General features: G+C 32.1%; 103 protein-coding genes (1 of these 103 running past the window's edge). 50 read left to right on the top strand and 53 right to left on the bottom strand.

Going from position 1 to position 115,343, the window contains the following annotated elements:
• Positions 1 to 403 carry the 5' portion of a GNAT family N-acetyltransferase gene (locus tag K8Z87_RS02045; protein ID WP_227475810.1) on the bottom strand. It extends 98 nt beyond the left edge of the window, so only the first 403 of its 501 coding nucleotides appear in the window; the start codon lies at positions 401 to 403; its stop codon lies beyond the left edge, outside the window.
• Positions 404 to 438: 35 nt separating this feature from the next.
• On the opposite strand from K8Z87_RS02045, the gene K8Z87_RS02040 reads away from it, so the two are divergent.
• Positions 439 to 1,236 carry a universal stress protein gene (locus tag K8Z87_RS02040; RefSeq protein WP_227475809.1) on the top strand — a complete coding sequence of 266 codons (798 nt, stop codon included), beginning with the start codon at positions 439 to 441 and terminating at the stop codon, positions 1,234 to 1,236.
• Between the two features lie 96 nt (positions 1,237 to 1,332).
• On the opposite strand, the gene K8Z87_RS02035 is transcribed toward K8Z87_RS02040, so the two are convergent.
• The 5 genes from K8Z87_RS02035 to K8Z87_RS02015 form a co-directional block, all read right to left on the bottom strand.
• Entirely contained in the window at positions 1,333 to 2,175 is an 843-nt protein-coding gene (locus K8Z87_RS02035) for an alpha/beta hydrolase family protein (RefSeq protein WP_227475808.1), read from the bottom strand.
• On the bottom strand, positions 2,175 to 4,916 hold the full coding sequence (locus K8Z87_RS02030) for a PD-(D/E)XK nuclease family protein (protein WP_227475807.1): 2,742 nt from the start codon (positions 4,914 to 4,916) through the stop codon (positions 2,175 to 2,177). The genes K8Z87_RS02035 and K8Z87_RS02030 overlap by 1 nt, the downstream gene beginning before the upstream one ends.
• A gap of 69 nt (positions 4,917 to 4,985) precedes the next feature.
• Positions 4,986 to 6,371 carry an OmpA family protein gene (locus K8Z87_RS02025; RefSeq protein WP_227475806.1) on the bottom strand — a complete coding sequence of 462 codons (1,386 nt, stop codon included), beginning with the start codon at positions 6,369 to 6,371 and terminating at the stop codon, positions 4,986 to 4,988.
• Positions 6,372 to 6,496: 125 nt separating this feature from the next.
• Positions 6,497 to 7,690 carry a glycine C-acetyltransferase gene (gene kbl / locus K8Z87_RS02020; RefSeq protein WP_227475805.1) on the bottom strand — a complete coding sequence of 398 codons (1,194 nt, stop codon included), beginning with the start codon at positions 7,688 to 7,690 and terminating at the stop codon, positions 6,497 to 6,499.
• A 39-nt stretch (positions 7,691 to 7,729) separates the two neighbouring features.
• Positions 7,730 to 10,858, bottom strand: coding sequence for a UvrD-helicase domain-containing protein (locus tag K8Z87_RS02015; RefSeq protein ID WP_227475804.1), 3,129 nt, complete (start codon positions 10,856 to 10,858; stop codon positions 7,730 to 7,732).
• Positions 10,859 to 10,970: 112 nt separating this feature from the next.
• Here K8Z87_RS02015 and K8Z87_RS02010 point away from each other — a divergent pair, with 112 nt between their 5' ends.
• Positions 10,971 to 11,579: a superoxide dismutase gene (locus K8Z87_RS02010; RefSeq protein WP_227475803.1), complete on the top strand. Its 609-nt coding sequence runs from the start codon at positions 10,971 to 10,973 to the stop codon at positions 11,577 to 11,579.
• Positions 11,580 to 12,077: 498 nt separating this feature from the next.
• Here the strand turns inward: K8Z87_RS02010 and K8Z87_RS02005 are convergent, their stop codons facing one another.
• From K8Z87_RS02005 to K8Z87_RS01995, 3 genes are all read right to left on the bottom strand, one after another.
• Positions 12,078 to 13,976 (bottom strand): amidophosphoribosyltransferase, encoded by a 1,899-nt coding sequence (locus K8Z87_RS02005; protein WP_227475802.1) that lies wholly within the window; start codon positions 13,974 to 13,976, stop codon positions 12,078 to 12,080.
• A gap of 69 nt (positions 13,977 to 14,045) precedes the next feature.
• Complete coding sequence (locus K8Z87_RS02000) at positions 14,046 to 14,972, bottom strand: PfkB family carbohydrate kinase (RefSeq protein ID WP_227475801.1); 927 nt, start codon at positions 14,970 to 14,972, stop codon at positions 14,046 to 14,048.
• 65 nt (positions 14,973 to 15,037) lie between these two features.
• The gene (locus K8Z87_RS01995) at positions 15,038 to 15,646 is read right to left on the bottom strand and encodes an START domain-containing protein (protein WP_227475800.1); all 609 of its coding nucleotides are present in this window, start codon (positions 15,644 to 15,646) and stop codon (positions 15,038 to 15,040) included.
• Positions 15,647 to 15,811: 165 nt separating this feature from the next.
• On the opposite strand from K8Z87_RS01995, the gene K8Z87_RS01990 reads away from it, so the two are divergent.
• Positions 15,812 to 17,218: a sensor histidine kinase gene (locus K8Z87_RS01990; RefSeq protein WP_227475799.1), complete on the top strand. Its 1,407-nt coding sequence runs from the start codon at positions 15,812 to 15,814 to the stop codon at positions 17,216 to 17,218.
• Positions 17,218 to 17,961 carry a LytR/AlgR family response regulator transcription factor gene (locus K8Z87_RS01985; protein WP_227475798.1) on the top strand — a complete coding sequence of 248 codons (744 nt, stop codon included), beginning with the start codon at positions 17,218 to 17,220 and terminating at the stop codon, positions 17,959 to 17,961. The genes K8Z87_RS01990 and K8Z87_RS01985 overlap by 1 nt, the downstream gene beginning before the upstream one ends.
• Before the next feature lies 1 nt (position 17,962).
• Here K8Z87_RS01985 and K8Z87_RS01980 read toward each other — a convergent pair whose 3' ends face one another.
• Together K8Z87_RS01980 and purN are read right to left on the bottom strand one after the other, a co-directional pair.
• Entirely contained in the window at positions 17,963 to 18,601 is a 639-nt protein-coding gene (locus K8Z87_RS01980; RefSeq protein ID WP_227475797.1) for a ribonuclease H1 domain-containing protein, read from the bottom strand.
• Between the two features lie 43 nt (positions 18,602 to 18,644).
• Entirely contained in the window at positions 18,645 to 19,217 is a 573-nt protein-coding gene (gene purN, locus K8Z87_RS01975; RefSeq protein WP_227475796.1) for a phosphoribosylglycinamide formyltransferase, read from the bottom strand.
• Positions 19,218 to 19,398: 181 nt separating this feature from the next.
• Between purN and K8Z87_RS01970 the strand changes: the two genes are divergently transcribed.
• The 5 genes from K8Z87_RS01970 to pyk all read left to right on the top strand — a co-directional run bounded on the left by K8Z87_RS01970 (position 19,399) and on the right by pyk (position 23,692).
• On the top strand, positions 19,399 to 19,632 hold the full coding sequence (locus K8Z87_RS01970; protein ID WP_008269813.1) for an acyl carrier protein: 234 nt from the start codon (positions 19,399 to 19,401) through the stop codon (positions 19,630 to 19,632).
• Positions 19,633 to 19,645: 13 nt separating this feature from the next.
• Positions 19,646 to 20,896: a beta-ketoacyl-ACP synthase II gene (gene fabF, locus K8Z87_RS01965; RefSeq protein ID WP_227475795.1), complete on the top strand. Its 1,251-nt coding sequence runs from the start codon at positions 19,646 to 19,648 to the stop codon at positions 20,894 to 20,896.
• 7 nt (positions 20,897 to 20,903) lie between these two features.
• Positions 20,904 to 21,644, top strand: coding sequence for a ribonuclease III (gene rnc, locus K8Z87_RS01960; RefSeq protein ID WP_227475794.1), 741 nt, complete (start codon positions 20,904 to 20,906; stop codon positions 21,642 to 21,644).
• A gap of 123 nt (positions 21,645 to 21,767) precedes the next feature.
• Entirely contained in the window at positions 21,768 to 22,247 is a 480-nt protein-coding gene (locus tag K8Z87_RS01955) for an IPExxxVDY family protein (RefSeq protein WP_227475793.1), read from the top strand.
• A gap of 5 nt (positions 22,248 to 22,252) precedes the next feature.
• On the top strand, positions 22,253 to 23,692 hold the full coding sequence (gene pyk / locus K8Z87_RS01950) for a pyruvate kinase (protein ID WP_227475792.1): 1,440 nt from the start codon (positions 22,253 to 22,255) through the stop codon (positions 23,690 to 23,692).
• Between the two features lie 4 nt (positions 23,693 to 23,696).
• Here pyk and K8Z87_RS01945 read toward each other — a convergent pair whose 3' ends face one another.
• Together K8Z87_RS01945 and dinB are read right to left on the bottom strand one after the other, a co-directional pair.
• Positions 23,697 to 24,890, bottom strand: coding sequence for a hypothetical protein (locus tag K8Z87_RS01945; protein WP_227475791.1), 1,194 nt, complete (start codon positions 24,888 to 24,890; stop codon positions 23,697 to 23,699).
• Positions 24,891 to 24,912: 22 nt separating this feature from the next.
• Positions 24,913 to 26,022 (bottom strand): DNA polymerase IV, encoded by a 1,110-nt coding sequence (dinB, locus tag K8Z87_RS01940; protein WP_227475790.1) that lies wholly within the window; start codon positions 26,020 to 26,022, stop codon positions 24,913 to 24,915.
• Between the two features lie 42 nt (positions 26,023 to 26,064).
• Between dinB and K8Z87_RS01935 the strand changes: the two genes are divergently transcribed.
• Positions 26,065 to 26,535 carry a CYTH domain-containing protein gene (locus K8Z87_RS01935; protein WP_227475789.1) on the top strand — a complete coding sequence of 157 codons (471 nt, stop codon included), beginning with the start codon at positions 26,065 to 26,067 and terminating at the stop codon, positions 26,533 to 26,535.
• 6 nt (positions 26,536 to 26,541) lie between these two features.
• Here K8Z87_RS01935 and K8Z87_RS01930 read toward each other — a convergent pair whose 3' ends face one another.
• Positions 26,542 to 27,453 (bottom strand): PorP/SprF family type IX secretion system membrane protein, encoded by a 912-nt coding sequence (locus K8Z87_RS01930; RefSeq protein ID WP_227475788.1) that lies wholly within the window; start codon positions 27,451 to 27,453, stop codon positions 26,542 to 26,544.
• A gap of 2 nt (positions 27,454 to 27,455) precedes the next feature.
• Positions 27,456 to 28,406, bottom strand: coding sequence for an endonuclease/exonuclease/phosphatase family protein (locus K8Z87_RS01925; protein ID WP_227475787.1), 951 nt, complete (start codon positions 28,404 to 28,406; stop codon positions 27,456 to 27,458).
• A 72-nt stretch (positions 28,407 to 28,478) separates the two neighbouring features.
• Between K8Z87_RS01925 and hflX the strand changes: the two genes are divergently transcribed.
• On the top strand, positions 28,479 to 29,687 hold the full coding sequence (hflX, locus tag K8Z87_RS01920) for a GTPase HflX (RefSeq protein ID WP_227475786.1): 1,209 nt from the start codon (positions 28,479 to 28,481) through the stop codon (positions 29,685 to 29,687).
• Between the two features lie 78 nt (positions 29,688 to 29,765).
• Here the strand turns inward: hflX and K8Z87_RS01915 are convergent, their stop codons facing one another.
• From K8Z87_RS01915 to K8Z87_RS01835, 17 genes are all read right to left on the bottom strand, one after another.
• Positions 29,766 to 30,509: a DUF6090 family protein gene (locus K8Z87_RS01915; protein WP_227475785.1), complete on the bottom strand. Its 744-nt coding sequence runs from the start codon at positions 30,507 to 30,509 to the stop codon at positions 29,766 to 29,768.
• A 199-nt stretch (positions 30,510 to 30,708) separates the two neighbouring features.
• Positions 30,709 to 31,641, bottom strand: coding sequence for a DUF3078 domain-containing protein (locus K8Z87_RS01910; protein ID WP_227475784.1), 933 nt, complete (start codon positions 31,639 to 31,641; stop codon positions 30,709 to 30,711).
• Positions 31,642 to 31,760: 119 nt separating this feature from the next.
• Positions 31,761 to 32,270 (bottom strand): DUF2480 family protein, encoded by a 510-nt coding sequence (locus tag K8Z87_RS01905; RefSeq protein WP_227475783.1) that lies wholly within the window; start codon positions 32,268 to 32,270, stop codon positions 31,761 to 31,763.
• A gap of 68 nt (positions 32,271 to 32,338) precedes the next feature.
• Positions 32,339 to 32,665, bottom strand: coding sequence for an SUF system Fe-S cluster assembly protein (locus tag K8Z87_RS01900; RefSeq protein WP_227475782.1), 327 nt, complete (start codon positions 32,663 to 32,665; stop codon positions 32,339 to 32,341).
• Between the two features lies 1 nt (position 32,666).
• Positions 32,667 to 33,089 carry a SufE family protein gene (locus K8Z87_RS01895; protein WP_227475781.1) on the bottom strand — a complete coding sequence of 141 codons (423 nt, stop codon included), beginning with the start codon at positions 33,087 to 33,089 and terminating at the stop codon, positions 32,667 to 32,669.
• A gap of 146 nt (positions 33,090 to 33,235) precedes the next feature.
• Positions 33,236 to 34,450 carry an aminotransferase class V-fold PLP-dependent enzyme gene (locus tag K8Z87_RS01890; protein ID WP_227475780.1) on the bottom strand — a complete coding sequence of 405 codons (1,215 nt, stop codon included), beginning with the start codon at positions 34,448 to 34,450 and terminating at the stop codon, positions 33,236 to 33,238.
• 4 nt (positions 34,451 to 34,454) lie between these two features.
• Positions 34,455 to 35,768, bottom strand: coding sequence for a Fe-S cluster assembly protein SufD (sufD, locus tag K8Z87_RS01885; RefSeq protein WP_227475779.1), 1,314 nt, complete (start codon positions 35,766 to 35,768; stop codon positions 34,455 to 34,457).
• A 122-nt stretch (positions 35,769 to 35,890) separates the two neighbouring features.
• On the bottom strand, positions 35,891 to 36,643 hold the full coding sequence (gene sufC / locus K8Z87_RS01880; RefSeq protein ID WP_227475778.1) for a Fe-S cluster assembly ATPase SufC: 753 nt from the start codon (positions 36,641 to 36,643) through the stop codon (positions 35,891 to 35,893).
• 30 nt (positions 36,644 to 36,673) lie between these two features.
• Complete coding sequence (locus K8Z87_RS01875) at positions 36,674 to 37,531, bottom strand: N-acyl homoserine lactonase family protein (protein WP_227475777.1); 858 nt, start codon at positions 37,529 to 37,531, stop codon at positions 36,674 to 36,676.
• Between the two features lie 21 nt (positions 37,532 to 37,552).
• On the bottom strand, positions 37,553 to 37,957 hold the full coding sequence (locus K8Z87_RS01870) for a hypothetical protein (RefSeq protein ID WP_227475776.1): 405 nt from the start codon (positions 37,955 to 37,957) through the stop codon (positions 37,553 to 37,555).
• A gap of 10 nt (positions 37,958 to 37,967) precedes the next feature.
• Positions 37,968 to 39,416, bottom strand: coding sequence for a Fe-S cluster assembly protein SufB (gene sufB, locus K8Z87_RS01865; RefSeq protein ID WP_227475775.1), 1,449 nt, complete (start codon positions 39,414 to 39,416; stop codon positions 37,968 to 37,970).
• Between the two features lie 32 nt (positions 39,417 to 39,448).
• Positions 39,449 to 39,778: a HesB/IscA family protein gene (locus tag K8Z87_RS01860; protein WP_227475774.1), complete on the bottom strand. Its 330-nt coding sequence runs from the start codon at positions 39,776 to 39,778 to the stop codon at positions 39,449 to 39,451.
• Positions 39,779 to 39,947: 169 nt separating this feature from the next.
• Positions 39,948 to 40,157 carry a hypothetical protein gene (locus K8Z87_RS01855; RefSeq protein WP_227475773.1) on the bottom strand — a complete coding sequence of 70 codons (210 nt, stop codon included), beginning with the start codon at positions 40,155 to 40,157 and terminating at the stop codon, positions 39,948 to 39,950.
• 101 nt (positions 40,158 to 40,258) lie between these two features.
• Entirely contained in the window at positions 40,259 to 41,320 is a 1,062-nt protein-coding gene (locus tag K8Z87_RS01850) for a cytochrome-c peroxidase (RefSeq protein WP_326520881.1), read from the bottom strand.
• Between the two features lie 5 nt (positions 41,321 to 41,325).
• Entirely contained in the window at positions 41,326 to 42,156 is an 831-nt protein-coding gene (locus K8Z87_RS01845) for an MbnP family protein (RefSeq protein WP_227475772.1), read from the bottom strand.
• Complete coding sequence (locus tag K8Z87_RS01840) at positions 42,153 to 43,484, bottom strand: hypothetical protein (RefSeq protein ID WP_227475771.1); 1,332 nt, start codon at positions 43,482 to 43,484, stop codon at positions 42,153 to 42,155. Before K8Z87_RS01840 ends, K8Z87_RS01845 begins: the two co-directional genes overlap by 4 nt.
• 16 nt (positions 43,485 to 43,500) lie before the next feature.
• Positions 43,501 to 44,940: a choice-of-anchor B family protein gene (locus K8Z87_RS01835; RefSeq protein ID WP_227475770.1), complete on the bottom strand. Its 1,440-nt coding sequence runs from the start codon at positions 44,938 to 44,940 to the stop codon at positions 43,501 to 43,503.
• 112 nt (positions 44,941 to 45,052) lie between these two features.
• Between K8Z87_RS01835 and thiL the strand changes: the two genes are divergently transcribed.
• On the top strand, positions 45,053 to 46,108 hold the full coding sequence (gene thiL, locus K8Z87_RS01830; protein ID WP_227475769.1) for a thiamine-phosphate kinase: 1,056 nt from the start codon (positions 45,053 to 45,055) through the stop codon (positions 46,106 to 46,108).
• Between the two features lie 6 nt (positions 46,109 to 46,114).
• Here the strand turns inward: thiL and K8Z87_RS01825 are convergent, their stop codons facing one another.
• Complete coding sequence (locus K8Z87_RS01825) at positions 46,115 to 46,381, bottom strand: hypothetical protein (protein ID WP_227475768.1); 267 nt, start codon at positions 46,379 to 46,381, stop codon at positions 46,115 to 46,117.
• A gap of 63 nt (positions 46,382 to 46,444) precedes the next feature.
• Complete coding sequence (locus tag K8Z87_RS01820; protein WP_227475767.1) at positions 46,445 to 47,209, bottom strand: alpha/beta fold hydrolase; 765 nt, start codon at positions 47,207 to 47,209, stop codon at positions 46,445 to 46,447.
• Positions 47,210 to 47,310: 101 nt separating this feature from the next.
• Here K8Z87_RS01820 and K8Z87_RS01815 point away from each other — a divergent pair, with 101 nt between their 5' ends.
• Both K8Z87_RS01815 and brnQ read left to right on the top strand, forming a co-directional pair.
• The gene (locus K8Z87_RS01815) at positions 47,311 to 48,861 is read left to right on the top strand and encodes a serine hydrolase (RefSeq protein WP_227475766.1); all 1,551 of its coding nucleotides are present in this window, start codon (positions 47,311 to 47,313) and stop codon (positions 48,859 to 48,861) included.
• Positions 48,862 to 50,157 carry a branched-chain amino acid transport system II carrier protein gene (brnQ, locus tag K8Z87_RS01810; RefSeq protein ID WP_227475765.1) on the top strand — a complete coding sequence of 432 codons (1,296 nt, stop codon included), beginning with the start codon at positions 48,862 to 48,864 and terminating at the stop codon, positions 50,155 to 50,157.
• Positions 50,158 to 50,161: 4 nt separating this feature from the next.
• Here the strand turns inward: brnQ and K8Z87_RS01805 are convergent, their stop codons facing one another.
• Positions 50,162 to 50,812, bottom strand: a complete 651-nt coding sequence (locus K8Z87_RS01805; protein WP_227475764.1) for a hypothetical protein — start codon at positions 50,810 to 50,812, stop codon at positions 50,162 to 50,164.
• 105 nt (positions 50,813 to 50,917) lie between these two features.
• On the opposite strand from K8Z87_RS01805, the gene K8Z87_RS01800 reads away from it, so the two are divergent.
• The 3 genes from K8Z87_RS01800 (at position 50,918) to dcm (ending at position 54,775) form a co-directional block, all read left to right on the top strand.
• On the top strand, positions 50,918 to 52,246 hold the full coding sequence (locus K8Z87_RS01800) for an aspartate kinase (RefSeq protein ID WP_227475763.1): 1,329 nt from the start codon (positions 50,918 to 50,920) through the stop codon (positions 52,244 to 52,246).
• Positions 52,247 to 52,719: 473 nt separating this feature from the next.
• Positions 52,720 to 53,415, top strand: a complete 696-nt coding sequence (locus tag K8Z87_RS01795) for a DNA adenine methylase (protein WP_227475762.1) — start codon at positions 52,720 to 52,722, stop codon at positions 53,413 to 53,415.
• An 88-nt stretch (positions 53,416 to 53,503) separates the two neighbouring features.
• Entirely contained in the window at positions 53,504 to 54,775 is a 1,272-nt protein-coding gene (dcm, locus tag K8Z87_RS01790; protein WP_227475761.1) for a DNA (cytosine-5-)-methyltransferase, read from the top strand.
• Here the strand turns inward: dcm and K8Z87_RS01785 are convergent.
• The gene (locus K8Z87_RS01785; RefSeq protein ID WP_227475760.1) at positions 54,721 to 55,431 is read right to left on the bottom strand and encodes a PmeII family type II restriction endonuclease; all 711 of its coding nucleotides are present in this window, start codon (positions 55,429 to 55,431) and stop codon (positions 54,721 to 54,723) included. The two genes, dcm and K8Z87_RS01785, sit on opposite strands and share 55 nt — an antisense overlap.
• Before the next feature lie 36 nt (positions 55,432 to 55,467).
• Entirely contained in the window at positions 55,468 to 56,757 is a 1,290-nt protein-coding gene (locus tag K8Z87_RS01780) for an aminopeptidase P family protein (protein ID WP_227475759.1), read from the bottom strand.
• A 112-nt stretch (positions 56,758 to 56,869) separates the two neighbouring features.
• Here K8Z87_RS01780 and K8Z87_RS01775 point away from each other — a divergent pair, with 112 nt between their 5' ends.
• The 10 genes from K8Z87_RS01775 (at position 56,870) to K8Z87_RS01730 (ending at position 71,805) form a co-directional block, all read left to right on the top strand.
• The gene (locus K8Z87_RS01775; protein ID WP_227475758.1) at positions 56,870 to 58,657 is read left to right on the top strand and encodes a T9SS type A sorting domain-containing protein; all 1,788 of its coding nucleotides are present in this window, start codon (positions 56,870 to 56,872) and stop codon (positions 58,655 to 58,657) included.
• A 185-nt stretch (positions 58,658 to 58,842) separates the two neighbouring features.
• On the top strand, positions 58,843 to 61,677 hold the full coding sequence (locus tag K8Z87_RS01770) for a VPS10 domain-containing protein (protein ID WP_227475757.1): 2,835 nt from the start codon (positions 58,843 to 58,845) through the stop codon (positions 61,675 to 61,677).
• 131 nt (positions 61,678 to 61,808) lie between these two features.
• Positions 61,809 to 63,047: a hypothetical protein gene (locus K8Z87_RS01765; RefSeq protein ID WP_227475756.1), complete on the top strand. Its 1,239-nt coding sequence runs from the start codon at positions 61,809 to 61,811 to the stop codon at positions 63,045 to 63,047.
• 96 nt (positions 63,048 to 63,143) lie between these two features.
• Positions 63,144 to 63,815, top strand: a complete 672-nt coding sequence (locus K8Z87_RS01760; RefSeq protein WP_227475755.1) for a succinate dehydrogenase cytochrome b subunit — start codon at positions 63,144 to 63,146, stop codon at positions 63,813 to 63,815.
• Between the two features lie 11 nt (positions 63,816 to 63,826).
• Positions 63,827 to 65,839 carry a fumarate reductase/succinate dehydrogenase flavoprotein subunit gene (locus tag K8Z87_RS01755; protein WP_227475754.1) on the top strand — a complete coding sequence of 671 codons (2,013 nt, stop codon included), beginning with the start codon at positions 63,827 to 63,829 and terminating at the stop codon, positions 65,837 to 65,839.
• Between the two features lie 4 nt (positions 65,840 to 65,843).
• Positions 65,844 to 66,392 (top strand): DUF2846 domain-containing protein, encoded by a 549-nt coding sequence (locus K8Z87_RS01750; RefSeq protein ID WP_227475753.1) that lies wholly within the window; start codon positions 65,844 to 65,846, stop codon positions 66,390 to 66,392.
• Between the two features lie 18 nt (positions 66,393 to 66,410).
• Entirely contained in the window at positions 66,411 to 67,157 is a 747-nt protein-coding gene (locus K8Z87_RS01745; protein WP_227475973.1) for a succinate dehydrogenase/fumarate reductase iron-sulfur subunit, read from the top strand.
• 129 nt (positions 67,158 to 67,286) lie between these two features.
• Complete coding sequence (locus K8Z87_RS01740) at positions 67,287 to 68,186, top strand: M28 family peptidase (protein ID WP_227475752.1); 900 nt, start codon at positions 67,287 to 67,289, stop codon at positions 68,184 to 68,186.
• A 67-nt stretch (positions 68,187 to 68,253) separates the two neighbouring features.
• Positions 68,254 to 69,948, top strand: a complete 1,695-nt coding sequence (locus K8Z87_RS01735; protein WP_227475751.1) for a M1 family aminopeptidase — start codon at positions 68,254 to 68,256, stop codon at positions 69,946 to 69,948.
• Between the two features lie 84 nt (positions 69,949 to 70,032).
• Complete coding sequence (locus K8Z87_RS01730) at positions 70,033 to 71,805, top strand: MutS-related protein (RefSeq protein WP_227475750.1); 1,773 nt, start codon at positions 70,033 to 70,035, stop codon at positions 71,803 to 71,805.
• A gap of 123 nt (positions 71,806 to 71,928) precedes the next feature.
• Here the strand turns inward: K8Z87_RS01730 and rpmA are convergent, their stop codons facing one another.
• Positions 71,929 to 72,189, bottom strand: a complete 261-nt coding sequence (gene rpmA / locus K8Z87_RS01725) for a 50S ribosomal protein L27 (RefSeq protein ID WP_227475749.1) — start codon at positions 72,187 to 72,189, stop codon at positions 71,929 to 71,931.
• Between the two features lie 42 nt (positions 72,190 to 72,231).
• Positions 72,232 to 72,912 carry a 50S ribosomal protein L21 gene (gene rplU / locus K8Z87_RS01720; protein ID WP_227475748.1) on the bottom strand — a complete coding sequence of 227 codons (681 nt, stop codon included), beginning with the start codon at positions 72,910 to 72,912 and terminating at the stop codon, positions 72,232 to 72,234.
• Positions 72,913 to 73,203: 291 nt separating this feature from the next.
• On the opposite strand from rplU, the gene K8Z87_RS01715 reads away from it, so the two are divergent.
• Positions 73,204 to 74,520, top strand: a complete 1,317-nt coding sequence (locus tag K8Z87_RS01715) for a M16 family metallopeptidase (protein WP_227475747.1) — start codon at positions 73,204 to 73,206, stop codon at positions 74,518 to 74,520.
• A gap of 1 nt (position 74,521) precedes the next feature.
• Positions 74,522 to 76,615, top strand: coding sequence for an insulinase family protein (locus K8Z87_RS01710; RefSeq protein ID WP_227475746.1), 2,094 nt, complete (start codon positions 74,522 to 74,524; stop codon positions 76,613 to 76,615).
• Positions 76,616 to 76,664: 49 nt separating this feature from the next.
• Here K8Z87_RS01710 and K8Z87_RS01705 read toward each other — a convergent pair whose 3' ends face one another.
• On the bottom strand, positions 76,665 to 77,543 hold the full coding sequence (locus tag K8Z87_RS01705; RefSeq protein WP_227475745.1) for a DMT family transporter: 879 nt from the start codon (positions 77,541 to 77,543) through the stop codon (positions 76,665 to 76,667).
• A gap of 94 nt (positions 77,544 to 77,637) precedes the next feature.
• Between K8Z87_RS01705 and K8Z87_RS01700 the strand changes: the two genes are divergently transcribed.
• The gene (locus K8Z87_RS01700; protein ID WP_227475744.1) at positions 77,638 to 78,105 is read left to right on the top strand and encodes a heavy-metal-associated domain-containing protein; all 468 of its coding nucleotides are present in this window, start codon (positions 77,638 to 77,640) and stop codon (positions 78,103 to 78,105) included.
• A gap of 56 nt (positions 78,106 to 78,161) precedes the next feature.
• Here K8Z87_RS01700 and K8Z87_RS01695 read toward each other — a convergent pair whose 3' ends face one another.
• From K8Z87_RS01695 to K8Z87_RS01685, 3 genes are read right to left on the bottom strand one after another with little or no spacing between them, the layout of a single operon-like run.
• Complete coding sequence (locus K8Z87_RS01695) at positions 78,162 to 78,557, bottom strand: hypothetical protein (RefSeq protein WP_227475743.1); 396 nt, start codon at positions 78,555 to 78,557, stop codon at positions 78,162 to 78,164.
• Positions 78,558 to 78,605: 48 nt separating this feature from the next.
• Positions 78,606 to 80,024: a DUF5689 domain-containing protein gene (locus tag K8Z87_RS01690; protein ID WP_227475742.1), complete on the bottom strand. Its 1,419-nt coding sequence runs from the start codon at positions 80,022 to 80,024 to the stop codon at positions 78,606 to 78,608.
• A gap of 32 nt (positions 80,025 to 80,056) precedes the next feature.
• Entirely contained in the window at positions 80,057 to 82,918 is a 2,862-nt protein-coding gene (locus tag K8Z87_RS01685) for a carboxypeptidase regulatory-like domain-containing protein (protein ID WP_227475741.1), read from the bottom strand.
• Between the two features lie 134 nt (positions 82,919 to 83,052).
• Here K8Z87_RS01685 and K8Z87_RS01680 point away from each other — a divergent pair, with 134 nt between their 5' ends.
• Positions 83,053 to 84,114, top strand: a complete 1,062-nt coding sequence (locus tag K8Z87_RS01680) for an endonuclease/exonuclease/phosphatase family protein (RefSeq protein WP_227475740.1) — start codon at positions 83,053 to 83,055, stop codon at positions 84,112 to 84,114.
• A gap of 61 nt (positions 84,115 to 84,175) precedes the next feature.
• Here K8Z87_RS01680 and K8Z87_RS01675 read toward each other — a convergent pair whose 3' ends face one another.
• Positions 84,176 to 84,613, bottom strand: coding sequence for a hypothetical protein (locus tag K8Z87_RS01675; RefSeq protein ID WP_227475739.1), 438 nt, complete (start codon positions 84,611 to 84,613; stop codon positions 84,176 to 84,178).
• A 256-nt stretch (positions 84,614 to 84,869) separates the two neighbouring features.
• Between K8Z87_RS01675 and K8Z87_RS13965 the strand changes: the two genes are divergently transcribed.
• Entirely contained in the window at positions 84,870 to 87,101 is a 2,232-nt protein-coding gene (locus K8Z87_RS13965; RefSeq protein WP_227475738.1) for a T9SS type B sorting domain-containing protein, read from the top strand.
• Position 87,102: 1 nt separating this feature from the next.
• Here the strand turns inward: K8Z87_RS13965 and K8Z87_RS01665 are convergent, their stop codons facing one another.
• Positions 87,103 to 87,414, bottom strand: a complete 312-nt coding sequence (locus tag K8Z87_RS01665; protein WP_227475737.1) for an antibiotic biosynthesis monooxygenase family protein — start codon at positions 87,412 to 87,414, stop codon at positions 87,103 to 87,105.
• A 178-nt stretch (positions 87,415 to 87,592) separates the two neighbouring features.
• A complete protein-coding gene (locus K8Z87_RS01660; RefSeq protein ID WP_227475736.1) occupies positions 87,593 to 89,248 on the bottom strand; it encodes a hypothetical protein in 1,656 nt (551 codons plus the stop codon).
• Positions 89,249 to 89,504: 256 nt separating this feature from the next.
• Here K8Z87_RS01660 and K8Z87_RS01655 point away from each other — a divergent pair, with 256 nt between their 5' ends.
• Positions 89,505 to 89,789, top strand: a complete 285-nt coding sequence (locus tag K8Z87_RS01655) for a hypothetical protein (protein WP_227475735.1) — start codon at positions 89,505 to 89,507, stop codon at positions 89,787 to 89,789.
• A gap of 75 nt (positions 89,790 to 89,864) precedes the next feature.
• Positions 89,865 to 91,433 carry an L-piperidine-6-carboxylate dehydrogenase gene (gene amaB / locus K8Z87_RS01650; RefSeq protein ID WP_227475734.1) on the top strand — a complete coding sequence of 523 codons (1,569 nt, stop codon included), beginning with the start codon at positions 89,865 to 89,867 and terminating at the stop codon, positions 91,431 to 91,433.
• Between the two features lie 178 nt (positions 91,434 to 91,611).
• On the opposite strand, the gene K8Z87_RS01645 is transcribed toward amaB, so the two are convergent.
• The 3 genes from K8Z87_RS01645 to K8Z87_RS01635 form a co-directional block, all read right to left on the bottom strand.
• Positions 91,612 to 92,745 carry an ATP-binding protein gene (locus K8Z87_RS01645; RefSeq protein ID WP_227475733.1) on the bottom strand — a complete coding sequence of 378 codons (1,134 nt, stop codon included), beginning with the start codon at positions 92,743 to 92,745 and terminating at the stop codon, positions 91,612 to 91,614.
• Between the two features lie 33 nt (positions 92,746 to 92,778).
• The gene (locus K8Z87_RS01640) at positions 92,779 to 93,531 is read right to left on the bottom strand and encodes an SDR family NAD(P)-dependent oxidoreductase (RefSeq protein WP_227475732.1); all 753 of its coding nucleotides are present in this window, start codon (positions 93,529 to 93,531) and stop codon (positions 92,779 to 92,781) included.
• Between the two features lie 128 nt (positions 93,532 to 93,659).
• A complete protein-coding gene (locus K8Z87_RS01635) occupies positions 93,660 to 94,526 on the bottom strand; it encodes an aldo/keto reductase (RefSeq protein WP_227475731.1) in 867 nt (288 codons plus the stop codon).
• 203 nt (positions 94,527 to 94,729) lie between these two features.
• Between K8Z87_RS01635 and K8Z87_RS01630 the strand changes: the two genes are divergently transcribed.
• The 14 genes from K8Z87_RS01630 (at position 94,730) to K8Z87_RS01565 (ending at position 109,763) form a co-directional block, all read left to right on the top strand.
• Entirely contained in the window at positions 94,730 to 95,731 is a 1,002-nt protein-coding gene (locus K8Z87_RS01630) for an AAA family ATPase (protein WP_227475730.1), read from the top strand.
• A 96-nt stretch (positions 95,732 to 95,827) separates the two neighbouring features.
• Positions 95,828 to 96,694 carry a DUF58 domain-containing protein gene (locus K8Z87_RS01625; protein WP_227475729.1) on the top strand — a complete coding sequence of 289 codons (867 nt, stop codon included), beginning with the start codon at positions 95,828 to 95,830 and terminating at the stop codon, positions 96,692 to 96,694.
• Positions 96,695 to 96,702: 8 nt separating this feature from the next.
• Positions 96,703 to 98,445, top strand: a complete 1,743-nt coding sequence (locus tag K8Z87_RS01620) for a hypothetical protein (protein ID WP_407704193.1) — start codon at positions 96,703 to 96,705, stop codon at positions 98,443 to 98,445.
• Positions 98,445 to 99,449: a vWA domain-containing protein gene (locus K8Z87_RS01615; protein ID WP_227475727.1), complete on the top strand. Its 1,005-nt coding sequence runs from the start codon at positions 98,445 to 98,447 to the stop codon at positions 99,447 to 99,449. Before K8Z87_RS01620 ends, K8Z87_RS01615 begins: the two co-directional genes overlap by 1 nt.
• Positions 99,442 to 100,482, top strand: a complete 1,041-nt coding sequence (locus K8Z87_RS01610; RefSeq protein ID WP_227475726.1) for a VWA domain-containing protein — start codon at positions 99,442 to 99,444, stop codon at positions 100,480 to 100,482. Before K8Z87_RS01615 ends, K8Z87_RS01610 begins: the two co-directional genes overlap by 8 nt.
• 59 nt (positions 100,483 to 100,541) lie before the next feature.
• Positions 100,542 to 101,039 (top strand): hypothetical protein, encoded by a 498-nt coding sequence (locus tag K8Z87_RS01605; RefSeq protein ID WP_227475725.1) that lies wholly within the window; start codon positions 100,542 to 100,544, stop codon positions 101,037 to 101,039.
• Positions 101,040 to 101,042: 3 nt separating this feature from the next.
• Positions 101,043 to 101,867, top strand: coding sequence for a tetratricopeptide repeat protein (locus K8Z87_RS01600; RefSeq protein WP_227475724.1), 825 nt, complete (start codon positions 101,043 to 101,045; stop codon positions 101,865 to 101,867).
• 25 nt (positions 101,868 to 101,892) lie between these two features.
• Complete coding sequence (locus tag K8Z87_RS01595; RefSeq protein WP_227475723.1) at positions 101,893 to 103,695, top strand: BatD family protein; 1,803 nt, start codon at positions 101,893 to 101,895, stop codon at positions 103,693 to 103,695.
• Position 103,696: 1 nt separating this feature from the next.
• On the top strand, positions 103,697 to 104,458 hold the full coding sequence (locus tag K8Z87_RS01590; RefSeq protein ID WP_227475722.1) for a tetratricopeptide repeat protein: 762 nt from the start codon (positions 103,697 to 103,699) through the stop codon (positions 104,456 to 104,458).
• A 47-nt stretch (positions 104,459 to 104,505) separates the two neighbouring features.
• Positions 104,506 to 104,805 (top strand): hypothetical protein, encoded by a 300-nt coding sequence (locus K8Z87_RS01585; protein WP_227475721.1) that lies wholly within the window; start codon positions 104,506 to 104,508, stop codon positions 104,803 to 104,805.
• An 83-nt stretch (positions 104,806 to 104,888) separates the two neighbouring features.
• Complete coding sequence (locus K8Z87_RS01580; RefSeq protein ID WP_227475720.1) at positions 104,889 to 106,478, top strand: SulP family inorganic anion transporter; 1,590 nt, start codon at positions 104,889 to 104,891, stop codon at positions 106,476 to 106,478.
• A 31-nt stretch (positions 106,479 to 106,509) separates the two neighbouring features.
• On the top strand, positions 106,510 to 107,136 hold the full coding sequence (locus tag K8Z87_RS01575; RefSeq protein ID WP_227475719.1) for a carbonic anhydrase family protein: 627 nt from the start codon (positions 106,510 to 106,512) through the stop codon (positions 107,134 to 107,136).
• Positions 107,137 to 107,193: 57 nt separating this feature from the next.
• The gene (locus K8Z87_RS01570) at positions 107,194 to 107,835 is read left to right on the top strand and encodes a DUF2490 domain-containing protein (protein ID WP_227475972.1); all 642 of its coding nucleotides are present in this window, start codon (positions 107,194 to 107,196) and stop codon (positions 107,833 to 107,835) included.
• 53 nt (positions 107,836 to 107,888) lie between these two features.
• Positions 107,889 to 109,763, top strand: a complete 1,875-nt coding sequence (locus K8Z87_RS01565) for a SulP family inorganic anion transporter (RefSeq protein ID WP_227475718.1) — start codon at positions 107,889 to 107,891, stop codon at positions 109,761 to 109,763.
• On the opposite strand, the gene K8Z87_RS01560 is transcribed toward K8Z87_RS01565, so the two are convergent.
• Positions 109,760 to 110,269 (bottom strand): CvpA family protein, encoded by a 510-nt coding sequence (locus tag K8Z87_RS01560; RefSeq protein WP_227475717.1) that lies wholly within the window; start codon positions 110,267 to 110,269, stop codon positions 109,760 to 109,762. The genes K8Z87_RS01565 and K8Z87_RS01560 overlap by 4 nt on opposite strands.
• A 181-nt stretch (positions 110,270 to 110,450) precedes the next feature.
• Between K8Z87_RS01560 and K8Z87_RS01555 the strand changes: the two genes are divergently transcribed.
• Complete coding sequence (locus K8Z87_RS01555; RefSeq protein ID WP_227475716.1) at positions 110,451 to 110,807, top strand: hypothetical protein; 357 nt, start codon at positions 110,451 to 110,453, stop codon at positions 110,805 to 110,807.
• A gap of 120 nt (positions 110,808 to 110,927) precedes the next feature.
• Positions 110,928 to 111,947 (top strand): phenylalanine--tRNA ligase subunit alpha, encoded by a 1,020-nt coding sequence (pheS, locus tag K8Z87_RS01550; RefSeq protein ID WP_227475715.1) that lies wholly within the window; start codon positions 110,928 to 110,930, stop codon positions 111,945 to 111,947.
• Between the two features lie 486 nt (positions 111,948 to 112,433).
• Here pheS and K8Z87_RS01545 read toward each other — a convergent pair whose 3' ends face one another.
• From K8Z87_RS01545 to K8Z87_RS01535, 3 genes are all read right to left on the bottom strand, one after another.
• Positions 112,434 to 114,140, bottom strand: coding sequence for a serine hydrolase domain-containing protein (locus tag K8Z87_RS01545; protein ID WP_227475714.1), 1,707 nt, complete (start codon positions 114,138 to 114,140; stop codon positions 112,434 to 112,436).
• Positions 114,141 to 114,257: 117 nt separating this feature from the next.
• On the bottom strand, positions 114,258 to 114,710 hold the full coding sequence (locus tag K8Z87_RS01540) for a hypothetical protein (RefSeq protein ID WP_227475713.1): 453 nt from the start codon (positions 114,708 to 114,710) through the stop codon (positions 114,258 to 114,260).
• On the bottom strand, positions 114,697 to 114,933 hold the full coding sequence (locus K8Z87_RS01535) for a hypothetical protein (protein ID WP_227475712.1): 237 nt from the start codon (positions 114,931 to 114,933) through the stop codon (positions 114,697 to 114,699). Before K8Z87_RS01535 ends, K8Z87_RS01540 begins: the two co-directional genes overlap by 14 nt.
• Positions 114,934 to 115,343: the final 410 nt, after the last annotated feature.

The following is a 115,343-nucleotide window of genomic DNA, read 5'->3' as shown; positions in this document are numbered from 1 at the left end:
GATTGCCTCTATTCTGCGAAAATGTATCTAACCGTATTGAAGTATAATGCTGATCTTTTGTATAACTTTCAGCAAAATCCATAAGTTGCTGTGCATAGCCTTTTTTTTGAAAATTTGGATGAATAGCTAAACGATGAATGTAAATATGAGATCCGTTTTCTGTAAGCCATTTAACAGGTTTATATTCTTCATCAATAAGCGTAGAAATAACAACACAACCTATAATTACATTCTCTTTTTCTATAGTATATAACTCATTACGATTAATATCATTAATAAACGTTGATTTGGAGGGATAAAATGCATTCCATTGAAAAATATTATTTTCAATCATTGTTTTTGTACAAGCTTTTGTAATTGATAATATTGAATCAATATCAGTTATTACCGCTTTCCGAATCATATATTATATGTATTTTTGTTTTAAATCGTTGTAATATGAAAAACATTTTAGTCCCTGTCGGCTCTTCAAAAAACGCAAAATCGCATTTACAATATGCTATAGATTTTGCAAAAGCATTTGGTGCTAAAGTATACGTTGTTCAAATATATAATGTTTATACCAAAGCAGGAACGATGATTAAGATAGATTATATTTTAGAGCGAGAAAGTCAGGCTTTTTTAGAAGAGCATGTTGCTTCAATAGATAAAAAAGGAGTTGAGGTAGTTACTAAAGTATTTAAAGGAAAGTTGGTAGATACTTTAGAATTGGCCTGTAAAGCTTTAAAAATAGATTTAATTGTTTTAGAACCTAGGACAAATTCTATAAAGGAAGAAGTTTACCTTGGCAAAACCTCAGGAAAAATTGTAAAGCAAACACAAATCCCTGCTTTAATTGTGCCTGAAGGCTATGTCTACAAACCAGTAGTTTCTGTTTTAATGGCATTAAAATCAGCAATTATAAAAAAAGAAGGAGCTTTAATACCATTAGTTAATATTAAAAGCCAATTTAAGTCTATCGTTAATTTGTTATTAGTAAAAACACCAAATCATAAAGAGGGTGATTTTAAAGTTAATGAAGAGTTGTCAGAAATGGTCACAAATATCAATCATGAAGATGCGGTTACCACATTTCAAGGTGTTTTAGAACATTATAGAACGTACAATCCTGATTTGTTGTGTGTGGTTAGACGTAAAAGAGGCTTCTTTAGTAAACTATGGGAAGACAATACCATTTTAAAGAAAGATTTCCATAGTACAACCATCCCTGTATTAGTATTAAGAGGTTTAAAATAAAATGGGGATGTCTCATCCCGATAGCTATCGGGAGGCTAGAGCGCTTGACTGGCAGTCAAGAGGTCGTGGGTTCGAATCCATCTTCTCCACAGATTTTTAAGACTTAAAAAATTGAATTGTAGAATCTACAACATGCTGGAGTTCTTTAGACATGACATTTAATTTCCAAGGATGCTTGGTGTTAAAAACATGATCTGCATTTTCAATAATAACCAATTTACTTTTTGGGTTCCATACATGAAGGTTTTTAGCATTATCCATAGTGACAGATGTGTCATTAGACCCATGAATAATTAAATGTGGAATTTTTAGATGAGTTACTGCACGTTGTATGTTTAATCGCTCTTCATTTAAAATAAAATCTGTGTAAAACTGATAGTAGTGCGGCATTTGCTGTTTTGTACGTCCATTTACAACATAATAAACGCCGTCTTTTTTCCATTTATCTAAAGCATCACCTTCTATAAAACGAGACTTATAATCACAAACACCAGCTAATGAGATTACTTTTTTAATACGAGAATCTTCTTCGGTTTTAATAGATACAATGCCTCCACCACGACTATGACCAATGAGATAAATCTCATTTTCATTAATAGATACATCATCTATAAAACGTTGTTGAACCCAATCGATAACATCATTTAAATCACCTAATTCTTTAGTGTAATTATTATTTCCAAAAGCTTCTAAATCTGGAAAATCAATAGGGTTTTCAATTGTACCTCCATTATGAGAAAAGTTGAATGTTACGCAACAAAATTTAGATTTTGAAATAGCTTCTAACATTAAATGCCAAGCGCCCCAATCTTTAAAACCTTTATATCCATGACAGAATATAACAATTGGAGTTGCTGTTTCTGTTTTAGATTGATATATGTCTGCAAGAATAGATTTTTTTTTATCTCTAGAGATAATAATATTTTTCTCAATATGCATTAGTCTAATTCTTTTTCTATAAAATCTGTATTGATATCACAGATCTCAGTTATAAGTTTTTTAAGTTCAATTTCAAAAGCTTCAATAGTTGTTTCTGTGATTGATTGTTCTTTAGTCCTACTTGATGGGGATTCTTTTTTTCCGAATTTTAAGAACCCTTGTTTTAAATTTTTAAATGATATAATTCCTGCCTCAACAGGTAATTGTATGTTATTTTGTTTATACATCATATAGGCGTACATCAATATCTGAAATGATTTGCTGTATTTGTCGTAATCTGTAGTAATAGCTTCCCAGTCCACAACTTCAACTTTGTTTTGCTCTACTTTACCAGACTTGTAATCTATAATACGAGTAACTCCATTTAACTCATCTACACGATCTACTTTACCCGTAAGATTGATTGGAAAATCTATATTTGGAATGTTAATTTCAATAGTATTTTCAACTTCAATAGCAATAATTTTAATGGTATTACCGGCCTTTAAAACTTCTATTTCTTTGTTTAAGAAATTAGAGATATAGCGTTTTGCAATTTCAAATATAATGAGGTTTTTACCTTTTTCTATATCTCCTTTTTTATAGATATCTGAAAAGTGAAAACGAACGCGTTCAGTACATTGAGATTGCATCTTTTTTATGAGATCAGTTGTTAATTGCTGACCTTCAAGAGGTTTATAGAAATCTTCAAGCGTGTTATGTATTACTGAGCCTAATGTATTTGCTGCGACTGTTTCTTCAACATCTTCAGTTTCTTTAATACCTAATATTTTTTCAAAATAAAAATCAATGGGGTTTCTTATGTAATTAGCTAGAGAAGATGGTGAAAACCCTTTTTTAGCAATTATTTTAATACGTTCAACAATATCTTTATTCTTTATAACAGTAGTTAATGTTTTCTCTATTACAGGAACATTAGGTGAAACAATAGTGTGTTTTAACTTATGAATACCTTCAATTTCTAATTGCGTAATAAAACGACTTTTTTCTCCGCCTTTTAAAGCATCAACTTCTGTATTGTAGATGATGTACACATTTTTTGCACGTTGCAATAACCTATAAAAATGGTAAGTGTATACAGCATCTTTCTCTTTATACGTAGGAAGGTTATTATTTAATTTTACCTCAAAGGGAATAAATGAATTGTTGCTTTTTCCTGAGGGCAAAATACCTTCGTTAACAGATGTTATAATTACAGTTTCAAAATCTAAAACACGAGATTCTAACATTCCCATAATTTGTAAACCATCTAAAGGTTCGCCTTTAAAATCTAATGTTTCTGAACTTAAAAGCTCTTTATATACCGCATGCAAGGATTCAATATCTGTTAAATAATTGTATTTAGTATTTAAATGGTTTAATTCGTTAAATAATAGATTGAAACGATATAAATATTCTAACTCTAATTGATTATTCGACTTATCATTATCTAGCTCACTTTTAATTTTAAAAATAATTTTAGAGCATGTATTTAATAAACTTTGAATGTTAGTTGTCCAATTTTCAAAAAGTAATACAATAACAGCTTTATAATCTTTAGTTAATGCTTTTAAATCTTTGGCAGTGAGATAAACTATGTTATTTTCTTGAATGTATTTTATAATGGTATTTGAACCTTTAAGCAACGGTTGAACCATTTGATGAGATAGTATTTTTAAAATATCTTTATAATAAAAAGAAGTATTGTTTTTTTTATGAAGAGAGAACAATTGTTCAAATAATGATGCTAATGGTATGGATTTAAGCGGAAAACCCATGGTAACATTTAATGTGTTTATGGTTTTTGGAATAGAATTTAAAATAGGTAGTAATAATTCTTCTTCGCCTAGAACGACAGCTGTTTGTCTGAGATTAGGATCATTTTTAGATAGTTTTGCTAATATTTCTCCAACATATTTAGCTTGACCTACGGATTTTGGACAACCAATAATCTTTATATTTTTGGAAGAATCATAGTTTGACGAAATCCATTTAAAACTGTGGGTTTTATAATGAGACCAATTGGTTCTATGTTGTCTTGTAAACAATCCTGCATCGTGTAAGTCATCATTTATAAAATGTGAATCTATATCCCAATATATAGAGGCTAATCCTTGTTGTAAAAATTCTTGTATGATGCGTTCTTCAGAAGAATTTAAAGCATTAAACCCTAAAAAAACATGATGCTTATTTGTGTTTTGTATATAAGATTCAATATTTTCAACAGCCTCCCTGTAAATTAAGCCTTGATAACCAATACCTTCATTTAGTAAGTTACTAGTAAATTGATAATAATAAGTTTTTAATTTATTCCAGAAATTGAGATAATTAGTAACAAATTCTGTTTTCTCGTTTTGTAATGACCAATGATTTAATTCTTGTATGGCATTTAAATAATCGAAAATTTGATTTTGTGCTATAAGATAGCGATCAATTTCGTTAAAGTCTTGAAGTAATATTTGACCCCATTTAGAAAAGGAAGCAAAAGATTCTAAATCTTTTTCAGGGGTTAATAGTTTGTATGTATTATAGAAATGAAAAAGTAACTCTGAATTTGATAGATTTTTAAGTTGTGATAAATCTTCTACAAATTCTTCTATACTTATAATTTGAGGCGCAAAAATAGTTTTATCATTAATCTTTGTCAATTGATATTTTAGAAAAACACCAGCTCTTTTACTAGGAAGAATAAAAACTAATTTTGAAAAATCAGTATTTTTCTTTTTTAAATCATGTAAAACTTCTTCAATGAAAGTTGTCATTATATAAAAATAAAAAACGCTTCGGAAACCCGAAGCGTTTTTATATATTTTATGAGTTTAAACTACTAACTAGTTAGCTAAGTTAATTTCAACTCTTCTGTTTTCTGTTCTACCAGCTCTAGTTTTGTTATCAGCAATTGGTTTAGACTCACCAAAACCTCTTGAGCTTAATCTAAATGCATCAACACCATTAGCAACTAAATAATCTTTTACAGACAATGCTCTTGATTCAGATAAAGATTGGTTACTTTTTTCAGAACCTACACTATCAGTATGACCTTCAACAGTAAACTTAGCAGTTGGGTACTTGTTTAAGATTGCAATGATATCTGCTAATACTTTTGCAGATTCATCTTTAATTGAAGATTTGCCTGTGTCAAATAAGATTGTTTTAGCATAGCTATTTAAAGTATCTTGAATTTCTTTAGTTACTTCTGGACAACCATTATTAGCTACTGTACCAGCAACATCTTTACAGTTATCATCTTTGTCTAATACACCATCACCATCAGAATCTGGCCATGGGCATCCACCGTTAGCAGAAGGACCTGATTCGTTAGGACATTTATCGTCACCATCTTTAATACCATCACCATCAGCATCTGGACATCCACCTAAAGATTTTAATCCAGGAGTGTTAGCACATTGATCATCTTTATCCATAACACCATCACCATCAGTATCTGGGCAACCATTAAATTCAGCTAAACCAGCAGTACTAGGACAATCATCTTTAGAATCTTGAATACCATCATTGTCAGAATCTGGACAACCGTTGAAAGCTTCTAAACCAGCTTCTTCTGGACACGCATCATCTTTATCATATATACCATCACCATCTGTGTCAGAACCACCAAAATTAAATCTAAGACCAGCTGAGTGTTGGAAATGATCAGCTAAGAAATCTTCAAAAGAATTTTTATAAGATGTTTGCAAATTGAATGCAACACTCTCAGATATCCAATAGTTAAAACCTAAGGTTCCGTTTAGAGTACCTGCACCAATATTATCTACCCAAGTGTAACCACCACCAACTCCTAAATAAGGGTCAATTTTGTTAGAATTAATAAGATCTTTAAAGCTATAACTAATAGTACCATCTACCGAATAGTATGTTAGATTATCTACTCTGTTTGGCACATCTCCATTTGGTCCAGGGAAAGATCCGAAGTCATCAATTTCGTTTAATGCTCCTGCAACAGTTAATGTAAATCCTTCATCTAAATACCTAGAAATAGTTATTCTAGATAAAAATGATATTGTATTCCAATGATCATTGGCGTTGAAAAATTCTTCAAATAAATCTCCTTGAGGTGCATCTTCGCCTACTGGAAAGAAATCGACTGCGTTTATACCAAGACCGAAAGCCCACGGATTGTTTGCATCCTGAGCATTTGCGTTACTGAAACCTATTAAAAGCACAGCTACTAAAAATAATCTGCTAAGATTTTTCATATTCTAAATAATTTAATTTTTAAGTGTTAATTGTTAGCAAATGTAAGTTGTTAAATATTATTAACAAAGACAAATATATAAAAATATTGATACAACGCCCTAAAATAAAGACTTTCTAAATAACTTTATATAATTTCTAGTTTTTGACCCACTTTAATAAAAGCTGAAATGGCCTTATCTAAATGTTCTTTTTTATGTGCTGCAGACAACTGTACTCTAATTCTGGCTTTATCTTTAGGAACTACTGGAAAGAAAAAACCAATAACATATATACCTTCTTCTAATAGCATATTTGCCATAATTTGAGATAATTTAGCATCGTACAGCATTACAGGAACAATAGCAGAATCTCCATCAATAACATCAAAGCCAGCTTTTTTTAACCCTGTTTTAAAATAATTGGTGTTCTCTTCTAATTGATCTCTTAAAGATGTATCGTTAGAAAGCATATCAAATACTTTAATAGATGCTCCAACAATTGCTGGAGCCAATGAATTAGAAAATAGATAAGGACGAGAACGTTGCCTTAAAATTTCTATAATTTCTTTTTTAGCGGTTGTATAACCTCCCATAGCACCACCAAGTGCTTTTCCTAACGTGCCTGTAATAATATCTATACGGCCTAAAACTCCCTTAGCTTCTAATGTACCTATACCTGTTTCTCCTATAAAACCTGCAGCATGACATTCATCAATCATTACCATAGCATCATATTTATCCGCTAAATCACAAATTTTATCTAATGGAGCTACTAGGCCATCCATTGAAAAAACACCGTCTGTTACTATGATTTTATGTCGCGCCCCATTTTTATTAGCCTCTATTAATTGCGCTTCCAAATCTGCCATATTACTGTTTTGATAGCGGTATCTAGCAGCCTTACATAATCGTACACCATCAATAATAGAAGCATGGTTTAAAGAATCTGATATGATAGCATCTTCTTTTCCTAATAAAGGTTCAAATACACCACCATTAGCATCAAAAGCAGCAGCATATAATATGGTATCTTCTGTTCCGTAAAAATCTGCGATTTTTTGTTCTAATTCTTTATGTATGTTTTGTGTACCACAGATGAAACGAACAGAAGACATGCCAAAACCATGCGTGTCCATGGCATCTTTAGCAGCTTGTATAACGTCTGGATGCGAAGACAATCCCAAATAATTATTTGCACAAAAATTTAAAACAGTTTCTCCTGTGTTTAATGTAATTTCAGCATCTTGAGGCGATGTAATAATGCGTTCCTCTTTAAAAAGACCTGCTTCTTTAATATTTTCTATTTCGGTTTGTAAATGTTCTTTTATTGATCCGTACATCAGTTTGATTTTATAAAAATTAGGATTACAAAGTTAATATTATACTTGAACTATTTTAACAGAATGATTGATATAAACTAGTATTTTTTTTAGAACGTTATAACCCATATTATTAATAACAGAAGTATAATTATCTAGTTGAGATTTGTGTTTTATATCTTCTGCTCCTGTTTTGTAATCTATAATAATAGCTTGGTTATCTTTAATGACTAAACGATCGGGCCTTATTATGTTACCATTAGTAGTTATAATATCTTGTTCATTATATATGGTATAACTATCAGTATAGTAATTTTTTAAATCAGGATGAGTGATAATGTTAGTAATACTCTTTTTTAGCTTTGAAGCATCACTTTCTTTAATTTCGCCAGAGTTTATAAAATCAGTTAAAACAAATTCAATATCATGACTGGTATTAATTTTAGATAATATGAGGTGAACTAAATTGCCACGTTCAATAGCTTCTTCTTGATCGGTGTCCCACATAGTACCAGAATTTGTTATTATTTTGAGATTATGAGACTCCTTTGATGTAGATATAAATTGATATGAATCTGTTGTATCATTTTCGGTAGTTGTTATAGAAAATTTATCATTGCATCCAAAAACAAAACTATTTTTATTCTCATTCCATAAACTTTCATTTTTAAGATAATTAATTAAAAGACCTGCATATGTTTTTTCATTAACGATCCCTTTTGATGAAATATCTTTTTTCGATATAATATATAGGTGTTCTACTGCTCTTGTCAAAGCAACATAAAGGAGGTTAATATTATCTAACTCTAATTGGGATTGATGCTTGTTAAAAATTGAAATACCTGTGTCTCCATAATTTTCAAAATCTTTATTATAATTTAATAAAGCGTAATCAAAACCATTATAATGTTCAGCATCTAAAGGAAACCAAGCTTTGGGCTCTAACTCTCTGTAAATATCTAAATCAGCAAAAGGAAAAATAACAACAGGAAACTCTAATCCTTTCGATTTATGGATTGTCATTATAGATACCGCATCTTTATCACTAGGCATAGCAATACTAAGACTGTCTTTTTTCTTTTCAAAATAATCTAAAAAACCTAATATGTCTGCAATTTGTTTTTGACTAAACTCTAAAACAAGATCTAAATAAAACTGAATATAGGCGTCAGACACATCAACTAAAGAAAAACTTCTAATAATACATTCTACCACTTCATAAATTGGCATTTGCAATAATTTAGAATAACTAATATTTATATTATAATGACTTAAGTGTTTAAAGATTTCAGTAATTGATAAACCGATAAGTGCTTTAAAAAAGGAGTGTTTATCAGCAATGTTTTTTTGTTCTGCAATAAAATTAAGAACAGCTATTTTTTTAGAATTATCGTTAGGATTAGATAATAGATATAGAATATGATTTATAAATTTAATTTTAGGAGAATTATTAATCAATAAGGTTTCTGAAGAAATAATTGGTATGCCTTTTTGAGTTAGGTAATTAGCAATTGCTATGCCTTCTTTTTTCTTTCTAACAATAACTGTAATCTCCTTAAAGCTATAATTGAGATCTAAGCATTTGGTAATGATTTTATAGGTCTCTTCTGAATACAATAGTGCTTTATCATCATCTTTATTAAATTCTAAAAAATTAAGATCCACAAAACCAGTATGCTGTTTAAATGTATTTTGTTTAGAATTTTCATAAAGCAATTGGTAGTTTTTATCGTTTAGAAAATGATTTGAAATAAATTTGAAAAACGAATTGTTAAAATTTATAATCGCTTCAGAGCTCCTATAGTTAGTATCTAAATTATAGATTATAGGTTCTGTATAAAATGGAGATTCTGTTTTATTGTATAGATTTATAAATTGCTCAGCTTGTCCACCGCGCCATCTGTAAATGGCCTGTTTAGCATCACCAACAAGCATTACAGAACCATTAGTGCTAGAGATAGAGTTATCTAATAGGGGCAATAAATTTCTCCATTGCATTGTAGAAGTGTCCTGAAACTCGTCTATAAAATAATGAAGAAACTTTTCACCAAGACGTTCATATATAAATGGTGTTGGTTGATTTTTAATTTCATTATTTATCAGTGTATTAAACTCAGATATTAAAAGAATATTCTGATCTTCCTTTATGGCTTTCAATTCATTTTGTATTGCATTTAAAACAGACAAAGGGGTTATGTTTTTATATACGGATTTTAAAAATCGATGTTGAAATACTAGTGCTTTAGTTTCTATAAAAGCTAATGATAAGTCATTTTGAATTTGTTCAATTATAGAAGCAATATGTTCAGTAACTCTTTTGGGGTATAAGATACCACCTTCCATTAAAGTAGTTTGCCAAGCAGAATCCATTTTAATATCGAAGCGTTTATTACTAAGGTTTAAAAAATGATTTGGTAATGATTTTCTATTAAAATCATCAAACTGTAACCCAGCTTCTTCAATTAATAGCAGTACTTTTTGAGAGGACGATACAATTGACTGCTCACAATCTTTTAGTTTTTTTAAAACATTTTGTTTTAATACTTTAAAATCGTCAAAGGTTTTATCTTTTAACGTCTTTAAATAAGATAAGTCGTTTTCATTAACTAGTAGTTTAGAAATTTTATTAAAATCGTAACTAATATCCCAGCTTTTATCGTCATCTGCTTTTTCAATAGCAAAATCAACTAATGTCTTTGTGAGTTCTTTATCACTTCCTGCTTTAGCTATTAAACGATCTACAGCTTGATGCAGTAATAGATCTTGGTCTAATTCTACTTCAAAGTTTACAGGTAATTTAAGATCAAAAGCAAAAGTTCTAATAATACGGTGAGTAAATCCATCAATAGTAGAAATATCAAAAGCAGCGTAATTATGCATAATATGTTTTAAAACTTGCTTAGATTTTGTTTGAAGTACTCTAGGTTCAATAGACATTTCTTCGCAAATTGCCAAAAACATAGAATTAGGTTTTTTAAGGCTGTCTGTATCTGAGAAAGCTCTTAGCATATCAATGATTCTAGTTTTCATTTCGCCAACAGCTTTGTTAGTAAATGTAAGGGCTAGTATATGCTTAAATTGTTCTGAGTATTTTGAAACAATTAAAAGTTTAAGATAAGATTTAGCAAGAGTGAATGTTTTTCCACTCCCAGCTGAGGCATTGTATATTTTAAATGAAGAATCTAGCAACAGATAAATTTTATACCAAAATAGCTAATCTTAATAATTAATTTAGAATTTCTTGCAATCAATATTGTAAATTTGTGAAAATTAATTTTTTAACTTTTAAAAATAGACGATTATGGCTTTTGAATTACCGAAATTGAAATATGCTTACGATGCTTTAGAACCAAATATTGATGCACGTACAATGGAAATCCACCATTCTAAACATCATAACGGATATACTACAAAATTAAATGCTGCCGTCGAAGGCACGGATTTAGAAGGAAAATCTATTGAAGATATATTAACAAACTTAGACATGAACAATAACGCAGTTAGAAATAACGGAGGAGGTTTCTATAACCATTCATTGTTCTGGGATGTTATGAACCCTGAAGATAGAGGTTATCTTTCTGGAGAATTAAAAGATGCTATTGAAGCTGAGTTTGGATCAAAAGATGCTTTTATTGAAGCATTTAGTAAAGCAGCAGCTACACAATTTGGATCAGGTTGGGCTTGGTTATGTGTACACAAAGGAGGAAAAGTAGAAGTATGTTCTACTCCAAATCAAGACAATCCTTTAATGTCTGGAGTTGGTTGCGGAGGCACACCAATATTAGGATTAGATGTATGGGAGCACGCATATTACCTAAACTACCAAAATAGAAGACCAGATTATATTAATGCATTTTTTAATGTTATTAATTGGAATGAAGTTGAAAGAAGATATGCCGAAGCTAAATAATTTATTAGCATAGAGAAATATTCTAAATAGTAAAACCCAAGCTTAAAAGCTTGGGTTTTTTATGCTTTATTTTTCTGTTTTTAAGACAAATAGATTCTCACTTTTGTGAGAATAAAATGAAAAAGGATGAACATCTGTTCATCCTTTTTGCCCCAAATCTACCATAAACTTAACCTACTTATGTTATGGTGAAGCAAATATATATTAACACTTTTTAATAAAAGTAAAATAACAGATGAACTACTTATAAATTAGGCTAACCGATGAAAGGACATTAATATTTCCTTAAAATAAAAATAGCTTGTTTAAGTTATGTGCATAAAAAAAGGTGATCGTAAAATCACCTTTTTTTGCCCCAAATCTACCATGAACTTAACCTACTTATGTTATGGTGGTAACAAGGTAGATTTATTTTGTTAAAATGCGATCAAATAATAGATGAAATGCATTTTTTTTGGCTGAAAGAAGTAAAATTATCGATAAAACGAATAATTTTCTTTAATATGCTCGCTCTTTGTTGCCTTCAAAGAAATTAATAAATGCTCTGTTAACCACACGGTTACCTCCAACTGTAGGATAGTCACCAGTAAAGTACCAATCCCCTAAATTTTTAGGACAAGCTTTATGTAAATTTTCTACAGGTTGAAAAATAATTTTAACTTCTGCATTAACGTTTTTATCACTTAATAATTCTGAAATTTTATCAGAGATTTCTTCATCAGTAAAATTATCGTAAACCTCTTTAACAAAATTCTTTACATCTTTATCCTCAAGATTTGTTTGCGCTTTACATTTATGATACACTTCTTCTACAATACCATAATTGTTAGTGTCTTTTAATAACTCTAAAGCGGCTCTAAAAGCAACTAAGCTTTCTAGATTAGCCATATCTATTCCGTAACAATCTGGGTAACGTATTTGTGGAGCAGAAGAGACAACAACAATTTTCTTAGGATTAAGTCGATCCATCATTTTAATGATACTCTTTTTAAGTGTTGTACCTCTAACAATACTATCATCTATAATAACAAGATTATCTGTTGGTTTAATCACACCATAAGTTACATCATAAACATGCGCAACAAGGTCATCTCTACTACTATCTTCAGTAATAAAGGTTCTTAGTTTTACATCTTTAATCGCTATTTTTTCAATTCTAGGGCGTTCTTGTAATATTTCTGTAACGCGTTCTGCTGAGAGTTTACCTTCACCAGCTAAAATAGCTGCAGTTTTCTTTTCATTAAGATGTTCTTCAACAGTATCAATCATTCCAAAGAATGAAGTTTCTGCAGTATTAGGAATAAAAGAAAAGACAGAGTTCTCGGTGTCATTATCAATAGCTTCTAATACTTTTGGCATTAAAAGACGTCCAAGCTCTTTACGTTCTTTATAAATTTCAGCATCACTACCTCTTGAGAAATAAATCCGCTCAAAAGAGCATGCTTTACGTTCTAAAGGTTCTAAAATCTTTTTAATCTGAGTTTCGCCAGACTTTTTAGTAATTATTGCATGACCAGGTTCTAATTCTTTAACCTCATCAAAGTCTACATTAAAAACCGTTTGTATTACAGGACGTTCTGAAGCAACAACAACAACTTCATCATCTTTATAATAATATGTAGGCCTAATACCTGCAGGATCTCTAAGCACAAATGAATCTCCATGACCTAATAAGCCAGCCATAGCATAACCTCCATCCCAATTTTTAGCAGCTTTCCTTAGAATTTTAGCCACATTTAAACGTTCTGCAATTAAAGGAGAACATTCATTTTTACTATAACCTTCTTTTTTAAGATCTTTATATATTTTACTAACAGCATCATCTAAAAAATGACCTATTTTTTCCATTATAGTAATGGTGTCTGTATATTCTTTTGGGTGTTGACCAAGTTCAATAAGGTTATTAAAAAGTTCTTTAACATTAGTCATGTTAAAGTTACCAGCCATAATTAAGTTTCTGTGCTGCCAGTTATTTTGTCTTAAAAACGGATGAACACTTTCTACACTATTTTTTCCAAAAGTACCATAACGGACATGGCCTAAAAGTACTTCGCCGATGTATGGAATGTTTTTCTTCTGTAAGGCAACATTGTCATTATATTCAGGATGCTCAGTTAACTCTTTATTAATACGTGCATTAATTTGCGCAAAAATATCTTGAATTGGTTGTTGTTCAGTAGAACGAACTCTACTAATATAGCGTTCGCCAGGTTTAGCATCTAACTTAATACTTGCAAAACCAGCGCCGTCTTGTCCACGGTTATGCTGCTTTTCCATCATTAGATACATTTTATTTACACCATAAAAAGCACTTCCGTATTTTTTTTTGTAGTACTCTAGTGGTTTTAAGAGTCTAATTTGTGCAATACCACATTCGTGTTTTAAAGCGTCACTCATTGTTGTTGTGTTGTGAGTTGTTTGTTTTTTATATGAAAAAACGCGCTCGTAATTGTGCGCGTTTGTGTTTTATGTCAATTCTATTTCAAATTGCGTTAGCTGTTTAAATTGTTGTAAGCGTTTATTAACTTCATCGGCATTTAAATCTAACATGCGTTCTGTTCCAAATTTTTCTACACAAAATGACGCCAATGTTGAACCATATATTACAGCGTTTTTCATGTTTTCAAAAGAGAAATCAGATGTTTTTGCTAAATAACCCGTAAATCCTCCAGCAAAAGTATCTCCAGCTCCTGTTGGATCAAAAACTTCCTCTAAAGGTAAAGCAGGAGCATAAAAAACATTATCGTCATGAAATAATAACGCGCCATGTTCTCCTTTTTTTATCACCACATATTTAGGTCCCATTTCGTGGATTTTTCTAGCAGCGACAACTAAAGAGTATTCTCCAGTTAATTGTCTTACTTCTTCGTCATTAATAGTTATAACATCTACATGTTTTATTGTATTATGTAAATCGTCTAGTGCACAATCCATCCAAAAATTCATAGTATCTAAAACAACTAATTTTGGTTTATTGTGCATTTGATTCAATACACTCATTTGAGTTAACGGATGTAAATTACCTAGCATTACAACTTCAGCATCTTTATAATTTTCTGGTACTTTAGGTTCAAAATCAGCTAATACGTTAAGTTCAGTTACAAGAGTGTCTCTAGAGTTCATGTCGTTATGATACTTACCACTCCAGAAAAATGTTTTTCCGTCTTCAACTATTTCTATGCCAGAGATGCCTATATTTTTATTAGACATAAGGTCTAAATAATCTTTAGGAAAATCACCACCAACTACAGATACTACAGCAGAATCTACTTTAAATTGAGATGCTGCTAAGCCAATAAAAGTACCTGCACCACCAAGAATTTTGTCGGTTTTTCCAAAAGGAGTTTCAATAGCGTCAAAGGCTACAGTACCAACAATAACTAACTTACTCATAAGATTAATTTCAAATTTCTGTGCAAATATACAGGGATTAATTGCAAACTCATATTTTTATTGTTTTAAAACTTATCGTCAGAATCTTTAAGTGTTTCCTTTAATTCTGAAAAAGTTTTAAAAGGTCCTTTTATAAGTAAATTATTAATAACAAAAGCGGGTAATGTGCCTTCAGGATTAACAAAAAGCTGCTGTGTTATTTTTGTAGTATTACCATCGGCTTCTAAAAGCCAGTAGCCCATAAGTTTTTTAATTCTAATAGTTTTTTCTTTTTCAGGAATGGCATCTGGTAAACTCTCTAAAATTAATTTGTATTTTAAATCTGAAATTTTTTCTACAGTTAAAAGCGTAATGATATCTCTATCGCGTATAGGCCATGGTAGTGGTTTGTGGGCATAAAACACATGTTGATTATCTGATAATTGTTTAATGTAATAACTAATTCCAGGTTCGCAAGAATCCTCATATTTTGGTGCCGTTAAAAGTTCTGAGACAACATTATCAATTCTTGTATCCACAACTGTAATTGCTTTGTACTCGTCTAAAGTCTCATCTGCAACGGGTCTGGTATAAATCTTTATACCATTATCATCTTTTTTTAAAGTCCAATCCGTTTGAGCTAGTAAAAGCGTAGAAGTAAATAGAAGAAAAATTGAAAATATGTGTTTAAGCATTACAACTAATATTAAAAAGCATTAGTTGCCAAATCAATTAAAGCATTACAAAGATTTAGTTAAAATTTAACCTTTCACTATTAAAAAGAAACACTTCACTATTTTTTATTTTTTTAGAATTTTAAAAACAATAAGATTTGTTAGAGTTTAACATATCTTGTAATTATGAATAAAAGGTTAAAAAACGCATTTATTTATGCATTAGTAATATCTGGTTCAATTAATTTAGGCGGTTACCTTGTTAATATAAGTCTTGAAAGCCTTGAAGACGCTATAGCAAATTTTAAAGAAATAGGCATATTTACGATAGCTCTCTTTTTTGTACCATGTTTTATATCAGTAATTTTATTTAAATCTCCTCAAAAATATAGTTTTAAACAAGTTCTTAAATCTATTGGTATTATTTTTTTATTGTCATTTATAATAACCTATGTATTTGCATGGATTCAATTTTCTATTGATAAAAGAGGGATGTCATTATCTTTATTTAATGATGTTTTTCTTTTCAACGGAACGATATCAGGAATCATATCTGTAATTAGTTATTTGATTTATTCTTTATTGACTAATAAGCGGAAGCAAAAACAGGATTTTATGATAATTGAATTTAAAGACATCCTATTGCCCTGGATGATAATATCATTAATTTACTTAGGTATTTATTCTTTTTTCAACTATCAATTAGTAGAGTCAAGTTTTTCAATTATAATTTTTTCTTTAGGGTTATTATCAGTTAGCATTGTCTATTACGCTATTGTTTTATCCTACAAGAAAGAGTACAATTCATATGTAATATTTGGCATAACATATTTTATCAATGTTATAGTTTTACCATTTATAGGGTTCAGATTTTTAATTTTATCTTCTGATTTCAGTAATATAATTAAAATGATTCAAGGCACGGTTTTAATTGGCCCTTATTTATTATTATTGACATTAACTATACATGTGTATAACATTTACTTTAATAACAAAGCAGAAAAGGAAAGCTTAAAGCAAATAGGCCTAGAAGCATCATTAAAATATCAACAATTAAAAACACAAATAGCTCCGCATTTTTTATTTAATAATATAAGTGTGTTAACAGGTTTAATTGAAGAAAATCAAGAAAAAGCAGTCTTGTTTTCAGAGAATTTGGCAGTTATATATCGTTACTTTTTAGATCAAGAAGCTAAAGATTTGGTGACTTTAAAAGAAGAATTATCTTTTGCAGACACCTATTTAGATTTATTAAAGGTCCGTTTTGAAAATGCCATAGTAGTTAAGAATACAATTAATGCAACAGAACATTTTTATATAATCCCTATGGCATTACAACAGATTGTAGAAAACATTATAAAACATAATATACTTAGTATAGAAATGCCAATAGAAATAGACCTATCAATTGAAGAAAACTATATAGTAATTAGCAATACTCGAGTTTCTAAAAATGATTCAAATGCAAAAAAACCTTCGGGTTTAGACAATATAAAACAGCGCTATACATATTTTACAGATAAGGAAGTGATAATAAAACAAGATGACGCACATTTTACAATTAAACTGCCTTTATTAAACCCAGAATTATAATGAGAGTTGTTATTGTTGAAGATGAAATAGTATCGAGCAGACGGTTAGAACGAAAGCTAAAAGGTTATAATTATAATATAATAACCACTTTAAAATCAATTAAATCTGCAGTACAATGGTTTAAAAACCAAGAACCTGTTGATTTAATTTTTTTAGATATTCATTTAGAAGATGGCTTATGTTTCGAAATTTTTAAACATGTAGAGATTAAAGTCCCAATAATATTTACAACGGCATATAGCGCATATAGCATCAAAGCTTTTGATTACAATAGTGTGTCTTATTTATTAAAACCAATTACAAAGGAACATCTTGAAAAGGCAATTGAAAAAGCAGATGTATTTTACAAGAATGAAAATGAAATAAGAGTATTAAAACAAATTATTGAAGATGAAAACCTTAGTGTTTATAAAACAGAATTTGCAATACGAGTAGGCAAAAAAATTAAAATTATTAAAGCTGATGCTATCGAATGTTTTTTTAGCTTAAATAACGTTACTTATTTAAGGGCTAACGCCTGTAATTATGTTATTAATGATGCACTAATAAATTTGGACGAAAAGTTGAATCCGAAGTTGTTTTTTAAAGTAAGCAGAAAATTTATTGTCAATAAATCATTTATAAATGAGATACGCTCTTTTAGTAATAATAGATATAAGGTTGAGTTAAACTCTTATGATGAAGACGAAATTATAGTAAGTAGAAACAGCTCAAAACCATTTAAAACTTGGTTGGGCAATTAAATTATTTCCTCCCAAAATCAGCAGGTATTTCTCCCCAAGCTTTGGTTTCCCATTTTACAATGGTAGTTTTGTAAGTATTCGTTTTTAGCCAAGTTATAGCTCGGTCTACTAACTCAAAAACGGATTTATTTTTTTCATTTCGCTCTAGCTTTGTATTACAACTCTTTTTACGAATCCAACTCATCGCTGTTTTAGAATCTGTGTAAATAATACGGTCGCTATTATTCTTTTTAAGAAATGCCAAACCATGCACTAGTGCTAAAAATTCGCCAAGATTATTAGTGCCTTCTTCAAAAGGTCCTTGTATAAACAGTTGTTTTTTGGTTTTAGTATCTACTCCACGATATTCCATTTTTCCGGGATTTCCGCTAGAAGCTGCATCTACAGAAATAGAATTATAATTGGGCTGCCCAATTTTTTTGAGTTGTGCTTCAGTAAGTTCACTTTTAAAAGTTTTAGACTTACCAATATAATTTTTGTAATTGTCTTTTAATGCTTTTTTAGCGGCCTCAAACGTAGAAAAAGATTTGTATTGCGCACCTTTAAAATCTTTAATTTGCGCTTTACAATCGCTCCAAGACTCAAAAACTCCTGTTTTATGACCTTTCCAAACGGTGTAATATTTCTTTTTCTTTGACATATGCGTCATCCTGAAATGGTTTCAGGATCTTTTATTTTAAGATCTATATATCCTTTATAAGGAGTTCTTCAACTACCTTAGGAAAATGTTCCATTTCTAATTCATGAATTTTAGTAGCAACATCTTCAGCGGTATCGTTTTCTAAAACTTTACATTTAGCTTGAAAAATAATAGCTCCTTCATCATAATTTTCGTTCACATAATGTATGGTAATACCTGTTTCTGTTTCTTTGTTAGCTACTACAGCTTCATGCACATGCATGCCATACATACCTTTTCCACCATATTTAGGTAAAAGTGCTGGATGAATATTTATAACTTTATTTTCAAACTCACTAAGAATAAATTCAGGAAATTTCCAAAGAAATCCAGCTAAAACAATAAGATCTGGTTTTGCAGCTTTTAATACATTAAGGACATCATCAGATTTTGAAAACGCTATTCTGTTAAATGATAATGCACTAACATTTAGGTTTTTAGCGCGCTCTATAACTTTGGCATGAGGATTGTTAGTTAGTACCTGAGTAACAGATACATTCTCTCTGTTGTGAAAAAACTTAATTAAATTTTCAGCATTAGTTCCAGATCCGGAAGCAAAAATTACAATACGTTTCATTTACAGATAGAGGTTGAATTACTTCAACAAAAAAAAGAATAATAATTTACAATTAGAACGCAAATTAGAATTACTTAAGGATAAAATGTATAATTAAATCCACATTTTAACTGTAAAGGTGATTTTTAAGATAAAGTTTTTTTATTTTTGCCCTCTAATTAAAACTTAAAATTAAAAGATTATGTCAGACATTGCATCAAGAGTAAAAGCGATTATCGTAGACAAATTAGGTGTTGATGAAAACGAAGTTGTAACTGAAGCTAGCTTCACTAACGACTTAGGCGCAGATTCATTAGACACTGTAGAATTAATTATGGAATTTGAAAAAGAATTTGATATTCAAATCCCAGACGATCAAGCTGAAAATATTGCAACAGTTGGTCAAGCTATTTCTTATATAGAAGAAGCAAAATAAGAACTTTATTTTTATGGAATTAAAGCGAGTCGTAGTTACCGGATTAGGTGCAATTACACCCATAGGCAATACCAAGGATGAGTATTGGAATGGCCTAATTAATGGAAAAAGTGGAGCTGCGTCTGTAACACATTTTGATGCTGAAAAGTTCAAAACGCAGTTCGCTTGTGAAATAAAAAACTTTGAAGTTACTGATTTTATTGATAGAAAGTTAGCACGGCAAATGGACAAGTTTTCGCAATATGCAATGGTGGCTTCTGATGAAGCAATTGCAGATTCAAAACTTGATCTAGATAAAGTAAACAAATTAAGAGTAGGCGTTATTTGGGGAGCTGGTATTGGTGGTTTAGAAACATTTCAAGAAGAAGTGTTAAACTTTGCTGCTGGTGATGGTACTCCTCGATTTAATCCACGTTTCATACCAAAAATGATTGCTGATATAGCACCAGGTAACATATCTATTAAACATGGATTTATGGGACCTAACTATACTACAGTATCTGCATGTGCGTCATCTGCTAATTCAATGATTGATGCATTAAACACTATTCGTTTAGACCATTGTGATGTTGTTATTACAGGCGGAAGTGAAGCTGCAGTTACTATTGCTGGTATGGGAGGTTTTAACGCTATGCATGCTATGTCTACTCGTAATGATAGCCCAGAAACGGCTTCTAGACCTTTTGATGCTAACCGTGATGGTTTTGTATTAGGCGAAGGAGCAGGTTCTATTGTGCTTGAAGAGTATGAACATGCAAAAGCAAGAGGAGCAAAAATATATGCTGAGGTTGTTGGTGGAGGATTATCCTCTGATGCATACCATATGACGGCTCCACATCCTGATGGGATAGGAGTTATTGCGGTAATGAAAAATTGTTTACGAAATGCGGGCCTAAATGCTGAAGATGTAGATCATATTAATACACACGGTACATCAACTCCTCTTGGAGACGTTGCCGAGTTAAAAGCTATATCTCAAGTATTTGGCAGCCATGCTAAAAACATAAATATTAATTCCACAAAATCTATGACAGGTCATTTGTTAGGTGCTGCTGGAGCCGTAGAAGCTATTGCTTCTATATTGGCAATAGAAAATGGTATTATACCACCTACAATTAATCACGAAACGGTTGACGAAAACATAGATCCAGAATTAAATTTAACACTTAATAAAGCTCAGAAACGAGATATTAAAGTCGCAATGAGTAATACCTTTGGATTTGGCGGACACAATGCTTGCGTATTATTCAAAAAAATAGATTAAATCCCGAATGAGTTTCATTCGTAACATACTAAATTCCCGCTCTTCAAAAGACGGGAATTTTTTTTTACAACTTCAAAACATTTTAGGATTTAAACCCAAGAACAAATCCTTATACAGAAAAGCCTTTACCCATAGGTCTATGAACCTTAAAGATAAAAAAGGCAACCCAATTAATTACGAGCGTTTAGAGTTTGTAGGTGACGCGATGTTAAGTTCTATCATTGCAGCATATTTATACGGTCAAGTGCCTCATGGAGATGAAGGTTATTTAACTAAGATGCGCTCTAAAGTTGTAAGTAGAGAGCATTTAAATGAATTGGGTAAAGATCTTAAACTTATAGATTTTGTGGTAAGTAGAATTTCAAAATCTAGTTTTGGAGATAATATTCATGGAAATCTTTTTGAGTCACTTATTGGAGCCATATATCTAGATAGAGGTTATAGTTATTGCGAAAAATTTATACATAAAAACGTGATAATTCCTTATGTAGATATTGAAACTTTAGAAGGGAAAGTAATTAGTTATAAAAGCTTACTTATTGAATGGTGCCAGAAAGAAAAAAAATCTTTTGATTATGATGTATACGAAGATACAGGTAAAGATGAATTAAAACATTTTTCAGTAAAGTTGAGTATTGACGAAAAAGTCATTGCAAAAGGACGAGCGACTTCAAAAAAGAAAGCTGAAGAAAAAGCGTCTAAACGCGCCTTTTTTGCATTCCAAAAACAAATTACAAAGCCAATATAATTTAGCTGCTGTATAATTAACACAACTAAAACGTTTTCGTAATATAAACACGTTAACTTTCATATAAACTTATCATTAAAATATGTTTTATGCACTATATTTACAGATATAATAGGGTTAAACATGGCACTACATAAACTTTTAGTTGATGATTTTTATGACGCTACTTACAAGTTAATAGCCATTCATTGCCGTTTAGAAGATTATCGTTTAGCTTATTTATTAAACCAAAGTTTAAATCTAAAATTAGAGCGCAATCCTAATGATTTAGATTTCAATTATACATCTTCATCGTATTCAATATATGAATGGAACAATTCTTCAGATTATATTACTTGGAATTTAATTGCTAACGTTTGTAAAAAAGAAGAAGAAAGTTTATATAGTACAGGAACACTTTTTAGTAATGAAAATAGAACTTTAAAGACTTATAACTTAATCCCCGAATTAAAACAAGTGGATTACTTTGTTAAAATCTCTAATGAAATACAAAATGTAAATGAAAAACTCATTATAGATAAGTTACAAACAATACCTCAAATTATAACAAGTTACCAAATTGATTTGGATACAATAAAATCAAAAGAACATTTAATTTTTTAGAATTAATGGTAAATAAAAAAACAAAAATAGTAGCAACATTAGGACCGGCAACAAGCAAGAAAGAGGTTTTAAAAGCCATGTTAGAAGAAGGCGCAAATGTATTTAGAATTAACTTTTCTCATGCAGATTACGACGGTGTAAAAGCCCGTATTAAGATGATTAGAGAATTAAATAAAAAGCATGATTACAATGCAGCTATTTTGGCGGATTTACAAGGCCCAAAATTGCGTGTAGGAATAATGAAAGAAGAGGTTGTAGTAAACCCAGGAGATGAAATTATTTTTGCTACTGGCGAACGTTTTGAAGGGACTAAGGATCGAGTTTATATGACTTATGATAATTTTCCACAAGATGCTAAAAAGGGTGAACGCATTCTATTAGACGATGGAAAACTAATTTTTGAAGTGGTCTCTACAGATAAAAAAACGGAAGTAAAAGCAAAAGTTATTCAAGGAGGTCCATTAAAATCTAAAAAAGGAGTAAATCTACCTAATACTAATATTTCTCAACCTGCATTAACTGAAAAAGATATTGAAGACGCCATTTTTGCAATTAAACAAAAAGTAGATTGGATTGCTTTGTCCTTTGTTCGGCATGCTGAAGATTTAATGCAATTACAAAAATTAATTAGTGAACATAGCGATGAAAAAATCCCAATTATAGCAAAAATTGAAAAACCAGAAGCTGTAGAAAATATTGATAAAATTGTAGCTTATTGTGATGGTTTAATGGTGGCTCGTGGAGATTTAGGAGTAGAAATTCCGGCAGAAGAAGTACCATTAGTACAAAAGCAATTGGTACATAGAGCAAAACGAGCGCGTATTCCTGTTATTATTGCGACTCAAATGATGGAGACCATGATAACTAGCCTTACGCCAACACGTGCTGAGGTTAATGATGTTGCTAATTCGGTTATGGATGGTGCAGATGCTGTAATGTTATCTGGTGAAACATCGGTTGGTAAATATCCTGTTCAAGTGATTCGGCAAATGGCAAATATTATTCGTAGTGTTGAAGATTCTTCATTAATTGAGGTGCCACAATTACCACCTCATATTCGTACCAATAGATACATTACTAAATCTATTTGTTATCACGCCGCTAAAATGGCTAATGAAATTAGTGCCAAAGCAATATCAACATTAACCAATAGTGGTTATACAGCATTTCAAATTTCGGCATGGAGACCATCATCACATATTTTGGTATTCACCTCTAACGAACGCATTTTAACACGTTTAAGTTTGCTTTGGGGAGTCACTGCATTTTATTACGACAAATTTGTGAGTACAGATGAAACTATTGAAGATGTAAATGCTATAGCTTGTAAAAAAGGATATCTCGATGTTGGAGACATGCTCATCAGTTTGGCTGCTATGCCAATTAAAAATCGAGGTATGGTGAATACATTACGTGTTACTGAGATTGAAAGTTGTGATTTGTAATAGCTTAATCTAATTTAATTTTTCTAAAAAATAAATTGATATACGTTTTAAGCCATTCGTCATTATCCTTTTCTGTGGCAATCCCTGTTAAGATATAGTCATCTCCTGTTTTTGATATGGTTGAATATGTGTAACGATGTTCGGTATATTTTTTATCAAATTTGAAATATCTATTGTCTTTTTTAGCCCAATTCCATAAAATACCAGAATTCTCGTTTACTTTGATTATCCATGGATCACCAAATGAGTTACCCACAACAATTAATTCTTCGTCATTTACATATTGAAAATCATTTACAGTATAGACTGTTTCATGTGTTTTGTAAAACTTCTTTTTTGATATTTTGAATGAATAGAATCGAGTTGCCTTTTCATAGACCATATTTCGAGGAAGTTTAAATGTTTTATGCTTCAAAATATTTAAACTATCATCAAACTTAGTAATTATTAAATAGTCCTTTAAACCACTAGAATTACCAATTGTCTTTAAGCCATTATTATACGGTTTTATTTTTGTAATCTCAAATTGAAATCCTACTTCTTTTCTATTTTTACCAAATAAATCTGTGGTATATAGAAAAGAACCATTTTTGGCACGTTCTTGCGCCAATATAAAAATGTTATCATTATTTATGAGGATTTCTTTAGGTTTAATTACTGAATTTGATTCAATATTTCGTTGATTAAAAATTTCATTCCAAAAAATATTACCATCGATATCAATGGCGGAAATAAATATTTTAGACGACTGATACCAAAAATGACCAACTAAATATATTATTCCATCTTCACCTAAAGTTATATCATTAATTAATGCATGTGTATCTTTTAAAATCTCAGTATAGTCTTTTTCCCATACTAGACCTCCATCAGAATTATATTTTTTTAATCGTTTACCGCAAATTATCATTATAGATTCATCATCAGACTTAATAATTCCTTGTGTAGCACAACGTGAGATTTCATTTTTCCAAATAATATCTCCAGACAAATTCATTTTTATCAAACTCTTATCTTGAGTTAAGATAATGTACGTTTGGTCATTAAATTTTATAATCTCTATTGGTAAATTTTTTTCATGGTAGTAGGATGTATTGTGGATATAGGTTTCGACATTAAAATTCCAAACCTCATTGACTTGAGCATTTGAAACAAATACTATTTTGGTAATTAAAATGTAGAATATATATTTTCTCATATTAAAAAGATACAATAACTTTTTAAAACTCAAACTTTAACTGAACACTAACTGTCTTTTCTTTAACAACCATTGGTTTAGAAGTTTTGTTCTCGGTATTTAAATTAGATAAAGAAATACCTAATAACCGGACCGAGTTGCTTAACTTTTCTTGATATAATAGACTTTTAGCTGTTTCTAATACAATGGCTTTATCACTTATAAAATAGGGTAATGTTTTACTTCGAGTTTGTAGTGTAAAATCGCTATATTTTATTTTTAGAGTTACCGTTTTTCCAGCAACATTACTATGAGATAAACGTTTGGCAACTTCCTCTGCAATATGTTCTAATTTTGTAAGCATAAAAATTTCTGAAGACAAGTTCTCACTAAAAGTACGTTCTGCCGCTAACGATTTTCGAATGCGATTTGGTTTTACTTCACTATTATGAATACCACGAACTACATGGTAATAATAACGGCCAGATTTACCAAAATTATCGGAGAGATATTCAAGTGATTTAGATTTTAAATCTTTACCAGTAAAAATGCCTTTCTGATACATCTTTTCAGCGGTAACTTTGCCTACGCCATAAAATTTACGGATATCTAAGTCCTCTAAAAACTGTAATACATCTTCAGGATTTACTGTTTTTTGGCCATTGGGCTTGTTACAATCACTCGCAATTTTTGCTATAAATTTATTAATGGAAATGCCAGCTGACGCAGTCAAGCCTGTTTCTTTAAAAATGCGTTGCCTAATCTCTTGCGCTATTATTGAAGCACTATGCATACCAACTTTATTTTCAGTGACATCTAAATAGGCTTCGTCTAAAGAAAGTGGCTCTACAAGATCTGTATAATCATGAAAAATTTTTCTAATATTTTGAGAGACTTCTTTGTAGCGTGTAAAATTAGTCTTTACAAAAATGAGCTCGGGACATAGTTTTTCTGCTAACCGACCAGACATAGCACTTTTAACACCAAATTTACGTGCTTCGTAACTTGCAGCACTAATAACACCGCGTTTTCCTCCGCCACCAACTGCAATTGGCTTCCCTTTTAGATTAGGATCATCTAGTTGCTCTACAGAAGCATAAAAGGCATCCATATCTACATGAATAATTTTTCGGATTGGTAAATCGCTTAGCATACTGTAAATTTAGGCATTAAATGCCTTTTATAATATCTAAATATGAACATAGAAATAGAACGTAAATTTTTAGTAAATTCAAATCGATTTAAAACTGAAGCTTATAAATCGTACAGTATAAAACAAGGCTTTTTAAATAGAGATCCTCAACGTACAGTAAGAGTACGATTAAAAAATAATCGAGGAATTTTAACTGTAAAAGGAAAATCTACGGATGATGGCTTATCTCGTTTTGAATGGGAAAAAGAAATTTCTAAAGATGATGCTACAGCATTGCTTTTACTTTGTGAAAAAGGCATTATTGATAAAACTAGATATGAAATAAAAAGCGGGAATCATATCTTTGAAGTGGATGAATTTTATGGAAATAATGAAGGCTTGATTATTGCTGAGATTGAGCTAGAATCTACAAATGAAAGCTTTGAAAAACCCAGTTGGCTTGGAGAAGAAGTTACAGGTGATACTAAATATTATAATTCTGCCTTAAGTAAAAACCCTTATAAGGATTGGTAATTAATATTAAAAGAAACGCGGGGATTTTATTCTTCGGTCCTTTTCTTTTGATGGCAATTGCAATAAAATAAAAACTTCATGAGAAGCTGAAGCAAATTGCCGTAGATTAGAGGTTACAGCATCATAAGCATAACCAATTCTTAAATTAGGGTTGATATAAACATTTACTAATCCAGAAAAGGAATCATCATAACGGTAAGAAGCGCCTAATTCTAATTTATTATACAATAAAACATTTGTATTTACATCAAAAGATGTAGGAGCGTTAAAAGCCGATTTTACTAAAAAAGAAGGTTTTAATTTTGTGTTTTCTGATAGGTTAAACACATATCCAGCAGTTATAAAATAGTGTTGTGTTTCGGAACCCAACCTAACTCCGTTAGTATTTAAATGAACAGCATCTATAAGATTTGGCACTGAAATTCCAGCATAATAATTTTCAGAATAATAAAAAACACCTACTCCCAAATTAGGAGTTGTACTGTTTATATTTTCACTAAAAAAAGGGTCGTTAGCATCAAAGACCGTGAGATTATTTAATCCAATATCATGGAAAGTGGCTCCAACTTTAAGTCCAAAAGCCAAACGATGATTTGATTCAAATTTTAAGGTATAAGAAATATCAGCATATACGTTAGTTTCTTTTACAGGGCCGAGTTGATCTGCAATTACAGAAGCACCAATACCAAGCTTGTTTTTTAATGCTGTATGCCCAAAAAACGTTCCTGTTTGTGGTGCTCCATCAATACCTGTCCATTGATTTCTGTATAATAATCCAAAGCTTGGGTTTTCCGTAGAACCTGCATAAGCCGGATTAATCACAGACAAATTATACATATACTGTGTATACTGCGGGTCTTGTTGACTGAACAACTGAAAAGCGCTAATGCATGCGATTATAATGCAGAGCTTTCTCATTGTTAATGATCTTTTTCAAGCTCAATATATACCGGAAAATGATCACTATAACCACCTTTGTAATGTTTGCCAACATAAGTTCTAAACGGTTGCCCTTTATATTTTCCATGATACTGAGTTAAGAACTTAGAATTAAACACATCAGCTTTATAAAAATCTAACGATGTAGATTTTGGATCAAAGAAATTAGTAGAAATTAAAATCTGATCGAATAAGTTCCACTCAAAATCATAATTCATACTGCCTTTTTCATTAGATAAAACCGTTTTAAAAGGGTTGTATAATTGAGATGTTTCTTCAATAGAACGGATACTATTGTTATTAGGGTTGTCATTAAAATCACCCATAACAATAATTTTAGGATCGGTATAGTTGGTTTTTAAGATTTCAGTAATTCTATTAACAGTATCAGCACCAGCAAGACGTTTGGGTTCAGATTCTTTTTCGCCTTCACGACGTGATGACCAATGATTAACAATAACATGAATTTGTTCTCCTTGTAATCGTCCGGTAACTAATAATACATCCCTTGTATAATCTCGCTCTCCGTTTTCATTTTCGAGATAAATAGCAAAAGGTTCAGAATGAGTAACCTCAAAAACATCGGTATTGTAAATTAAAGCAACATCAATACCACGCTCGTCTGAAGAATCGTAATGGACTAAATCATAATTATGCGACTTAAGATATTTACTGCTTAAAAGATCTTCAACTACACGTTTATTTTCTACTTCTGCTAAACCAACAATAACAGGAGGAGTGTTAGTATTTTCATCTCCAATCTGAGATATAACTTGTCCTAATTTTCGCAATTTATTTTCATAACGTTTGGTCGTCCAACGTTTTTTTGAAGTTGGTAAAAAATCATCATCATTGGTGTTTTCATCATCAATGGTATCAAATAGATTCTCAATATTATAAAATGCGATGGTGTATAATTTGTCTTTACTCATAAGGCTAAATATAACACTTAAAACCTAAATTTTACATTGGGCAATTATGTAACTTTGTACTTTATTTAATTTATGCTCGAAAAAAAGGACATCCATTTAGAAAAAGCGGTTTTAGTTGGTGTAATCACTAGAGAACAAGATGAAGAAAGCTCTAAAGAATATTTAGATGAGTTAGAGTTTTTAACCTATACTGCAGGAGGAGAGGTATTAAAACGGTTTACGCAAAAAATGGACATGCCTAATCCTAAGACATTTATCGGCACAGGAAAGATGGAAGATGTTCTCGATTATGTTGAAGCTAATGACGTAGGCACTGTTATTTTTGATGACGAGTTATCACCTGCCCAAGAACGAAATATTAGTAAAATTCTGAATTGTAAAATTTTAGACCGTACCAATTTAATTCTCGACATTTTTGCCCAACGTGCGCAAACAAGCTATGCAAGGACTCAAGTAGAATTGGCGCAATGCCAATATTTACTACCTCGATTAAAAGGAATGTGGACGCACCTTGAGCGTCAAAAAGGAGGAATAGGTATGCGTGGCCCTGGTGAAACAGAAATTGAAACTGATAGACGGATTGTACGTGATAAAATAGCATTATTAAAAGCTAAAATAAAGACCATAGATAAGCAAATGGCTGTTCAGCGTGGTAATCGAGGTAAATTGGTTAGAGTGGCTTTAGTAGGTTATACCAATGTGGGGAAATCTACATTAATGAACGTGATTAGTAAGAGTAAAGTTTTTGCAGAAAACAAATTGTTTGCAACCTTAGATACTACGGTACGTAAAGTGGTAATCGGTAATTTGCCATTTTTAGTGAGTGATACAGTTGGGTTTATTAGAAAATTACCAACACAATTAGTAGAGTCTTTTAAAAGTACTTTAGATGAAGTAAGAGAAGCAGATTTGTTATTACATGTAGTAGATATTTCGCATTCTAATTTTGAAGAACATATAGATTCTGTCAACCAGATTTTAGATGATATCGATAGTAAGGATAAACCAACCATAATGGTTTTTAATAAAATTGATGCTTATAAAGCAGAACCTTTTGATGAAGACGATTTAATTACTGAACGTTCTGAGGTTAATTATTCTATTGACGAATGGAAAAGTACTTGGATGAGTAGAGTTGGAGACAACGCTTTGTTTATATCAGCAATTAATAAAGAGAATATGGACGAGTTTAGAAAGCGCGTGTATAAAGAAGTCCGAAATATTCACGTAACACGTTTTCCGTACAATCAATTTTTATATCCAGATATTATTGAAGAGTAAATTTTTGAGTTTTATTTTTTTATACCTACAAGAGTTTTAAAACCTTGCAGGATAAAAGTTGAATTTTAGCTATAATGATTACTCTTCTTTCATCTCATAAAGCAATTCAAGAATTTTTGTAGTAGCGTTATCCATATTTCCATATACTCTAATAATATTCGAATACAAAGTACTACTATTTTGTAATGCAGCTTTTGCTAGTGATGTGCTTACCATAGTTTTGTAATCTTGATATGATAATGTTTGTGTTAAAGGGGAGTCTATAGTGCTTTGATCAGCACTTATTAACGATAGATTTATTGTTTTTCGTAACTCCCAGGATGACCCATTAAAATAAGAATATCTACCTTCATCATTTAGGTCTTCGTAATTTTCAAAATTTCTAATGAATACAGTAAATAGTTCAGACAGTGTTTTATTGTTTAATAAACTAAAATTACCTGTAGATTTCGCTTCTTCATATGCTGTAAGGTTGGGATCATAAATAGCACCTCTAAAATGTGAGTGCGCAAGTTGTCGTAGCGAGTCTACAGAGACCAAAGGCGTACCACTCTGTATTAATTCTTGAAACGTATTCATATTTGTAAATAGAGAATCGGCATAGTTTCTGCTTACTTTTAATGCATCTTTATTGTATTCAAAATCTTCAATAAGTGAAGCAATGAGCTCTTGTTTTACAACATTTTGTGTTCTGCTTTCATTCCAGTTATTAATGCTTAGAGCAATTAAAATACCAATGACCACAAGGATAATTTCGCCAATGGCGTATTTAAAGTACCTGCCTGCCGGCAAGGCAGGTTTGCCTGTTTTATTCTGCTCCATAAGGTTGTATCGTATTTTTCGAAAAAATTTAATCATAATTGTATTGTGTTGTCATTCCTGTGTAGACAGGAATCCATTTTCAATGAAGTATGTGCTAATTTAATGATTTACAGAAATCAAACACTTAGAATTAGTTGAAATAAAAAAGAGACCTAAATATTTAGATCTCTTTTTTAATATACAATATTTGTTATAATGTTTAAAACGCATAACTCAATCCAAACGTCCAATACGTTTGTAAATCATTATCTACATCATCAAATGAAGTTGCAGTAGCAGGGTTTTGGTTTAATGCAAAATTAAGTGCTTCTTGTTTATTGCTACGCAATCCAAAATCGAAACCAACACCAATTTTTTTCCAAAGTGTATACGAAAATGAGTTATTCCATGTCCAGTTAGATAAATCATCAACTTCTTCATAGCTTATAAAAGCAGATAAATTTGTTTTAAAATTAATAGCTCCTACTTTACGTGTGTAATCAGCAACAATCTTAGCGCCTAATGACGATTCAAAAATTGTATCACCGCTGCTAAACACAAAATTGTAGTTGGCAGGATGAATTACAACCACAAGATTGGTAATAGGCGTCCATGTAAAACCAACACCAAAGTCTAAATATCCTGGATCGTTAAAATCGTTAAGTACTGTTGTTCTGTATTCTGCTAACGCAGAAACCGCCCATTTTTTACTTATATTACGTCCATATAGTGATGTTAATGTAAAGATATCAGTAGTGGGTTCAAAACTATCATTGTCATTTGGGTCATCTCTATCATCTAGTCTTGTCCAAGCAAAATTTATAAGACCAGAATTTCTCCAGAAAAACTTTTCTTCAATTAAGTTAGCATAAGCATTTACAGAAATACCTATATTTCCTGTAGAGTTATTAGGCACACCTTGAGTAAAAGCGTTACGTTGTTCAGAGATACTAAACCCTAAAGTACCAAAAATAGCTTTTCTCCATCCAGGTAAAGCGTCTATTTTGGCTTGAGCGCCATCAGCAACTGCTTGGGCAGAATCTGCTACTTTTTGTGCTTTAGCTTTTTCAGCTTTTAATTCTTCTTTTGTTTGTGCAAAACCTATTGAGGTTGCAAATAAAAGTAATACAACTAAACGAAATTTAGAGATCATTGTAATAAATTTTAAGTTATAAATTATTGGTTAAATTTGAAGTAAATATAAAGCAAAACAAATCTTTAAAATACGTCACTTATAGACTTAGACCTAAAACAAGTCTGAAAAGTCACAATTTATTTACTTTTTTTATAAAGTGGTACTGCAGAACAAGCCTCACCATACATAATGGATTTAGCTATTGGCTTTAATTTATTGGTTAATAAAATAAGTGCATTTAGAGGCACTGGCTTATTAGAACAACCTTTAATAATAACAGGTGTGTCTTTATAGTTTTCCACATTAAAATCATTAATAATAGAAGTGTAAAGAACAGTTTCTAATTGCTCTAAATTGCCATTAATTACAAACTTAGCATAAGGTTGCAATTGAACAGTAATGAGCATATAAGCCCAATCAGGTATAATAGCTTCTGTAGAACAATGAAGAGCTACATAACAATCTTGATATTGCTTCCAGTTGTGCTCAGTAACATATACTCTAAACTCTTTTTCACGTAATACTAAACCTTCTAAAAGCCAATCTTTAATATCAAAAAGTATGCGTTTACCATCAGGATAAAAATCTTCGAGATCTATAACCTGTAGTTTACTATTAGCTACTCTATTTATAATTTCATCTTTCATTATCTAAACCTTTCGATTGCGCTCAAGGTGACGTTTTATATGTCCGAGACTGAATACTACTGCTAACTTTATAGCATGCCTAATTCTAGCTTAGCTTCTTCACTCATAAGGTCTTGTGTCCAAGGTGGATCAAAAGTAATCTCTACTTCTGCGTCTTTAACATCTTTAATAGATTTTACTTTTTCTTCAACTTCTAATGGTAAAGTTTCTGCAACAGGGCAATTAGGTGTTGTTAGTGTCATTAAAATTTTAACATCAAAATCTTCATTAACAAAAACATCGTAGATTAATCCTAATTCGTATATATCTACAGGGATTTCTGGATCGTATATGGTTTTTAATACACGAACAATTTTCTCTCCTAATGCATTTGTATCTATAGTTGTTTCGCTCATTTTAATTAAGTTGTGTTTGGTATGCGATAGCATACAATTTTAATTGTTTTATCATACTTACAAGGCCGTTTGCTCTTGTTGGCGATAAATGTTCTTTTAAACCAATTTGATCTATAAAATCAGTGTTGGCTTCAATAATATCTTTAGGGTGTTGATTGGAAAATACACGGATTAAAATAGCAATAATCCCTTTAGTAATAATAGCATCACTATCTGCTGTAAATACTACTTTGTTATCATCCATATTAGCATGCACCCAAACTTTACTTTGGCAACCTTTAATAATATTGTCTTCCGTTTTGTACTGTCCGTCAATTAAAGGTAAATCTTTACCTAAATCAATCATATACTGATAACGTTCTTCCCAGTCTTCAAACATAGAAAACTCATCAATGATTTCTTCTTGTACAGCTTTAATAGTCATGCTATTTTTTTTACAAAGGTACGACATATCTATTTTTCTATTGCATTTATATCTGAGATAACATTTTATTAAACAGACGTTTTAAAAGAAAGAAATCACTTAAAATTTAAGTGATTTTTGTAAAGTGTTTTTGAAACGAGACTATTTTATGAGAGCATTGTTACCGTTTTTTTTAATGCGGTAATAAACTGGTCAATTTCTTCTTTAGTGTTATAGAACATAAATGAAGCACGTACAGTCCCTGGGATTTTATAAAAATCCATAATGGGTTGCGCACAGTGATGCCCTGTACGTACGGCGATTCCCATTTTGTCTAATAATGTGCCTATATCATAAGGATGAATATTTGCAACATTAAAAGAAATCACTGAAGTTTTATGTTTTGAAGTTCCGTAGATTTTTAAACCTTCAATGTTATTTAACTGCTCCGTAGCATATTGAAGCAATTCATCTTCATAATTAGAAATGGTTTCAAAACCAATGGTATTCATATAATCTATGGCAGCCCCAAAAGCAATACCACCACAAATATTTGGTGTGCCTGCTTCAAACTTATGCGGTAAATCTGCATATGTTGTTTTTTCAAAAGTAACTTCAGCAATCATTTCTCCACCTCCTTGATATGGTGGTAATTTATTAAGCCATTCTTCTTTGCCGTATAAAACACCAACTCCAGTAGGACCACACATTTTATGAGCAGAACAGACGTAAAAATCTACATCTAAAGCTTGTACGTCTGCTTTTATATGCGGACTAGATTGTGCTCCATCAACTAAAACAGCGGCTCCAACAGCATGAGCCTTTTCAATAATAGAAGCAATAGGGTTTATAGTGCCTAATGCATTTGAAACATGATTTACAAAAACAAGTTTGGTATTAGTATTTAAAACAGCATCAAACTCGGATATAACAAGTTCTCCATCCTGATTCATAGGAATCACTTTAAGCTTAGAACCCGTTTGCTCACAGAGCATTTGCCAAGGCACAATATTACTATGATGCTCTAATGCAGAAACAATAATTTCATCTCCTGCTTTTAATAAAGATGAAAATCCATTAGCAACTAAATTAATGCCATGCGTTGTGCCCGAAGTATATATAATCTCATACGCATATTTGGCATTAAAATGCTTTTGAATTTTAATACGAGCTTGCTCATATGCATCTGTAGCTTCTTGGCTAAGACTATGCACACCTCTATGAATATTAGCATTGTAATTAGTATAGTAATCTACAATAACATCAATGACTTGTTGAGGTGTCTGAGATGTGGCTGCATTATCTAAGTAAATTAATGGTTTACCATTAACTTCTCTATTAAGAATAGGGAAATCTTGCCTAATATCTTCTGCGTTGAACATACGTTTATAAATCGAAACCAATATTAACTCCCAGCTTATTAGCTATAAGTTTGGTAATGCGTTGTTTGATTTGTGGAATTTTTACAGAATCTAAAACATTATTACTAAAGGCATACATTAATAGACCTTTAGCTTCGTTTTCGGGAATACCACGAGAACGCAGATAGAATAAAGCACTATCATCTAATTGACCAATAGTACAACCATGAGAACATTTTACATCATCTGCAAAAATCTCTAGTTGAGGTTTAGTGTTAATGGTTGCTTTATCACTGACTAAGATGTTATTATTTGCTTGAAATGCATTTGTTTTCTGTGCTTCTTTTTCAACAACAACTTTACCATTAAAAACACCCGTTGAATTGGCATCAAAAATGCCTTTGTAATCTTGGTGACTTTCGCAATTAGGTTCTATATGGTGTACTAATGTGTTATGGTCAACATGCTGTTTATCTCCAATAATAGTAATGCCTTTCATTGTAGAATCGATGCGCTCACCGTTTTGATAAAAATTAAGGTTATTGCGCGTTAATTTTCCACCAAAAGAAAAGGTGTGCACTTTTGCTAAACTTTCTGCTCTTTGGTTGATATATGTATTATCAATTAAAGATGCTGTTTGTCTATCGTTTTGAATTTTATAGTAATCTACAATAGCGCGTTTGTTTGCAAAGATTTCAGTAACACTGTTTGTTAATACAGGGTTGTCTGTTAAGCTTTGATGACGTTCAATAATCTGAACATGAGAATTTTCGTCAACAACTACTAAATTTCTTGGCTGAAGCATTAAAGCGGCTTCATTACCTGTAGAAAAATGAATAATTTGTATTGGCTTATCAACCAATTTATTCTTTGGAATATGAATATACGCTCCTTCATTTGAAAACGCCGTATTTAAATATGCTAAGCTATCTTTAGATGCAACTTTATTGAAATAATTTTCAATAATTAAACGGTATTTAGGCTTAGTTAATGCAGCAGACATTAAACACACATCAATATCATCGTGTGTGGTTTCGGATAAGTGAGAAGAATATTTTCCATCAATAAAAATGATCTTATAAGAATCGATATCGTGGATAAAATATTTTTTTACATCTTTATAATCTAAAGCTTCTTCATGTTTTGGAAACACGCTATAATCGTTCTTTAAAATACTGTTTAAAGAAGTGTATTTCCATGCTTCTTGCTTTTTATTAGGAAACCCTTCGGTTTCAAAAGCTTTCATGGCTTCTATTCTAATATCGTGTATTGGCGAATCTACATCTACAGTGTTTTCAAATGCTAAAAAAGACGATACTAATTTTTCTTTTAAATCCATCTTATTAAGTATGCAGTCTTAGTATTCAGTTAGCAGTTATACGCTTTTATGATGCTTTAGACTGTTTTCTTTATTTAATTTATAGCTTAGTTATTTTTATTGTCAATTGAGACTAATTGATACTAAGCATCTACTTCTTCTTTAATCCAATCGTAACCTTTAGCCTCTAACTCATGAGCTAATTCTTTTCCGCCCGATTTTACAATACGTCCGTTATGTAATACATGCACAAAATCAGGAACGATATAATCTAACAAACGTTGATAATGCGTAATTACAATAACAGCATTATCCTTAGTTTTTAGTTTATTAACTCCATTGGCTACAATACGTAAAGCATCAATATCTAAACCAGAATCTGTCTCGTCTAATATGGCTAATTTTGGCTCTAACATTGCCATTTGAAAAATTTCATTACGTTTTTTTTCGCCACCAGAAAACCCTTCGTTTAATGAACGCGATAAAAATTTACGATCAATTTCTAAAAGTTCAGATTTTTCACGAATCAATTTTAGCATTTCTTTAGCTGGCATATCCTCTAAACCTTTGGCTTTACGTGTTTCATTGATTGCCGTTTTCATAAAGTTAGTAACACTAACTCCAGGAATTTCTACTGGGTATTGAAACGATAAAAACACACCTTTGTGAGCGCGTTCTTCAGCACCTAATTCTTCAATATCTTCACCATCTAAAAGGATTTTTCCTCCTTCTACTTCGTAATCTTCTTTACCAGCAATAACAGAAGCTAATGTGCTTTTTCCAGAACCGTTTGGTCCCATTATAGCATGTACTTCTCCTGGGTTTACTTCTAAGTTTATACCTCTTAAGATGTTTTTATCTTCAACACTAGCGTGTAAATCTTTTATCTTTAACATACGATTTGTTTATACGTAATCTTAATTAATTTATTTTAATATATTCTGTAATTTGGTTAAGTCCATTGGACTATGCTGTATAATAACTTCTGCATTTTTTTCTTTTGCAAAAGCTTCAAAAACAGCCATACTTTCTCTGGTTTGTGGAAAATCGTAATTAAAACTAGGCGATACTTTGCTTTGACGATTTTCTTGGAAATGGTATAAATCTCCAGTTAATAAAATAGGACGTTCTAATCCTAAATCTAAATATAAAGATTGGTGTCCAATAGTATGTCCTGGTGTAGATTTTATAATAACGCTACCATCACCAAACACATCATGATCTCCATTTAGTTTTTGTACATTTTTTAATTCTGAAACAGCAGCACCCAAACCTGTAGCTTGCTCTGGACTAGTAATAAAATCATATTCGTTTTCTTGGACTAACCAAGTTGCATTTTTGAAATAATTTGCAGTACCCGTATGGTCAAAATGAATATGAGAGATACCTATATAATCAAAATCTTCATAGGTTAAGTCTAACGTTTTTAATTGATGACCAATAGAATCTTTTCTGGCAATAGTAAATGTACCATCTCCAGGTGTTACGGGTTCTGAACCTATAGCTTCAGGTAAACCTGTGTCCCAAATCATACGTTTACCACTTTGATGAGTAATAATATAGATAGGGTCAACAAATACTTTAGATTGTCCTTGATAAAGGTGCAAACTATCAGAAAACGCTTCAAGTTTGTTCACTGTAATATCACCTCCATTAACAACCTGAAGTGTTATTTTTGGTGTGTCTTTAACTTCTATAGTTTCTTCTTTAACTGTAGTTTTATTTTCATTTTTACATGAGAAAACTAAGCCTAAAGCAAAAACTAGAATTACAATTTTTTTCATTTTAATAGTTGTTTAGGTGTGTTATTTTTCACCAATTCTAATAACATCGTTAGTGTCGGTTGGTTGGTGAACATCTATAATTTCTTTTATCTCTACCCGAAATGGCCATCCTTCTTCATCTTCCGGCTTAGGAAATTTTTTAACTCTAACCGTTACAGGAATCATATCCGTATTTTCTTTTTTGTAAGGTTTAACACGCGCATTGAGTTTGTGCATATTATCATCAATAACAACAGCATAAATGTTGTTTTGAGTTTGTAATACTGCTGCATCAGAATGATAAATAAAATCTCCGCGCATTGTAGTTAAACCATCGTTTACTGCTTCAATAGTAGAATCTAGAGATTGATTCTCTTGAGATTGCCTTTCTTTTTTACAACTCATAAAGGCAATAGATAATAATAAAATTAAAAATCCTTTTTTCATTTTTATACAATTAACCAACTGAACCTTCTAAACTTATTTCTAATAATTTTTGAGCTTCAACTGCAAACTCCATTGGCAATTTGTTTAATACGTCTTTACTAAAACCATTTACAATTAATGCAATGGCTTTTTCTGTATCAATACCACGTTGGTTACAGTAGAAAATTTGATCTTCACCAATTTTGCTCGTAGTAGCTTCGTGCTCAATTTGGGCTGATTTATTTTTAGCTTCTATATAAGGGAATGTATGCGCACCACATTCATTACCCATTAATAAACTATCGCATTGCGAGAAATTACGAGCGTTTTCTGCTCTAGAACTGACTTGTACTAAACCTCTATAACTATTTTGAGATTTACCTGCAGAAATACCTTTAGAGATAATGGTTGACTTGGTGTTTTTACCTAAGTGAATCATTTTAGTGCCTGTATCTGCTTGCTGATAATTATTAGTTACAGCTATTGAATAGAATTCACCAACTGAATTGTCACCTTTTAATACACAAGATGGATATTTCCATGTTACAGCAGAACCAGTTTCTACTTGAGTCCAAGAGATTTTTGCGTTTTTCTCGCAAAGTCCTCGTTTAGTTACAAAATTGTAAACACCACCTTTTCCTTCGGCATTACCAGGGAACCAATTTTGTACAGTTGAATATTTTATTTCAGCATCATCTAAAGCAATTAACTCTACAACAGCAGCATGTAATTGATTTTCATCACGGCTAGGAGCTGTACAACCTTCTAAGTACGATACATAACTGCCTTCATCTGCGATAACAAGTGTACGTTCAAATTGACCAGTACCAGCTTGATTGATTCTAAAATAGGTTGATAATTCCATAGGACAACGTACTCCTTTTGGAATATAACAGAATGAACCATCACTAAATACCGCTGAATTTAGAGCAGCATAAAAATTGTCTTTAGTAGGTACAACAGTACCGATATATTTTTTTACAAGTTCTGGATGCTCTTTAATAGCTTCAGAAATACTCATAAAAATAATGCCTTTTTCGGCTAAAGTCTTTTTAAAGGTTGTAGCAACAGAGACAGAATCTACAACAATATCCATAGCAATATTATTCATCTTTTTCTGTTCGTCAACTGAGATCCCTAGCTTTTTATACATTGCTAATAAATCTGGATCTACATCGTCTAATGTTTTGTTAGGATCTACGGCTACAGGCGCAGAATAATAAGCTATTGATTGAAAATCGGGTTTTTGGTAATGTACATTAGCCCATTCTGGCTCAGCCATTTCTTTCCAAACTTTAAATGCTTCAAGGCGCCATTCGGTCATCCACTGTGGCTCTTCTTTCTTCTTAGAGATAGCACGAACAATGTCTTCGTTTAATCCAATAGGGAATGTTTCAGATTCGATATCAGTATAAAAACCATACTCATACTCTTTGGTTTTTAATTCTTCTCTTAAATCGTCTTCTGTATATTTGCTCATAACTCTATTTCGAGTTTAATGTTATAGTTAATTTAGAGAGAAAAGGACTCTCCACAACCGCAAGTACGGTTTGCATTTGGGTTATTAAACACGAAACCTGTTCCGTTTAATCCTCCAGAATATTCTAAAGTAGTACCAATTAAGTATAGGAAACTTTTTTTATCGACTATAATTTTAATGCCGTTGTCTTCAAAGACTTTATCTCCTTCAGCTTGAACGTTATCAAATTTTAAATCGTAAGATAGACCAGAACAACCACCACTTTTTACACCAACTCTAACATAATCGTTAGTGTAATTGTAACCGTCTTCAGTCATTAATTCTACAACTTTATTCTTAGCTGTCTCAGATACTTTAATCATTTTTTAAATAGATTTAATCTAAATAGAATGCAAATATACGATTTAAGTCAGTTTTTAAGATAACTCCTAACATTATATTAAGATATACCATAATAACTTTTTATTATACTTGAACTGCAGTAGATTAAAGTATGCGAAATATATTGAGTTAAAACGGGAGTAAAAAAGATTAAGAGGCTAGTTTACGCTTTAAAAGAAAGAGTTTTTTTAAGGTTTTTTCAAAAGTTTTGTCCTTAGATATACTGGCATCTAAATTGTCATATTCGTCAGTACAGGTAATTGTATTACAATTTTTACAAATAAGCTTAGAGGTATTTAGTTTCTGGTAATTATGACCAAAAACTAGACATGTAAAATCGTTATTAGTTGTGGGTTTCATAGGTTGTTATAAGATTAGGGGCTATGAATATAAGAAAACGATTTAATTTTAACGCTTAAGCGTAAATATTTTCGATGAAATGCATTTTTTTGTTGATTTTATTAATTCTGAAATTCAGGATTATTAATAAAAGAAGGATCTGATAATGAGAGTAAAAATGCTTTTAAATCCGCTTTATCTTGAGGTGTGAGTTGAACTCCGCCTTGATCTAGACTTTTCATTAAAGGATCTATAGTTGGTGAGCTTTTTAATCCTTCACTATAATGATTTATAACTTCATCTAAAGTACTAAAACGACCATCGTGCATGTATGGAGCTGTATATGCTAAATTACGTAATGATGGGGATTTAAATTTGCCATTATCACTAGGATCACCTGTTACAGCACCTAATCCAAGATCTGTAATTTCATTATCTAAACCGTTATTATGGAAGATATTATCTGTCCATAACGGATTGTTTGGACTACCATGACAATGAAAACAATCTCCTCTAGCTTCATCCATAAAAACATTAAGTCCATTTTCTTCTTCAGGTGTTAATGCTTCTTGCCCCAATAGAAACCGATCGAATTTAGAATTTGCAGAAATTAAAGTACGCTCAAATTGTGCTATAGCTTTTACAGCAAGTTCTTTAGTTATATTGTCTGAGTTGAAAGCACGAAGAAATAATTCTGGATAATCAGGGTGTTGGTTTAATTTAGTTACGACATCATCCCAATTACTATGCATTTCTATAGGGTTTTGAACAGGCTCTAAGGCTTGCCGTTCTAAACTTAATTCTTTACCATCCCAAGCAAAACGTTCATCATAATTCCATGCCAAATTAAATAATGGCATTGAGTTTCTAGTACCAAAAACACCTTGGGCTCCATCGCTAGTTGGTGTGTTGTCCGAAAACCCATTTTGAGGACTATGGCAAGTTGCACATGAAATGGTTTCATTACCAGATAATAAGGGGTCAAAAAATAATCGTTTTCCTAGGGCAATACCTTCGACAGTTTGAGGATTATCATTAGGAATTACAGGAGGAATAATATTGTCTGAAAATATCAGTGGGATTTCTAGTGCAGCAGGCACAGGTTCGTAGCCAACACCTTCGTTAGAACAAGAAAAACTAACGAGTAAGATTAGGTTTAAAAATACCAATTTAGACCTCATCATTTAGTTTATTGAGATACTGTTCCTAAACTAAATACCGATTGTCCGTTTTGAAACATCATTATCTGCGCAGCAGAATTGGGCATTAAAACGGTATTTAAAACATTTAAATCCCATTGATTAGGGTTTTTAAACCACTCAGCAATATTCATTTTAATTTCTATATTGGTATCACTTGTAATATTTATAGGCCCTAGATCCACAGTAAAAAAAGTGTCTTGTGGAAATGTTGGGTTTGGCCCTGGATTATCGGCAGCTCTTATAGCATGATAATTAAAATTGCCTTCTTCGTTATTTGTAGAAGAGAGATATTTACCATCAAATTGCATATAATGGTAACCACCACCTAGCATATCAGGCACATTAAAAGATGCAGAATTTAAATCTATATAGTTTTCAGAATTATCTTCATTATCAAACCCAAAAGTAAAAGACACATTAGTATAATTGCCTGTAGAAATTTTTGTTTCTGGACTAAAATTTAAACCATTACCATTTGTTAGGTCAACAAGATTATGGGTGTCTAACTCAATAGTTTCTCCATCAGTATTAGTAAACGTAATATCTGAAATTAAATAACGTAGGCGCTCAATACTTATAGTTTCGCCGTTTTGATTGGTAAATTGAAAATTATTAAAATCTGAGTTAGTCACTAAAGCTCCGTCCCAATCATGTGTAAAATTAAATGTAGTTAAAACAGTTACATCTGTATTTTGAATATTTTCACTATCACTAGTACAGGCTACAATAAATAAAATTGAAAAAGCCAATAGTGTAAAAAGGCGTTTATTAATATAGTTTTTAACTGTTTTGTTTTGTAGATAAATTTTCTTTTTCATAACATTTTTATTAATAGCATATCTGTAAATCCTCTGTTTTCTGTTATATCTTGATCATTACTGGCAGTGTCACCAACAACTACAATAGTATTGTCATTTAATTCTGCGATACCATAGGCAAAATCAATATTGCTACCTCCAATACTTCTTTCCCATTGTAGATTTCCATTGCTATCTACTTTTAGTACCCATGCATCATTTTGCCCTTTATTTTCAGATACATCAATATCACTACTTCTTGAGCTTCCTGCTAAAATAAACCCATTATCTCGTGTCCTTTTTATTGATCGTGAAACATCAAAACTTGATCCACCAATGGTTCTCTCCCAAATTAATTCACCTTCAGGAGATATTTTAATCAACCATAAATCGGCGGCACCATTATTATTAGAAACATCATTTGAATTGCTGCGCGTATCTCCAGCAATGACAAAATTGCCATCTCCAGATTTTACAATAGCTCTGGCTTGATCTATTTCGTCTCCACCAAATGATTTTTCCCAAAGTAAATCTCCGACATCAGATATTTTAATGATCCAAAAATCGTAAGACCCAAGGTTGTTAGTAATATCGATGTCAAAACTATCTGATCCTCCAACAATTATAAATCCATTATCATCAGTTTCTACGATGCCTTCTGGCATATCTGTAAAACTTCCTCCAAAGAATTTACTCCAAAGCATATCTCCAGACGCATTTAGACGAATAGCCCAATATTCTCCTCCTGCATGTCTATTGCTTGTTCTGGATGAATTGCCTTGTCCGCCAGAAGCAGAAACATCTAAAATGCCAGAAATTAAATAGCCTTGATCATTAGTTTGAATGACAGAAAAACCACTATCATTACCCTGAAAACCAAATGATTTTTGCCATGAAACAGCTCCACTAGCATCTAGCTTTACAAGCCAATAATCTTCCATGCCTGCATTGTTGCTAACGTCTCCATCATTACTTAAGCTAGAACCTATAATAGCGTAACCACCATCTTGAGTTTGTATAATATCTTGACCTCTATCATCAGAGCTACCTCCATATGTTCTGCTCCATTGCAATTGGTCTTGAGCATCGAATTTTAATACCCAATAATCGAAATTTTCATTTTGTTTATCTGAAACATCTCCATCTATACTTTGAGTAAAACCTAAAATAGCATAACCGCCATCAGTAGTATTGATAACAGATTGAGCGCTATCATTTAAGCTGCCACCAAGAGTAATAGAAAAATCTATAGTTCCATTTGTTATGTCAGGCGATGAGTTTCCATCGTCATTAGATGAGCAACTAAAAATGACACATAGAATAACACCTAGGTATTTAATTAAAGACATTCTTTTTAAACGCATATTAATTTGCTCTAACAATAAATAAACCACCTTCAATATCACTAATCACTATATTACCACTATCAAAATAAGGATAGACATTCCAGACTCCATTAAAACTTGTATTATTGTTAGCAGGAAACGTGTCAAAGAAGCCTGTCTCTGTCATAACTCCATTACTAATGTTGCTCACATCGATAACTCTGATTCCAGCAGTATAATTAGCGACATAAAAATTATTACCATTTACATAACCGTTGTGGTCAATAGCATTTGTTGGCCCAAAATAATCCATTTGAAATTGTGGATTATCCAGATCGCTAAAATCAAAAACAATGGTTCTAGAAGCATCCCCAAAATTAATTTCATCGAGCTCATCACCTAAAAGAAAATAGGTCATGTCTTCTGTAAACCAACCTTGATGTGTAAAACCAATTCTATTATATACCATTGTTGAGATAGTAATTGGATTAGATTTATCTGTGATATCGGCAATAACGATTTCATCTTCGTTACTTCCAATAAATATTTCACGTCCTGTATAATCTGTGTCGGGACCATTGTAAGTTACGACTTGGGCATCATGAGAATAAGTGCCTTCTGCATAACCTCCAGCAGCAGTTGGATTAGTAGGGTTTTGAATATTAACAAAATGAGGACCTCCAGCAAATGTGGTTGTGCCTACAGCATAAGCAAAACCACTGGTTTCATTAATCACTATATTATGGGCATTACCGAATTCAGTATACCTAGCATCAGCAGTAAATGTTTCTGGAGGATTGGTAACGTTTCTTAAACGTGTTAAATCGAAAACCTGCATGCCATGACCGGGAGCTTCACTAACAATAAAGGCGTGATTATTATAAACTTTTATATCTCTCCATGGACTAGGGGTTGTTGCAGTAGGCAAACGGCCTAAATTAATAGGGTTTATAGGGTCAGTAATATCAACAAAAGCAGCGCCAGTAGTTAGGCCAACTAAAGCATATTCTCTACCTGTTGTAGGATCTGTCCATCCCCAAGAATCATTACCTTGAGCACCTGTTCCACCAAGTTCAGCTGCAGAAATCATACTCATTAAGTCATATCCATTACATGGAAAAGGACCAGCAGTACCACCAACACACCTAAATAAGGGTTGGGTTCTTGCATCGCATACGTTTCCTACTCCATTGTTATCATCATCTGCTTGATCTGCATTTGGAATTAACGGGCAATTATCTTGATCGTCTGGGACTCCATCACCATCGTCATCGTCATCGCAAACATCACCAAGCCCATCACCATCTGTATCTAATTGATCTGTGTTAGGAATAGTAGGACAATTATCATTAAAATCGAAGAAACCATCATTATCCATATCTGGGTTTGTAATTGAAGAATCATCGTCCGAAGAACAGTTGATATAACAAAAACAACAAATAAAAATTAAGAAGATTTTAAAAAAACGAAATGCTTTCATGAGAGATGCTTTTATGCAATTTAAGATTAAATTAAGAAAATAATAATAAGATTAATGTTAAATAAGCATTCAAACTGTGTGTAAATCAGAAAAAGCATAATATTTTTGCAAAATGATAGAAGATAAAAATCAACAACGCACTCCACTTAGTGAACTGGGTGAGTTTAAGTTAATTGAACACTTAACTCAACATTTTAAGATTACTCAAGAGACGACAATAAAAGGTATAGGTGATGATGCTGCAATTATAGATATAAAAGATAAGCAGATTGTAGTAAGCACAGATTTACTTGTTGAAGGTGTACATTTTGATTTGAGCTATGTACCACTCAAACATTTAGGATATAAAGCCATGATGGTTAACATCTCTGATATTTGTGCAATGAATGCTAAAGCAACTCAAGTTACTGTGTCTATTGCAGTTTCTAACAGATTTCCATTAGAAGCCTTAGAAGAATTATATGCGGGTATCTCAACAGCATCTAAATTGTATAATATAGATGTTATTGGAGGAGATACTACATCTTCTACATCTGGATTAATTATCTCTATTACAGCAATTGGTGAAGTTAATGCTAATGATGTGGTATTAAGATCTGGAGCAAAACCAAATGATTTAATTGTGGTTTCTGGGGACATTGGTGGCGCATATATGGGGTTACAAGTATTAGAACGAGAAAAAGAAGTCTTTAAAGTAAACCCTAACAGCCAACCAGATTTATCAATGTATACTTATATCGTAGAGCGTCAATTAAAACCTGAAGCACGTAAGGACATTGTAGACCTATTACAACAACTTAATGTAAAACCAACGAGTATGATTGATATTAGTGACGGTTTATCATCAGAGATTATACACCTTTGTAAACAAAGTAATGTAGGTTGCGATTTATATGAAAATAAAATTCCATTAGATCCTCAAGTAATTTCAACTTGTGAAGAATTTAATATCGACAGCACGACGATTGCTTTAAACGGAGGTGAAGATTATGAGCTTTTAATGACGATTTCTCAAGATGATTTTCCTAAGATAAAAGGAAACCCTAATTTAACCGTTGTTGGGTATATTACTGAAAAAGATAGAGGTATGCATTTGGTAACTCGAGGCGAAACCAAAATTCCTATTATAGCAAAAGGATGGAATGCTTTAGGAGAGAATATAGAATAGAATAAATTAAGCGGCTGTAGTTTGAAAAGAACGACGCTTCTTCATACGCATCATTTTGTTTGAATAAATTTTAGCTAATACAGAATTGATCTCTTGAAATTTAGGGGTTAATTCTGTTAACTTCCCATTACTATCAGTCGTTAATTGCTTTTTACAACATTTGCAAGTATATTCTTTGACATGAAACGTCACCTTTTTTGTCATTTTATAATTATGACCAAACACATCACAATACAATTTTGAGGCTGTCAAGGCATTAGTAGTTTTTTTCATAATTGGTAAATTTGGGATGACTAACTTATTCAAAAAAAGACAAATAACAGTTTTATTACGTAATTATTCGATAAAAAGATTTAAAAAGTAAGATAATTCTGATTTATTTTCAATATGACTCATATGCCCTTCGGATAATTCAGTAATTTCAATATCTGTATGTTCTACTTTTTTTATAAGAATGTCAGAATTAATTACAGGATCTTTACGCCCAATTATAATTAACTTTTTTGCTTTTAAATTTTTAAAAGTATCGAAATGATCAAGTCGTATTTTCATACCTTCTTGCGCAGCCATATAACCTTGACGTGATGTTTTTAAAGCTTCGACTAAAGCTTTTTCATAAGCTGTTTTATAAATAGTTTTACTTTTTGGGGCAAACAGGTTTGCAAAAGATACACGAACCATGTTATTAAAATTGGTTTGTATCATTTTATTAGCTCTAGTTCTTAATTCTTTTCGTTCTTCATCATCCGCTTCAAATGTAGAGTTCATTAAACACAAACCGCTAAATAATGTCGGGGATGATTTTGCTAATGCTAACGCAACATAACCTCCCATAGAATGCCCTATAAAATGAGCATTTTTGATATTTAAAGTCTTTAGAACAGCCAAAACAGCATCAGCCATATCTTCCATGGTATGTATATAACCTAACGAATCGGTTTTGCCATGTCCAAGTAAATCTATAGCTATTGTTCTGCATTTTAATTTAGGAATTAAATCCTTCCACATGGTACTATTTTCAAGAAACCCATGTAATAAAATAACGGGTTTCCCTATACCAGTTTCTGTATAGTTTAATGAAATGTTTTTGTAAAAAACCATAATTAAAACAAAGATAATTTTTGAAAGTATTTATCAATATTAAAACATCAATAACATTTTACTATATTTGAGAATACACTAACTAACTAAAAATTTCGGATATGACCATAAGAAAGATACTTAGCTTCTGTCTATGTATATCTGTTTTTGTGCTAAATGCTCAAATTGAAGAAGCTAAACTCAACCAATTAATTACCGAAACTTTATCTGTTTTTGAAGTTCCAGGCATTTCAGTAGGTATTTTAAAAGATGGCGAAGTTGTTTATGCTAAAGGTCATGGTGTTCGTTCTTTAGAAACGCAAAAAGAAATGAATGCTAATACAAAGGTTGGTGTAGCTTCTAATAGTAAAGGGTTTACCTGTTTTGCTTTGGCAATGATGATTGATGCTGGTAAATTAAATTGGGATGATAAAGTACGTCAATATATCCCTGAGTTTAGAATGAGCGATCCTTATGTTACAGAAGAATTTACAATAAGAGATTTAGTAACGCATAGAAGTGGATTAGCATTAGGCGCAGGAGATTTAATGTTTTTTCCTGAAGGTGGAGATTTTAAAGTCATAGATATTATTGACAATGTTAGGCACTTAGAGCCCGAAAGTTCATTTAGAAGCAAGTTTAGGTATAATAACAATATGTATATCATTGCTGGCGAAGTTTTAAAACGTGTTAGTGGTTTAGCTTGGGAAGAATTTATTGAAAATAAGATTATGAAACCCGTTGGGATGAGTAATAGTAAAGCATCTTATAACAGAGTTACCGATAAATCTAATATTATAGAAGCTCATACAAGAGCAGATGGTAAAGTAATACAAATCCCTCATGATTGGTCTGATGTCGCAAATCCAGCAGGTGGCATAGTTAGTAACATACCAGATATGTTAACTTGGGCAAAATTTTTAATGAATGATGCCGTAACGGAAAGTGGAGAACGCTTATTAAGTCGTGAACAATTTCATGAGTTGTGGCAATTACAAACCCCACTTAAAGTTAGCCCTAATGACAGTTATAACTCTAATTTTAGAGGTTACGGTTTAGGCTGGTTTTTAACAGATGTTAAAGGTGGTTATAAACAAGTCTCTCATACAGGAGGATTAATCGGTACAGTAACACAGTTTACGTTAATTCCGGATTTAGATTTGGCTATCGTTGTATTAACCAACCAAATGGTAGGATCTGCATTTAACGCCATTACCAATACAATTAAAGATAGTTATTTAGGATATGAGGATAGAAATTGGTTAAAACGTTATGGGGATAATAGAAATCTATTCTTAGAGAATACAGATAAAGTTAAAGCTGACGTTTTTAAAGCTGTTGAAGTTGCAAAAACAGCAATAGACATACCAAAAGCTTCACAAATTGTTGGAACATACACTGATGATTGGTTTGGGGATATTTTTATTTCTAATACAGATAATAAGTATTCTATTAAATGTATGAGATCACCTAGACTTTTTGGTGAATTATTACCTTATAACGCTACAACATTTATAGCAAAATGGGATGACAGAAGTTATGATGCAGATGTATATGTAAAATTTACATTTGACGAATCTGGTAATGCTAATGGAGCAACAATGAGCTTTATTGCGCCAATTACAGATTTTAGTTTCGATTTCCATGACCTTAACCTTAAAAAGAAAAATTAATTGAATTCTAGAAAAGAACTCTTCGTAACAAGCTTTGCTTTATTCTCACTTTTTTTTGGAGCCGGAAACTTATTATTACCACCATTATTAGGCTATAATTCTGGTGAAGATTGGGTTTGGGTCACTATTGGTTTTATGATTACTGCCGTGGCCATACCAATAATAGGCATATTTGCACATGCAAAATTACAAGGCACTATGTATGATTTTGGTAAAAAAGTATCACCAATTTTCAGTTTAGTGTATTGTGTCATTGTTTATATAATTTCAGTAGCCATACCATCGCCGCGTACAGCATCGGCAACACATGAGATTGCTATTCACCCAGCGTTTGGCACTAGCCCATTAACAACCAGCCTAATTTATTTTATTTTGGTTTTAGTATTTGTATTAAACCGATCTAAGATCTTAAACATCATCGGAAAATTTTTAACACCAATGATTGTTATTATGTTATTGTTAGTGATCGGAATCGGTTTGTATTCTAGCAGTTTTACTAATATAGGTACGTTTGAAACACCTATTGTTAGTGGTATATTAGAAGGCTATCAAACATTTGATGCTATTGGAGCAGTTGTTGTAGGAGGAGTGATTATTATTTCTATTAATTTTAAAAACACGGCTTCTTTTGAGATTAAAAAACAATTGATTAGAAGATCTGGATTAATAGCCGGTCTAGGATTGTTTATTATTTATGCAGGTTTAATTTCTGTGGGAGCTTATTACGGAACCGAAATAAATATAGACAACTCATTAAGTAATGATATGCAACGTGCCAATCTGTTAAGTGGTATAAGTTTATCTGCATTAGGTGCTTTTGGAAACACCGTATTATGTATTCTTATTTCTTTAGCCTGTTTTACCACAGCTGTTGGTATTATTGCAGGTACTGCAGATTATTTTAAAGGGTTGTTTCATAATTCTCAAAATGCCTATATCATTACAGCTGTAATAGCTTGTGCTTTTGGTGTTGGAGTTGGTCAGTTAGATTTTAGTACCATTATTCATATTGCATTACCAGTATTAATGTTTATATATCCAATAACAATCATCTTAATTTTATTGAATGTAATGCCAGATCGATTGGCTAGTAAAACCGTTTTTAGAGGAGTAGTCTTAATAACATTCATATTCAGTATTCCAGATTTTTTAGGATTTATAATTCCTAGAGAAAACATTCAAGGTATTGTAGATACTATTCCGTTAGCGCAATATACTTTAGGTTGGGTAATTCCGGCTTTTGTAACTTTTATAGGTTTAAATTTTTCTAAACTGTTTCTTAAAGCAAATCATTAAACAATTAAGCGTTTAAGTTTTTAATTGCAGAAAAAGCTTTTTCCACTAAATGGTTTTCTACTAAAACAGTAAATTCATTGGTAGTTGAAATCACTTCGTAAAGTGAAATGCCTTCCCAAGCAAAACGTTTAAATATCTGATAATACAATCCAGATATTTTAGAATTGTCTTTAGGCAACCGAATACTAATTGCAGAGAGATCATCTTGAGAACCAATCATTGTTTCATTTTTAAAATGACTTAAAACCTTTTGTTGTTCAGATTTTGAAACCACAATATTACTCTCATAAATTCCACGAGAAAACCCATAAAACGATTCAGGATCTAATGTATCTAAAACCTTTGCATGTTTGTTAATCAATGTTTTTGAATTCTGAAACGTAAAATCAATTAAATTAGATTTTACCGTAATGTCGCCTAAGTTTTTTAAAACACGTTTTAATTTATTTGAACTTCTTAAATGTGTAGGAGGATTATAACGACGAAGTGCCATCATAATTGCACCAGTCTTTACTGGCTTTCTAAGCATATCGCTAATAGGTTGTTGCAACTCTTCAGCTAATGCAGAAAAATTAATAATATTTCTAAATAAGGCTTCTTCTAAAAAAGGTTGAGTAATTAAAACTTCTTCAACACAAGCTGCTATAGTTTTCATTTTGTTAAATAATAAACATTTTGTGCAAATGTATACTATTTTTTACATTTTCATGACAGAGACAGTAAATCCATATATTTTTGCGATCTTAAATCATTTAGAATAATGTTAGTATTAAAATTTGGTGGTACATCTGTTGGTTCTGTAGAGAATATGAACAACGTTAAAGATATTATCAATACCAAAGAGAAAAAGATAGTGGTATTGTCGGCAATGTCTGGCACAACTAATGCGCTAGTAAATATTTCAGAATCTATAAAAAACAATGCGACTGAAGAAGCGCTGAGTGCAATAGATGATTTATACAAAACATATACAAGTACAATTAAAACATTGTACAATGACGAAACTATTGAGCATAGCGTTTTAGGTTTTGTTAATACTGTTTTTAGACGCTTAGGAGATGCTGTTAACAAACCACATACAACCTTATTACACAATACTATTATAGCGCAAGGAGAATTATTGTCGACTACAATTTTTAATCGATTTTTAAATCAAAAAGGAATTAATTCGCAATTATTACCAGCTTTAGAGTTTATGCGTATTGATAGAAATAACGAACCCGACAATTTTTATATAAAACAAAATGTTAACCGATTAATAGATGCTTTGCCAGAAGCAGATATATACATTACTCAAGGATTTATATGTTTAGATGCAGATGGAGAACTCTCTAATTTAGATCGAGGAGGTAGTGACTATACTGCAACCATTATTGGAGGAGCTTTACATGCTAAAGAAGTACAAATTTGGACAGACATTGATGGATTTCATAATAACGATCCTAGATTTGTAACCAATACCAAAGCCATTTCTAATTTATCTTTTGATGAAGCCGCAGAGTTGGCGTATTTTGGAGCAAAGATTTTGCATCCGCAAACTGTAATGCCCGTAAGAGCATTGAATATTCCTGTGCGTTTAAAAAATACCATGTCGCCTAAATCTTATGGAACTTTAATAACAGATAAAATTCATGGAGAAGGTATTAAAGCCATTGCAGCAAAAGATAATATTACGGCCATAAAAATTAAATCGGCCAGAATGTTATTAGCACATGGGTTTTTAAAGAAAGTCTTCGAGATTTTCGAGACCTACGAAACATCGATAGATATGGTAACCACATCAGAGATTGCAGTGTCTTTAACTATAGATAACGACAAACATTTAGACATTATCGTTAGAGAGCTCGAAAAATTTGCAACCGTTGAGATCGATGATTTTATGAGTATTGTATGTTTAGTTGGTAATAACATTATCTATCATCCAGATACGCCAGAATTGTTTCAAGTACTACAAGATGTTAATGTAAGAATGATTGCTTACGGAGGTAGTAATAATAACATTTCACTTTTAGTAAATAGCAGTGACAAACTAGAAACTTTACAAAAACTACACCGTTATGTGTTTGAAACACACTCGGTATTGGCCTAACATATAATGAAAAAGAAAACCTAAACTACGATAGAAAAATAGCAGTATTCTGTGTTGTTTTAATATCCTATTTTAAAACGTAGTTTATATAAGAAAGAGTGTTTTTTAACACTCTTTTTTATTTGATAAAGGCATTATGTATCTTGTGCATGTTCAATAAAAAGATGGCATAAAACGAACATCAATAAATTTTTAATGAGAGAACGCAGTGGTTACATAGATTCTCAATTTTATAATTAAAAAATAATCAATTAATTAACATGATTTCGGTATAAATATTTTAATATTTACGATCAAATAATTAAAAAGCTAATGTCAGGTTGAGCGCAGTCGAAACCTATTTAAAACATTAGATTTTAAGAACCTTTCGACTGCGCTCAAGGGAATTTTTCATTTTTATTGAGATGAAGCAATAAGTATTGAATTCTTAGATAGAAATACGTTAATTACTAAAATTTAAACAGGTGAAATATATGGGCAGCAAAGCACGCTTTGCTAAAGATTTATTATCAATTATTCTAAAAGATAGAAAGCCTAATCAAGCGTATATTGAACCTTTTGCTGGTGGAATGAATATGATTGACAAGGTTGATGGTATCCGTATTGCTAATGACCAACACCAAGAACTCATGGCCATGTGGCAAGCTTTAATTTACGACGCTTGGGATCCGCCAAAAACGATTAGTGAAGCTGAGTACAAACATATAAGAACCCATCAAACAGAATACCCAAAACATCTTTTAGGTTATGTAGGTTTTAATTCTTTTGGTGGCAAATGGTTTTCGGGTTACCGACGCGATAAAGAAGGCAAACGCGATTATTGGGGAGAACATTACCGTAATATTACCAAACAAGTACCTAATTTAGAAGGAGTGCAACTCTCTTGTCAATCGTACACAGATCTAGAAATTCCTAAAAACAGTATTATCTATTGCGATCCACCTTATGCATCCACCACAAAATACAGAGATGGTTTTAACCACGATGAATTTTGGAGTTGGTGCCGAGAACAAAGCAAAGCAGGTCACCAAGTGTTTATTAGCGAATACAATGCACCAGAAGATTTTAAGTGCATCTGGGAAAAAGGAGCAAAAACCACCTTTTCATGGCATGCTAAAAACCTATCGACTAAAGAAAGTGTGGAACGGTTGTTTGTTTATACAGGATGACTTTTCTTTTTTTTAAATTTATTTTTGCATACCTTTTTTATTCAAAAAATACTTTTAAATTTGTAACCATTGTATAAGGTTGCACAATATGGTTATAAAAGATTACTATTCGCTTGCAGAAGCTGCAGAAAAACTTGGAAAAAGTAAAGAAACACTAAGAAGATGGGATAGAGATGAAAAATTAATAGCAGCTAGAGAACCCATTAGTGATTATAGAATTTATAAGAAGTCAGAAATTGATTCACTCATCAATTTATTTGATGATGATATTATAGAAACTACAAATAACTTTGAAGAGCCATTGAAGCAATTCAAGGTTTTAGAATTATTTGCAGGCGCGGGAGGCCTTGCAATTGGTTTAGAAAAAGCAGGAATGAAATGTGTTGCGTTAAATGAAATAGATAAATGGGCTTGCCAGACACTTAGAGAAAATAGACCTAATTGGAATGTTTTAGAGGGTGACATAAAGAGTTTCAATTTTGAGAAATATGAAAATGAAGTTGATGTAGTTACTGGAGGATTTCCTTGTCAAGCATTTAGTTATGCAGGAAAAAAATTAGGCTTAGAAGATGCTCGAGGAACTTTGTTTTATGAATTTGCCAGAGTAATAAATGAAGTTAAACCACCTATTTGTATTGGCGAAAATGTAAAAGGCTTATTGTCTCATGAAAAAGGCAAAACACTTCAAGGAATGATATCTATTCTGGATGAAATTGGATATAATGTTGTTCCACATAAAGTTTTAAAAGCAATTAATTATAATGTTCCACAAAAACGTGAAAGATTAATTTTGGTTGGAACCAGAAAAGATATTGATATCAATTATGAATATCCAAAACCATATAACAAAATTTATAACCTTGTCGATGCTTTAAAAAAAGGTGTTTTATATGATTCTGATGTTCCGAAGTCTGAAGGTTCAAAGTATCCTCAACATAAAAAAGAAGTTTTAGACTTAGTTCCTCCAAAAGGCTATTGGAGAGATTTGCCATTAGATATTCAGAAAGAATTTATGGGTAAAAGTTTTTATTTAGGAGGAGGAAAAACAGGTATGGCTAGAAGAATTGGTTGGGACGAACCTAGTTTAACATTAACTTGTAGTCCTGCTCAAAAACAAACAGAACGTTGTCACCCAGATGAAACACGACCTTTTACTGTTCGTGAATACGCAAGAATTCAAACTTTTCCTGATGAATGGAAGTTTATGGGTTCTGTATCTCAACAGTACAAACAGATTGGAAATGCTGTTCCTTGTAATTTAGGCTTAGAAATTGGTTATTCGATTGTTAAGTTTTTGAATAAACTTTATTCTAAATCAAACAGGTCTGAAGACTCTATTTCTTTTGCTAATGCCATATAACCTTTCTTAAAAAAATCTTCAGTATCAAGACTTAAAGTCATTTTGTCTAGATTAGAAACAAGTGCTTCATAAAAATCTTGGAATCCCGTTATTCTATGCCAAAACTCTTTACCAATTATAACAGGAAATTCTTCATTAATCTTCTTATAATGCTGACTTAATTGATCTTCTTCACCGTATAGCACACCTAAAATTAAATCTGAATTATTAAGATTTATTGAATTAGTTCTTGCTAAATTAGTAACTGTAGAAAATTTTCGAAGCAAAGGTTTTACATCTTCTGAATTTATAGTATTAGGCCCAGATTTTAATTGACACCATTTTTTTCTGTTATCAATTTTATCTATAAATTCAATATCCATTCCTTTGATTAAAGAACCTTCAGCTAATTCAAGTTCAACAAACATATTCTGAATTCTAGTGCCAAAAGAAGTGTTAATTGAAGTTCCTAAAATTCGTGGATAATATAAAGCTTTAGCAATACCAATTGCAGTAAAATCATCTTCTAAAATTTTAGATAAGTATTTTACAATAATTGGATTTATCTTATAAGATTTAAGTTGTGAATGAGTTTTTAGAGCGTTGATTTTATGATTGTCAAAGATTTTTTTCTCGAAATAATTAGTAATAATAGATAATAATTCTTTTTCACTCATTTGTCTCATTTTTTGTACTTTAAATAATTCAACTTACTAATTCATTAACTCCTCAATCTCATCAACTTCAATAGGTATGTTTCGCATTAAATTAAATGGTTCACCGTTTTCTTGTATCACCACATCGTCTTCTAAACGGATACCAAAACCTTCGTCAGGGATATAAATGCCAGGTTCTACGGTAAAGACCATATTGGCTTGCATAGGTTCGTGCAACAAACCATAATCGTGTGTGTCTAATCCCATATGGTGAGACGTGCCATGCATAAAGTATTTTTTATATGCGGGCCAATCTGGGTTTTCGTTTTGTACATCCGCTTTGTCTAATAAGCCTAAACCTAAAAGTTCTGAGGTCATCAGTTTACCAACTTCTACATGGTAATCTGCCCAAATAGTACCAGGGACTAATAATTTTGTTGCCTCATCTTTTACACGGTTTACCGCATTATATACGGCTTTTTGTCGGTCGGTATATTTGCCAGAAACGGGGATTGTACGAGACATATCGCTAGAGTAGTTGGCATACTCAGCACCAACATCTAACAAAATTAAATCACCAGCTTTACATTGTTGATTGTTTTCTATATAATGTAAGACATTGGCATTGTTGCCAGAAGCAATTATAGGTGTGTACGCGAATTTTTTAGATCGGTTGCGTAAAAACTCATGCATAAACTCGGCTTCAATTTCGTATTCCCAAACGTCAGGTTTTACAAAATTAAGGATACGTCGAAATCCTTTTTCAGTAATATCACAAGCTTTTTGTAAAAGGTCTAATTCTATAGCGTCTTTTACAGAGCGTAAACGTTGCAAAATAGGGTTACTTTTAGCTACACGATGCGCCGGATACTTATTTTTTAACCATTTGGTAAAACGGTCTTCACGGGTTTCGGTTTCTACATTAGCACGGTAATGCTCGTTAGTATTTATATAAACGGTATCGCATTGCGTCATAAGTTCAAACATTACCTTTTCTAGGTCTTGTAACCAATAGACGGTTTTAATACCAGAAGTTTCTAAAGCCTTAGCTTTGGTTAGCTTTTCTCCTTCCCAAACAGCAATGAGGTCATTAGTTTCTTTTAAAAACAAAATTTCACGATGCCTTTCTTTTGGGCAATCCGGAAACAAAACCAAAATACTTTCTTCTTGATCCACACCACTTAAATAAAAAATATCACGATGTTGCTCAAAAGGCATGGTGCTATCTGCACTTATCGGATAGATGTCATTAGAGTTAAAAACAGCTAAACTGCTGGGTTGCATTTGGGCTGTAAATTGGGCTCTATTTTTTGTGAATAATGCAGAATCTATTGGGGTGTATTTCATCGTATATGTATTTTTTGTAAAAGTAATGAGATTAAATTATTTTACAAAAATCGATGAAATGCACTTTTTTAACGATAAAATGCTTATATTGCATCTCCCAAATCTACTTAAAATGAAGAACTTTACGCTTAAAACCGCTGTAATAGCGGTGTTTATTACGTTTTTATACGGAAATAAACTTTGGTCGCAATCTACTCTTATAGAGGTATCTATAGAGAGTCAGATTAGTAATTCGGACGTTATTGTTGAAGGAAAAGTCGTTGATAAAAGCACTTTTTGGGATACTAATGGCGAGAATATTTATACTTTAAATAGAATAGAAGTTTCAAAAGTATTTAAAGGAGAATCTAGCAATTATATTGAACTTATTACTGAAGGTGGTACAATTGGCTTACAAGCACAACATGTTTCGCATAGTTTAAGATTACAACCTGGAGATTTAGGTGTTTTTATGTTAGCTAAAAATGAGATTGGTTTGCAAAGGCAAGCAACACCTCAAAACAATACATTTAAAGCCTACAGTGCTATTCAGGGATTTTATAAGTATAATGCAAGTGGTGATATTGCTGTAAATCCATTTTCGGGTTATAAAGGCATTTCTAACAACTTCTATAAAATCATTGAAGATAATTCGGGCAATCCTTATCAAAGAATGACCGCTTTTGATGTTAATGAAGCTATTAATAAAAGTGTGTCAGGCAGAAATGCAATGACAATAGGATCTATATCTCCATCGGTATCTACAGCTGGTACGGGTGATGTTATTACAATAACAGGAACCGGATTTGGCAGTGCAATAGGTGCTGTTGGGTTTTCTAACTCAGATTTTGGAGGATTTGCATTTAGTGATGCTTTAGAGTCTCAAATTATGAGTTGGTCAAATACTGAGATACAAGTTCAAGTACCTGATTTTGCTGGCACTGGTGATATTCGTATAACAAGAGACGATACAACGGTAATAACGTCTTCAGAAGAATTGATTATTGATTATGCACATATTAATGCATCAGTTGATATTGGAACAGGACAAATAGCGTATCCAACGCAACATGTAGATGTTAATGGAGAAGGTGGATATACATGGCAAATGTATACAGGTTTTAAAAATGTTGCTGGAGCTGAAGATGCATTTAACCGTGCTGCGGAAACTTGGGGTTGTGGTACTAAAATAAATTGGAAACAAGGTGCAGACACATCTATAAATACTATAGCTGATGATGGTGTAAATATTGTAAGATTTGATGTCGGTTCAGAATTACCTAATGGTGTTTTAGGAAGGTGTACATCTAGATTTTCAGGTTGTTTTGCGCCAGATGGAGTTACAATTAATTGGTACGTTGCAGAATTAGATATTGTGTTTGACGATGGTGTAAATTGGAATTATGGGCCAGCTTCACCGCTATCATCACAATTTGATTTTGAAAGTGTTGCCCTTCATGAGCTTGGACATGGTCGTCAAATGGGACATGTTATAAATACCAATACCATAATGCACTTCTCTTTATCTAATGGTGAAGAATCGAGGTCGCTAAGTGATAATGATATCGATGGAGGATTAGAAGTAGATACAAGAAGTAGTACAAACCCTGTTTGTGGTCAACCTTTAACTACTGCATTTAGTTGTGCAAGACTTAGTGTAGATGATGAGACCTTAGATCAAAATTTAGTAGTCTACCCAAACCCTAGCAAAGGAGAAATTTATATAAAGAATACGCTAAATCTAAATTTACAATCCATAAATGTTTATGACGTAAATGGCAGATTAGTACTAAATAATAGAATTAATAATGGGGTTAATACTAATATGGTATTAAACATTAGTCAACTAACCTCAGGTATGTATTTCTTTAAAATAAATACTGAAGATGCTTTTGTAACCAAAAAAATAGTGGTGTTATAAATCATAGAATTATAACAACGTATTATAGTAATATCTCATTAAACATTAGTTTAGTGAGATATTTTCTTTTACAGAGAGTTTATATAAAATTTGGAAAACAACAGGATAAAATCTTAAATAATCTTAAAAATCATCATTGTTATCTAAAAGTTTAAGTAATTTTCAAAACTTTTAAAAACCATACCATGTACCGTATCTTATCAGTATTCGTAATTACCTTTTTTATAGGTTTAAATAGCAATGCGCAAACATCTGCGCAAGACATTCAAAATGCATTACAAGAAAAAGAAGCATTATTACAGAAATCTATAGTAAAAAATATTTCATTTACAAACATAGGACCAACCATAATGAGTGGTCGTGTTGTAGATGTTGATGTTAATCCTAATAATGTTAATGAATTTTATGTGGCATATGCCTCAGGCGGATTATGGTATACAAATAATAATGGAACAACATTTACTTCAGTAACTGACAATGCTCCAACACAAAACATGGGAGATATTGCTGTTGACTGGAAAAATGGCACGATTTGGATTGGTACAGGAGAAAGCAACTCTTCGCGTTCTTCGTATTCAGGAATCGGAATTTTAAAAAGTACGGATAAAGGAAAAACATGGGATAATGTTGGACTAACAGATTCACATCATATTGGTAGAATAATCATTAACCAAAACAACCCTGACGAAGTTGTTGTAGGTGTTATAGGTCATTTGTATTCTTCAAATAAAGAACGTGGTATTTTTAAAACAAAAGATGGAGGAAAAACATGGAGTAATACTTTATTTATTAATGAAAACACAGGAGTTATCGACATCAGCGTTTCTGTTAATAATGCTAATGTTCTTTATGCAGCAAGTTGGGAGCGTGATCGTAAAGCCTGGAATTTTAATGGAGACGGAGATGGTTCGGCGATATATAAAAGTACAGATGCAGGAAATACTTGGACAAAACTTACAGAAAAGGGAAATGGCTTTCCAACAGGCAGTGGTGTTGGCCGTATAGGTTTAGCAACATTTAACGATAATGTGGTTTATGCGTTTTTAGATAACCAATTTAGACGTCCAGTTGAAGCTGCTTCAGGTTCAACAAATGATGGACTTCAAAAAGACGACTTTAAAAGCATGTCTAACGGAGACTTTTTAGCACTAGAGAATAGAGCATTAAATAGATATTTAAGAAGCAATCGTTTTCCTAGAAAGTATTCTGCAAAAAGTGTAAAAAAATCTGTAAAACAAGGAGATGTTAAACCATCAGATTTAGCCACTTATTTAGAAAATGCCAATTCGTTATTGTTTGACTCTCCAGTTATCGGAGCTGAGGTATATAAGTCTACTAATGGTGGAAAAACATGGAAAAAAACACATAAAGACTATTTAGATGGAGTGTACAGTTCTTATGGGTATTACTTTGGTATAATTGCAGTAAATACATCTAACGAAAATAAAATTTATATCGGAGGTGTTCCTTTGTTAAAATCGGATGATGGCGGAGCAACGTTTGCCTCAATGAGTAAAGAAAATGTGCACTCAGATCATCAATCGATTTGGGTAAACCCAAAATTAGAAGGTCATGTTATTAATGGAAATGATGGAGGTATTAATATCACTTATGATGATGGAGAAAATTGGATTAAAAACAATCAACCATCTGTTGGGCAATTCTATTATATCAATGTAGACAATCAAAAACCGTATAATGTTTATGGTGGTCTACAAGATAATGGAGTTTGGTACGGACCAAGTAATTACAGAGCATCTAAGAGTTGGAATGGGTCTGGAGCATATCCATATAAAAGAATTGGAGGTGGCGATGGTATGCAAGTTCAAATTGACAGTAGAGATAATAATATTGTTTATGGAGGTTCGCAATTTGGATTTTATTACCGTGTAAATTTAGAAACCCAAGAACGTTTATTTATTAATCCGCGTCACGAATTAGGGGATTCGCCATACCGTTATAATTGGATGACACCAATTCTGTTATCGCCACACAATCAAGACATTTTATATATGGGTGCAAACAAATTGTTGCGCTCGTTAGATCAAGGAGAAACGTTTACGGTAATTTCGGAGGATTTAACTACCGGAGGAAAAAAAGGGAATGTGCCTTATGGAACATTAACTACCATTTCTGAAAGTCCTTTTACATTCGGAAAAATTGTTGTAGGTAGTGACGATGGATATATTAATTTAACGAATGATGGCGGTGTTAATTGGACAAGAATTTCCAATGGATTACCACAAAACCTTTGGGTGTCTCGTGTAATAGCATCTGAGCATAATAAAAACAGAGTTTATGCAACATTAAATGGTTACCGAAATGATGATTTTAAAGCTTATGTATATGTGAGTGAAAATAACGGAAGTACTTGGACAGCTATTACTAACAATATTCCTAATTCACCAGTAAATGTAATTAAAGAAGACCCATCAGATGAAAACATTTTATATGTAGGTACAGATAATGGGGTGTATGTGTCTTTTAATAAGGGTAATTCTTGGGAGTCGTTTTCAAAAGGTCTAACTAATGCAGCAGTACATGATTTGGTAATTCAGAAAGAAGCAAAAGATTTAGTTGTAGGTACTCATGGGCGATCGATATACAAAGCTGATATTTCAGGCTTACAACAATTTAATACGGTAAAATCTAATTCGGTAAGTATTTTTGATATATCGTCATTACGCTCTTCTTCGTTTTGGGGAAGTATAAGAAACCAATATTCGCAAGCTTTTGAACCAAGTGTAGCTATTAATTTTTATAGTAATGCATCTGGCAGTATGCAGATTAAAATTTTATCTGAAGGAGGTGCAGAATTGAATACAATATCAGTTAATGCAGATAAAGGATTTAATACTGCTGAGTATAATCTTCAACTTACAGAAAAAGGAAGAAAAGCATTATTAAAAGAAAACTCAAAGTTGCGTATTAATAAAGCGGATAACGGAAACTATTATCTGCCATCAGGTAAATATACTGTTAACATTGATGGAGTTTCAAAATTTTTAAAAGTAGAGTAGAAACTAAATGTTTATTTTAGAATTACTTTAAATAAGAAAACTCTGATGTTAAAGTAAACTAAAACATAAGGCATAATGAAATAGATGCAATTACATTTGCTCGTAACTAAACTATTTCATCGATATTAATCATGCCCAATCTAACAAAGCTATTTGTAGCTTTTTGTTTTATTTTCAACCTGTCTGCTCAAGAAAGTGATAATCAACAATTAAAAATCTTCTTAGATTGTGATGCTTGCGATAATACCTATATAAGACAAAACCTAGAAAATGTTCAGTTTGTAAGAGATCAGAATTTTGCAGATGTTCATTTGTTTTTTACAACGCAGAGAAATGGAAGTGGCGGTAATGAGTTTGTTGTAGATTTTATTGGGAAAGGCGATTATATTGAGCTTAAAGATAAATTCGCCTTCAATACAAATACTAACATGACCAATGATGAGGTTAGAAACTTAACATTAAAATTCATTAAACTAGGTCTTGTTAGGTATTGGGTAAAAGCAGGGAAAACAGATGCCATTTCTATTAATATAAAACAAGAGACTAAAGAGGAAATTGTAAGCGAAGATGTAGAAGACCCTTGGAATTATTGGGTGTTTAGACTAGGAGCTAATGGAAACTTTAGTGGACAAGAAACACGAAGAAATAGTAGAGTAAATGCATCAATATCTGCCAGAAGAGTAACAGAAAAGAATAAACTCTTTATTAGAGCAAGTTATAATGAAAACAGAAATGTTTTTGATTTTGAAGGAGAAGAAAGCGTAACGATTAGAAATTCAAGAAACTTAAATATCAACGACGCCATTAGTATTAATAATCATTGGTCAATCGGCGCATTTGCAGATCTAAGAACTTCAATATTTAGTAATCTTGATTTTTCTTGGGGCTTTAGACCAGCCATAGAATATAATTTTTATGACTATGCAGACTCTGCTAAGAAACAAATTACATTATCTTATAGAAACGGTGTACGGTTTAACGATTATATAGAATTGACGATTTTTGGTGTAACAGAAGAATATTTATGGGAACACGAATTGTCTTTAGGAAGTAGTATTAATCAAAAATGGGGAAATATTTCTGGAGAAGCTTCTTTTGAGCAGTTCGTAGAAGACTTAACCTTAAATCAATTGAGTTTTAGACTCAATGCCAATATTAGAATATTTAAAGGTTTTAATTTTAATATTGGTGGTCGTTATAGTATTACTAGTAATCAAGTTGAACTATCTGCAGGCGGAGTAACTCTAGAAGAATTACTATTAAATAATCAACAATTACCGTCAGGATTTAACTTTAATCTCAACTTAGGATTTAATTATTCATTTGGGTCAATATATAATACAATAGTAAATCCTAGATTTGGCTTCTAAATTAAAATCATTCTAAATAAGCGGTTTGTTATTGCTCAAGTTGTTTTAAAACAAGGATAACGTTATCTTTGTAAGACTAACAAATTAAGATTTACAATGAGCGGAATTCTAAATTCGTCGATTGGAAGAAAGTTTGCAATGGCACTTTCAGCATTCTTCCTAATGGTTTTTTTACTACAACATTTTTCAATTAACATACTTTCGGTTTTTATTCCAGACACATTTAATGTGGTTTCTCATTTTATGGGAACAAACCCGTTAGTGCAATATGGACTGCAACCTGTTTTAATTTTTGGAGTTATTTTTCATTTTGTCATGGGGTTTGCTTTAGAGATTAAAAATAGAAAAGCAAGACAAGTAAGTTACGCTAAAAATAATGGTGGCGCCAATTCTGCTTGGATGAGTAGAAATATGATCTGGAGCGGATTAGCGATTTTATCATTTATAGTTTTACACTTTATTGATTTTTGGATTCCTGAAATTAACACAAAATATATTCTTGGAGATATGACAGGTATGCATAATGGGGAATTTAGATATTATCATGAATTAGTTGAAAAATTTCATGACCCATTACGTGTAGGTGCTTATGTCATTGCTTTTGTATTCTTAGCATTACACCTTTTACACGGTTTTAACTCTGCATTCCAATCCGTTGGAGCAAATAATAAATATACTAAAGGATTAAAAAGGTTTAGTAAGATTTATGCAATAGGAATTCCTCTTGGGTTCATTTTTATTGCGTTATTCCATCACTTTAATCACTAAAAAACAGCTTTATGGCTTTAGATTCTAAAACACCAAAAGGTCCAATTGCAGACAGATGGACCAATTATAAAGATCACATAGACTTAGTTAATCCAGCTAACAAACGTAACATCGACATTATTGTGGTTGGTACAGGCTTAGCAGGTGGATCTGCTGCTGCAACTTTAGCAGAATTAGGTTATAACGTAAAAGCATTCTGTTTTCAAGATTCTCCAAGACGTGCGCATTCTATTGCAGCTCAAGGAGGAATTAATGCAGCAAAAAATTACCAAGGTGATGGTGATTCAACCTATAGATTATTTTACGATACTGTAAAAGGAGGTGATTACCGTTCGCGCGAATCAAATGTATATCGTTTAGCAGAAGTATCTGTGAACATTATAGATCAATGTGTAGCACAAGGAGTTCCTTTTGCTCGTGAATATGGTGGATTGTTAGATAACCGTTCATTTGGAGGCGTTTTGGTTTCAAGAACATTTTATGCAGCAGGACAAACAGGACAACAATTATTACTAGGAGCGTATTCTGCAATGAATCGTCAGATTGGTCGTGGAAAAATTAAAATGTACAACCGTCACGAAATGTTAGACGTTGTAAAAGTTGATGGTAAAGCTCGTGGTATTATTACACGTAACTTAATTACAGGAGAAATCGAAAGACATTCAGCACATGCTGTGGTTTTAGGTACTGGTGGTTATGGTAACGTATTCTTTTTATCAACCAATGCCATGGGATCTAATGTAACAGCAGCTTGGAAAGCGCATAAACGTGGTGCTTATTTTGCAAATCCTTGTTATACACAAATTCATCCAACATGTATTCCTGTTTCTGGAGACCATCAATCTAAGCTAACATTGATGTCTGAGTCTTTAAGAAACGATGGACGTATTTGGGTGCCAAAGCATATGAAAGATGTCGAAGCTATAAAAGCAGGAACATTAAAACCAAAAGATTTAAAAGAAGAAGATCGCGATTATTATTTAGAACGTCGTTATCCAGCTTTCGGAAACCTAGTGCCTCGTGATGTTGCATCTCGTGCGGCTAAAGAACGTTGTGATGCTGGTTATGGTGTTAACGCAACTGGTGAAGCCGTATTTTTAGATTTTGCTTCAGCAATAATAAGATACGGAAAAGAACAAGCGCTTATTCATCATTTAGATGTTAATGATGCATCAGTAGTAAAAGAATTAGGTCAAGAAGTTATAAGAAATAAATACGGAAACTTATTCCAAATGTATGAGAAGATTGTAGATCAAGATCCATACAATACACCAATGATGATTTATCCAGCTGTGCATTACACAATGGGTGGCGTTTGGGTAGATTACAACTTAATGACAACGGTTCCTGGGTTATACTGTGTTGGTGAAGCCAATTTCTCTGATCATGGCGCAAACAGACTTGGTGCTTCTGCATTAATGCAAGGTTTAGCTGATGGTTATTTTGTATTACCATACACAATAGGTGATTATTTGTCTGATGATATTAGAACGGGACCAATTTCTACAGATACAAAAGAATTTGAAGACGCTGAAAACGAAGTCAAAGAAAAACTAAATTTCTTTGTGACCAATAAAGGAGAACATTCTGTAGATTATTTCCATAAGCGCTTAGGAAAAATTATGTGGAATAAAGTAGGAATGTCTCGTAATGAAAAAGGGTTGAAGGAAGCAATTTCAGAGATCAAAGCTTTACGCGATCAATTCTGGAAAGAGGTCAAAGTACCGGGTAATCAAAATGAGTATAATGAAGAGTTGGCAAAAGCTGGTCGTGTAGCAGATTTCTTAGAGTTAGGAGAATTATTTGCAAAAGATGCTTTAGAAAGAACTGAATCTTGTGGTGGACACTTTAGAGAAGAATCTGTAGAATTAGATGGTCCTCAAAAAGGAGAAGCATTACGTGACGATGAAAATTTTGCTTATGTATCTGCTTGGGAATATAAAGGAGAACCTAGCGATGCGGTTTTACATAAAGAACAATTAGAGTTCCATGATATTGAATTAAAACAAAGAAGTTATAAATAGTACTATGAAGTTTTTTACAATAGCTTTTTTGCTATTAGTTTCATTGAACTGCACTTTTGCACAGAATCTTGAAAAACCATCAGAAGGAAAAGCATTAGTTTATATAATGAGAAGTGTAGATTTAGCAGGAGGTGGACTTAACTTTAGAGTTTATGATAAAGATATATTTTTAGGAGCACTTCCGTCTAGAGCATATTTCACGTATGAATGTGATCCAGGTGAGCATTTATTTTGGGCAGCTTCAGAAAATAGAGATTTTGTAGAAGCAACATTAGAGGCTAACAAAACTTATGTAATTGATTTAAAAGCTAAGATAGGCGTGTTTATTGCAGCGGTAGGAATAGAACCTTATTCTCCAAGTAATAAAAAGCATGTAAAGCGGATAAATAGAGTTTTGAAGAAACATATTAATGCTAAAATCGCAAAGTCTAGTAGAACTGAAGAAAAAAAGGAGAATATAGAGAAAGCTATGGAAGCTTATAATAGGATTAAGAATAATAAAAATTCTAAAATAAAAAAGCTTACCACTAATATGAATTTTGAAAATAATTAGAGAATGGCATCAGAAAACATGAATTTAACGTTAAAAATATGGCGTCAAAAAGGCGCTAACGATAAAGGAAAAATGGTAGATTATCAAATTGCTGACGTATCGCCAGATATGTCTTTCCTTGAAATGCTTGATGTTTTAAATGAACAACTTATTAATTCAGGTGATGAACCTGTAGCTTTCGATCACGATTGTCGAGAAGGTATATGTGGAATGTGCTCTCTTTATATTAATGGAGAAGCACATGGGCCAGATCGAGGAGTAACAACATGCCAATTACATATGCGTATGTTTAAAGATGGTGATACAATTACAATTGAACCATTTAGAGCTACTGCATTTCCTGTAGTTAAAGATTTAATAGTTGATAGAAGCGCTTTTGATCGCATACAACATGCAGGAGGATTTATTTCTGTAAACACTTCTGGTAACACCATTGATGCAAATGCGATTCCTGTAGAAAAGCATGATGCAGATAAAGCTTTTGAGGCTGCGACGTGTATTGGTTGTGGAGCTTGCGTAGCTACCTGTAAAAATTCAAGTGCTATGTTATTTGTTGGTGCTAAAGTATCGCAATTTGCATTATTACCGCAAGGACAAGTTGAGGCTACAGACCGTGTGTTAAACATGGTAAGCCAGATGGATGAAGAAGGATTTGGTAACTGTACCAATACAGGAGCTTGCGAAGTAGAATGTCCTAAAGGCATTTCTTTAGAGAATATTGCACGTATGAATCGTGAGTACTTAGCAGCTAGTTTAAAAGGTTAAAATAAGTCGTTATTCCTATAAAGGACGCGGCTTAAAATGTTATAATTTTATTATCCTAAGATAAATTTTATCTTAGGATTTTTTTGTTTATTTACGACATTAAACCCTATAACTTTATAACCCTAAATAATGAAGAATATCCTTTTTAAAGCAATAGCACTATTCGTTTTTTTTAACTTTAGTTGTGCACAAACGAAGAACACAGATTTTAATTCTGATAAATTGCTAGAACGTTTAGAACGTTTAAGTTCTGATGAGTTTAAAGGACGACAAACAGGAGAAAAAGGAAATGAAAAAGCAAGAGCATATATTGTAGAACAATTTAAAGCTTTAAATGCTCCATCATTTGGAGGTAAATACGAGCATAAATTTACATTTGAAGCAAGAGGAAAATCATATAATGCTGTTAATGTTTTAGCAAAGATTGAAGGCACAGAACATCCTAAGTCATATATTGTTATTAGTGCGCATCATGATCATTTAGGAGTAAAAGGAGATGAGATTTATAATGGGGCTGATGATGATGCTTCTGGTGTATCTGCCCTATTTAGTTTTGCTGAGTATTTAATGAAAAATCCGCCAAAGCATTCAGTAATACTAGCAGCTTTTGATGCTGAAGAGTTGGGTTTGCAAGGCTCTAAATATTTTGTGGATAAAATGAAAAACAGCAAAATAGTTGCTAACATAAACATGGATATGATTAGCCGAAGTAAAAAAAATGAAATCTATGTTGTTGGTGGTAAATACAATGAAAAACTTAAAAATATAATTGATAATTTAAAAAACCCAACGAATACTAAATTGTTACAAGGTCATGACGGCACAGATGGAAAGCAAAATTGGACATCTGCTTCAGATCACGGTTCTTTCCATAGAGCAAAAATTCCATTTTTGTATTTTGGTGATGAGGATCATCCAGGTTATCATAATCCTTCAGATGAGTTTAAAAATATTACTCCTCAGTTTTATAGAAATACAGTAGCAATTATTCTTTCTGTTTTTAAAGATTTAGATGCTTCGGGTCTGTAAATAACGTTTTGTAACATTTATATATTTGATTCGTCTTTTAGTTGTAAACTAAAAACCAATCAAAAAAATGAAACGGCTAATCATCGTCACTTCTCTTTTATTATTATGTTTTTCATGTTCTAAGACATCTAAAAATACAATTAATTATACTGTATCTCCAGTTAAAGAAAATGGAGAATCATTTTTAAAAGTAAAAACGAGTTTTAATGTTAATTCTATCGGGAAAACGACTTTGCTTTTTCAAGATAAAGCATGGGGACAAGACAGTTTACATAATGTAATTAAAGAGATTAAGCTCCTTTCAGAAGAAGGCGAAATAACGTCTAATAAAGATAGTGGATGGTTTTATATTCAACATCCAAAACACATAAAACGCCTAGAAGTTGAATATATAGTTAAACAAGATTCTGAAGGAGATCTAACAACTTGGGATACATATAGACCAGTAATACAACCCAAATATTTTCATGTGTTTTCACATAACTTTTTTATGCTTCCAAAACATATTATCGATGATTCAGAAGATAATTTTAATGTTTCTATTAACTGGGAAGGATTTGAGGAAGATTATAAAATAGCAAATAGTTTTGGTAGTAATGAACGTATTCAAAATATAGAGAATACATCAGAAGAAAAGTTTCATACAGCTGTATTTGTAGGAGGAGATTTCAGAATACATGAAATGGATATAAAGGGAAATAAAGTTGCTTTTATTATTAGAGGAGAATGGGAAGCTTTCAAAGATTCAACCATGCTAAAGGTTTTAAATAAAACGGTTAATGCACAACACAATTTTTGGAAAGATCATACTCAAGATTATTTTGCAGTAACAATGATGCCAACCGTACTTGAGCGTGGAAGTAGTTTTCAAGGTTCTGGACTAACCAATTCCTTTGCAACAAATGCATCTAATAATAAATATTTAGATGTTGAACAATTGGTGTATTTATTCAACCATGAGTTACAGCATAATTGGACAGGATCACTAATTAAAAATGATGATGAAGAAAAACAATATTGGTTTAGTGAAGGATTTACCGAATATTATACCATTAAAAACATAGCAAAAGCCAATGTATATAATTTAGATGAAAGTTATTTTATAAAAGAATTTAATGGTTTTGTAAAAGAATTATATACAAACCCAATTAGAGAATTACCTAACAGTGAGATGAATTACGATAACTTTTGGAGTGGTAAAGAAGGCATGCAAAAATTACCGTATAGAAGAGGTGCTTTATTGGCATTCTACACCGATAATAAGATAAAACAAGACACGAAGGGAGAAAAAAGTTTAGATGATGTATTATTAGAATTTAAAGAAGATGCACTTAAAAGCGAGCAAAAAATTACACATCCATATTTTATAGAAACCGTAAATAAATATTTAAAAGAGGATTTTAAACCTTTTTTTGATCAGCATATTGAAGAAGGAAGACTTTACAATTTAGAAAATATTTTTAAAGATTTTGAATTTGAATATAGCCCAACATCAACAGTATTTGACTTAGGGTTTACTTTTTCAGAAGGAAATAAATCTGTAGCGACAATTAATGAAACTTTAGAAGCTTATAAGGCAGGACTTAGAGTTGGTGATCAGTTTAAAAGAATTAGTGTTTTTAGTGGCTCTATTACAAATAAAGCCGAGTTTACTATAATAAGAAATGGTAAAGAAGTAGACATATCTTACCTTCCGGTTCGAGAAGCTCATATTCCTCAATTGAAAGATAATGTTTACAATAAAGCACTTTTAGACTTTTAAATGCATCTTATTATTTTATTAAAAAGGTAATGCAATGAGTATAGGATTTATAGTTTTCTTATATTTCGAGTCTAATAAAAATCAATGCAAAATCCAGAATCTTTTTTTAAAGAACAGTTAAAGGATAATCAAGATAAATCAAAAACGCTATTTAAAAGAATGAGCTTGTTAAGTCTGCTCAGATTAGCAGTATTTACAGGTTCTGGTTTTGGTGTTTACTTTACTTTTGGACAATGGAAAACAGTTGCAATTATTGTAATTGTAGGCATTTCTATATTCTTATTTTTATTATCAAAGTATACCGATATTAAAACGCAACGTGCGCTTCATAAACGCTTAGTATTAATTAATGAAGAAGAACTTAAAATTGCTTCTGGTAACTTTTACGATAGAGCTACAGGTTCAGAATTTGAAGACCCAAAACATTTTTACAGTTTAGATATCGATTTGTTTGGAAAAGGTTCTTTTTATCAATTTATAAACAGAACAACTATTACAGAAGGTACTCAAAAACTGGTTGAATGTCTTTTAGCTAACAATACTACAGATATCGAAGAACGACAAGCTGCAATTAAAGAATTGGCAACAAAACCTAAATGGGCGCAACATTATTCTGCTGTCGCCAAAGGAGTAGATGTAGAACATTCAGCTAAGCATATTATAGATTGGCTTAAAAACTATAAGCCGTTTCTAAATAAACAATTGTTAGGGTTTACTGTAGTTTTTACTATAGCATCTTTAGCTCTAATTGTTTTAGGTGCTATGGAAGTTCTATCGATTGCATATGCAGGTTATTGGTTATTATTAGGATTATTTATTACAGCACGATTTTTAAAACAAATTAATTATCTAGCTTCAAATACATCTAAAGCAAAAGACACATTCCGGCAATATGCTTTGTTATTAGCAGAGATTGAGAATGAAGAATTTACTTCAGATTTACTAATTGCTCAACAACAACAGATTCAATCTAAAGGATTAAAAGCTTCACAGATATTTTCAAAATTTTCTAAGGCGTTAGATGCTTTAGATAACCGTAACAATTTAATTTCTGCAATCTTTGGCAATGGTTATTTGCTTTGGGACATACGTCAAACCTATTATATAGAGCAATGGATTAAGACATATACAAATACTGTAGAAGATTGGTTTGAAGTAGTGACGTTTTTTGATGCTTATAACAGTTTGGGAAATTATGCCTTTAATCACCAATCATTTTCGTATCCAGAAATTACAGATAAAGGATCAACAATTCTTGCAAAAGATCTAGGCCATCCGTTATTAAATGCTGAGAAACGAATAAATAGCGACTTGCAATTAGATAAAGAACAATTTTTTATTGTTACTGGAGCAAATATGGCAGGAAAAAGTACATTTTTAAGAACTGTTGCGCTTCATATTGTAATGGCGAATATTGGTTTGCCTATCTGCGCTTTAGAGAGTAAATACAGGCCTATTAAACTCATCACAAGTATGCGAACTACAGATTCGTTAACTGATGATAGTTCATATTTCTTTTCAGAATTAACGCGCCTTAAATTTGTAGTAGATACTATTGAAGAAAGGTCTAATTATTTTGTGATTTTAGATGAAATTTTAAAAGGCACTAATAGTACAGATAAAGCCATTGGTTCCCGAAAGTTTGTTGAAAAGCTTGTAAAGTTAAATGCAACAGGAATTATAGCTACACACGATTTAAGTCTTACCGAAATAGAAACCGAATTAAAAGCAGTAAAGAACTATTATTTTGATGCAGAGATTATAAATGATGAACTTTATTTTGATTATAAGTTAAAACTTGGAGTCTGCCAGAATATGAATGCTAGTTTTTTATTAAAGAAAATGGAGATTGTTTAAAAAAAATAAAATAATGCCATTCAAAGCACAGTGAAGAATCTTTCTTTATAATATTTTAATAAACCAAAAAAACCTCTTTCTGTTTCAGAAAGAGGTTTAAATTTTTTAATAAGAAAAGATATCTTAAGCCTCAAATGGCTCAATAGATACATAAGATCTATTATCTTTTTTCTTAGTAAATTTTACAATACCATCAACTTTGGCATGTAAAGTATGATCTTTTCCTTGGTATACATTTTCACCTGGGTGATGTGTGTTACCACGTTGTCTTATGATAATGTTTCCAGCAATAGCAGCTTGTCCACCAAAAATCTTAACGCCTAGACGTTTCGATTCTGATTCTCTACCATTCTTCGAACTACCAACTCCTTTTTTATGAGCCATGATCTTAAGGTTTTATATTGTTATACTTAAGTAGTTAAGCAATTAAGCTTTACCACCATCTAATTCGTCTTGCCATTTTTTAAGCTCGTCCCATTTGCCATCAGCAGCTAATTTAGCTTGTGCTGGCCAAGTATCAGTAACATGGTTACCACGAACGCCTGCAATGATTTCAGAAATTGCTTCCGGTTTAGCTTTAGCTAAATCAGCAAAGGTAGCTATACCAGCTTCTACTAAAGTAGATGCAATTTTTGGTCCAATACCTTCAATTTTCTTTAAGTCATCTGCCTTATCTGTTGCCTTTTTAGCGGCTGGCTTAGCTTTTGGTGCTGCCTTTTTAGCTTCTGTTTTTGGAGCAGTAGCTTTAGGTTCAGCTTTTTTAGTTTCTTTCTTCGGTGCAGCTTTTTTAGCTCCAGAAGCAGTAATACTTTCAATAACGATTTCAGTTAAGGCTTGTCTGTGACCATTTTTAACACGGTAACCTTTACGTCTTTTCTTTTTGAAAACAATAACTTTATCACCTTTAAGGTGTTTTAAGACTTTAGCACTTACTTGTGCTCCGTCTATAGCTGGGGCGCCTAAAGTAACATTGCTACCGTCACCAATTAAAAGAACGTTATCGAAATCTACTTTCTTACCTTCTTCTGTAGCTAAACGGTTAACAAAAACTTTTTGGTCTTTTTCAACTTTAAATTGATGCCCTGCTATCTCTACAATTGCGTACATAGCGTAACGTTTTTATTAATTTGTTTGTTTAAATAAATACTTTCTTCTCAGAAAGCGGATGCAAATATACTCCTAAATTCTTAATCTACAAACGTTTTGAAAAGTATAACAATGATATAAATAAGTTATTTTTAATTTAAAGGCATACACTATTTAGCTTTTTAGCACATAATAGATGTATAGAAGAAAAATCATTCCGTATTTTTGTTTCCTTATATTGTAACAAACAGTATTATAGTAAGACATACATAAAAACTATTTAGTATTAAGAGAACAATTAAAAATTAGCACATGAAAAGAAACTTATTAAGTTTAGCGCTTCTGTTATTTGTGGGATATACAGCTACAGCACAGAAGGTAGAATTTGAAGAATTTGATTTAGATAACGGATTACATGTAATCCTTCATCAAGATAATACAGCACCAGTTGTTGCAACGACAGTAATGTATAATGTAGGAGGTAAAGATCGTGAAAAGAATCGTACTGGTTTTGCTCACTTTTTTGAGCACCTTTTATTTGAAGGCTCAGAGAACATTGAGCGTGGTGAATTTATGAAAATTATACCTGCAAATGGAGGAACATTTAATGCCTCTACATCTCAAGATCGTACAGATTATTATGAGGTATTTCCATCTAACAAGTTAGAATTATCATTATGGTTAGAATCTGAGCGTATGTTGCATCCTGTGATAGATCAGGTTGGTGTGGATACACAAAACGAAGTTGTAAAAGAAGAAAAACGCTTGCGTTACGATTCGCCTTATGGGAAACTATTAGAAACTATAGGGAGTAATTTATTTGAAGTACATCCCTACAAAGATCCTAATATTGGTTATGCAGAAGACCTTGATGCAGCTACTTTAGATCAATTTAATGCGTATTTTAAAAAATATTATGGCCCTAATAATGCGGTATTAGTTGTTGCTGGAGATCTTGACTTAGAAAAAACTAAAGCTATGGTTAAAGATTATTTCGGAGCTGTAAAATCGAGACCAGAAGTCATTAGAAATTTCCCTAAAGAAACACCTATCACACAAACAAAAAAAGTAAAAGCATACGATGCCAATATTCAAATACCTGCAATTATTGCAGCATATCGTTTGCCAGGTCAGGCTAGTAGAGATGCCTATGTTTTAAATATGATTTCTTCATATTTAAGTGGTGGAAAAAGTTCGGTATTAACGAAGAAAATAGTTGATGAACAAAAACAAGCACTACAACTAGCAGCTTTTAATCTTCCACAAGTAGACTATAATATATTTGCCTTATTTGCATTACCACAAGGAGGTACTAGTTTAGCTACACTTTTACAAGAAATGGATGAAGAGATAGCAAAAATGCAAACCGAATTAATTTCTGAACGCGATTATCAAAAACTTCAAAATCAATTTGAAAATCAATTTGTAAGTTCTAATTCTAGTGTAGCTGGCATTGCAAGCACATTAGCAACGTATTATTTGCTATATGAAGATGTAAATCTAATCAATACGCAATTAGATTTATACCGTTCTATAACCAGAGAAGAAATTAGAGATGTGGCTGCAAAATATTTAAGCCCTAATCAACGTGTAGAAATTGAATATTTACCTAAAAAAGACGATAAATAATATGAAAACGACATATATTCAAAATAAACTATGGGCTTTTATTCTTGTAGCATTAATGACTTTTGGAGTTAGTGCTCAGATAGATAGATCTAAAATGCCTAAGCCAGGCCCAGAACCAAAAATTTCTCTAGAAAAACCAGAAGAATTCAAATTAAAAAATGGAATTACGGTCTTGGTTGTAGAGAATAATAAATTACCAAGAGTATCTTACCAATTAAGTATAGATAATAAACCAGCTATTGAAGGAGACAAAGCAGGAGTATTAAGTTTGTTATCTTCAATGTTGGGTAACGGAACTACAACGATTTCAAAAGATAAGTTTAATGAGGAAGTTGATTTTTTAGGAGCGAACATTAACTTCGGATCTAGTGGAGGTTTTGCAAGTTCATTATCAAAATATTCGGATAGAATTATTGAATTAATGGCAGATGCTACTAAAAACCCATTATTAACAGAAGAAGAGTTTCAAAAAGAGAAAGACAAGCTTATTGAGAATTTAAAACAAAATGAAAAAAGCGTTGATGCTGCGGCAGGTAGAGTAAGTTCTGCATTATCTTATGGTAAAGATCACGTTTATGGTGAGTTTTTAACTGCAGAAACAATTAATAACGTTACGTTTCAAGATGTAAAAGATTTTTATAACAAACGTTTTAGCCCTAATAACGCATATATCGTTGTTGTAGGTGATATTGATGTTAAGGCAGTAAAAAAACAGATTAATAAACATTTTGGAGATTGGGAAAAAGTGGATTTACCAGAAGTGCCTTCACCAGAATTGACTGCTAATGTTACTTCAACTCAGATTGATTTCGTTGACATGCCAAATGCTACACAATCTAGTATTTCTGTAACTAATAATGTTGATCTTAAACAAAATGATGATGATTATTTTGCAGCTATAATAGCTAATTCTATTTTAGGTGGTGGTACAGACAGTTATTTGTTCAAGAACATTAGAGAAGATAAAGGTTATACTTACGGAGCTGGCTCTAGCTTGGGCTCAAATCGTTATGGGGTTTCACGTTTTACAGCAAGCGCAAAAGTACGTAACATGGTTACAGATAGTGCTGTTGTTGAATTTTTAAAAGAAATTAAACGCATACGTACAGAATTAGTTCAACCTGAAACATTAGAAAATGCCAAAGCGCAATATGTTGGTAATTTTGTACTCCGTTTAGAACGTCCACAAACTATAGCTAACTATGCGTTAAATATTAAGCGAAATAATTTGCCAGAAGACTTTTACACCAACTATTTAAATAGCGTCAATGAAGTATCTGAAGAAGATATAAAACGTGTTGCTAATAAATATTTTAAATTAGATAACGCACGTGTTATTGTTGTTGGTAAGGGGAGCGATGTCTTAGAAAACCTTGAAAAAGTAGGCTTACCAATTAAGTATTACGATAAATACGCAAATGCTACAGAGAAACCTAAATTTTCAAAACCATTGCCAGAAGGTTTAACAGCATCAGATGTGGTTAAAAATTATGTAAAGGCTATTGGTGGAGAAACAGCATTAAGAGCTGTAAACTCTACATTAACCAATGCAGAAGTTACTATACAAGGAGCTCCATTCAAACCAAAAGCAATAATTAAGCAAATGGCTCCAAATAAGTTCTCTATGGAAATGGTAGCAGACGGTTTTGGTACAATAATGAAACAGAAATTTGATGGATCTTCGGGTTACCAAGAAGCACAAGGTCAAAAAATACCAATGACAGATTCTGATGTATCTTCTAGAAAAGCAGAAAAAGGACTATACCCAGAACTCTATATGGAAGCATCTAATATTGCTTTAGAAAGTTTAACAGCTATAGATGGAACAGATGTGTATAAGATTAAAGTGACTAAAGGAGATAAAGATTCTTTTAGTTACTATGATGCTAAAACAGGGTTTTTAGTAAGAACTGAAGTAACTAATGAAGCACAAGGACAATCTATAACTACAATTACAGATTTTTCTAATTATAAAGAAGTTGGTGGTATTATGATTCCTCATACAATGAAGATTACTACAGGACCACAAGTATTTACTTTAGATACTACTGAAGTTAAAATTAACGAAGGAGTAACAGCTGAAGATTTTAATTAAGATTAAAAATACATAATGAAAGAAAACCGGAGCTTAGGCTTCGGTTTTTTTATGCATTCTTTTTATTAGCCAAATAGACACCAAATAAAATAATGAAAGAAGCTAAACCCTGTAACCAACTAAAATCTTCCCCGTCAATAACTCCCCACATTAAAGCTATAATAGGCATTAGATAGGCAACAGAAGATGCAAAAGCAGGAGTAGAGAGCTGTATTAATGTATTAAATAAAAATTTAGCTAATGCAGTGCCAAAAATAGAGAGTATAGACACATATATTAGTGCATTACCAAGTTCGGGGTTTTCAAATGTACTCGCTTTAAAGAATCCCGAAAAATACAATACAACTATAGCTGGGATAAGAATAAACACATAATTCCCAGCAGCAATACTCAATGGTTTTACATCTTGTAAATGACGTTTTATAATGTTTACGTTAGCAGCATACATTAATGTTGATGTAATTATAAAACCTGCATATAAGTAGTTTTGATTAGGATTTAGTTCTGCACCTTCTAATATTAGAAGTGTTGTACCTATAAACCCTATAATAACTCCTGTAATTTGACGTCTAGTCGTTGCTATTTTAAAAATGGCTATGCCCATTAAAACAGTGTTTAATGGAGTTAATGAGTTTAAAATAGAAGTTATGGCACTGTCTATTTCAGTCTCGGCAATAGCAAATAAGAACGCAGGAAAAAAAGAGCCTAAAAACCCAGATAAAGCAATCCATTTCCACTTAGATCTATCAATTTGTTTTAACCCTTTATAGCCAACAATCAAAAGAACAATACCAGTGATAATATTCCTAAGTGATCCTAACTGAAAAGCAGTTAAACCTAATAATGATTTTTTAATAAGAATGAATGAGCTTCCCCAGATTAGGGCTAATAAAAACAAGTAAATCCACTTAGAATTAGGGCTTTTCATAATGTGTTGTTAATCGAGGTTCACAAAATTCGTTAATTATTTTTCAAGATTCATAGTAATTGTTAGATTTGTTCATAATTCAAGTAAAAATTATATGAAGACCTTAAAACCTATTTTAACTATTGCTTTATTAATTGTTACCGTTGTTGCTTGCAACACTAGTGCAAAACCTGAAGTAAAAACAATAGCGATTGAAAGTTCTAAACCAAACATAACTCAAACATTAGATCCTAATGCAAGCTATGCTAAAGTAGAGTTTAATATTAAAGGCATGACTTGTGCTGTTGGTTGTGCAAAGACTATTGAAAAGAAAATGGCTAAAATGGAAGGAGTAAAGTCTGCAAAAGTTGATTTTGACCGACAATTAGCAATGGTAGAATTTGATGAAGCTAAAGTAACTCCGGGTTCCTTAAAAGAGGCAGTTGTTAATGTAAGTGAGATGTATAAAGTGCAAGAAATAAAAACTGTAGATAAGTTTTCTACAAAAACTTCGACAGGTTTGCATAAAGATTGTAAAGCTGATTGTAAGGATGAAAATTGCATTATGAAGGACAAAAAATAAACAAGAAAAGTCAAACATATTAAAAAACGCTATCCGATTAGGATAGCGTTTTTTATTTAGATAGCTTTAGAAAAGACAACAATTAGTAGTATACAAACTACAGGAAGCATAACAAGTTTCCATAATTGCAATGATGTTCTGTGTTTAGATTTTGCATTTAAAACATGCCTTCGTTTTCCGTTATAACGTATCCAATTTTTAAAACATACAAACAGAAAAATTATTACTGAAAGTGTTATCACTTTCGTTATATGCATTGTAATAATACCCATTTGATTAGCAAAAGCCATAAAAAATGAAGCAATTAAAGCGTAAACTAAAAACTCGAGAAGATTAACATAATACAACGCATATCGAATAGCATGTTTACCAAAGGACGACTTTAAAGTATTAAAGGCGGATATGTAATAACGATCAAACATAATGAGAATAAAACCAAAAAACCACGTCATCTTTAGCTAAAAGTATAGAGACGTGGTTTTATTGTTTTAAGAGAGTTACTAATTTCCTGTAACTTCAACATTATCTACATGATAACGCGTAGTTGCTCCTGGATCTGCTCCTTCATAGAAGAAGGCAAAATGTACAGTGCCATCTAGACAAGAAACATTAATCGGACCAACAGATTGGAATGTACCGAAACCATTTGCTGGTCCTGATGGAATAACAGCATCTAAAGGTTGCCAAGTTGCAGTTGTTGGATCTCCTGTAAAGTCAGTTGATACTAAAACAGATAAAATAGTACCATTATCAAAGTTGGTTTGAACATCAAAAGACAATTCTTCACCAGTAGTAGTATCTAAATCTATAGGTGGAGTTACTAAAAACACTTCTATAGGGTCTTCATCAGAATTAAAGCCTGTAATTTGGGCATAATCATTACCACCAAAACCACCTTCTGTCCATTCTGTACCACCACCATTGATGTTAACATTAGTCCATCCTTCAGCAGTAAAACTAGAAAACGTTTCAAAATCTTCAAAGAAGATTGCAGAACCTCCGCCAGAAGTACCACTACACTCTAAGAAATCTGGATCACAACGATCAGAACTACTAAAATTGATATCTTCTGGAGAATTTATAGCAATATTAAAAGTGTCACCAAAGAAATTACGAGTTAATATAGCAGTCATATTTCCGCGACCACTAGGTAACGTTAATGCTTTAAAATCTGAAAATGTACTTGTACTAAATATAGCAGTGGTAGCAGAAGAACAACTCTCTAAAAGACGTTCTCCATCAAATTGATCTGAACCTTCAGAAGCAAAACTCAAAGGATTATCTCCAAGAACTTGTCCTCTGTTAAATTGTACATCTTGTAATTCAATCATTAAGTTGGTTCTATCTTCAGTAAAATCTGCAATAGATAAAGGAAGCGGAACAATTGTAGCTACTTCGGCAGAGCGTAATATAAAATCTTCTTCAGAAGCACCAGGAATTTGACCAACACGATCTCCATCTTGAGGTCCGATGGCAAGTACCCCGTTAGAAATCCCCACAACTAAACCATTAAGTTTAACAAAGACTTTACGTCCTACTTCGTAACGTGTAAATAATGGATTTACATCTACTAAAACCTTTATACCAGTAGTTGGGTTTTCTGGCGCATCTTGTATAATTAATTCTTCAAAGAAGTTACCTCCTTCATCAGAAGATACCACGTATCCAGTTAAATATTGATTTGGTCCACCAAAATCAAAAGATACTAGGTCGTCATCATTAGAGTAATCTACACTGTTATTACCTTGTTCTTGTGCTAATGCACCAGCAATAGAGGCTATACTAACTTGTTGACCATCTAAAACGGGTTCAATAATAGAAGTGTCTGGTATTGCAAAATCATCATCTTCAACACAGCTATTAAATACTACTAGTCCAATTAGTAGAAGTATTATTTTATTAAATTTTAAATTTTTCATTTTTTGAAATTTATATTGTTGTATCTATATTCTTAAAATCTTACGTAAACATTTAGGTAATACGTGGTACCATTTCCAAAGAAATAACGTGATCCAAATAAAGGGCCATTATCTCTAGATTGATCTTCTCTAATTCGTCTAAAATTTCCTAAACGCGATTGTTCAAAACCACCAGTTGTGTATTGTTGATCAAAAACATTATTAATTGTAGCAAAGAACCCAATGAAATAATCATCAACTTTCCACGATTTTCCGCCAACGACATTAACAAGTAAATAATCATCAAACTGTTCTTGTTGTAATAGCTCTCTTGCAGTAGCAGGATCGAAATCATTAAAAGTATTACCGTCAAAATCTGAAGTAAAGTTGGCAGACCTTGATAAGTTACTAGCATCTATATAAGCGTTAGAGAAAAAATTGCTGGTAACACCAACATTCCAAAAATCTGGATCTCTATACTCAAAACCTACCTGGTAAGCACGTTCTGGTCCACCAGCAACATGAAGATCTTTTATATTAGTAGTACCATCTCCAAATCTTAATTCTCCTTCAAAATCATCACTTGTTAGATAAAGGTTTGGATTATTAGTAAAGGTGTATTGGCCAAATGATGCTGCGGCTTTTAATTTAATGGTTGGTGTTACTTGAGCTTCAAAGCCTAATTCTATACCAATATTTCTTCGTTCTATATTGGTTAAAATTTCTTGTACAAAAGCATCTCCATTATCAATACCCAAACCAGCTAAATCTTCGGTAAAATAGAACCCAATATCTGTACCATCTTCAAAACCTGTATAAAACCCAGTTAAACGTGCTTTAATTATTGGAGACCTAAATATATAGCTAACATCCGCAGATTGTACTTTTTCACTTTCTAAACCGGTAACGGTAAAATTATTTTGCCGGGCATTACTAAACGAATTTCTAATAGTTGGTGCTTTTGTAAAGTAACTACCATTAGCATTGATTAAGTGACGACCAGATATTTTATAGGTTAAACCTCCTTTTATGCCATAATTTGTAAAATCTAACTTTTCGCTTTCCCCAAAAGAACCTTGCGGACCAGTACCTGTAAAATTACCGTTTTCAAATAATCCAGTTCTTTGATAATTGGTTTGAGATACATTAGCACCGACAAAGAAGTCTACTTTGTTATATTTAAATTGTGCTTGCGCAAATCCACTAACAACTTCAGCATCGATTTCATAATTGTATTTGTAACGATCACCTTCTCTAGCAATTCTATTAGGGTTTCTAATATCACTCTGTGCTACAGTTTCTAATAAATCGGTAACATCTTGTCCAATTTCTTCGGCAAAGAAGTCTACATCTAAATAGCCTGTTCCTCCTAATAAGTCTTCTATTCTAGCATAGTTTTGGCTATTTAGATTTCTATAGTTTAAAGAGGCATTTAAACGAATATTATCTGCTAAATCAGCATCTAATATAGTGTTGAAACTTATTTGAGAATCATCAATAACATCTGCTTGTAGTGCATAGATAGAATTTCCTCCTTGAGCGGCTACAGTTGCATTACCTTCGTATAAAAGATTCCAATCAAATTGACCGTCGTTAATAAATTCTTGTTGTGCAGCAAATGCTTGTTGAAAATCTAGGGCCGATGGATTAGGATCTTGTAAAAAGAAACTTGGCAAATCTTGATAGTAATCAGCATTTGTATTACGCGCGCCTCCTAAAAAACTACTTTCTCCATTAAAAGTCACTAAACGTGTACCTCCGTTATCAATTCTAGTATTAGAAATCTCACCAAACTGATAGGCTACATTACTATTTAATCTTACTTTAGGTGAAATGTCCCAATAATGGTTAAGCATTAATATAGGCTCTTCAATTTCTCTAACTCGCGAATTCCGTATATCTCCATTTTGTAAGCCCCAAAAAGGATTGTATTCTCGCCCTTTAAGCTCAAAAACTTCATTAGTAATTGCAGTAGAACGTCCACGTCTGTTTTGTGCATATATTCCTGTAAAATTAAGGTTATGTTTATCGTTGATTTGTTTTTCTACAGCAGCAAAAAATGAATTAGAATCGTAAAGTGTTCCATCGATAAAACCTTCTGCGCCAAAACGTCTAGACCCTAAAAACGAATAGGACCAACCTCCTTTTAATAAACCAGAATTATAACTAGCCATAACTCTACCTTGATAACTTCTATTAGCTGAAGCATAAGAAATACGACCTCCTTTTCTGTATTTTGAAGCACGCATTACAATATTATTTGTTCCTGCGAGATCGCCAAAATTATAATCATTAGCAGATATACCCATTGTAAACTCCTGGTTACGTTGTACATCATTTAAACCTCCCCAATTTGCCCACTGTGGTCTTCCATTAAACTGTTTGTTCATTTCAATTCCATTGATAAGCACTTTACCGTTAGCATTATCCAAACCTCTTGGTCTAAAAAATGTGGACGAAAAGTCAAAAGCAGCTGCGCTGAGAAAGATATCTCTCGATGCCTGTAATAAACCAGAAACATTATCTGTTAAACCATCATCTTCACTATTTAAATTATCATCTGAAATAGAAATAGTAAATAAATCTTTTTTGTCTCCAGGATCATAATCTAAGGTCATACCACTAATGTCAACAGTACTTCCTTCATTTACAACAATCGGATAACGTTTAGTAACATAACCTATTTTTTCAACCTTGAGCACTTGTTCGCCTAACGGGACATTACTAATAAAAGAAAATTCTCCTTTAGCATCTGTAGTCGTAGTCTGATTAGTTTCTTCAATGGTAATTGTTACATCAGGAATAGGTTCTCCTGTGGTTCCATCCAGAACGCTTCCTCTAATAATGGTTTGCTGTGCAAAACTTGTTAGAGAAAAAGCTACTCCAAATAGAAAGAGTAAAAAACTTTTTTTCATACTTAATTTTAAAAATTGATTTATTGGTTATTCTTTTTTTGAAGAAAGAACACACTAATTTACATTATTTATTAGAATTACATACTTTTGGTAAGGAAATTGAATGTAGTTTTACAATTATATAATATACAACCATGAAAATGAATAGAATACTACTGTTTTCACTACTTTTTTTTATAGCATTTAATGCATATACACAAAATGAAAAACGGTACAAAATACATACTGTAGCGTTTTATAATCTAGAAAATTTATTTGATACTATTAATGACCCTAATAAATTTGACGAAAGGAGTCCTATTATGGAATTGAATTCGGATAGAGCTAAAATCTATGAAAGGAAATTAAAAAACATGGCTCGTGCTGTTGCTGATATAGGGAGTGACCAAACCAATAATTCTCCTGCAATAATTGGAGTTTGTGAAATTGAAAACAGAAAAGTATTAGAAGATTTAGTTAATGACCCTTTATTATTAGGAAAAGATTATGGTATTGTACATTTTGAATCTCCTGACGCTAGAGGCATTGATGTGGCTTTGTTATATCAAAAAGCATTATTTCAACCGATAAATTCTAAATCGCACGAATTATTTATTTATGATGATCTTTCTAGAAAGCGTGTATTTACTAGAAACCAACTTTTAGTAAGTGGTAAGCTTGAAGGAGATTTAATACACGTTATTGTTAACCATTGGCCGTCTCGTAGTGGTGGTGAAGCGCGAAGCCGATCTAAACGAGTAGGCGCAGCAAAACTAAACAAGCGTATTATAGACTCTCTGCAATCTATAGATCCTTATGCTAAAGTATTTGTGATGGGTGATTTAAATGACAATCCTACTAATGCTAGTGTCAAAGATGTTTTAAAGGCACATTCTAACAGAAAAAAAGTGCCGCTTAAAGGGATATATAACCCTTTTGAAAATCAATTTAAAAAAGAAGGTCTTGGCACTACTGGTTATAGAGATAGTTGGAGTTTATTTGACCAAATTATGGTTACAAAACCATTATTAGATAAAGATTTTTCGTCTTTTAAATATTACAAAGCAGGTATTCATAACAAACCTTATTTGGTTAATAGACGTGGACGTTATGTAGGGTATCCATTTAGAAGTTTTGCTGATGGCGGATATACAGGTGGATTTAGTGACCACTTTCCTGTATATGTTTATGTTATTAGAGAGGTTAAAGACGAGTAGATTAAAATATTACTATAAAATAAAAGGCTTCAAATTTAAATTTGAAGCCTTTTATAATGTTTTAAAACCACTGATTCCAAGGAATTTTAGCTAAAACCAATATTAAAGCTAAAGTGTAAAATATAGCAAGGACTTTAAACTTTGGTTTAGATACTAACTTCTTTTTGTGTTTTGAATATCCCATGGTTATTAGAACAACGGCAATAATCATAGTTAACGGATGCTCTATAATATTAGAACGTAATGCTGCGTTTTTCATAACTTCTCCCATGCCACCAACTTCGCTAATAGTACCAAAATAATCTTTAGTAAAAAATAAAACAATGCCTAATAAGAGTTGAATGTGCATAGTAATTAACGCAAATAATGATATTCTGAAATCTTTAGCATCAAACTCTTTATCTCCAAAGAATTTGATAATTGCATTGAATGTAGCTAAGACTAAAATGATTAAAACTAAATATGCCCAACCAGAATGGATAAATTGAATAGTGTTCATAGGTTAATGAGTTAAGAAAAACAAAAATAGTGATTTTGATGGCATAAAATTAATCTATCCTTATAATTCGTCGTTTAATAATTGTTTAGACAGGCAAAAATAATAAGCAATAATGAATCCTAAAATCAGTATTGATTTCATCTTTTGATGCTTAAAACATGTAATGAACCTATACATGTACCATACAAAGGCGATTTTAAAGCAGGTATCTGTAAAAAACTACGACTCACACTTATATTTATCTATATATTTAAACGTGCAAAATCGTTTCACAGGTCTCAAAATACTCATCATTTTTTGTATTTCTTTTTTTTCAAAAGATCTACATGCGCAATTAGGATTTTGCCAAGGGAACTCTGGCGATCCAATTTTCACAGAAACTTTCGGAACAGGTTTACAAGATTCTCCACTTCCTGCAGGAGCTACAACATATGTTTATGCTAATGGAGCGCCACCAGATGATGGGTTGTATACCGTGTCTAGTAATACCGATTATTTCGATTGGTTTGATATTACAGATATCACTCCCAACGATACTAATGGGAGAATGTTAGTAGTTAATTCAGATTTTGATGCAGGCGAATTTTATAGGACTAATATCAACGGTTTGTGTGGCAACACCACTTACGAATTTTCGTCATGGTTAATAAATTTATCTCCTGCTGGTGGGTTTTGTGGGTCAGGTGTGATACCGATTAATGTTAATTTTGAAATTTGGGATAGTACAGATACTAATCTTTTAGCCTCAGGTTCTACAGGCTCTATTGGTAGTACATCTACACCAGATTGGAATCAATTTGGTTTAGTTTTTCAAACGCAAACTAACCAAACTGCAATAATTCTTAAAATGATTAATAACGGAGCTGGTGGTTGTGGTAATGATTTAGCTATTGATGATATTGTGTTTAAAAGCTGTGGCGATGCTATAACTGTTGAAGATGCTAATGCTGAAAACACAATATCAATTTGTAGTTCGCAAACACCATTTTCTGCTACAATTACAGCAATTCCAGATAATGCAGTATTTAGCTCTCATTTTTATCAGTGGGAATCAAGCACCAATGGAGTAACATGGCAAGATATTGCAGGAGAAACAAATGCAATGTTAAACATTACAGATGTTACGGTGAGCACACTTTACAGAGCTAGAATTGCTGAATTTGAAGCAAATTTAAACGATTCAGATTGTATTACCTTTTCAGATGTGTTTCAAATTACGGTAAATCCAGCTCCTCCGATGCCTGATCTAGAATGTTGGGAAACTGCGACATTTGATGAAACGATTTGTGATTGGGTAGTAAGTGGAACTCAACCTGAAGCACCAACAGATATAGAATGTTGGGAAGAAACAACCTTTGACAATACCATATGTGCTTGGATTGTAAGTGGCACTCAACCAGAAGCTCCAACAGATATAGAGTGTTGGGAAGTTGCTGCGTTTGATAACATGATTTGTGATTGGGTAGTTAGTGGAACCCAACCAGAAGCTCCCACAGATTTAGAATGTTGGGAAACTACAACATTTGATGAAACGATATGTGCTTGGATTGTAACTGGAACTCAACCTGAAGCGCCAACAGATATAGAGTGTTGGGAAGTTGCTACGTTTGATAACACGATTTGTGATTGGGTAGTTAGTGGAACCCAACCAGAAGCTCCCACAGATTTAGAATGTTGGGAAACTATTATGTTTAATAATAATACTTGTTTATGGGAGGTTTTAGGAGAGCAACCCGAAGAGCCTATAGATTTATTGTGTTGGCAGATGGCTGTATTTAATTTTGACACTTGCATATGGGATATTGTTGGAGAACAACCTTTAGAATTTAGAGATGAATTTATTAGTATTTGTGATGATAATGATGAGGTAATTCTAGAAGCAATATCTAATATAGAAAACCCAATCTATAATTGGAGCACAGGAGCAATTACTCCAGCAATTACAATTGATCAACCCGGAATATTTGAAGTTGAAGTTACCGATGGTTGTTTTACTGAAATCATAACCTTTACCGTAGAAGCATTTCAACTGCCAGTTATTGAGAGTGTAGTATCTGATGGAAGTTCAATAATTGTTAATCTAGTAAACGAAACCGATGGTAACTTTTTGTACTCTTTAGATAATGAGAACTTTCAGACGAGCAATATCTTTAGCAACATACCTAGTGGACTATATACCATTTATGTAAGGTCTGAGGAGTGTGATATAGTAGTCACTCAACAGCATATTCATTTCTTTATTCAAAAATTTATAACCCCAAATGGAGATGGAGTTAATGATACATTTTCGTTGAATGTATTACAACTATTAGGATCTAGTGAAGTTTATATCTTTGATCGCTATGGAAAGTTGTTGTTTTCTGCTATTAATAGAAATGTCAATTGGGATGGCACCTATAGAAATCAACGTTTACCAACCTCAGATTATTGGTATAGAATAATTGTCGAAGGCCAAGAGTTTAATGGGCATTTTACATTGAAACGGTGATTTAATCATGTTTAAACTCGTATTCGCGTTCTACCTTGCAAATTTTAACCTTATACCAATTATACCATTGTTCGCGCCCTTTTTGTTGTGCAAGTAGATGCTCTGTATTGGCTTTCCATGTTTTTATTGCATCTAAGTTTTCCCAATAACTTACAGTAATCCCAACAGTTTCTCGAGCACTTTCTATACCTAAAAAACCTTGTTGTTGTTTGGCTAAACCTTCCATTTGAGAAGCCATTTCTGAATAACCTTTGGTATTTTCAGTATGTGTGGATGTAAAAATAACAGCGTAATAGGGTTTTAATTTTTTCATAATTAGTTGTTTTTTGTCATCTTATCTTCTGTAAACATAGGATGACATTACGTTTTGGTTTTACGTATTCGACGGAAGAGTTTAATCATGCTAATTCAATAATTGAGACCTCTCGACTGCGCCTGTCTGCAGACAAGGCAGGCTCGATATGACGTGCTCGACCAAGCATTGTCTTAATTTACTGCTTAATCTGTTTTACCTGTGCATCAATCCCTGTTAGTTCCCAATGTCCTAAACTTATAGGAATATTGCCTATAGCATTCAGTTTGTCAAAAAAGTCCATAGGCTTAAATGTTTCTCCATTTTTTTCTTTAAGCCAACCATAATCCATCATAGCAGCTTCTAATAAATATTTACCCGTAATATAGCTGGTGCCATAACCAGGCTGTCTTAAATAGAGGTGCTGCTCAAAAATCAATAGTTCCTTTTCGGTCTTCATCCAACCACGCGGTGTATATTCTGAGTGGATACTACCGGCTTCTTCCATAGTCATTTCATTAGCGTGCGCATAAAGTGAACCTAAACCACGAGCGGCACGTTGGGCAATCATAATATAGACAATCTCTCGTACACGAGGATCGTCGTCATACAATCCAGCATTCATAACCAATTCTTCAACTGCTGTTGCTGTGCCTTCATTTCGTGAATCGAAAATATTATAGAGCAACGGGCCTTTTCTTATTTCGCTTTGGTGCGGTTCTAAATCCATACGCGCCAATTCAAACCAATGGTAAAAATGAGAATATAACGGACGAGCATCAATGTGTTTTCCGATTAGAAAAAAGTTACGATTTTCTTTAGGTACAAATCCACCTAAATGCTCTCGCAAAGCAGGCTCAAAATAATCTTTAACACTAACTATACTGTCGTTTTCTAAAAAATGCATCAAACTTTTTACGGAACGTTCCACCATAGCGTCATGATCTGCTACAGTATTAGCTTCTGGCAACTCTGGTAAATGCCGGTTGCGATGCTCTTCTAGTTTTAAAGATGACCATGCACGTGCCAACTCACGTTTTAACAGCAATACTTCATCTTCCCAAGTTAATGGTACTAAATGTACATTTTGCAAATACCAGGTGTAGTTGTCTTTTCCAATGCCTGACGGGCCAGTTTTGCTGTCACTTTGTGTTTGTAACCATTGTACAAATGTATTTGTAGCTGCAATGGCAGCATCAATAGCAGTAACCAAATCGGCATGTTCAGTAAAGCTTTCCCAATTGCGAATAGTTTTTAAATTATTAGTTTGATTGCGGATATCTCTAATCCCAGCGATCCATAGCTCTCTAGCATTGCCAGTAAGATTTTGTTGTGCTTGTTTATAAAAATTAGGTATGGCATGTAAAGCTTTTAACAATTTTTCTTTAGAGGGTTGGTCTAACGGAAACTTGTATTGCCAAAGTTCAATAATAGCATGATTAGTTGGCCCTTCGTGCGCAGGCACATCGCTACGATCCATCCACAGCACTTTATAATACGCAGGATCCCGTTGCCAAGGTTTTAGTATTCGATGGTTAAAATCATAACCATTCATCTCTGCCCAGACGATATGCCAATCTACACGTTCTGGAATAGACCAACCTGTGGTATCCATAGCCATAAGTTGCGATTGCAAAGTTTTAAATTTAGGAAGACGATTATTAAACGTAGCTTCGGTGTAATCTGGTACTCCATCAATTAATGGTGGATTTTCAAAAGTGCGCCACGTCTTAAAAAAGGATTCTAAATCGGAATGCGCTTTAGTAACCAGAGTAGTATCAGATTCATCAACATTTTGTTTGCAACTCAATACAATACATGCCAATACAAGTATGCAACGTGTAATAACTTTCATAAAGTGAGCTTGATTAGTTAGGTTTAAAGATCATGATAAAAACTGAATATTGCAATAGCTTGATAATTATAATATTGCGTTAATTGATAATCGTATTACTAATCTCATAATTTCTTGATAAAAGCTATAATCTCTGAGAATAATTTAATGATTAATTGTTAAAAGATGTATTAAATTTAGTTAAAATGAGGTTTGACGTGTAATTTTCTAAAGTAAAATTCTACTGAATTAATATATTAATTAAAAGAGAAAGATTATGAAATGTGTAAGAATAGAAACCGTAAATAAGGAGAGTATAAAATCGTTACAATTCCCAAAAGAAGAATTATTAAGTTCTATAGCTAAACGCAAAGAGCGTTGTAATAAACTTAAACGTGCAATGGCTTTAGGAAACTTAGAGCAAGAAAAAGTAAAGATTATATTTATAGATAATGAAGGGTTTAAACGTGTTGAAACTACCATCTGGGGAGTTACTGATAAAAATGTTATACTCAAGGAATCTACATTAATTCCGCTAGGAAGAATTGTAAGTGTCGCTTAGTGCATTACCTCTAACTAAACAACCTTTATTTATTAGTATCTTTGCAAGATTAAATGATACTAAAATTATAATATTATGGAAGCAGTAGCTGCTGATTTCGGAATACAAGATGTTTTACAACAATTAGGTCTTAAAGCTATTAATGATGGAACTTCAACGGGATCCAATAATTTTTCTCCCGATAGCTATCGGGATGGTGAGCTTATTGAAAGCTACTCACCAGTAGATGGCCAACTAATAGGTAAAGTAAAATCGACTACTAGAGAAGATTACGAAAAGGTAATGGATGCTGCTACAAAGGCATTTTTATCTTGGAGAGATGTGCCAGCACCACAACGTGGAGAAATAGTGCGTCAGTTTGGTAACAAATTAAGAGACTTAAAAAGACCACTTGGTAAATTAGTGTCTTACGAAATGGGTAAATCTTTGCAAGAAGGTTATGGTGAGGTTCAGGAAATGATTGACATCTGTGATTTTGCGGTTGGATTATCTAGACAATTAAACGGTCAAACAATTCCTTCTGAACGTCCTGGTCACGTGATGAGAGAGCAATGGCATCCAATTGGTGTGGTCGGCATTATTTCGGCTTTTAACTTTCCAGTAGCTGTTTGGGCTTGGAATACGGCTTTAGCTTGGATTTGTGGTGATGTATGTGTTTGGAAAGCTTCTGAAAAAGCTCCTTTATGTTCTGTAGCTTGTCAAAATATTATTGCTGCTATCTTAAAAGAAAACAACTGTCCAGAAGGTATTTCTTGTATCGTCAATGGTGATTATAAAGTAGGTGAAATGATCACGACTGATTCTCGTATACCTTTAGTTTCGGCTACAGGTTCTACTAGAATGGGCCGAATTGTTGGCGCAACGGTTGCTAAACGTTTTGGAAAATCGCTATTAGAGCTAGGAGGCAATAATGCCATTATTATTACTCCTTCTGCAGATTTAAAAGTGGTGGTTCCTGGTGCTGTATTTGGTGCTGTTGGTACTTGTGGACAACGTTGTACATCTACAAGAAGACTGATAATTCACGAATCGGTTTACGATAAAGTACGTGATGCTATTGTTGGTGCTTATGGGCAATTAACGATTGGTAATCCTTTAGATGAAAAAAATCATATAGGTCCATTAATCGATCATGATGCTGTGAATACTTATTTAGCTGCTATAGAAAAAGCAAAAGCTGAAGGTGGAAATGTATTAGTTGAAGGCGGAGTTCTTGAAGGTGAAGGTTATGAGTCCGGATGCTACGTTAAACCAGCAATTATTGAAGCTGAAAATAATTTTGAAATTGTACAGCATGAAACATTTGCGCCTATTCTATACTTAATGAAATATTCTGGTGAAGTTGAAAATGCCATTGCTAAACAAAATGGTGTAGCTCAAGGCTTATCATCAGCAATTATGACTAATGAAATGAAAGAAGCAGAAAAATTCTTATCATACGCTGGTTCTGATTGTGGAATTGCTAACGTTAATATTGGAACTTCTGGAGCAGAAATTGGTGGAGCTTTTGGAGGTGAGAAAGAAACAGGTGGTGGTCGTGAGTCTGGATCTGATGCTTGGAAAGTGTATATGCGTAGACAAACAAATACCATAAACTATTCTGATCAATTACCTTTAGCACAAGGGATAAAGTTTGATTTGTAAACTTAGATAAGATAAAGAGATTTAAAACTCGTTTTATTATTGAAACGAGGTTTATATATAAATATGATTAATAGCATTGCGAATTTACAACATAAGATTTTAATAATCAGCTTAAATAGATAAAAAGTATAAAATACCTTTTAAATGTATTTAGGGATATAAAACAGCAAATTATTATTTAGCTGTATTTCACTTTTCTGAGAATACGCATGGTTTCTTTATAGGTTGTGTAAAGCTCATTATTAAAAGCTTTTAATAACGGTTTAGAAGTTTTAAGTTTTGTTAATGCTTCTTCAAATTCATTAAGATAACAAATAAGGTATGTTGCAGGTAAATCTTTAAGATCAGCAGTTTCATTTAATGTTAATGTCAATCCTTTTTCTAATTTTTCTAAAATGGCATTATTAGCATTGTAGATATGATGTAATATTTTTTTATCAAACTGAGGCGGTTTAAAAATAAGGTTGGTATCAATAGTATAATTGACATTTGTGTCGAATTTAATTACAGTTTCTTCTAATGGGTAATATTTAAATGTATTATGAAAACCAAGTCTAACGTATTCAATAATTTTAAAGGCATTGTTGGTATAAGAAATTGAAACTTCGTCTAGCGCGGAATAGAATAATCGTTTTTGTTCATTAATCATTTCTATATCAACCCTAGAATAAAAAATTTCATCTTTAACTTCTTTTTTAAGACCTGCCCAACAGAGCACAAAGTATTCGTTGAAAACTTCGTATTTAGGATCGTAATCTTTACGCTTTTTCATAAAGTTAAAAACAGCATCAAGTGTTAATTCAATGTTGTTTTTAGCATGGTTTTCAATAGCAGATACAATTTTAGAATTAACATCTTTAATTTCAATATCAAACACTTTAGGCATACTCATGCTACCATCTCTAAAAAAGACAGAGCCTCCGTAATATTTCCAAATGTTTTTTCTTAAAGATGTGATGTCGTCTATCGCCCTTATAGTCACCAAACCAACTACTTTATCATCAGGTAAATGTGAAAAAGGGATATTCTCGTACTGAACTATAGGTGGGTTTACTAGATATGCATTAATGAGATTTTGGATTTTACTATCGTCAAAGAAATCGACTCCTATAATATTGTTATCTGCATCTTCAACACCAATAACGATATAAGAATTATTTTTAGGATTGCTATTAGAAAGTGCACAAATATGTTTTAAAAATTTGGCCTTACCTTCTTTATGACTAATATCTATCTTTCTTTTTTTATCATAAAAGCTGTTCTCGTCATTATGAGCGAGTAAATTTTTAATAAGAAGACGCTTGTTAATCATATTGTCATTCCTGCCTTGGCAGGAATCTCACGTTTATAATTCTTTCTTAACTATAGTTGAACTCGCTTGAGCGGTACAAAACATTAAAACATCAGCAATATTTACATGTGCTGGTCGTGTTACTGCAAAATGAATAACTTCAGCAACATCTTCGGCTTGTAATGCTTTGTAGCCTTTGTATACATTATCCGCGATAGGATCTCCTTTAAAACGCACTTCAGAAAATTCTGTTTCTACCAAACCAGGATTTATAGCACTCACTTTAATACCGTAAGGATTTAAATCTACTCGCATACCTTCAGTAATTGCTAAAACCGCATGCTTGCTTCCGCAATATACATTCCCTTTTGGATATACTTCTTTGCCGGCGGATGAACCAATATTAATAATATGGCCAGATTTACGCTTAGTCATTCCGGGAATTATAGCTTTACTCACATAGAGTAATCCTTTAACATTAATGTCTATCATGGCATCCCAATCATCTAAATTACCAGTTTCTATCGGATCCAAACCATGAGCATTGCCAGCATTATTAATAAGAATATCAATATTTTTAAATTCTGAAGGAATAGAAGCAATCGCTTTTAAAGTGGCTTCTCTATCTCTAACATCAAAATTAAGAGTGTGGATATCGGTTTCTCTAGAAAGCGCATTTTGTATACTGTCTAAACGTTGTTGTCGTCTACCACATAGAATAAGGTTAATACCATGTTTAGCAAATTGATGTGCTGTAGCACGTCCAATACCACTTGTTGCTCCTGTAATTAATGCTGTTCTTTTCATATATATTTCCTATTTATACAAGGTTTTTGAATTAATATTTATGATTTAATTTTTAGTTCAATTTGTTTCGAATTTGTAATTTCCCTAACACCTAACATGTCACACTGAGCTTGTCGAAGTGCCTAACACTAAGGCACTTTATGGCCTTGAGCAGCTACTAATATTAAAAACCAATCTTCAAGATCTAAATCTATTACTGTAGCATTTATAGCTTGAGTTAAACGTGCTTTATTTGTTGTGCCAACAACAGGAGTAATACCAGAAGGATGTTTTAATAACCAGGCTAATAATAATTGATCTTCTGTAGCATTATATTTTTTAGCCAATTGCCCAAGTTGTTTGTGTATACGTCGTGTTTGTTCATTGTCAACTTTAAAAACAGAACCCAAAGGAGACCAAGCCATAGATTGAATGCCGTTAGTTACCATATAATCTAAAGTACCATCATGCATAGCTTGGTGTTGCGTTAAAGAAAATTCTATTTGGTTAACATCAATGTCTATTCTCAAACCAATCATATCCATTTGCGAAGATGTAAAATTTGAGACACCAAAATCTTTAATCTTTCCGTCTTTTTTTAGAAGAGTAATAGCTTCGGCAATTTCGCCAGGATGCATTAATGGACTTGGTCTGTGCAATAAAAGTAAATCTAAATATTCCGTTTGTAAATTTTTAAGCGAAGTTTCAACCGACCAAATAATATAATCTTTACTATAATTGTAATGTTTTACTTTATTATTTCTGTTATCGGCTAGGTGTTGAATGCCGCACTTAGAAATGAATTGTACCGAATCGCGCTTAATTCCAGAAGTTTTAAAAGCATTACCAAACTCTGCCTCTGTGGTGTAAGCTCCATAGATATCTGCATGGTCAAATGTTGTAATCCCAGTAGACAAACAATGATTCATTAAGTCAACCATTTCACTATTAGAAAGTTGTTTTCCCCATTGTCCCCATGCCATTGTTCCACTAATGATTTTTGAATATTTTGACATGCGAAATTGATTTTTATGTTTGGTATGTAAAAATATTTAAATAAGACGAATTAATTTAAGATTATCACTTAATTTTAAGTTCTTAAATTTTAGAAAACAGTCCTTTATTTTTTAACCAATTATTAACAGCAAAAACAGAATAATTTTGAGAATTTGCAAAACTGAAATTATTTAAAAAATATTCGCTATAAATACTGAATTAAATGGAAGAAACGAGTACAATTGATATTAAATCAATTAACGAAAAGATAGAAAAAGAAAGTGCATTTATCGATTTATTAACCTTTGAAATGAACAAAGTAATCGTCGGCCAAAAACATATGGTAGAACGTTTGCTTATAGGGCTCTTAGGACAAGGTCATATTTTATTAGAAGGTGTGCCAGGTTTAGCAAAAACTTTAGCGATTAACACACTGTCTCAGGCAGTATCAGGCAGTTTTAGTAGAATTCAGTTTACACCAGATTTACTACCAGCGGATGTTGTAGGTACAATGATTTACAATATTAAAGAGAATGATTTCACCATAAAAAAAGGACCAATCTTTGCCAATTTTGTATTAGCAGATGAGATCAATAGAGCACCAGCAAAAGTGCAGTCAGCTTTGTTAGAAGCCATGCAAGAGAAACAAGTTACTATTGGTGATGAAACCTTTGTGTTAGATAAGCCATTTTTAGTAATGGCAACTCAAAATCCTGTAGAACAAGAAGGAACTTATCCGTTGCCTGAAGCGCAAGTGGATCGATTTATGTTAAAAACGGTTATAGATTATCCAAATATTAATGATGAACAGCAAATTGTAAGAGCAAATCTTAAAGGGGCTTTCGATAAAGTAAACCCAGTAGTTTCAGTAGATCAAATTTTATCTGCTCAGAAAGTTGTTCGTGAGGTTTATATGGATGAAAAAATTGAGAAATATATTTTAGATATCATTTTTGCTACTCGTTATCCTGAAAAATATGGACTAGGGGATTTAAAACCTTTAATTTCTTTTGGTGCATCACCACGTGGTAGTATTAATTTAGCCACAGCAGCAAAATGTTATGCATTTATAAAACGCAGAGGTTATGTCATTCCTGAAGATGTTAGAGCAGTAGTTTATGATGTTTTACGCCACAGAATAGGCATTACTTATGAAGCCGAAGCTGAGAATGTGACTTCAGAAGACATTATCAATAAAATTGTAAATCAAATCGAAGTACCATAAACTAGTTAGCAGTATTCAGTCGCAGTATGCAGATTGCCATACTACGATGAATATTTAGTTACCGAAAACTGAGACTGTAAACTGTTTACTAAAACAATGGATACCAAAGAACTTCTTAAAAAAGTACGAAAAATAGAGATTAAGACACGTCGTTTGTCTGATCATATATTTGGAGGTGAATACCATTCAACCTTTAAAGGTCGTGGTATGACTTTTTCTGAAGTGCGTCAATACCAATTTGGAGATGATGTTAGAAATATCGATTGGAATGTAACGGCACGTTATAACGAGCCTTTTGTAAAAGTATTTGAAGAAGAGCGTGAGCTTACCATGATGTTAATGGCAGATGTTTCAGGGAGTAAACTATTTGGTACGCAAAATCAATTTAAAGACGAAATTGTAACTGAAATTGCAGCAACATTAGCATTTTCAGCGACTCAAAATAATGATAAAATAGGATTGATTTTATTTTCTGAAGAAGTAGAACTTTATATTCCACCAAAGAAAGGCCGCTCACATGTATTACGTATTATCCGCGAATTACTAGAGTTTAAACCTAAAAGTAAAAACACTAATATTTCTGAAGCATTTAAATTTTTATCTAATGTAATGAAAAAGAAAGCCATTGTTTTTGTGCTTTCAGATTTTATTGCTGACGATTATAAGCAAACTTTAAAAATAGCTGCAGGAAGACACGATATTACGGGGATTAGAATTTATGATAAACATGAAGAAGCTATTCCTAATTTAGGAATGGTGCAAATGCAAGATGAAGAATCTGGGGAACTATTAATGGTTAATACGGCCTCAAAAAAAGTGCGACAAAACTACAGTAGATTTTACCATGAAAAAGTAGATTATTTTAAAGATACATTTACTAAATCGGGTTCGGGCACTATAGATTGTCGAGTAGATGAAAGCTATGTAAAAAAGTTGTTGGGTTATTTTAAACGGAGAGGATAAAACGAATGATGAATTACAAATCACGAATATTAAATATTAAATCGGTAAAAACCTTGACTTTTCATCAAAGGCCTTTCGTCGTTTTTTCTTGTTTCTTTCTTCTCTTTTCTTTGTTTTCTTTCAGTCAAGTCACTACAGAAGTTGATACTACAAAAATCAGAATTGGAGAGCAGATTTCTTATAAAATAAAAGTAGATACGGATTCAACAGCATTAGTTGTATTTCCAGAAGGACAAACCTTTTCTCCGTTAGAAGTTGTAGAAGCTTTTGAAACAGATACTACTAAAAAAGAATCACGTTTTCATTTGCTTAGAGAATATAAACTCACCCAATTCGATTCTGGCTCATATTATATCCCAAAACAGAAAGTTGTAATTGGAGAAAAATCTTTTTTTACTGACTCTTTACGTATAGATGTTAATACTGTTGAGATTGACACCACTAAACAGAAATTATACGATATAAAGCCCATTATACAAGTTGAAAAAAGCAGTAGTAAATGGTGGTTGTATTTTCTATTAATATTAGCTATTGTAGCTGCAATTGCATTTTTATTGTATTGGTTTATTTGGCGTAAAAAACCATTAACCGAAGAAGAAGAAATAGCATTACTACCACCTTATGATCGCGCAAAATTAGCATTGAAAAAATTAGATGAAAGTCAATATCTTATCCGATCAGAATTAAAAGAATACTACTCAGAGTTAACGTTTATTATCCGTAAGTACCTCGATGAAAAAGTTTATGATCGTGCAATGGAGAGCACAACAGATGAGTTAATAGAACGCCTAAATTTAATTAGAGCAGGAAATCAATTGGCCATAGAAAGTGATACTATTAAAAATATTGAAAGTATTCTTAAACGTGCCGATTTAGTGAAATTTGCAAAATCTGCACCAGATACTGTTTTAGCAGAAATGGATAAGGCTACAGTAGATAAAGAAATTGATGCTGTAAAAGTTGTTTTGCCAGAACCATCTGAAGAAGAGAAATTGTTAGACGCTCAATATAAAGAGGAACAAGAACGCAAAAAGAAAACTAGAAAAATAATACTTACAGCTGCTATTTCAGTCTTCTTACTTATAGCCACTTTTGTTGGTTTTGGAATTAAATACGGTTTTGGATATGTTAAAGATACCATTATTGGTCATGAGAGTAAAACACTTTTAGAAGGAGATTGGGTAAATAGTGCTTATGGCTTTCCACCAGTTTATATTTCTACACCAAAAGTACTTAAACGCCAAGAAACTGAATTGCCAGAAGAGGTTAAGAAACAATTGTCTAAAACAGAGTTTAAGTATGGTACGTTATTAGACCTATTTAGTATTTCTATAAACTCACTAAACTTTAAGGCTATACCACCAAGTATTGCAACTTCAGAAGACAATAAGGATGCTAACAGAATAGATTTAATAAAGTATTCAGAATCTAGCATAGGTCTTTTAGAACAAGCTGGTTTTAGTGATATTTTAGTAAACAGAGAACAGTTTATTACACCAAATGCTGCTGAAGGTTTAAAGACTAGTGGCTCATTTAATGTTAATATCCCTGAGAGCGATAAAAAGATAACAGCAGAATATGCAATGTTTCAATTTACGGTAGGCAGCATAGTTCAAGAAATTATAATAACGTGGGGACGAGATGATAAATACGCAGATGAAATGGTTCAGCGTATTATAGATTCCATAGAGCTAAAACCTGATGAAGAAGAAGTTCAGCGAGAAGATAAGGAAGGAGAAACAGAAAAATAATGTTTGATAATATAGAGTTTTTAAATAAAGAATTGTTTTGGTTGCTGTTAGCACTACCATTAGCTATTATATGGTATGTCTTTAAGCATAACAAGCAAACAGCAGAACTTAAAATATCTAGTATTAAAGGATTTAAAGTAAAAGGATCACTACTACCTAAATTTAAACATGTATTATTTGCTTTCAGACTTATTGCACTAGCGTTTTTAATTACGGCATTGGCGAGACCTAGAACGGTTGATGTATCTACAAAAACAAAAACCACTCGAGGTATAGATATTGTTATGGCTATTGATGTGTCGGCAAGTATGTTGGCTAAAGATTTATTACCAGACCGATTAGAAGCCTTAAAAAAAGTAGCTTCTAGTTTTATAGATGGTCGCCCTAATGATAGAATTGGTTTAGTAGAATATGCAGGCGAAGCTTTTACTAAAACTCCAATTACGAGTGATAAAAATATTGTACAACGTTCGTTAAGGGATATTAAATACAATACTATTATTGATCAAGGAACGGCAATTGGTATGGGACTAGCAACATCTGTTAACCGATTAAAAGATAGTAAAGCTAAAAGTAAAGTCATTATATTATTGACGGATGGAGTTAATAATTCGGGATTTATAGATCCTAAAACGGCAAGTAATTTAGCTGTTGAATATGGAATAAAAGTTTATGCCATTGGTTTAGGGACAAATGGAACAGCATTATCTCCGGTAAGAGCATTGTCAAATGGCGGATTTCAATATGGACGTGTTCAAGTAGAGATCGATGAAGACTTACTTAAAGAAATTGCAGATGTTACTGGTGGTAAATATTTTAGAGCTACAAATAATAAAAAGTTGGCAGAGATTTATGATGAAATCAATAAGCTCGAAACTACTGAAGTAGAAGAACGTAAATATTATAATTACGAAGAAAAATATAGACCTTTAGTGCTTATTGCTGGGTTATTATTATTATTAGAATTACTATTAAGGCATACAATATTTAGAAGCTTTGTTTAGAATAGATGAGAAAATATGGTTTTGGACATTGTTGGTAATCCCAGCAATAATTGTGCTATTTATCATAGTACAGATTTGGAAAAAATCTGCACAACGTAAATTTGCTAATGCAACACTTTTAAAACGCTTAAGTCCAAATCAATCGCTACTAAAAGGGATTCTTAAACTTTTAGTTTTATGTGGAGCTTTTGCAAGTTTGTCATTGGCATTGGTAAACCCAAAAATTGGAACAAAATTAGAAACAGTACGTAGTCAAGGAGTAGATATTGTTTTTGCAGTAGATGTTTCTAAAAGTATGCTAGCAGAAGATATTGCACCAAACCGAATGGAGAAATCTAAACAGTTAGTGACTCAGATTATTAATAGTTTAGCTAGTGATCGTATTGGTATTATTGCGTATGCAGGTAAAGCATTTCCGCAGTTGCCAATAACAACAGATTATGCAGCGTCTAAAATGTTTTTACAAAACATGAATACCGATATGTTGTCTTCGCAAGGAACAGCTATAAATGAAGCAATTAAATTGGCTAAAACGTATTATGATGATGATGAGCAAACCAATCGTATTTTAATTATTATCTCAGACGGTGAAGATCACGAAGGTGATGCACAAGATTTAGCTGAAGAAGCTAGTGAAGAAGGCATACGTATTTTTACAATAGGTGTTGGTGATACTAAAGGTGGTCCAATTCCTATTAAAAGAAATGGCATTGTTCTTAACTATAAAAAAGATCAAAAAGGAGAAACAGTTATAACTAAGCTCAATGAGCAAACACTTAAAGACATTGCTAACGAAGCCAATGGAGTTTATATCAATGGTTCAAATACAAGTGAAGTTGTAGACACAATTAAAGATCTTATCGATAAAATGGATAAGAAAGAATTTGAGTCTAAGCAAATTGCCGATTTTAAAGATCAATTTCAATGGTTTTTAGGCTTAGGGATTTTTCTGTTTTTTATAGACATCTTTTTCTTAGAACGAAAAACAGGATGGCTTAAAAAATTAAATTTATTTAACGAATCAGGAATTTAATTTTTAAAATTATTTTAACGTATTAAAACAAAGCGCTTTAGTATTTTTAAAATCAAAAAATGAATTTAAAACGATTAGTAATACTATTGATAATGTTTCCAATTGTATGTTTTTCACAAACAAGGGAGCTTTCAATATTTGATGATCTAATCGGTAAAACGTGGTTTGCAGAAGGCAAATGGGGAGATGGAAGTTTATTTAAGCAAGAAGTAAGTTACAGTTACGATTTAGAGAAAACACTTGTTGTAACAGAAGCAAAAGGGTTTATTAATAAAGAACAAACCAAATTTGGCAATAGAAATCACGGTATTAGGCAATATAATAGTGTCAATAAAGAAATTGTATTCTGGGAATTTGATGTTTTTGGAGGAGTAACAAAAGGCACGGTTACTGCAGGTGGTAAAAATATAATGTACACCTATAACTATGGAGATAGTGTAGTTACTGATTTATGGGAGTATATTGACAACGAAACCTATCGTTTTGTTGTTGGGAGTTATAAAAATAATAAATGGGAACAGATCTATTTAGATACTGTTTTTAGATTAAAGAAATAAGAAATGAAGTATCATGTATTAATCGTATTGCTATTAATTTCTAGTTTTAGTTTTGCTCAAAACACAGATAAGGCAAAGAAAAAAGCTGAGAAAAAAGCCGTCAACTTGGTGTATGAAGCTAACGAGTTACTAGAGAATGAAGATTACATTACTGCTGAAATGGAGTATAGAAAAGCCATTTCAGAGCAATCTAATAATGTCGCTGGCGCATATAATTTGGCACATTCGTATTATAAAAAAGGAAGTTTCGATGAAGCACTTTTTAGAAGTCAGGAAGCGGCCAAGAATGCTAAAACTAAAGAAGAGAAACATAAAGCATATCATGGAATTGGTAACATCTTAATGAAAAACGAAAAATGTAAAGAAGCTGTAGAGGCTTTTAAGCAAGCGTTAAGAAGTATGCCAACGGATGAAGAAACACGTTATAATTTAGCACTTGCTAAAGAATGTGCTAAGCAAGAAGACGGCGGCGGCGAAGACAATAAAGAAGACGAAAATAAAGATAAAGACAAGGAAAAAGATAAAGAGAAAAAGAAAGACGACGAGCAAAAAGAAAAAGATAAAAAAGAAGAAGAAGGAGACGAAGATAAAAAGAAAGGTGAGGATAAGGAAGATGAAAATGGGAAGCCTAAAGATGAGCAAAAAGATCAAGGAAAAGGCGATAAAGAAAACAAGCAAGAAAAGCCTAAGCCACAACCTGGAAAAATGTCTCCTCAACAAATAAAAAACATCCTTGAGGCAATGAATAATCAAGAGCAGAAAGTGCAGAAAAAGATTAATGCTAAAAAACAAAAAGGAGCAAAAGTAAAAACAGAAAAAGATTGGTAATTACATTAGTAGTTAACACTTATATATGCAAACCCCAAAAACACATATTAATTTTAAAATAGTAATAGCTTTAGTTTCATTGCTTTTTACCACATGTTTGTTAAATGCTCAAGTTAAGTTTGAAGCTAAAGTGAGTAAAAAGAAATTAGGGTCTAATGAGCGTCTTCGTATAGACTTTGAAATGAATAAAGATGGCGATAATTTTGTGCCGCCAGATTTTAAAGACTTTACAATTGTTATGGGACCTAATACTTCTGTAAGTAATTATTGGGCAAATGGTAAGCGCTCATTTTCTAAAACATACAGCTATTTTTTAGCTCCTAAACGACAAGGGAAGTTTACAATAAAGCAAGCGGTTATTGAAATTGATGGGGAGACGTATAAAACCTTTCCGGTTACTGTAGAGGTAACTAAAGCGGTTCAAAAACCAAAAAATGGTAATGATGCTGAGTACGTTGCTTCTGAGAATATTCATTTTGTCGCTGAGGTTTCAAATTCTAACCCTTATTTAAATGAGCCAATAACAATAGTCTATAAATTATATGTAGCTTTAGACACAGGTGTAAGTGGTTGGAGAAATAAGGAAGTTCCTGTGTTTAACGATTTTTGGAACCAAAATATAGAGGTAAAAGGCTTTACTCCTGTAAATGCTCAATATAAAGGAGAAGATTATCGTTATGTTATTTTAAAGAAATCTGTTTTGTATCCTCAAAAAACAGGAGAATTAAAGATAGAACCTTTTGTATTAGATTTAACAGTAGAAGTACCAACAAGTCGGTCAGATATTTTTGGAAACCGTATTGTAAAAGAAGTGCCTCAAACGATTACAGCAGGTAATAGAACTATACGCGTAAAACCTTTGCCAGAACAAGGAAAACCAGCAGATTTTAATGGAGCAGTAGGCGATTTTAGTTTTAAAGTAACGACATCTAAAAGTCAATTAGATGCAGGAGAATCATTGCAAGCTAAAATAGAAGTTTCAGGTAAAGGAAATTTAAAATTGTTTGAACTTCCAGAATTATCAGTGCCAAGTTCACTAGAAGTTTATGAACCAGAACATAGCGAAAAAGTTCGTACAAATCTTTCAGGAATGCAAGGTAGTATATCAGACACTTATACATTAGTTCCACAGTATAAAGGTAAATATCCTTTGCCAAGCTTATCATTTTCGTATTTTGATTTAAAAACAGAAACATATAAACGGAATAACTCAAATGAAATAGTTATAGATGTTGTAAATGGACCTTCAACAGCAGTAGCGTCTAATAATAATGAAAACACTACAGTTAACGCTGCAAATAAGCAAGCATTAAATATCAACAATAACACATTTGCATTTATTAAAACAAACGCAAATTTGCAACCGATGACTTCAAATAATTTCTTTAAGTCAACACCATTTTGGTCACTGCTTTTGGCGCCATTTTTAGCAATACCAATAGCTATTTTAGTACGTCGTAAAAAAGAGGAAATAGATGCAGATGTTCAAGGCAATAGAATTAGAAAAGCAAATCGCTTAGCTAAAAAATTCTTAGGTAAAGCAAAGAAAGCATTAGGGCAAAAAGAGGAGTTTTATGTGGCTTTAGAGAAAGCTTTACATAATTATTTGAAAGCAAAATTAAATATAGAAACCAACGAATTGAGTAAAGATAGAATTAATGAATTGCTTACAAATAGAAAGGTTAATGAAGAAACGACCTCACACTTTTTAAACCTTTTAGAAAGTTGCGAATTAGCACGATATTCGCCATATACCCAAGTAGAAATGCAGCGCGATTATGACAAATCTGCTGAAACCATTTCGTTAATAGATAAACAGATACGTTAATATGAAAGCATTTGTAGTTTACATATTTGTAATTGGTTTTGGGCTAAGCGTATTTGCACAAAATAACACTTTGTTTGAGCAAGGCAATACATTGTATAATGATGGTAAATATGCTGAGGCCATAGAAAAATACGAAGCCATTTTAAACACTAAAAATCATTCTGCTGAACTTTATTATAATTTGGCAAATGCACATTACAAACTCAACAATGTAGCGCCAAGTATTTTTTATTTTGAGAAAGCTTTACATTTAAATCCCGAAGATGAAGAAATAAAGAATAATATAGCATTTGCAAGGAATATGACGGTTGATGCTATAGATACAATCCCAGAAGTTGGTTTTTCACGTTTTATAAAAAATGCAATTAATTGGATGAGTTTTGATAATTGGTCAAAACTTGCAGTAGTCTGTATTTTCATTTTTGTTATTGTATTTCTTAGCTATTATTTTTCTTATACATCTAATAGAAAACGTTTAGCTTTTATAGTCAGCATACTTTCACTTATTATAGCGATTCTATCTGTTACTATGGCTTTTCAGAAATATAATTTAGAAGCTTCAGATAATCCTGCTATCGTTTTTTCTCAAGAAAGTATTGTTAAAACCGAACCAAATCTAAGAAGTGAAGAAGCGTTTAGATTACATGAAGGCACAAAAGTTCAGGTTTTAGAACAAGTAAAATTATGGAGTAAAATTAAAATTGCAGACGGAACAACAGGATGGATTTCCTCCGAAGAGATAAAGCTGTTTAACGATTTTTAAAAGTTATTTAACATTTATACATTCTCTTAATGCTATATTTGCTGTTTATGCAAAAAATCTACAAACATAAAATTGCTGTTTTTTTTACCATATTTTTTATGGCAATTATTGCAGCTCCAACAATTATTTCATCAATTGATGATTCTGTAGATATTTCGGGGTTTTATGGCCTTACTGAAGAAGAGGAAAGTGAAAGTTTTAAACTTGTTTTTGAAAACTTATCTGAAGACATTGAAAATTGCTTAGTCGTTCAAACCAAGGAGAATCAAATAGTGTATACGTATAAAACGTATCCAAAACCACATCTTAACTTAATATCTCCACCTCCCGAAAACATCAATGTCTAGTTGACATTCTTAGTTGAGACTTTTAAAAATTTAATTATTAAAACTGTTTTAGCATAATAAGCTAAAATATAATGTATTATATCATGTTTAAAACTTTAAAAAACGACTTACCTGCTAGTATTGTCGTATTCTTTGTAGCACTACCATTATGTTTAGGAATTTCTGTAGCCTCTGGTGCAGAACCAATAACTGGCTTAATTGCTGGGATTGTTGGTGGTATTATAGTAGGTGGTGCATCTGGCTCTAAAATTGGAGTTAGTGGACCTGCTGCCGGATTAGCAGTAATTGTAGCTACAGCAATTGGTAACCTTGGCTATGAGAATTTTCTTGTAGCAGTAGTTCTTGCGGGTGTATTTCAAATAATTCTTGGTGTATTTAAAGCCGGAATCATTGGCTATTATTTTCCTTCATCAGTTATTAAAGGAATGCTCACAGGTATCGGTATTGTTATTATCCTTAAAGAAATTCCATACTTCTTTGGGCTTGATAAAAACCCTGAAGGAGATTTTGCATTCTTACAAGTTGATGGAGAGAATACGCTTACCGAATTGTTGAAGGCTATAAATGCATTAATAAGTGGCAATTTTGATTATGGAGCAACGGTCATTGCTATTATTTCAATGGCAATACTTTTATTATGGGGTAATGTATTAAGTAAAAAAGGTAAAATATTTAAGCTCGTACAAGGCCCTTTAGTAGCAGTTTTAGTTGGTATAATTTATTACTTTGTAACTAAGGATTCTAATTTAGCACTTAGTTCAGAACATTTAGTTTCTGTTCCTGTGGCAGAAAGTTTATCCGGATTAAAAGACTTACTTACATTTCCAGATTTTTCAGCAATTACTAACCCAAAAATATTAATAACAGCATTTACAATTGGTTTGGTAGCATCTTTAGAAACCTTGTTATGCGTTGAAGCAACGGATAAATTAGATCCAGATAAAAATGTTACACCAACCAATAGAGAACTTTTTGCTCAAGGTACAGGGAATATTGTATCTGGTTTAATTGGTGGTTTGCCAGTAACTCAAGTTATTGTTAGAAGTTCTGCTAATATTCAATCTGGAGGAAAAAGTAAAGCATCAGCTGTAATTCACGGATTTTTGTTATTAATTTCTATTATAACAATACCAAATGTATTGAATCTAATACCGCTTTCTGTACTTGCAGCAATTTTATTTATAGTAGGATACAAGCTAGCTAAGCCTAAGTTATTTATGCAAATGTATAACTCAGGGTTTAAACAATTTTTACCGTTTATTATAACTGTTTTAGGGATCGTATTTATAGACTTATTATGGGGAATTGGCCTTGGCCTTGCTGTAGGAGTTGTTGTCATCTTAATAAAGAGTTATCAAAATTCACACTTTTTACATATTGAAGGTGAAGATGTTGATGACGGTAAAGTTAAAATGACACTAGCAGAAGAAGTAACATTCTTTAATAAAGCGGCAATCTTAAAAGAGTTAGATAGTTTGCCTGAAAACAGCTATTTAGAATTAGATGTTAGAAAAACACGATACTTAGATAATGATATTATTGAAATCTTAGAAGATTTTGCATTTAAAGCTAAAGAACGAAGTATTGATATTAAACTGGTTTCAGAGCGTGGAACAGTCGAAAACCCTGAGAGTTTTATAGAGTTCTTTAAACTGAGACCTAAAACATCTTAAAAATTATTAAATAAAAAAATTACAGTATATAATGAAAGCACATACACAAGAAACACAAGCAGCAATGACTCCAACATCATCATTGCAAGCTCTTAAAGATGGGAATAACAGATTTGTAAACAGTAACCCAATTAATAGAAACTTATTAGAACAAATAGAAGATACAAGTACAGGACAATATCCATTTGCAACAGTTTTGCATTGTATAGACTCGCGTGTATCAGCAGAGTTAATTTTTGACCAGGGTATCGGGGATCTTTTTAGTATCCGTATAGCAGGAAACTTTGTTAACGAAGATATTTTAGGGAGTATGGAATTTGCTTGTAAGTTAGCAGGTACTAAGGTTCTAGTTGTTATGGGACATACAGCTTGTGGAGCTGTTAAAGGAGCATGTGACCATGCACGTATGGGAAATTTAACAGCTTTAATTAATAAATTAGAGCCTGCAGTAGCAGCTGTTGCAGAACCAGCAGATGAAAGTGAACGTACATCAAAGAATATTGATTTTGTAAATACGGTAGCTGAAAAGAATGTTCATATGACCATTGATAATATTCGCTCTCGAAGTCAAGTACTTAAAGAGATGGAAGATAATGGAGAAATCGCTATAGTTGGAGCGATGTATGATATTAAAACTGGTGTAGTAAATTTTTATTAAAAACGAACTAGTTTGAAAACAAAACAATTAAAATTGGCAGTATTGGCATTTGCGCTAATGCTGCCAATTTTTTCTTCTGCGCAAGAGAGTAATTTTGGAAATTGGCTTATTTACATTGGCAGTAAAAAATTAGATAAAGGTTGGAATATTCATAACGAAGTTCAATATCGTAATTACAATACCATTGGTGACCTAGAGCAGTTGTTATTAAGAACAGGTTTAGGGTACAACTTAACCGAAAACAATAACAATATACTTTTAGGTTATGGATATATTCTATCGCGTAATTTTATAGGAAATACCGATGAAACTTTTGATGTAAATGAACATCGTATTTTTCAGCAATTTACGACTAAGCAAAAGTTTTTGGGTATCGCATTAAGCCATCGTTACCGTTTTGAACAACGTTTTATAGAAGACGATTTTAGGGTGCGTTTCAGGTATTTTTTAAATCTTAATATTCCTTTAGGAAGAAAAGTTCTTGATGAGAATGATATCGATAAACGAAAATTATACCTTTCTGCTTACAATGAAATCTTTTTAAATGGGGATTCATCAATTTTTGATAGAAATCGTGTTTATGGTGGTTTAGGCTATAAATTCAGCAAAAATGTAAGAGTAGAATTAGGATATTTAAATCAATTTTTTGAACGCTCAGGACGAGATCAATTGAATATTATAACCTTTGTCAATTTTTAAATTAAAATTAGTTTAATTTTAAACTTATTTTTACTTCATAAAACCAGCAAATCATGAAAAACTTCTTTTCCAATTTACGGGGTGATGCTTTTGGAGGTATTACCTCAGGTATTATAGCATTACCATTGGCATTGGCTTTTGGTGTTGCTTCGGGCTTAGGTCCTACAGCAGGATTATACGGAGCTATATTTATTAGTTTTTTCGCTGCGCTTTTTGGAGGCACAAATACGCAAATATCTGGTCCAACGGCACCCATGACAGCTGTGAGTACTATAGTAATTGCAGGAATTATTGCCGCAAATAATGGAGACGTTAGTAGTGCATTACCAGCAATTTTAACTGTTTTTCTTCTAGCAGGCTTAATGCAAGTTGGGTTAGGAGTTATTGGTTTAGGCAGGTATATTAGATACATTCCTTATCCAGTAGTATCTGGTTTTATGACGGCTATTGGGGTTATTATCTTAATCACACAAATCTTACCAGCAATTGGGTATTACCCTAAAGAAGATAATGACTATGTAGATAAATTTGATACTAAAGTTGAGCAATCTATTTTAGATCGTCATTTAAATGATATTAAAGATAAGAAAGAAGATGGCACATTAAATTTAACAGATTATAAAAATAATGTTGACTTTGGTAAGGCTTTGACTCAAGAAGATCGACTTAAAGAAGCTCAAACCTTAGCAGGGAAAGAAGCTTCAGGTGTTTTAGGTGCAATTAAAATATTGCCAAGAGCAATTAAGCATATCAATTGGCTAGAATTAATTTTGGTACTTGGAACAATCTTAATTATTTATGGGTTTAAGCGCATTACAAAGGCCATACCTAGCACTCTAGTAGCACTTGTAGTAATGTCTGGGATTGCGTATGGATTTGGATTAGATTATAGGCCTATAGAAGAAATACCAGGAGGATTGCCAATACCCAACCTAGATATTTTCACAAAATTTAACTTAGCTAGTATAACACCATATTTCTTTACAGCTTTAACTCTGGCATTGTTAGGTGCTATAGATTCATTATTAACTAGTGTTGTGGCAGATAATATGACTAAAACTAAGCATAAACCTAATAAAGAATTAGTTGGGCAAGGCATTGGTAATAGTATAGCTGCTATTTTTGGTGGAATTCCTGGTGCAGGAGCAACAATTAGAACCGTTGTGAATATCAATTCTGGTGGAAAAACACGACTTTCAGGAATGATAGCAGGACTAATGCTTTTTGTTATTCTTCTTGGTTTAGGGCCGATTGCATCTCAGATTCCTGCAGCAGTTTTAGCAGGGATATTAATCACGGTAGGTATCGGAGTTATGGATTATAAAGGTTTAAAAGCCATTCCTAGTTTACCAAAAGACATTAAAATAGGACCTTTAAAATTAAGTTCTGAAGTTATTGTAATGATCGTAGTGTTAATATTATCTACGTTCTGGAATTTAGTTTACGCAGTTGGTATTGGCTTAGTTCTATCATCATTAATGTTTATGAAAAAGATAGGTGAACTAACAGCCGAGAATTCTGATGTAAAACCATTATTAGAAGAAAAAGCTTGGGATGACGAAGGTAATTTCCCCAAAAACCTTAAAGGAGAAGTATTCATTAAACATATTAAAGGCCCATTATTTTTTGGATCAAAAAGTGATTTTCAGCAATTAGCAAGCCAAATACCCGAAATCGCCACACATGTAATTATACGTATGGATCGTATGCAATACATAGATCAATCCGGACTTTATGCCCTTGAGGATATATTAATTGATTTAGAAAAAGCAAGTAAACCTGTTTTGCTTGTTGATATTCAAAGACAACCGCGTTATATGTTTGAGCGAATAGGCCTTATACCACAATTAATCTCAGAAGAGCATGTTTTTACTACGTTTAATGAGTGTGTTATTTGGCTAAAAGAAAATGTTGAAGACGTGGTTTAAGCTTGATTTTTATCTTCAGAAGTTTCATTAGCAATAATACTTGGAAAAATAGTAGGCGCCATAGATTTTACAGGTTTGTAGAGTACACTTTCATTAATATTATCTTCTTCTATAAAGGTCAATGTATTATTCATTTTATCTAAAACAATTAATAAAACACTGAGAATAAGCCCTATTTTTAAAACACCAAAAACACCTCCTAATAGTTTATTAAGCATACCTAAAGCTGCAAAATCAGCGAGTTTAGTTAATGCTTTTCCTGCTAAACTAATGGCTAAAACAATAATAACAAAAGTGATAGCAAAAGCCGTGATATTAATGGTTTTTTCTTCCCATTCGGTTCTAATTTGTAAAAAATCGGCTGCGAAATTACTAAAATGAATCGCGCCATAAAGCCCAAGTATTAAAGCTAAAAGTGAAGCGACTTCTACAAAAAGCCCTTTAAATAATCCACGCAATAACCCAAATAGCAATAGCGCGCCTAAAACAATATCAATGATGTTCATAAGATTGGTAGTTTAAACAAAAGTACACGATTTTTTTAAGTTCTATCATTTATCTAACGATATAGAAAACAGACGTGTGTTAAGGTAGAAATTGTTCTATAAAATTTGTTTTTTGTTGATTCATAGACAAAATATAAAGTAACTTTGCCTCTTGTATAACGCCAAAATGTAGACTTAAATTATGTCTAGAGACGAACAATTAAAAGAACGTTGGAAAAATGTTGTCGATAAATTATCGCAACAGTTTGCAGATGGTGATCCTTTAGACTTAGATTCTATTATATATTTAATCGGTTTACAAGAACTTGGACAGTTGCATCGCGATTATAAAAAAGACCATAAACTCGATTTAATGCATATCGCTATTTGTAAATTACTAGAGCCATATGGGTTTTATGAATTTGATTATGTAGATGATGAAGGTTGGCCGCATTATAAGGTAAAAGCACAATTACCACATTTAAAAGCAGGTGAGCAAAGTGTGCTTATGAAAGAAGCTATAGTCAACTATTTTCTAGAAACTGAATATATTGACTAACAGTTAATTTGAAAATAATCAAAGCTAAAAATAGCCAACTCAACTCAGAAAAAAAGATTAAATTTGCCGATTCAATGGCGATACTGAATTAATTCTGATAACTATCGGAACAGCATTATTATGATAGATAAGATAAGAGAACTCATCGTAGAAGCAGAAGCGTTTAAAGCACAATCTAAAGAAGAGATTGAAGCGTTTCGTATAAAATATTTAGGTAAAAAAGGATTACTTACTGAGTTTTATGCAGAGCTTAAGCATGTGGCTAATGACCAGAAGAAAGAGTTTGGACAGATTATTAATGAGCTAAAGAATACAGCGCAGAATAAAGTAAATAGTTTAAAAGAAGCTATAGAAAACAAAGAAGACGATCAAGGAGTTTATGGAGATTTGTCGCGCCCAGGAGAACCCATTTCTATTGGAGCACGTCATCCAATTTCTATAGTTAAAAATCGTATTATAGATATTTTTTCTAGTATTGGATTTAATGTTAGCGAAGGTCCAGAGATTGAAGACGATTGGCATAATTTTACAGCATTAAATTTACCTGAATATCATCCAGCTAGAGATATGCAAGACACATTTTTTGTGCAAACCAATCCTGATATTTTATTACGTACACACACCAGTTCGGTACAAGTACGTTATATGGAAAATAACAAACCACCGATTCGTACCATTTCACCAGGTCGTGTTTACAGAAACGAAGCTATATCAGCACGCTCACACTGCTTTTTTCATCAGGTAGAAGGATTGTATATCGATAAGGATGTGAGTTTTGCAGATTTAAAACAAACCTTGCAGTATTTTACAACCGAGATGTTTGGTAAGTCTAAAATACGTTTGCGTCCATCGTATTTTCCGTTTACAGAACCAAGTGCTGAAGTCGATGTGTATTGGGGTTTAGAAACCGAAACCGATTACAAAATGACCAAAGGTACAGGTTGGTTAGAGATTATGGGCTGTGGTATGGTAGATCCTAACGTATTGGATAATTGTGGTATTGACTCTAAAGAATATTCTGGTTTTGCGTTTGGTATGGGAATAGACCGTATAGCATTGTTACTTCATCAAATTAGTGATATCCGTTTGTTAAGTGAAAACGACGTGCGCTTTTTAGAACAGTTTAAGAGCGCGTTTTAGTTTTATTCAGAGTGTCTCAAGCCTGTGACAACGCTGCGCTATGTGCAGTTGTCTGTTTTTTTGTGAAGATAATGAAAAATCGTGTTGATGATTGCCAATTATCGACTTTAGTTAGCTCGCAAGGCGAGCTTTAACTTGGATTTTTCTTTTATTGGGAACAAAAAAAGAGCAACCAATTGCATATAGGGATTGATATGTAGAGTTAATTAGCCTTAGCGGCGAAACTAGTAAATAATAACTGATTAAATGTGTTGTAGCAATTGGCATAGCGTAGCGATGATGTAGAATTGCTTTTGGATGTATTGTCTGCGAAGCAGCATAGACAAAAGTACACCGCAGGCGTATTCTACATCATCGTTTGGTATATGGTTTGTTACATGTTTAAGAAACTAATTTAGTAAACAAATCATAGATAGGAAATTCTAGCGGAATTTTCGTAATCAATCTAAAACTAGCAATAAATTATATATGGTGTTATGTGCTGTTTTATTCTATAATTTTATTAAATGAAACGTTTTTTGCCCGACTACTAGATACTTTAAAACCTAATATCTCATCTAAATCATTTCTCACAAACTTTACTTTTTGAAAGGAACCTTTATTGCCAATAAAATAATCATTCTTGATTGCTTTCATTTTGAAATCTCCTAGTCTTTGGTGATTAGCTATAAGAGTATCGTTTTGAATAAAAAAAGTATAATAAGAATTTAATTCAGTACTATAATAATTCCCTTCAAACTCTTTTAAAGAATTCGAGCTATAATTTGCGGGAATATATTTATCCAAGAAAATCTTCTCTCCATCATCTAATGTAACGATTACTTGTTCAGGGTTAAAAAGTACTGAAACATATTCATCGATTTTCATCTCAAATTCATTATCGTCGACAGGAATTAATGCAGTCTTATCTGTCTTATTTCTTATATATTGCAATGTATTATTTTGAAGTTTGATTTGCCTTGAATAATCGTCTTTTTCATTCCAATAATACCCCTCAAAAGATTTTAATTCTTCTAAGCTTTTTTTAATTGGTTTTTTACTTATTAATGATTTATTGGATATATTATTGTTAGCCTGTTTTTTGGGAAAATATTCATTTAAACAGATGTCTGTTATTTGTCTTACAAGTTGACTTCCATTAATCTCCGAACTATTACTTGTGAATATAATACTAATACCTTGATTAGGAAATCTTCCTAAATATGCTATATAACTTGCATCTTGACCACTATGTTCTATTCTTTTTAAACCTCTATATTCGTTTATAAATTGCCCATTAGCATAGCCATAAAAACTCCCGTTATTAAGTTTTTCTAATCTATTCATTTTTTGAAAAACCTCACCGTTCCCAATATTTTTCTCATTAAAGTTAATTGCCCATTTACTTAAATCTTCAATGGTTGTAGATAAGTTTGTAGCACCTATACTTATATTGTTAAACACATCTTCAATAAAATAAGAACCTTCTTTATAATATGAATAACTTTTATTTTTTATTATTTGACCTTCCGTATCTATAAATTGAGTGTTGTACATTTTCAAAGGATTAAAAATATGCTTCTTTGTATAGTCTGAAAAAGATTTTCCAGACACTCTTGAAACAATTTCAGCTAAAAGTGTGTAGCCCGAGTTGCTATACATAAAATCTTCATTCGGTTTGAAATTCAATGACTTTTGATTAAAAAGAATTTCAAGTACTTGACTATTAGTAATAAAATCATTTAAACGCCATCCTCCAAGTCTCAATAAATTCCATTGATCTTTTATTCCACTTGTATGATTAAGAAGGTGTTTGATCGTTATTTTAAAATCAAACTCATTCATCTCAGGTAAGTATTTTCTAATATCATCCTCCAATGAAAGTTTTCCTTCATCTTCTAGCTGAAAAAGAGCAAATGCGGTAAATTGTTTAGAAACTGAAGCGACGTGAAAAGACGTTTTTTTAGTTATAGGAATCTGATGTTCCACATTTGCAAGCCCATATTGCTTTTGAATTACTAAGTTATCCTTATAGACAACTCCTATTGCTAAACCGGGCTTTTTAAAATTGTAATTTTTTAAAAGACGATCAATCTTTTGCTCTATTTGGTTAATTTCAAAAGGTTTTTTTTCTACAATATTTTGTGCTTCGATTTTTGGTATTAAAAAAAATATGCAAATGCATATTATCACAGCTTGATTAAAGTAATTCATTCAGGTTATTGATTGATTGATTGATTTTGTTGTAATTAGTATATGTATATAACAATATGTTACATTTTGTATGCATAAATTGCACATAACGGTCTCGGCTATGAGTAGTTGCGTTTTTTATCTTTTCTCTGCATATTTAAACTTATCGAAATTTTTAGGCAACTCATTTGTCATTTCTAATTTATTCGATGTTATAGTTGGTTTTATTTTTATGATTTTGGTTTTGTTATCTATTTCAATTTCGTGTTCACTTCTCATATTCACAACATCAATATGTAATACTTTAAAATGGTGTTTCCCTTTTTTGAGGTTTATAATTACATATTCGCTTGGTCTAATTTGTCCAAGAGGTTTTTGGTCAAGCCAAATATTCAGTCGAGCTGTATTGTCCATTTTGTGTAAAATATTTGCTCCGTTATAAATCAGAACATTTCCATTGCCTAGGTCATTCAGTTCAACATTTTCTATGTTAGTTTTTATGAATGTATATTCTGAAGTAATTGGTTTTAATGCACAAGAAGTAAGCAGAATAAAGCTAAATGAGGTGATGATAATTCTAATGTTTTTCATTTCTAAGATTGTTAGGCATAGTTTTTAATTTCGATAAATCTAATTCATATTTGTTAAGGTTTCCTTTCCAAACTCTACACAAAGGTTCTATTTCTTTCATAGTTCTGTAATAAAGTTGGTGAAATTCCAAATCAATAAGTTGTAAAACCATTAATTCGTCAAATAATTCCATTGTTTTCTTGTTAATAGAAACAAATCCAGATTTTTGAGCAGTAGTTTTCACGCTAATTTTTTTTCCGTTTGTTTTAATAACACAATAAAATTCTCCAAGCCTACCAAATTAAATGCCTTAATTCAGTCGGTTTACATCCTAATTCTTTGATTTCCAATTTTAGGATTTCAAAATATTTATTATAAAAAGATTTTATTTTTTCTTTTTCAATCATATTTTAAATTCTGTTTCAAGGCGAATCGCGTAAATTATGCCTAACGTTTGGTGTATAGTTAGTTGCGTGGTTCAGCAACTAATTTAGTAAACAAATACTTGCCAGAGGAAATTCCGAAGGAATTTTCGTGAGAAGCACTAGCCATAGCAATTAATTATACACGTCTTAAGTTTACAATCTATTACATTAGATATATTAATCAGAAAGAACAAAAGAGAGAAATAAGGTTAGTATACACGGTGAAGCT

It is taken from the genome of Winogradskyella immobilis (genome assembly GCF_021887715.1).
Classification (GTDB): domain Bacteria; phylum Bacteroidota; class Bacteroidia; order Flavobacteriales; family Flavobacteriaceae; genus Winogradskyella; species Winogradskyella immobilis.
This window is presented reverse-complemented; position numbering and strand designations above follow the sequence as displayed.

What these genes read in the sequence shown, in the direction of transcription:
- K8Z87_RS02040 (WP_227475809.1), top strand. Translation starts at nt 439, where the DNA reads ATGAAAAACATTTTAGTCCCTGTCGGCTCTTCAAAAAACGCAAAATCG.
- K8Z87_RS02035 (WP_227475808.1), bottom strand. Translation starts at nt 2,175, where the DNA reads ATGCATATTGAGAAAAATATTATTATCTCTAGAGATAAAAAAAAATCT.
- K8Z87_RS02030 (WP_227475807.1), bottom strand. Translation starts at nt 4,916, where the DNA reads ATGACAACTTTCATTGAAGAAGTTTTACATGATTTAAAAAAGAAAAAT.
- K8Z87_RS02025 (WP_227475806.1), bottom strand. Translation starts at nt 6,371, where the DNA reads ATGAAAAATCTTAGCAGATTATTTTTAGTAGCTGTGCTTTTAATAGGT.
- kbl (WP_227475805.1), bottom strand. Translation starts at nt 7,690, where the DNA reads ATGTACGGATCAATAAAAGAACATTTACAAACCGAAATAGAAAATATT.
- K8Z87_RS02010 (WP_227475803.1), top strand. Translation starts at nt 10,971, where the DNA reads ATGGCTTTTGAATTACCGAAATTGAAATATGCTTACGATGCTTTAGAA.
- K8Z87_RS02005 (WP_227475802.1), bottom strand. Translation starts at nt 13,976, where the DNA reads ATGAGTGACGCTTTAAAACACGAATGTGGTATTGCACAAATTAGACTC.
- K8Z87_RS02000 (WP_227475801.1), bottom strand. Translation starts at nt 14,972, where the DNA reads ATGAGTAAGTTAGTTATTGTTGGTACTGTAGCCTTTGACGCTATTGAA.
- K8Z87_RS01995 (WP_227475800.1), bottom strand. Translation starts at nt 15,646, where the DNA reads ATGCTTAAACACATATTTTCAATTTTTCTTCTATTTACTTCTACGCTT.
- K8Z87_RS01990 (WP_227475799.1), top strand. Translation starts at nt 15,812, where the DNA reads ATGAATAAAAGGTTAAAAAACGCATTTATTTATGCATTAGTAATATCT.
- K8Z87_RS01985 (WP_227475798.1), top strand. Translation starts at nt 17,218, where the DNA reads ATGAGAGTTGTTATTGTTGAAGATGAAATAGTATCGAGCAGACGGTTA.
- K8Z87_RS01980 (WP_227475797.1), bottom strand. Translation starts at nt 18,601, where the DNA reads ATGTCAAAGAAAAAGAAATATTACACCGTTTGGAAAGGTCATAAAACA.
- purN (WP_227475796.1), bottom strand. Translation starts at nt 19,217, where the DNA reads ATGAAACGTATTGTAATTTTTGCTTCCGGATCTGGAACTAATGCTGAA.
- K8Z87_RS01970 (WP_008269813.1), top strand. Translation starts at nt 19,399, where the DNA reads ATGTCAGACATTGCATCAAGAGTAAAAGCGATTATCGTAGACAAATTA.
- fabF (WP_227475795.1), top strand. Translation starts at nt 19,646, where the DNA reads ATGGAATTAAAGCGAGTCGTAGTTACCGGATTAGGTGCAATTACACCC.
- rnc (WP_227475794.1), top strand. Translation starts at nt 20,904, where the DNA reads ATGAGTTTCATTCGTAACATACTAAATTCCCGCTCTTCAAAAGACGGG.
- K8Z87_RS01955 (WP_227475793.1), top strand. Translation starts at nt 21,768, where the DNA reads ATGGCACTACATAAACTTTTAGTTGATGATTTTTATGACGCTACTTAC.
- pyk (WP_227475792.1), top strand. Translation starts at nt 22,253, where the DNA reads ATGGTAAATAAAAAAACAAAAATAGTAGCAACATTAGGACCGGCAACA.
- K8Z87_RS01945 (WP_227475791.1), bottom strand. Translation starts at nt 24,890, where the DNA reads ATGAGAAAATATATATTCTACATTTTAATTACCAAAATAGTATTTGTT.
- dinB (WP_227475790.1), bottom strand. Translation starts at nt 26,022, where the DNA reads ATGCTAAGCGATTTACCAATCCGAAAAATTATTCATGTAGATATGGAT.
- K8Z87_RS01935 (WP_227475789.1), top strand. Translation starts at nt 26,065, where the DNA reads ATGAACATAGAAATAGAACGTAAATTTTTAGTAAATTCAAATCGATTT.
- K8Z87_RS01930 (WP_227475788.1), bottom strand. Translation starts at nt 27,453, where the DNA reads ATGAGAAAGCTCTGCATTATAATCGCATGCATTAGCGCTTTTCAGTTG.
- K8Z87_RS01925 (WP_227475787.1), bottom strand. Translation starts at nt 28,406, where the DNA reads ATGAGTAAAGACAAATTATACACCATCGCATTTTATAATATTGAGAAT.
- hflX (WP_227475786.1), top strand. Translation starts at nt 28,479, where the DNA reads ATGCTCGAAAAAAAGGACATCCATTTAGAAAAAGCGGTTTTAGTTGGT.
- K8Z87_RS01915 (WP_227475785.1), bottom strand. Translation starts at nt 30,509, where the DNA reads ATGGAGCAGAATAAAACAGGCAAACCTGCCTTGCCGGCAGGCAGGTAC.
- K8Z87_RS01910 (WP_227475784.1), bottom strand. Translation starts at nt 31,641, where the DNA reads ATGATCTCTAAATTTCGTTTAGTTGTATTACTTTTATTTGCAACCTCA.
- K8Z87_RS01905 (WP_227475783.1), bottom strand. Translation starts at nt 32,270, where the DNA reads ATGAAAGATGAAATTATAAATAGAGTAGCTAATAGTAAACTACAGGTT.
- K8Z87_RS01900 (WP_227475782.1), bottom strand. Translation starts at nt 32,665, where the DNA reads ATGAGCGAAACAACTATAGATACAAATGCATTAGGAGAGAAAATTGTT.
- K8Z87_RS01895 (WP_227475781.1), bottom strand. Translation starts at nt 33,089, where the DNA reads ATGACTATTAAAGCTGTACAAGAAGAAATCATTGATGAGTTTTCTATG.
- K8Z87_RS01890 (WP_227475780.1), bottom strand. Translation starts at nt 34,450, where the DNA reads ATGTTCAACGCAGAAGATATTAGGCAAGATTTCCCTATTCTTAATAGA.
- sufD (WP_227475779.1), bottom strand. Translation starts at nt 35,768, where the DNA reads ATGGATTTAAAAGAAAAATTAGTATCGTCTTTTTTAGCATTTGAAAAC.
- sufC (WP_227475778.1), bottom strand. Translation starts at nt 36,643, where the DNA reads ATGTTAAAGATAAAAGATTTACACGCTAGTGTTGAAGATAAAAACATC.
- K8Z87_RS01875 (WP_227475777.1), bottom strand. Translation starts at nt 37,531, where the DNA reads ATGAAAAAAATTGTAATTCTAGTTTTTGCTTTAGGCTTAGTTTTCTCA.
- K8Z87_RS01870 (WP_227475776.1), bottom strand. Translation starts at nt 37,957, where the DNA reads ATGAAAAAAGGATTTTTAATTTTATTATTATCTATTGCCTTTATGAGT.
- sufB (WP_227475775.1), bottom strand. Translation starts at nt 39,416, where the DNA reads ATGAGCAAATATACAGAAGACGATTTAAGAGAAGAATTAAAAACCAAA.
- K8Z87_RS01860 (WP_227475774.1), bottom strand. Translation starts at nt 39,778, where the DNA reads ATGATTAAAGTATCTGAGACAGCTAAGAATAAAGTTGTAGAATTAATG.
- K8Z87_RS01855 (WP_227475773.1), bottom strand. Translation starts at nt 40,157, where the DNA reads ATGAAACCCACAACTAATAACGATTTTACATGTCTAGTTTTTGGTCAT.
- K8Z87_RS01850 (WP_326520881.1), bottom strand. Translation starts at nt 41,320, where the DNA reads ATGATGAGGTCTAAATTGGTATTTTTAAACCTAATCTTACTCGTTAGT.
- K8Z87_RS01845 (WP_227475772.1), bottom strand. Translation starts at nt 42,156, where the DNA reads ATGAAAAAGAAAATTTATCTACAAAACAAAACAGTTAAAAACTATATT.
- K8Z87_RS01840 (WP_227475771.1), bottom strand. Translation starts at nt 43,484, where the DNA reads ATGTCTTTAATTAAATACCTAGGTGTTATTCTATGTGTCATTTTTAGT.
- K8Z87_RS01835 (WP_227475770.1), bottom strand. Translation starts at nt 44,940, where the DNA reads ATGAAAGCATTTCGTTTTTTTAAAATCTTCTTAATTTTTATTTGTTGT.
- thiL (WP_227475769.1), top strand. Translation starts at nt 45,053, where the DNA reads ATGATAGAAGATAAAAATCAACAACGCACTCCACTTAGTGAACTGGGT.
- K8Z87_RS01825 (WP_227475768.1), bottom strand. Translation starts at nt 46,381, where the DNA reads ATGAAAAAAACTACTAATGCCTTGACAGCCTCAAAATTGTATTGTGAT.
- K8Z87_RS01820 (WP_227475767.1), bottom strand. Translation starts at nt 47,209, where the DNA reads ATGGTTTTTTACAAAAACATTTCATTAAACTATACAGAAACTGGTATA.
- K8Z87_RS01815 (WP_227475766.1), top strand. Translation starts at nt 47,311, where the DNA reads ATGACCATAAGAAAGATACTTAGCTTCTGTCTATGTATATCTGTTTTT.
- K8Z87_RS01805 (WP_227475764.1), bottom strand. Translation starts at nt 50,812, where the DNA reads ATGAAAACTATAGCAGCTTGTGTTGAAGAAGTTTTAATTACTCAACCT.
- K8Z87_RS01800 (WP_227475763.1), top strand. Translation starts at nt 50,918, where the DNA reads ATGTTAGTATTAAAATTTGGTGGTACATCTGTTGGTTCTGTAGAGAAT.
- K8Z87_RS01795 (WP_227475762.1), top strand. Translation starts at nt 52,720, where the DNA reads ATGGGCAGCAAAGCACGCTTTGCTAAAGATTTATTATCAATTATTCTA.
- dcm (WP_227475761.1), top strand. Translation starts at nt 53,504, where the DNA reads ATGGTTATAAAAGATTACTATTCGCTTGCAGAAGCTGCAGAAAAACTT.
- K8Z87_RS01785 (WP_227475760.1), bottom strand. Translation starts at nt 55,431, where the DNA reads ATGAGTGAAAAAGAATTATTATCTATTATTACTAATTATTTCGAGAAA.
- K8Z87_RS01780 (WP_227475759.1), bottom strand. Translation starts at nt 56,757, where the DNA reads ATGAAATACACCCCAATAGATTCTGCATTATTCACAAAAAATAGAGCC.
- K8Z87_RS01775 (WP_227475758.1), top strand. Translation starts at nt 56,870, where the DNA reads ATGAAGAACTTTACGCTTAAAACCGCTGTAATAGCGGTGTTTATTACG.
- K8Z87_RS01770 (WP_227475757.1), top strand. Translation starts at nt 58,843, where the DNA reads ATGTACCGTATCTTATCAGTATTCGTAATTACCTTTTTTATAGGTTTA.
- K8Z87_RS01765 (WP_227475756.1), top strand. Translation starts at nt 61,809, where the DNA reads ATGCCCAATCTAACAAAGCTATTTGTAGCTTTTTGTTTTATTTTCAAC.
- K8Z87_RS01760 (WP_227475755.1), top strand. Translation starts at nt 63,144, where the DNA reads ATGAGCGGAATTCTAAATTCGTCGATTGGAAGAAAGTTTGCAATGGCA.
- K8Z87_RS01755 (WP_227475754.1), top strand. Translation starts at nt 63,827, where the DNA reads ATGGCTTTAGATTCTAAAACACCAAAAGGTCCAATTGCAGACAGATGG.
- K8Z87_RS01750 (WP_227475753.1), top strand. Translation starts at nt 65,844, where the DNA reads ATGAAGTTTTTTACAATAGCTTTTTTGCTATTAGTTTCATTGAACTGC.
- K8Z87_RS01745 (WP_227475973.1), top strand. Translation starts at nt 66,411, where the DNA reads ATGAATTTAACGTTAAAAATATGGCGTCAAAAAGGCGCTAACGATAAA.
- K8Z87_RS01740 (WP_227475752.1), top strand. Translation starts at nt 67,287, where the DNA reads ATGAAGAATATCCTTTTTAAAGCAATAGCACTATTCGTTTTTTTTAAC.
- K8Z87_RS01735 (WP_227475751.1), top strand. Translation starts at nt 68,254, where the DNA reads ATGAAACGGCTAATCATCGTCACTTCTCTTTTATTATTATGTTTTTCA.
- K8Z87_RS01730 (WP_227475750.1), top strand. Translation starts at nt 70,033, where the DNA reads ATGCAAAATCCAGAATCTTTTTTTAAAGAACAGTTAAAGGATAATCAA.
- rpmA (WP_227475749.1), bottom strand. Translation starts at nt 72,189, where the DNA reads ATGGCTCATAAAAAAGGAGTTGGTAGTTCGAAGAATGGTAGAGAATCA.
- rplU (WP_227475748.1), bottom strand. Translation starts at nt 72,912, where the DNA reads ATGTACGCAATTGTAGAGATAGCAGGGCATCAATTTAAAGTTGAAAAA.
- K8Z87_RS01715 (WP_227475747.1), top strand. Translation starts at nt 73,204, where the DNA reads ATGAAAAGAAACTTATTAAGTTTAGCGCTTCTGTTATTTGTGGGATAT.
- K8Z87_RS01710 (WP_227475746.1), top strand. Translation starts at nt 74,522, where the DNA reads ATGAAAACGACATATATTCAAAATAAACTATGGGCTTTTATTCTTGTA.
- K8Z87_RS01705 (WP_227475745.1), bottom strand. Translation starts at nt 77,543, where the DNA reads ATGAAAAGCCCTAATTCTAAGTGGATTTACTTGTTTTTATTAGCCCTA.
- K8Z87_RS01700 (WP_227475744.1), top strand. Translation starts at nt 77,638, where the DNA reads ATGAAGACCTTAAAACCTATTTTAACTATTGCTTTATTAATTGTTACC.
- K8Z87_RS01695 (WP_227475743.1), bottom strand. Translation starts at nt 78,557, where the DNA reads ATGACGTGGTTTTTTGGTTTTATTCTCATTATGTTTGATCGTTATTAC.
- K8Z87_RS01690 (WP_227475742.1), bottom strand. Translation starts at nt 80,024, where the DNA reads ATGAAAAATTTAAAATTTAATAAAATAATACTTCTACTAATTGGACTA.
- K8Z87_RS01685 (WP_227475741.1), bottom strand. Translation starts at nt 82,918, where the DNA reads ATGAAAAAAAGTTTTTTACTCTTTCTATTTGGAGTAGCTTTTTCTCTA.
- K8Z87_RS01680 (WP_227475740.1), top strand. Translation starts at nt 83,053, where the DNA reads ATGAAAATGAATAGAATACTACTGTTTTCACTACTTTTTTTTATAGCA.
- K8Z87_RS01675 (WP_227475739.1), bottom strand. Translation starts at nt 84,613, where the DNA reads ATGAACACTATTCAATTTATCCATTCTGGTTGGGCATATTTAGTTTTA.
- K8Z87_RS01665 (WP_227475737.1), bottom strand. Translation starts at nt 87,414, where the DNA reads ATGAAAAAATTAAAACCCTATTACGCTGTTATTTTTACATCCACACAT.
- K8Z87_RS01660 (WP_227475736.1), bottom strand. Translation starts at nt 89,248, where the DNA reads ATGAAAGTTATTACACGTTGCATACTTGTATTGGCATGTATTGTATTG.
- K8Z87_RS01655 (WP_227475735.1), top strand. Translation starts at nt 89,505, where the DNA reads ATGAAATGTGTAAGAATAGAAACCGTAAATAAGGAGAGTATAAAATCG.
- amaB (WP_227475734.1), top strand. Translation starts at nt 89,865, where the DNA reads ATGGAAGCAGTAGCTGCTGATTTCGGAATACAAGATGTTTTACAACAA.
- K8Z87_RS01645 (WP_227475733.1), bottom strand. Translation starts at nt 92,745, where the DNA reads ATGATTAACAAGCGTCTTCTTATTAAAAATTTACTCGCTCATAATGAC.
- K8Z87_RS01640 (WP_227475732.1), bottom strand. Translation starts at nt 93,531, where the DNA reads ATGAAAAGAACAGCATTAATTACAGGAGCAACAAGTGGTATTGGACGT.
- K8Z87_RS01635 (WP_227475731.1), bottom strand. Translation starts at nt 94,526, where the DNA reads ATGTCAAAATATTCAAAAATCATTAGTGGAACAATGGCATGGGGACAA.
- K8Z87_RS01630 (WP_227475730.1), top strand. Translation starts at nt 94,730, where the DNA reads ATGGAAGAAACGAGTACAATTGATATTAAATCAATTAACGAAAAGATA.
- K8Z87_RS01625 (WP_227475729.1), top strand. Translation starts at nt 95,828, where the DNA reads ATGGATACCAAAGAACTTCTTAAAAAAGTACGAAAAATAGAGATTAAG.
- K8Z87_RS01620 (WP_407704193.1), top strand. Translation starts at nt 96,703, where the DNA reads ATGAATTACAAATCACGAATATTAAATATTAAATCGGTAAAAACCTTG.
- K8Z87_RS01615 (WP_227475727.1), top strand. Translation starts at nt 98,445, where the DNA reads ATGTTTGATAATATAGAGTTTTTAAATAAAGAATTGTTTTGGTTGCTG.
- K8Z87_RS01605 (WP_227475725.1), top strand. Translation starts at nt 100,542, where the DNA reads ATGAATTTAAAACGATTAGTAATACTATTGATAATGTTTCCAATTGTA.
- K8Z87_RS01600 (WP_227475724.1), top strand. Translation starts at nt 101,043, where the DNA reads ATGAAGTATCATGTATTAATCGTATTGCTATTAATTTCTAGTTTTAGT.
- K8Z87_RS01595 (WP_227475723.1), top strand. Translation starts at nt 101,893, where the DNA reads ATGCAAACCCCAAAAACACATATTAATTTTAAAATAGTAATAGCTTTA.
- K8Z87_RS01590 (WP_227475722.1), top strand. Translation starts at nt 103,697, where the DNA reads ATGAAAGCATTTGTAGTTTACATATTTGTAATTGGTTTTGGGCTAAGC.
- K8Z87_RS01585 (WP_227475721.1), top strand. Translation starts at nt 104,506, where the DNA reads ATGCAAAAAATCTACAAACATAAAATTGCTGTTTTTTTTACCATATTT.
- K8Z87_RS01580 (WP_227475720.1), top strand. Translation starts at nt 104,889, where the DNA reads ATGTTTAAAACTTTAAAAAACGACTTACCTGCTAGTATTGTCGTATTC.
- K8Z87_RS01575 (WP_227475719.1), top strand. Translation starts at nt 106,510, where the DNA reads ATGAAAGCACATACACAAGAAACACAAGCAGCAATGACTCCAACATCA.
- K8Z87_RS01570 (WP_227475972.1), top strand. Translation starts at nt 107,194, where the DNA reads ATGCTGCCAATTTTTTCTTCTGCGCAAGAGAGTAATTTTGGAAATTGG.
- K8Z87_RS01565 (WP_227475718.1), top strand. Translation starts at nt 107,889, where the DNA reads ATGAAAAACTTCTTTTCCAATTTACGGGGTGATGCTTTTGGAGGTATT.
- K8Z87_RS01560 (WP_227475717.1), bottom strand. Translation starts at nt 110,269, where the DNA reads ATGAACATCATTGATATTGTTTTAGGCGCGCTATTGCTATTTGGGTTA.
- K8Z87_RS01555 (WP_227475716.1), top strand. Translation starts at nt 110,451, where the DNA reads ATGTCTAGAGACGAACAATTAAAAGAACGTTGGAAAAATGTTGTCGAT.
- pheS (WP_227475715.1), top strand. Translation starts at nt 110,928, where the DNA reads ATGATAGATAAGATAAGAGAACTCATCGTAGAAGCAGAAGCGTTTAAA.
- K8Z87_RS01545 (WP_227475714.1), bottom strand. Translation starts at nt 114,140, where the DNA reads ATGAATTACTTTAATCAAGCTGTGATAATATGCATTTGCATATTTTTT.
- K8Z87_RS01540 (WP_227475713.1), bottom strand. Translation starts at nt 114,710, where the DNA reads ATGAAAAACATTAGAATTATCATCACCTCATTTAGCTTTATTCTGCTT.